Source organism: Kribbella sp. DT2, from assembly GCF_049844575.1.
Classification (GTDB): domain Bacteria; phylum Actinomycetota; class Actinomycetes; order Propionibacteriales; family Kribbellaceae; genus Kribbella.
The window spans coordinates 234,699-348,796 of record NZ_JBNCLH010000003.1 but is presented as its reverse complement, the minus strand read 5'-3'; the positions used below and the strand labels follow the sequence as shown (position 1 = coordinate 348,796).

106 protein-coding genes, 1 tRNA gene and 1 pseudogene (1 of these 108 only partly in view) are annotated in these 114,098 nt (G+C 68.2%); 49 read left to right on the top strand and 59 right to left on the bottom strand.

Features of this window, described 5'->3' with window-relative positions; all coding sequences use genetic code 11:
* Positions 1–767: the 3' portion of a thiopeptide-type bacteriocin biosynthesis protein gene (locus ACLQ2O_RS15100; protein ID WP_425831570.1), read on the top strand. Its footprint begins 37 nt before the window's first position; 767 of the gene's 804 nt are visible here — the last part of the coding sequence; its start codon lies beyond the left edge, outside the window; the stop codon is at positions 765–767.
* Between the two features lie 400 nt (positions 768–1,167).
* Here ACLQ2O_RS15100 and ACLQ2O_RS15095 read toward each other — a convergent pair whose 3' ends face one another.
* The 6 genes from ACLQ2O_RS15095 to ACLQ2O_RS15070 form a co-directional block, all read right to left on the bottom strand.
* Positions 1,168–2,040 (bottom strand): hypothetical protein, encoded by an 873-nt coding sequence (locus tag ACLQ2O_RS15095; RefSeq protein ID WP_425831568.1) that lies wholly within the window; start codon positions 2,038–2,040, stop codon positions 1,168–1,170.
* Positions 2,041–2,422: 382 nt separating this feature from the next.
* The gene (fxlM, locus tag ACLQ2O_RS15090; protein WP_425831566.1) at positions 2,423–4,513 is read right to left on the bottom strand and encodes a methyltransferase, FxLD system; all 2,091 of its coding nucleotides are present in this window, start codon (positions 4,511–4,513) and stop codon (positions 2,423–2,425) included.
* Positions 4,510–5,784 (bottom strand): lanthionine synthetase C family protein, encoded by a 1,275-nt coding sequence (locus ACLQ2O_RS15085; RefSeq protein ID WP_425831564.1) that lies wholly within the window; start codon positions 5,782–5,784, stop codon positions 4,510–4,512. The genes fxlM and ACLQ2O_RS15085 overlap by 4 nt, the downstream gene beginning before the upstream one ends.
* On the bottom strand, positions 5,781–8,870 hold the full coding sequence (locus ACLQ2O_RS15080; protein ID WP_425831562.1) for a lantibiotic dehydratase: 3,090 nt from the start codon (positions 8,868–8,870) through the stop codon (positions 5,781–5,783). The genes ACLQ2O_RS15085 and ACLQ2O_RS15080 overlap by 4 nt, the downstream gene beginning before the upstream one ends.
* A gap of 98 nt (positions 8,871–8,968) precedes the next feature.
* Positions 8,969–9,133, bottom strand: a complete 165-nt coding sequence (locus ACLQ2O_RS15075; protein WP_425831561.1) for an FxLD family lanthipeptide — start codon at positions 9,131–9,133, stop codon at positions 8,969–8,971.
* 192 nt (positions 9,134–9,325) lie between these two features.
* Complete coding sequence (locus ACLQ2O_RS15070) at positions 9,326–9,922, bottom strand: hypothetical protein (protein ID WP_425831559.1); 597 nt, start codon at positions 9,920–9,922, stop codon at positions 9,326–9,328.
* Positions 9,923–10,427: 505 nt separating this feature from the next.
* Here ACLQ2O_RS15070 and ACLQ2O_RS15065 point away from each other — a divergent pair.
* Entirely contained in the window at positions 10,428–12,164 is a 1,737-nt protein-coding gene (locus ACLQ2O_RS15065) for a prolyl oligopeptidase family serine peptidase (RefSeq protein WP_425831557.1), read from the top strand.
* On the opposite strand, the gene ACLQ2O_RS15060 is transcribed toward ACLQ2O_RS15065, so the two are convergent.
* Entirely contained in the window at positions 12,137–13,414 is a 1,278-nt protein-coding gene (locus ACLQ2O_RS15060; protein WP_425831555.1) for a helix-turn-helix domain-containing protein, read from the bottom strand. The two genes, ACLQ2O_RS15065 and ACLQ2O_RS15060, sit on opposite strands and share 28 nt — an antisense overlap.
* A 499-nt stretch (positions 13,415–13,913) precedes the next feature.
* Here ACLQ2O_RS15060 and ACLQ2O_RS15055 point away from each other — a divergent pair, with 499 nt between their 5' ends.
* Positions 13,914–14,543, top strand: coding sequence for an HAD-IA family hydrolase (locus ACLQ2O_RS15055; RefSeq protein WP_425831553.1), 630 nt, complete (start codon positions 13,914–13,916; stop codon positions 14,541–14,543).
* A gap of 56 nt (positions 14,544–14,599) precedes the next feature.
* Here ACLQ2O_RS15055 and ACLQ2O_RS15050 read toward each other — a convergent pair whose 3' ends face one another.
* Entirely contained in the window at positions 14,600–15,481 is an 882-nt protein-coding gene (locus tag ACLQ2O_RS15050) for a hypothetical protein (RefSeq protein WP_425831551.1), read from the bottom strand.
* A 202-nt stretch (positions 15,482–15,683) separates the two neighbouring features.
* Positions 15,684–17,504: a hypothetical protein gene (locus tag ACLQ2O_RS15045; protein WP_425831549.1), complete on the bottom strand. Its 1,821-nt coding sequence runs from the start codon at positions 17,502–17,504 to the stop codon at positions 15,684–15,686.
* Between the two features lie 568 nt (positions 17,505–18,072).
* Here ACLQ2O_RS15045 and ACLQ2O_RS15040 point away from each other — a divergent pair.
* A complete protein-coding gene (locus tag ACLQ2O_RS15040) occupies positions 18,073–18,900 on the top strand; it encodes a hypothetical protein (RefSeq protein WP_425831547.1) in 828 nt (275 codons plus the stop codon).
* Positions 18,901–19,258: 358 nt separating this feature from the next.
* Here the strand turns inward: ACLQ2O_RS15040 and ACLQ2O_RS15035 are convergent, their stop codons facing one another.
* Positions 19,259–20,059, bottom strand: coding sequence for a hypothetical protein (locus ACLQ2O_RS15035; protein ID WP_425831545.1), 801 nt, complete (start codon positions 20,057–20,059; stop codon positions 19,259–19,261).
* A 1,176-nt stretch (positions 20,060–21,235) separates the two neighbouring features.
* Between ACLQ2O_RS15035 and ACLQ2O_RS15030 the strand changes: the two genes are divergently transcribed.
* From ACLQ2O_RS15030 to ACLQ2O_RS15020, 3 genes are all read left to right on the top strand, one after another.
* The gene (locus ACLQ2O_RS15030) at positions 21,236–21,436 is read left to right on the top strand and encodes a hypothetical protein (protein WP_425831543.1); all 201 of its coding nucleotides are present in this window, start codon (positions 21,236–21,238) and stop codon (positions 21,434–21,436) included.
* Between the two features lie 377 nt (positions 21,437–21,813).
* Complete coding sequence (locus ACLQ2O_RS15025; RefSeq protein WP_425831541.1) at positions 21,814–22,470, top strand: type IV toxin-antitoxin system AbiEi family antitoxin domain-containing protein; 657 nt, start codon at positions 21,814–21,816, stop codon at positions 22,468–22,470.
* A 28-nt stretch (positions 22,471–22,498) separates the two neighbouring features.
* Positions 22,499–23,440, top strand: a complete 942-nt coding sequence (locus ACLQ2O_RS15020) for a nucleotidyl transferase AbiEii/AbiGii toxin family protein (protein ID WP_425832614.1) — start codon at positions 22,499–22,501, stop codon at positions 23,438–23,440.
* Between the two features lie 125 nt (positions 23,441–23,565).
* Here ACLQ2O_RS15020 and ACLQ2O_RS15015 read toward each other — a convergent pair whose 3' ends face one another.
* Entirely contained in the window at positions 23,566–23,946 is a 381-nt protein-coding gene (locus ACLQ2O_RS15015) for an ArsR/SmtB family transcription factor (protein WP_425831539.1), read from the bottom strand.
* 141 nt (positions 23,947–24,087) lie between these two features.
* Complete coding sequence (locus ACLQ2O_RS15010; protein ID WP_425831537.1) at positions 24,088–26,208, bottom strand: PhoX family protein; 2,121 nt, start codon at positions 26,206–26,208, stop codon at positions 24,088–24,090.
* A 338-nt stretch (positions 26,209–26,546) separates the two neighbouring features.
* Between ACLQ2O_RS15010 and ACLQ2O_RS15005 the strand changes: the two genes are divergently transcribed.
* From ACLQ2O_RS15005 to ACLQ2O_RS14965, 9 genes are all read left to right on the top strand, one after another.
* On the top strand, positions 26,547–27,503 hold the full coding sequence (locus ACLQ2O_RS15005; protein ID WP_425831535.1) for a PstS family phosphate ABC transporter substrate-binding protein: 957 nt from the start codon (positions 26,547–26,549) through the stop codon (positions 27,501–27,503).
* 2 nt (positions 27,504–27,505) lie between these two features.
* Positions 27,506–28,498 carry a phosphate ABC transporter permease subunit PstC gene (pstC, locus tag ACLQ2O_RS15000; protein WP_425831533.1) on the top strand — a complete coding sequence of 331 codons (993 nt, stop codon included), beginning with the start codon at positions 27,506–27,508 and terminating at the stop codon, positions 28,496–28,498.
* Positions 28,498–29,409, top strand: a complete 912-nt coding sequence (pstA, locus tag ACLQ2O_RS14995) for a phosphate ABC transporter permease PstA (protein WP_425831531.1) — start codon at positions 28,498–28,500, stop codon at positions 29,407–29,409. The genes pstC and pstA overlap by 1 nt, the downstream gene beginning before the upstream one ends.
* 26 nt (positions 29,410–29,435) lie before the next feature.
* Positions 29,436–30,332, top strand: a complete 897-nt coding sequence (gene pstB / locus ACLQ2O_RS14990; protein ID WP_425831529.1) for a phosphate ABC transporter ATP-binding protein PstB — start codon at positions 29,436–29,438, stop codon at positions 30,330–30,332.
* 2 nt (positions 30,333–30,334) lie between these two features.
* Entirely contained in the window at positions 30,335–31,180 is an 846-nt protein-coding gene (locus tag ACLQ2O_RS14985; protein WP_425831527.1) for a response regulator transcription factor, read from the top strand.
* A 91-nt stretch (positions 31,181–31,271) separates the two neighbouring features.
* A complete protein-coding gene (locus tag ACLQ2O_RS14980) occupies positions 31,272–32,627 on the top strand; it encodes an FAD-dependent oxidoreductase (protein WP_425831525.1) in 1,356 nt (451 codons plus the stop codon).
* Between the two features lie 27 nt (positions 32,628–32,654).
* The gene (phoU, locus tag ACLQ2O_RS14975) at positions 32,655–33,305 is read left to right on the top strand and encodes a phosphate signaling complex protein PhoU (RefSeq protein ID WP_425831523.1); all 651 of its coding nucleotides are present in this window, start codon (positions 32,655–32,657) and stop codon (positions 33,303–33,305) included.
* A 149-nt stretch (positions 33,306–33,454) separates the two neighbouring features.
* Positions 33,455–33,886 (top strand): PadR family transcriptional regulator, encoded by a 432-nt coding sequence (locus ACLQ2O_RS14970; RefSeq protein ID WP_425831521.1) that lies wholly within the window; start codon positions 33,455–33,457, stop codon positions 33,884–33,886.
* Positions 33,887–33,954: 68 nt separating this feature from the next.
* The gene (locus ACLQ2O_RS14965; protein WP_425831519.1) at positions 33,955–35,184 is read left to right on the top strand and encodes an APC family permease; all 1,230 of its coding nucleotides are present in this window, start codon (positions 33,955–33,957) and stop codon (positions 35,182–35,184) included.
* Positions 35,185–35,392: 208 nt separating this feature from the next.
* On the opposite strand, the gene ACLQ2O_RS14960 is transcribed toward ACLQ2O_RS14965, so the two are convergent.
* The 4 genes from ACLQ2O_RS14960 to ACLQ2O_RS14945 all read right to left on the bottom strand — a co-directional run bounded on the left by ACLQ2O_RS14960 (position 35,393) and on the right by ACLQ2O_RS14945 (position 40,229).
* Positions 35,393–36,214, bottom strand: coding sequence for a sulfite exporter TauE/SafE family protein (locus tag ACLQ2O_RS14960; RefSeq protein WP_425831517.1), 822 nt, complete (start codon positions 36,212–36,214; stop codon positions 35,393–35,395).
* Between the two features lie 279 nt (positions 36,215–36,493).
* Positions 36,494–37,723, bottom strand: coding sequence for an MFS transporter (locus ACLQ2O_RS14955; RefSeq protein ID WP_425831515.1), 1,230 nt, complete (start codon positions 37,721–37,723; stop codon positions 36,494–36,496).
* Complete coding sequence (locus ACLQ2O_RS14950; protein WP_425831513.1) at positions 37,723–39,129, bottom strand: FAD-dependent oxidoreductase; 1,407 nt, start codon at positions 39,127–39,129, stop codon at positions 37,723–37,725. The genes ACLQ2O_RS14955 and ACLQ2O_RS14950 overlap by 1 nt, the downstream gene beginning before the upstream one ends.
* The gene (locus ACLQ2O_RS14945) at positions 39,126–40,229 is read right to left on the bottom strand and encodes a M28 family metallopeptidase (RefSeq protein ID WP_425831511.1); all 1,104 of its coding nucleotides are present in this window, start codon (positions 40,227–40,229) and stop codon (positions 39,126–39,128) included. Before ACLQ2O_RS14945 ends, ACLQ2O_RS14950 begins: the two co-directional genes overlap by 4 nt.
* A 585-nt stretch (positions 40,230–40,814) precedes the next feature.
* Between ACLQ2O_RS14945 and ACLQ2O_RS14940 the strand changes: the two genes are divergently transcribed.
* The 5 genes from ACLQ2O_RS14940 (at position 40,815) to ACLQ2O_RS14920 (ending at position 44,541) form a co-directional block, all read left to right on the top strand.
* A complete protein-coding gene (locus ACLQ2O_RS14940) occupies positions 40,815–41,168 on the top strand; it encodes an ArsR/SmtB family transcription factor (protein ID WP_425831509.1) in 354 nt (117 codons plus the stop codon).
* Positions 41,169–41,245: 77 nt separating this feature from the next.
* Positions 41,246–41,893 carry a three-helix bundle dimerization domain-containing protein gene (locus tag ACLQ2O_RS14935; RefSeq protein WP_425831507.1) on the top strand — a complete coding sequence of 216 codons (648 nt, stop codon included), beginning with the start codon at positions 41,246–41,248 and terminating at the stop codon, positions 41,891–41,893.
* 34 nt (positions 41,894–41,927) lie between these two features.
* Positions 41,928–43,016, top strand: coding sequence for an ACR3 family arsenite efflux transporter (gene arsB, locus ACLQ2O_RS14930; protein ID WP_425831505.1), 1,089 nt, complete (start codon positions 41,928–41,930; stop codon positions 43,014–43,016).
* 23 nt (positions 43,017–43,039) lie between these two features.
* Positions 43,040–43,462: an arsenate reductase ArsC gene (locus ACLQ2O_RS14925; protein WP_425831503.1), complete on the top strand. Its 423-nt coding sequence runs from the start codon at positions 43,040–43,042 to the stop codon at positions 43,460–43,462.
* Between the two features lie 35 nt (positions 43,463–43,497).
* Positions 43,498–44,541 (top strand): ArsO family NAD(P)H-dependent flavin-containing monooxygenase, encoded by a 1,044-nt coding sequence (locus ACLQ2O_RS14920; RefSeq protein ID WP_425831501.1) that lies wholly within the window; start codon positions 43,498–43,500, stop codon positions 44,539–44,541.
* Here ACLQ2O_RS14920 and ACLQ2O_RS14915 read toward each other — a convergent pair.
* Positions 44,525–45,517: a three-helix bundle dimerization domain-containing protein gene (locus ACLQ2O_RS14915; protein ID WP_425832612.1), complete on the bottom strand. Its 993-nt coding sequence runs from the start codon at positions 45,515–45,517 to the stop codon at positions 44,525–44,527. The two genes, ACLQ2O_RS14920 and ACLQ2O_RS14915, sit on opposite strands and share 17 nt — an antisense overlap.
* A 40-nt stretch (positions 45,518–45,557) precedes the next feature.
* Positions 45,558–45,893 carry an ArsR/SmtB family transcription factor gene (locus tag ACLQ2O_RS14910; RefSeq protein ID WP_425831499.1) on the bottom strand — a complete coding sequence of 112 codons (336 nt, stop codon included), beginning with the start codon at positions 45,891–45,893 and terminating at the stop codon, positions 45,558–45,560.
* An 82-nt stretch (positions 45,894–45,975) separates the two neighbouring features.
* Between ACLQ2O_RS14910 and ACLQ2O_RS14905 the strand changes: the two genes are divergently transcribed.
* Entirely contained in the window at positions 45,976–47,034 is a 1,059-nt protein-coding gene (locus ACLQ2O_RS14905) for a flavin-containing monooxygenase (protein WP_425831497.1), read from the top strand.
* Between the two features lie 6 nt (positions 47,035–47,040).
* Here ACLQ2O_RS14905 and ACLQ2O_RS14900 read toward each other — a convergent pair whose 3' ends face one another.
* Positions 47,041–47,268, bottom strand: coding sequence for a hypothetical protein (locus tag ACLQ2O_RS14900; protein WP_425831495.1), 228 nt, complete (start codon positions 47,266–47,268; stop codon positions 47,041–47,043).
* Positions 47,269–47,560: 292 nt separating this feature from the next.
* Positions 47,561–47,905: a PadR family transcriptional regulator gene (locus ACLQ2O_RS14895; protein ID WP_425831493.1), complete on the bottom strand. Its 345-nt coding sequence runs from the start codon at positions 47,903–47,905 to the stop codon at positions 47,561–47,563.
* 58 nt (positions 47,906–47,963) lie between these two features.
* Between ACLQ2O_RS14895 and ACLQ2O_RS14890 the strand changes: the two genes are divergently transcribed.
* Positions 47,964–48,947 (top strand): ATP-binding cassette domain-containing protein, encoded by a 984-nt coding sequence (locus ACLQ2O_RS14890; protein ID WP_425831491.1) that lies wholly within the window; start codon positions 47,964–47,966, stop codon positions 48,945–48,947.
* 47 nt (positions 48,948–48,994) lie between these two features.
* Positions 48,995–49,732 (top strand): ABC transporter permease, encoded by a 738-nt coding sequence (locus ACLQ2O_RS14885; protein WP_425831489.1) that lies wholly within the window; start codon positions 48,995–48,997, stop codon positions 49,730–49,732.
* A 3-nt stretch (positions 49,733–49,735) separates the two neighbouring features.
* Here the strand turns inward: ACLQ2O_RS14885 and ACLQ2O_RS14880 are convergent, their stop codons facing one another.
* Genes ACLQ2O_RS14880 through ACLQ2O_RS14865 form a run of 4 tightly spaced genes read right to left on the bottom strand, consistent with a single transcriptional unit; the run spans position 49,736 to position 51,826 of the window.
* The gene (locus ACLQ2O_RS14880) at positions 49,736–50,743 is read right to left on the bottom strand and encodes a permease (protein WP_425831487.1); all 1,008 of its coding nucleotides are present in this window, start codon (positions 50,741–50,743) and stop codon (positions 49,736–49,738) included.
* 9 nt (positions 50,744–50,752) lie between these two features.
* Positions 50,753–51,079: an ArsR/SmtB family transcription factor gene (locus ACLQ2O_RS14875; protein WP_425831485.1), complete on the bottom strand. Its 327-nt coding sequence runs from the start codon at positions 51,077–51,079 to the stop codon at positions 50,753–50,755.
* A complete protein-coding gene (locus ACLQ2O_RS14870; protein WP_425831483.1) occupies positions 51,070–51,426 on the bottom strand; it encodes a rhodanese-like domain-containing protein in 357 nt (118 codons plus the stop codon). The genes ACLQ2O_RS14875 and ACLQ2O_RS14870 overlap by 10 nt, the downstream gene beginning before the upstream one ends.
* A 58-nt stretch (positions 51,427–51,484) precedes the next feature.
* Positions 51,485–51,826 (bottom strand): ArsR/SmtB family transcription factor, encoded by a 342-nt coding sequence (locus tag ACLQ2O_RS14865; RefSeq protein WP_425831481.1) that lies wholly within the window; start codon positions 51,824–51,826, stop codon positions 51,485–51,487.
* Between the two features lie 314 nt (positions 51,827–52,140).
* On the opposite strand from ACLQ2O_RS14865, the gene ACLQ2O_RS14860 reads away from it, so the two are divergent.
* The 7 genes from ACLQ2O_RS14860 to ACLQ2O_RS14830 are packed head-to-tail and all read left to right on the top strand — an operon-like array spanning position 52,141 to position 54,669.
* Positions 52,141–52,512 carry a hypothetical protein gene (locus ACLQ2O_RS14860; RefSeq protein ID WP_425831479.1) on the top strand — a complete coding sequence of 124 codons (372 nt, stop codon included), beginning with the start codon at positions 52,141–52,143 and terminating at the stop codon, positions 52,510–52,512.
* A 1-nt stretch (position 52,513) separates the two neighbouring features.
* Entirely contained in the window at positions 52,514–53,014 is a 501-nt protein-coding gene (locus tag ACLQ2O_RS14855) for a MerR family transcriptional regulator (protein ID WP_425831477.1), read from the top strand.
* The gene (locus tag ACLQ2O_RS14850) at positions 53,001–53,336 is read left to right on the top strand and encodes a hypothetical protein (RefSeq protein ID WP_425831475.1); all 336 of its coding nucleotides are present in this window, start codon (positions 53,001–53,003) and stop codon (positions 53,334–53,336) included. Before ACLQ2O_RS14855 ends, ACLQ2O_RS14850 begins: the two co-directional genes overlap by 14 nt.
* Before the next feature lie 3 nt (positions 53,337–53,339).
* Positions 53,340–53,678: a YnfA family protein gene (locus ACLQ2O_RS14845; protein WP_425831473.1), complete on the top strand. Its 339-nt coding sequence runs from the start codon at positions 53,340–53,342 to the stop codon at positions 53,676–53,678.
* A 26-nt stretch (positions 53,679–53,704) separates the two neighbouring features.
* A complete protein-coding gene (locus ACLQ2O_RS14840; RefSeq protein WP_425831471.1) occupies positions 53,705–54,097 on the top strand; it encodes an ester cyclase in 393 nt (130 codons plus the stop codon).
* Between the two features lie 7 nt (positions 54,098–54,104).
* A complete protein-coding gene (locus ACLQ2O_RS14835; protein ID WP_425831469.1) occupies positions 54,105–54,347 on the top strand; it encodes an NADPH-dependent FMN reductase in 243 nt (80 codons plus the stop codon).
* Positions 54,331–54,669 carry an NADPH-dependent FMN reductase gene (locus tag ACLQ2O_RS14830; RefSeq protein WP_425831467.1) on the top strand — a complete coding sequence of 113 codons (339 nt, stop codon included), beginning with the start codon at positions 54,331–54,333 and terminating at the stop codon, positions 54,667–54,669. Before ACLQ2O_RS14835 ends, ACLQ2O_RS14830 begins: the two co-directional genes overlap by 17 nt.
* Before the next feature lie 273 nt (positions 54,670–54,942).
* On the opposite strand, the pseudogene ACLQ2O_RS14825 reads toward ACLQ2O_RS14830, so the two are convergent.
* Together ACLQ2O_RS14825 and ACLQ2O_RS14820 are read right to left on the bottom strand one after the other, a co-directional pair.
* A pseudogene (locus ACLQ2O_RS14825) lies at positions 54,943–55,008 on the bottom strand (hypothetical protein); the annotation flags it as partial.
* A 57-nt stretch (positions 55,009–55,065) separates the two neighbouring features.
* Positions 55,066–55,971: a PepSY-associated TM helix domain-containing protein gene (locus ACLQ2O_RS14820; RefSeq protein ID WP_425831465.1), complete on the bottom strand. Its 906-nt coding sequence runs from the start codon at positions 55,969–55,971 to the stop codon at positions 55,066–55,068.
* A gap of 4 nt (positions 55,972–55,975) precedes the next feature.
* Here ACLQ2O_RS14820 and ACLQ2O_RS14815 point away from each other — a divergent pair, with 4 nt between their 5' ends.
* A complete protein-coding gene (locus ACLQ2O_RS14815; RefSeq protein WP_425831463.1) occupies positions 55,976–56,896 on the top strand; it encodes an HAD-IC family P-type ATPase in 921 nt (306 codons plus the stop codon).
* Between the two features lie 223 nt (positions 56,897–57,119).
* On the opposite strand, the gene ACLQ2O_RS14810 is transcribed toward ACLQ2O_RS14815, so the two are convergent.
* The 3 genes from ACLQ2O_RS14810 to ACLQ2O_RS14800 form a co-directional block, all read right to left on the bottom strand.
* Positions 57,120–57,193 (bottom strand) — tRNA-Met (locus ACLQ2O_RS14810).
* Positions 57,194–57,220: 27 nt separating this feature from the next.
* Positions 57,221–58,195: a VanW family protein gene (locus tag ACLQ2O_RS14805; protein WP_425831461.1), complete on the bottom strand. Its 975-nt coding sequence runs from the start codon at positions 58,193–58,195 to the stop codon at positions 57,221–57,223.
* Positions 58,196–58,226: 31 nt separating this feature from the next.
* Positions 58,227–58,886, bottom strand: coding sequence for a DUF4232 domain-containing protein (locus ACLQ2O_RS14800; RefSeq protein ID WP_425831459.1), 660 nt, complete (start codon positions 58,884–58,886; stop codon positions 58,227–58,229).
* 201 nt (positions 58,887–59,087) lie between these two features.
* Here ACLQ2O_RS14800 and ACLQ2O_RS14795 point away from each other — a divergent pair, with 201 nt between their 5' ends.
* Positions 59,088–60,284 carry a helix-turn-helix domain-containing protein gene (locus ACLQ2O_RS14795; RefSeq protein WP_425831457.1) on the top strand — a complete coding sequence of 399 codons (1,197 nt, stop codon included), beginning with the start codon at positions 59,088–59,090 and terminating at the stop codon, positions 60,282–60,284.
* Positions 60,285–60,349: 65 nt separating this feature from the next.
* Here ACLQ2O_RS14795 and ACLQ2O_RS14790 read toward each other — a convergent pair whose 3' ends face one another.
* From ACLQ2O_RS14790 to ACLQ2O_RS14765, 6 genes are all read right to left on the bottom strand, one after another.
* A complete protein-coding gene (locus ACLQ2O_RS14790; protein WP_425831455.1) occupies positions 60,350–60,802 on the bottom strand; it encodes a hypothetical protein in 453 nt (150 codons plus the stop codon).
* A gap of 109 nt (positions 60,803–60,911) precedes the next feature.
* Positions 60,912–63,872 carry a UPF0182 family protein gene (locus tag ACLQ2O_RS14785; RefSeq protein WP_425831453.1) on the bottom strand — a complete coding sequence of 987 codons (2,961 nt, stop codon included), beginning with the start codon at positions 63,870–63,872 and terminating at the stop codon, positions 60,912–60,914.
* 1 nt (position 63,873) lies between these two features.
* On the bottom strand, positions 63,874–64,440 hold the full coding sequence (locus tag ACLQ2O_RS14780) for a PPA1309 family protein (RefSeq protein ID WP_425831451.1): 567 nt from the start codon (positions 64,438–64,440) through the stop codon (positions 63,874–63,876).
* Positions 64,428–65,465: a YlbL family protein gene (locus tag ACLQ2O_RS14775; protein WP_425831449.1), complete on the bottom strand. Its 1,038-nt coding sequence runs from the start codon at positions 65,463–65,465 to the stop codon at positions 64,428–64,430. Before ACLQ2O_RS14775 ends, ACLQ2O_RS14780 begins: the two co-directional genes overlap by 13 nt.
* On the bottom strand, positions 65,462–65,710 hold the full coding sequence (locus tag ACLQ2O_RS14770) for a hypothetical protein (RefSeq protein WP_425831447.1): 249 nt from the start codon (positions 65,708–65,710) through the stop codon (positions 65,462–65,464). The genes ACLQ2O_RS14775 and ACLQ2O_RS14770 overlap by 4 nt, the downstream gene beginning before the upstream one ends.
* A 37-nt stretch (positions 65,711–65,747) precedes the next feature.
* The gene (locus ACLQ2O_RS14765) at positions 65,748–66,173 is read right to left on the bottom strand and encodes a molybdenum cofactor biosynthesis protein MoaE (RefSeq protein ID WP_425831445.1); all 426 of its coding nucleotides are present in this window, start codon (positions 66,171–66,173) and stop codon (positions 65,748–65,750) included.
* Positions 66,174–66,326: 153 nt separating this feature from the next.
* On the opposite strand from ACLQ2O_RS14765, the gene ACLQ2O_RS14760 reads away from it, so the two are divergent.
* Both ACLQ2O_RS14760 and ACLQ2O_RS14755 read left to right on the top strand, forming a co-directional pair.
* On the top strand, positions 66,327–67,649 hold the full coding sequence (locus tag ACLQ2O_RS14760) for a zinc-dependent metalloprotease (protein ID WP_425831443.1): 1,323 nt from the start codon (positions 66,327–66,329) through the stop codon (positions 67,647–67,649).
* Positions 67,646–68,173, top strand: coding sequence for an NUDIX hydrolase (locus ACLQ2O_RS14755; protein WP_425831441.1), 528 nt, complete (start codon positions 67,646–67,648; stop codon positions 68,171–68,173). Before ACLQ2O_RS14760 ends, ACLQ2O_RS14755 begins: the two co-directional genes overlap by 4 nt.
* Positions 68,174–68,382: 209 nt before the next feature.
* Here the strand turns inward: ACLQ2O_RS14755 and ACLQ2O_RS14750 are convergent, their stop codons facing one another.
* From ACLQ2O_RS14750 to ACLQ2O_RS14730, 5 genes are all read right to left on the bottom strand, one after another.
* On the bottom strand, positions 68,383–68,985 hold the full coding sequence (locus ACLQ2O_RS14750) for a hypothetical protein (RefSeq protein WP_425831439.1): 603 nt from the start codon (positions 68,983–68,985) through the stop codon (positions 68,383–68,385).
* 9 nt (positions 68,986–68,994) lie between these two features.
* The gene (locus tag ACLQ2O_RS14745) at positions 68,995–70,662 is read right to left on the bottom strand and encodes a helix-turn-helix domain-containing protein (protein ID WP_425831437.1); all 1,668 of its coding nucleotides are present in this window, start codon (positions 70,660–70,662) and stop codon (positions 68,995–68,997) included.
* 12 nt (positions 70,663–70,674) lie between these two features.
* The gene (locus ACLQ2O_RS14740; RefSeq protein WP_425831435.1) at positions 70,675–71,979 is read right to left on the bottom strand and encodes an MFS transporter; all 1,305 of its coding nucleotides are present in this window, start codon (positions 71,977–71,979) and stop codon (positions 70,675–70,677) included.
* 9 nt (positions 71,980–71,988) lie between these two features.
* Positions 71,989–72,726, bottom strand: coding sequence for an SDR family NAD(P)-dependent oxidoreductase (locus tag ACLQ2O_RS14735; RefSeq protein WP_425831433.1), 738 nt, complete (start codon positions 72,724–72,726; stop codon positions 71,989–71,991).
* A 75-nt stretch (positions 72,727–72,801) separates the two neighbouring features.
* A complete protein-coding gene (locus ACLQ2O_RS14730; RefSeq protein ID WP_425831431.1) occupies positions 72,802–75,030 on the bottom strand; it encodes a rhamnogalacturonan lyase in 2,229 nt (742 codons plus the stop codon).
* 169 nt (positions 75,031–75,199) lie between these two features.
* Between ACLQ2O_RS14730 and ACLQ2O_RS14725 the strand changes: the two genes are divergently transcribed.
* On the top strand, positions 75,200–77,467 hold the full coding sequence (locus ACLQ2O_RS14725) for an FdhF/YdeP family oxidoreductase (RefSeq protein ID WP_425831429.1): 2,268 nt from the start codon (positions 75,200–75,202) through the stop codon (positions 77,465–77,467).
* Between the two features lie 223 nt (positions 77,468–77,690).
* Here ACLQ2O_RS14725 and ACLQ2O_RS14720 read toward each other — a convergent pair whose 3' ends face one another.
* Positions 77,691–78,842 (bottom strand): MFS transporter, encoded by a 1,152-nt coding sequence (locus ACLQ2O_RS14720; RefSeq protein WP_425832610.1) that lies wholly within the window; start codon positions 78,840–78,842, stop codon positions 77,691–77,693.
* Between the two features lie 61 nt (positions 78,843–78,903).
* Between ACLQ2O_RS14720 and ACLQ2O_RS14715 the strand changes: the two genes are divergently transcribed.
* Both ACLQ2O_RS14715 and ACLQ2O_RS14710 read left to right on the top strand, forming a co-directional pair.
* Positions 78,904–79,437 carry a hypothetical protein gene (locus ACLQ2O_RS14715; RefSeq protein WP_425832644.1) on the top strand — a complete coding sequence of 178 codons (534 nt, stop codon included), beginning with the start codon at positions 78,904–78,906 and terminating at the stop codon, positions 79,435–79,437.
* Between the two features lie 51 nt (positions 79,438–79,488).
* The gene (locus ACLQ2O_RS14710; RefSeq protein ID WP_425831427.1) at positions 79,489–80,070 is read left to right on the top strand and encodes a CGNR zinc finger domain-containing protein; all 582 of its coding nucleotides are present in this window, start codon (positions 79,489–79,491) and stop codon (positions 80,068–80,070) included.
* Between the two features lie 111 nt (positions 80,071–80,181).
* Here the strand turns inward: ACLQ2O_RS14710 and ACLQ2O_RS14705 are convergent, their stop codons facing one another.
* Positions 80,182–82,401 carry an MMPL family transporter gene (locus ACLQ2O_RS14705; protein ID WP_425831425.1) on the bottom strand — a complete coding sequence of 740 codons (2,220 nt, stop codon included), beginning with the start codon at positions 82,399–82,401 and terminating at the stop codon, positions 80,182–80,184.
* A gap of 235 nt (positions 82,402–82,636) precedes the next feature.
* Positions 82,637–83,173, bottom strand: a complete 537-nt coding sequence (locus tag ACLQ2O_RS14700) for a YgjP-like metallopeptidase domain-containing protein (protein ID WP_425831423.1) — start codon at positions 83,171–83,173, stop codon at positions 82,637–82,639.
* Positions 83,174–83,686: 513 nt separating this feature from the next.
* Here ACLQ2O_RS14700 and ACLQ2O_RS14695 point away from each other — a divergent pair.
* Positions 83,687–83,845, top strand: coding sequence for a DUF5679 domain-containing protein (locus ACLQ2O_RS14695; RefSeq protein ID WP_012922897.1), 159 nt, complete (start codon positions 83,687–83,689; stop codon positions 83,843–83,845).
* Between the two features lie 131 nt (positions 83,846–83,976).
* The gene (locus ACLQ2O_RS14690; protein ID WP_425831420.1) at positions 83,977–85,299 is read left to right on the top strand and encodes an ABC1 kinase family protein; all 1,323 of its coding nucleotides are present in this window, start codon (positions 83,977–83,979) and stop codon (positions 85,297–85,299) included.
* A gap of 17 nt (positions 85,300–85,316) precedes the next feature.
* Here the strand turns inward: ACLQ2O_RS14690 and ACLQ2O_RS14685 are convergent, their stop codons facing one another.
* From ACLQ2O_RS14685 to ACLQ2O_RS14665, 5 genes are all read right to left on the bottom strand, one after another.
* Positions 85,317–85,481: a hypothetical protein gene (locus ACLQ2O_RS14685; protein ID WP_425831418.1), complete on the bottom strand. Its 165-nt coding sequence runs from the start codon at positions 85,479–85,481 to the stop codon at positions 85,317–85,319.
* Positions 85,482–85,865: 384 nt separating this feature from the next.
* Entirely contained in the window at positions 85,866–86,051 is a 186-nt protein-coding gene (locus ACLQ2O_RS14680; protein WP_425831417.1) for a hypothetical protein, read from the bottom strand.
* Between the two features lie 61 nt (positions 86,052–86,112).
* Positions 86,113–86,400, bottom strand: a complete 288-nt coding sequence (locus ACLQ2O_RS14675; protein WP_184797050.1) for a WhiB family transcriptional regulator — start codon at positions 86,398–86,400, stop codon at positions 86,113–86,115.
* 151 nt (positions 86,401–86,551) lie between these two features.
* Positions 86,552–86,749: a hypothetical protein gene (locus ACLQ2O_RS14670; protein ID WP_425831414.1), complete on the bottom strand. Its 198-nt coding sequence runs from the start codon at positions 86,747–86,749 to the stop codon at positions 86,552–86,554.
* A gap of 329 nt (positions 86,750–87,078) precedes the next feature.
* Positions 87,079–89,202, bottom strand: a complete 2,124-nt coding sequence (locus tag ACLQ2O_RS14665; protein ID WP_425831412.1) for an ATP-dependent DNA helicase UvrD2 — start codon at positions 89,200–89,202, stop codon at positions 87,079–87,081.
* A 117-nt stretch (positions 89,203–89,319) separates the two neighbouring features.
* Between ACLQ2O_RS14665 and ACLQ2O_RS14660 the strand changes: the two genes are divergently transcribed.
* Positions 89,320–89,559 carry a mycoredoxin gene (locus tag ACLQ2O_RS14660; RefSeq protein ID WP_425832608.1) on the top strand — a complete coding sequence of 80 codons (240 nt, stop codon included), beginning with the start codon at positions 89,320–89,322 and terminating at the stop codon, positions 89,557–89,559.
* Position 89,560: 1 nt separating this feature from the next.
* Here ACLQ2O_RS14660 and nudC read toward each other — a convergent pair whose 3' ends face one another.
* Positions 89,561–90,484, bottom strand: coding sequence for an NAD(+) diphosphatase (gene nudC / locus ACLQ2O_RS14655; protein WP_425831410.1), 924 nt, complete (start codon positions 90,482–90,484; stop codon positions 89,561–89,563).
* 43 nt (positions 90,485–90,527) lie between these two features.
* Between nudC and deoD the strand changes: the two genes are divergently transcribed.
* On the top strand, positions 90,528–91,241 hold the full coding sequence (gene deoD / locus ACLQ2O_RS14650) for a purine-nucleoside phosphorylase (protein WP_425831408.1): 714 nt from the start codon (positions 90,528–90,530) through the stop codon (positions 91,239–91,241).
* A gap of 20 nt (positions 91,242–91,261) precedes the next feature.
* Complete coding sequence (locus ACLQ2O_RS14645) at positions 91,262–91,768, top strand: hypothetical protein (RefSeq protein WP_425831406.1); 507 nt, start codon at positions 91,262–91,264, stop codon at positions 91,766–91,768.
* 49 nt (positions 91,769–91,817) lie between these two features.
* On the opposite strand, the gene ACLQ2O_RS14640 is transcribed toward ACLQ2O_RS14645, so the two are convergent.
* On the bottom strand, positions 91,818–92,501 hold the full coding sequence (locus tag ACLQ2O_RS14640) for a GOLPH3/VPS74 family protein (protein ID WP_425831404.1): 684 nt from the start codon (positions 92,499–92,501) through the stop codon (positions 91,818–91,820).
* Positions 92,502–92,620: 119 nt separating this feature from the next.
* Here ACLQ2O_RS14640 and ACLQ2O_RS14635 point away from each other — a divergent pair, with 119 nt between their 5' ends.
* From ACLQ2O_RS14635 to ACLQ2O_RS14625, 3 genes are all read left to right on the top strand, one after another.
* Positions 92,621–93,124 carry a Uma2 family endonuclease gene (locus tag ACLQ2O_RS14635; RefSeq protein ID WP_425831402.1) on the top strand — a complete coding sequence of 168 codons (504 nt, stop codon included), beginning with the start codon at positions 92,621–92,623 and terminating at the stop codon, positions 93,122–93,124.
* Between the two features lie 109 nt (positions 93,125–93,233).
* Positions 93,234–93,797 (top strand): Uma2 family endonuclease, encoded by a 564-nt coding sequence (locus ACLQ2O_RS14630; RefSeq protein WP_425831400.1) that lies wholly within the window; start codon positions 93,234–93,236, stop codon positions 93,795–93,797.
* A 103-nt stretch (positions 93,798–93,900) separates the two neighbouring features.
* The gene (locus ACLQ2O_RS14625; protein ID WP_425831398.1) at positions 93,901–94,485 is read left to right on the top strand and encodes a Uma2 family endonuclease; all 585 of its coding nucleotides are present in this window, start codon (positions 93,901–93,903) and stop codon (positions 94,483–94,485) included.
* 389 nt (positions 94,486–94,874) lie between these two features.
* Here the strand turns inward: ACLQ2O_RS14625 and ACLQ2O_RS14620 are convergent, their stop codons facing one another.
* From ACLQ2O_RS14620 to ACLQ2O_RS14600, 5 genes are all read right to left on the bottom strand, one after another.
* Positions 94,875–98,114, bottom strand: coding sequence for a UvrD-helicase domain-containing protein (locus ACLQ2O_RS14620; protein ID WP_425831396.1), 3,240 nt, complete (start codon positions 98,112–98,114; stop codon positions 94,875–94,877).
* Positions 98,114–101,338, bottom strand: a complete 3,225-nt coding sequence (locus ACLQ2O_RS14615; RefSeq protein ID WP_425831394.1) for an ATP-dependent helicase — start codon at positions 101,336–101,338, stop codon at positions 98,114–98,116. Before ACLQ2O_RS14615 ends, ACLQ2O_RS14620 begins: the two co-directional genes overlap by 1 nt.
* Positions 101,339–101,429: 91 nt before the next feature.
* A complete protein-coding gene (locus ACLQ2O_RS14610) occupies positions 101,430–104,189 on the bottom strand; it encodes a BTAD domain-containing putative transcriptional regulator (RefSeq protein ID WP_425831392.1) in 2,760 nt (919 codons plus the stop codon).
* A gap of 192 nt (positions 104,190–104,381) precedes the next feature.
* Positions 104,382–104,678 (bottom strand): MGMT family protein, encoded by a 297-nt coding sequence (locus ACLQ2O_RS14605; protein ID WP_425831390.1) that lies wholly within the window; start codon positions 104,676–104,678, stop codon positions 104,382–104,384.
* Between the two features lie 32 nt (positions 104,679–104,710).
* The gene (locus ACLQ2O_RS14600) at positions 104,711–105,550 is read right to left on the bottom strand and encodes a TIGR03560 family F420-dependent LLM class oxidoreductase (protein WP_425831388.1); all 840 of its coding nucleotides are present in this window, start codon (positions 105,548–105,550) and stop codon (positions 104,711–104,713) included.
* Positions 105,551–105,674: 124 nt separating this feature from the next.
* Between ACLQ2O_RS14600 and ACLQ2O_RS14595 the strand changes: the two genes are divergently transcribed.
* On the top strand, positions 105,675–108,944 hold the full coding sequence (locus ACLQ2O_RS14595; RefSeq protein WP_425831386.1) for a S8 family serine peptidase: 3,270 nt from the start codon (positions 105,675–105,677) through the stop codon (positions 108,942–108,944).
* Positions 108,945–109,081: 137 nt separating this feature from the next.
* Here the strand turns inward: ACLQ2O_RS14595 and ACLQ2O_RS14590 are convergent, their stop codons facing one another.
* On the bottom strand, positions 109,082–109,801 hold the full coding sequence (locus ACLQ2O_RS14590; protein WP_425831384.1) for an SDR family oxidoreductase: 720 nt from the start codon (positions 109,799–109,801) through the stop codon (positions 109,082–109,084).
* A 103-nt stretch (positions 109,802–109,904) separates the two neighbouring features.
* A complete protein-coding gene (locus ACLQ2O_RS14585; protein ID WP_184797091.1) occupies positions 109,905–110,171 on the bottom strand; it encodes a DUF2277 domain-containing protein in 267 nt (88 codons plus the stop codon).
* A 467-nt stretch (positions 110,172–110,638) separates the two neighbouring features.
* Here ACLQ2O_RS14585 and ACLQ2O_RS14580 point away from each other — a divergent pair, with 467 nt between their 5' ends.
* Positions 110,639–110,917, top strand: coding sequence for a hypothetical protein (locus ACLQ2O_RS14580; protein ID WP_425831381.1), 279 nt, complete (start codon positions 110,639–110,641; stop codon positions 110,915–110,917).
* 113 nt (positions 110,918–111,030) lie between these two features.
* Entirely contained in the window at positions 111,031–111,987 is a 957-nt protein-coding gene (locus tag ACLQ2O_RS14575; RefSeq protein ID WP_425831380.1) for a GNAT family N-acetyltransferase, read from the top strand.
* Between the two features lies 1 nt (position 111,988).
* Here ACLQ2O_RS14575 and ACLQ2O_RS14570 read toward each other — a convergent pair whose 3' ends face one another.
* Together ACLQ2O_RS14570 and moeZ are read right to left on the bottom strand one after the other, a co-directional pair.
* Entirely contained in the window at positions 111,989–112,483 is a 495-nt protein-coding gene (locus ACLQ2O_RS14570) for a peptidoglycan-binding domain-containing protein (protein ID WP_425831379.1), read from the bottom strand.
* A 209-nt stretch (positions 112,484–112,692) separates the two neighbouring features.
* Positions 112,693–113,883, bottom strand: coding sequence for an adenylyltransferase/sulfurtransferase MoeZ (gene moeZ / locus ACLQ2O_RS14565; RefSeq protein WP_425831377.1), 1,191 nt, complete (start codon positions 113,881–113,883; stop codon positions 112,693–112,695).
* Between the last annotated feature and the right edge of the window lie 215 nt (positions 113,884–114,098).

Below are 114,098 nucleotides of genomic sequence, written 5' to 3'. Positions count from 1 at the left end.
TCTGGCGACAAGTCACCATCGGATTCACCGACTACACCAGCGCGGAACAGACCGTCGCGACCCATCTCCAACCGATGATGGACGCCGCCAGCCACTCGTGGTGGTTCATCCGCAAGGCGCCCGTCTGGCGACTCCGCTACCTCCCCACCGCAACAAACCCAGCTGTCCACGACCCCATCCACCAAGGCCTCGAGGCACTGCAAACGACCGGACAGATCTCGAGCTGGACCGAGACCATCTACGAACCCGAACTGCACGCCTTCGGCGGACCCGACGCCATGACCACCGCACACCAGCTGTTCTGCCATGACAGCCACCACATCCTCACCCACTCAACCGGGCAGCAGCACCGGCGAGAACACACGATTCTGATCGTCACCGCGCTCCTGCGCGCAGCGGGCCAGGACTGGTACGAACAAGGCGACGTCTGGGCCCGCGTCGCCGACAACCGGCCGTTGCAGGCACCCGACCCGTGTGCGCATGAACTGGCTCCCGCAGTACGACGCTTTATGACCGTCGACACCCGCCCTGGCAGCCTCCTGACCGCACCCTCCGGGCAGCTCGCCGACATCACGGCATGGATCCAAGATGTCCACACCGCGGGCGCATCGCTCAGCGGACTCCACCAGCACGGTCGTCTTCAACGCGGTCTGCGCGCTGTGCTGGCCCACCACATCTTGTTCCACTGGAACCGACTCGGACTGACCTACAAGACCCAGTCCACCCTGGCTCACGCCGCACGGCACGCCGTCTTCGACGCACCATGACCCGTGTCGTCGACGCCCGCGCACGAGCCCCCTGCGCATCGGCGACGCCAAGCCACCCACCACAGCCACGAGGCAGGGACCCCACGCCACCCAGCCGGCCGCCGGGCTGCGAAGCCACGCGATTGCCCAGCTGCTGGCACGGCGCATTCCCTGCCTGCGGTGCGCAGCGAGCCGTGATCCCTCAGACGTCCAGCGCATGCTGGCCGGCCGGCCGCGACAGGATCGAGTGCGATTCAGCGACCTGTTCTCCATCCAACCGTCATGATGGCTTCACGTGACCCCCTGAGTCCCACCCGGTGCCCTCACTCCCGTCGGCAGCTGTCGTGTTGCTGACTTGCCAGTCCGGCAACGGGGCAGGTTGGCAGCCAGCACTCCATCGGGTGGAGTTTGATCGGGCAGGTCAGGTGCCAGGCGGGAAGATCGGCACGGTCAAGCAGGAAGTCAGCGTTTGTCTGATGACCGTCTCGCTGAGGTTCAGTGCGTCCTCGAGCTCTGCTTGCAGCTCTGCGGAAAGCTCTTTGCTCCCTAGCGCGCAGGCTTTCACGGTCCGTTCGAGCTGGCTGATTCGCTCGCCATCGAGGATAGCCGTGAATCCCTTGTGGCTCAGCACGTCGCGTGATGCGTAGCCGTCTGCGATGGTGAGGATCTGATCGGCCAACTGGATGACGTCGGTTCTCAGGCTCGCATGCGAGACCTCGCGTGCGGCGTCGATTATGGAGAGCATCAACCGGGTGTGGAAGACGACCAGGTTGGCTTGAAAGTCCACGTGAGCTCGGGTGGCCAGCAAGGTGTCGATCTCGTGCGCGGTGACCCGGTGGTTTGGCCACCTACACAGGATCTCGAGGCAGGCAGTCACGGCGTTTTCCCAGGCCTCGCCCGCAGTGGTCGCGGTGACCAGTTCCAGGGCGCCGCTGTGATCGCCGGTGGTGATGCGGGTCAGGACGGCGACCTGACGTCCGTCCAGCATGCGTTCGCCGATTCCGTGGTGTCGCTGGACGTGTGTCAGAGCTTCTGTCCACTGGCCCGTGCTGATCAAGGCGCGGGCGCCGTCGGCCAGAATGACCCGCCAAAGCCATTGACGCACCTCGTCGCGATCGGCCGTGGAGGCCATCAGATCCGCCGGAACGTTGATGCCGTCGACGGTGGCCGGCGTCGCACTGGAGATGGCGTCGTAGAGGCCGTTCAGGATTTCATGTCCCTGGTCTCCGCGGTCGGCGCGGATGTGCAACCTGGCAAGGTTCACGAGTGGTTCCAGCCCCCGGATCGCGTCCATGCCGGATCGTGGCTCGCTAGGCTGCAGGTAGATGTTCGCGTGACGATGGCACCATTGGCGGGCCAGTTGCGGCAGGTCGAGATCGGAGGCCAGGAGAGCCGCCTGGTTGAAGACGCTTGATGCCGATCCCGGGGAGGCATCACCGCGCTGGGCCGCTGCGGCTAACGCGGTGAGGCTGGCAACACGGCGTGGGAGGGGAACGCATCCTGGGCGTGGTCGCGGGATGAGTGGAAAGCGCTGAGCTGTCGGACTGAGGGGGTCCATGTGTCTCCTCGCACTGAAATAGTGTGGGTCCACGCAGCGGCTGGCATCACCGGTTCCCGTTGACCAGCGTTGGCGGGGGCTGTGGGAACCGGTGATGTGGCGTTGCCTGCGCGGCGGCCTACTGCCAGTCGATGACCAGCTGGTTCAGTGCAGTGGCGAAGGTGAATCGGCCAGCAGCCGGTTCGGAAGACGCCGCATCGAGCGCTTTGAGCTCGAAACGGGCTTCACGTCCGCGGTACTCACGGTCCCAAGTCCGCATCGACTCCTTGGCGCGCTCGGCCAGGTCGTCACTGCCAGGGCCGTGCCCGACGACTCCGAACTCCCACAGCTTCGCGCCTTCGGGAGTGCGCCGGTCCGACAACCGGCGGGCCAGGTAGGCGAGAGCCCCTTTGTCGACCACTGCGGTCGAGCTGGGATAGGGGTCGTCCAGAAGCAAAGTGCCGCGAGCGTCGGCGTTGAAAGGCATTCGGATGAGGCCACCTGGCATCGTGCAGGACAGCCAAAGTTCCATCCACTCCGGTGACTCCATCGCCTGGTAATAGACGTCGGACCAGATCACGGTGCGAGGCTGATCGATGACCTCGGCCAAGGCTGTGGTGTCGATTGTCTGCTCGCTGTTGGTCTGCAGGCGCACGGACCCGTTGGCCGTGAGCGGGATCAGGCGGCGGTCGTCGTCGGCAATGCCCTTGCGCAGTGGCATGAAGGTGTTCATTTCGCTGCCGACCGAGACCCAACGGCGGTCCTGGCGCTCATAGCTGATCGAGCGGGACACGCTGCCACGAAGTCGCTGCGGCACCAGCAGACGGCCTCCAGGGGCGAGCTGATCGAGCCAGGCATGCGGGACGCCGTGGGCGCCGACCGTGGCGATGATCCGGTCGTAGGGGGCGGCGTCGGGATGTCCGAGTGCTCCGTCGCTGTGCACGACGGTGACGTTGCCGATGCCAGCGGCTGCCAGGTGCGACCGCGCATTGGTGACGAGGTCGTCGTCGACGTCGATCGTGGTGACGTGTCCGAAGGGGCCGACCAGGTGGCCGAGCAGGCCGGCGTTGTAGCCGGTGCCCGCGCCCAACTCGAGGACGTTGTGCCCGGGCTCGACCTGGAGTTGCTCGAGCATGAGCCCCACGACGCCTGGCTGTGACGCGCAACTGATGGAGGTTCCGTCCTCGGTGCGCTTGATGTCGACTGTCGAGTTGGCGTAGGCCCGTTCGAGGGAGGTGCCGGGGACGAACAGATGGCGGGGCACGGTCTGCATGGCTTCTTTGATGGAAGGCGTGCGTACGCGGCCTTCGGCCACCACTTCGTCGACCAAGGCGTGGCGCAGGCGGTCGGCGGTGGAGATCTGATCGATCGGGTCGCTGTTCATCTGGTCGAGGCTAGTGCGCCCGGTGCTTGCTCCGGGCGAAGACACAGTGCAGTCGTTGGTTCCCATAACTACTTCTCTCGCTAGTGCTGACATGGCGCTTTGGTTGTCGAGGGACAGTCCCGCGCGGTTGGCGTGGAAGATCACGTGATGGGCCAGGACGGCCCGGAGTCCTCTGGTGAGCTCGCCATTACGGGCCAGTTCGCCCAGGCGCTGTCCGGTGGCTTCGAACGCGGCCACCCAGGCGTGCTGACCGGCGAGCGGACTGTCTGGCAGGCACAGTCCGCTTGCGTCGACGGTCATCAGTCGGCGCATCGCTTTGCGGAGGCCGGCGGCGCGGTGCGCGGGAAGATCGGCCGGTGGTGGGCGAAGCTCCGTGACCTTGTGCCAGACGTCGCCTTGTTCATAGAAGTCCAGGCCAGCCGCACGCATCATCGCGCTGCAAAGCACAACCGTGGTCTCTTTAGCTCCGAGGGTGTGGTCGTAGGTGAGCAGGTGATGGCTGTCGTGGTGGAACAGGCGGTGGGCGGCGTCCATGGCCGCTTCGCCGCCGAACGCGAACGTCTCCGGCTCGTAGATGCTGCCGGACCATCCAGTGATCTGCCCAGCGGCCGTCAGCCCGTCGAGGAGTTCGTCGAGACCGGCGGTAACGGCGGGTTCCGGGTAGCGCAGTGGCCATGGCTGCTTGTTCAGGTACCACCAGCCCTGCAGATGTCCCTCAGCGGCGGCGGCGATCAGGGCCGGGCCAATGTGGACGGCGATGGTGCGCTGCGCGGTTTCGCGGTCTGGGAAGCTGATGGTGCGCTGGTTCCATTGGCTGATTGGCATCGTCGTCCTTGGGGTGGTCATGAGATCAGTAGGCACGTGTCCCAGCCGGAGCTGGGAGCGGTCCCGCTGCCTGCGGTCAGGACGGATAGGGCGATACCGGCAGCACCGTCCAGGAGTCCGGGTCCGGCCTGCGGGTCGGCTATGAGCGACGCGGCGATGGCCGGATGGTCGCTCCCGGGCGGCGCGACGGCATCGAGCAGTGCGGGAACCACCCGACGCAGCCGCTCGGCGGAAGCGGGGAGGGCGTCGACGGACATGCGGCTGGCCAGGTAGGCAAGGCCTGCGAAGCCATGACATAAGGAGCGATCGGTCGTCGCAGCGAGTTGTGCGGGATCGGCCAGGGCGTCAACTACTGCGGTCTCGGCGGCGGACTGGCGGCCTGTGTCGCCGAGGGCCAGGCCCGCGAGTTGCTGCGCCCTGCCCACCCCGGCGGTGCCGTAACACCACGATGGGCGCAGCGGCTGGGAAGGGTTGCGGCTGCCCGTGCGGAGTTCGGCGCGGGTCACAAGGTACGGCCAGGCACTGTCACCGGCGGCGGTGGCCCGCCAGCGGTCCAGCCATCTGAGAATCGTCTCAATTGCTTCGAGCTGCCCGGCGACTTCGCTGCCGCGAAGCTTGGCCATCGACAGCAGGCTCAGGACCCCGGTGATGCCGTGGGCCACGCCGGTGTTGGCATGGCCGCCACGGAAGCGGTCGTCTAGGCGTCCCGATGGCCCGGTGGCTGTCCACCAGCCGGGCAGCTTGTCGGGGCCGTCGGTGATCGGCGTGGTGAGGCGAACCAGGTACTCCAGAACCGCATACAGGTCGTCAGTGTCTGGGGATCGACGCAGTAGTTGGGCGCCGTAGCCGGTCAGCCCGCGCAGGGCATCGAACTCGGCCAGGGATGGCGGATGTCCCTGGTCGATGCGGTCGTGTGCTGCCGACAACCGGGTTCTGACATCGGCCACGAGTTTGGGGTCTACAGCGTCGAGGGCACGCTGGTAGGAACCGGGGAGCTGCTCGGCGGCGCTGGCCGCGGCGTGCGCGAAGGCTGGGGCGCCATAGAACGGATGGCTGTCAGTGCCGCTGGTCAGCGGGCCGCTTGCCGACGCAGCGATCCAGTCATGAACTCGCTGCCACGGTCGACAGCCGGCGGCAGCGAGTTCGACGTGCAGCAAGGCGATCCCGGGGATGCCGTGCGCAAGCGACTGGCGCCACCACGGCGCGTGCCGATACTCGGTGGGGACGGAGTCGGGATGCGCGAGTTGGTCGGCGATGACGACGGCCAGGTCACCGGCGGGATGGTGCATCATTCCTTCCTCCCGGCGGTGCGGGCCATCCAGGCCAGTGCGGCCGCGCGGGCCAGGTACAGGCAGATCGCTTCTTCGGCGAAGTCGACGGCGACGGCCCGCACGAAGTGGACGTGCAACAGTGACCCGAGGACATCGTCGGGATCGATTCCCTCATCCGGGCCCGGCAGCAGCTCGCGGTACCGCGCAATCTCGGTGTCGCGGTCGGCCCATGCCTGCACGACCGCGGCGCCGCCGGGCAGCGCGCGTAGAGCTGCCCAGCCTGCGTGGGGGTCGGCCGCGCGGACGGTTTGGCTGAACTGATCGCGGGGAATCGGTGCGGGTGCTGTGGCCGGGATGTGGTCGATCAGCCATTGCATCCCTGCCTCGGTGCTGCCACGGAATGCACAGGCGATGGCCACACTGTGCGCCGCGACCAGCGCACGCCGGTGCGGCCTCGACGGCTGCAGCAGCTGGGTGAGCAGCGCGCGTGAATCAGCACGGAACACCTCCTCGGCCGCGCTCCATGCCCGTTCCGCACCCCACCGGCCGGTCTCGGGGTATGAGGTGGAGTAGCGGACTTCGCGCAGGAGCCCCGCGTGGTGCAGCTGCTCTGACCAGGTACTCACGGTCGAGGCAACCTGGCCGAACGCTCCCGGGCTGGGTAGTGCGATCCGCAGCCGCAGGTGTTGGTCGGGGTCACGGAACCGCACGTACCACCAGGGCGGCTGCCCCAGCTGGGCGAGGAGATCTGGCAAGTGGCGCGTCAGGATGGTGTCTTGCCGGCGGATGTCGCCGTAAAGGCTTGCCAGTAGCACCGGGGATGTCGCGGGCACTTGGCCCTGATCGCGGCCGATGATCCTGGCCGTGGTCGGTCGTGGAAGCCGCGGCCACGACGGCGGCGTGGCCGTTCGCAACGCGACCAGCACCTCGTGCGCCCTGCCCTCGGACCAGCCTGTCTCTGCGGTCGTCTCGGTCAGCACAGCCGTCGCGCGGTTGAGATGTTCTCGGAGCAGCACCCGGTGGCCTGGTTGGTCCAGGTCTAGCGCCAGCAACCGATCTCCTTCGGTCAGGTATACGTGTCGTGGCAGCCGGCGCCGGCGCTGCCATTGGCTGAGTGCGTGGTCCCATTCGGCAGAAGTGTGTGAGCGGTCAGGTAGTTCTGCGGGTTCCAGTCGCCAGCGGGCAGGTGACAGCACTGTTCGCCCGTACCGCAGGCGTGGCAGGAACGGCATTGCGGCGGCCGCTCCCCAGTCGAATGTCGTCACGGCGGTGCACTGGGCACGGCTGAGTTCGGTGAGGAATCGGGCGAGTGGTGGCGTGTGGGTGTTCAGGTTGAGGGCATGCATTCCGATGGCCTCGACGCGGTGGCCGAGCCGGGGTGCGGCCAGGTACATCCGTCGGCCGTCGCAGCCCACGGCCAGGTCGTCGACGGTGAGTGTCTGATCGTCGGTAACGCGATGCTCTTCCAGACTGATAGCCAGCGGCAGCATCTGCGGAGCGCGGGCGATGTGCGCGGTGTCGGCCAGCAGCGGCGGGAACGACAGCTGAGCGGCAACCGTATTGTCGTCTGCGGTCGGCAGGTCAGCCAGCTCGGCAGCCATCGCCGCGCGGTCAGCCGGGCTCAGGACTCGCTGGAACCGGCCGCTGCCGACCCCGGCGCCCCGCGACACACTCACGACCTCCAGCCCGAAGTCACCTCGTTGCAGTGCCTCCATGCTGGCTGCGCTGACCCGCACACCGATCTCGAGGTGCGGCGGAAGCCGGATCGGATCGGGTCCCGTTTTCAGCGACTCGATCAGGCTCTCGTCCAGAACTATTTCGTGGTGACCATCGAGGGCGGCGGTCTGCGCGATCCGTACCAGTGCCTCGTCGCGGCTCGACCTGGCTGGACGGCGCGGTGCGGTGGTCGAGCCGGGATATCCATCGGGGTAGCCGATTCCACTGTCGGCGACGACGTCCAGCACTGGAACCATCGACCCGATGCCGAAGCGTTCGTAGAACCGCTGGTGGTACGACTTCCAGGCGGCGGCGCCATAAGGTGCGGCGCTCACACGAGCAAGTGCCACGGCAGCGCGCTCGACCTCCCGTGCAACTTCCTCAGGCAGGACGATGTCCGCATCGAGGCGCAGGTCGACCGCCAGCGGGTGCCTGTCAACGGCGGTCACGGCGCTCATCCGGGCTGCCAGCTCTTGTCGGGCTAGCCGTGCCGCGTCGCCGTCGCTTGTGCTGCACTCCTCCAGTGCCGAGTGAATCGACCGTAGCTCGCTCATGAGGTCTGACAACACGTCGTCTGCGTCGTCGGTTGGTAGTTGCTCAATCAGATGTGCCAGCGGATCGGTCTCGGTCGCCGGCGCCTGGAGTGCAGTGATCAGAACCCGGCGGGCGACCAGCTCCGCGAGTAGTCCATTGACTTTCTCCGCAGATGCAGCAGGGAAGTCTGCGCGGATTTTGTCTCTCAGATCTTTCACGCGGATCGGGCTCTTCGCCGCCGCGGCAGCCAGCTGAAGTGGGGCGGTGTAGGTCATCGATACCTCGACTGCCGATGGCCGCTTGGACAGTGCCTGAGGCTTGGACTGATAGGCCACGATCAGGCGCTCTCCGCGCACCATGAGGCAGCTATTTGCCATCACCAGAAGCTGTTCGAACGCCTCAGGGCGTTCTTCGATCTTCGCAATGATGGCCGTGAGCCATTCGGCGGAGGCGGCCACGACAGGCTGGTGTCCGGTGCCCCACTCGGTCTGGGCCTGTGGGCCGAATCTCGCAGCAGTCACGCCGGCGAACAGCCCGAATGGTGTTGCTCGGTGCTGTGCGCGCAGCAGATAGCGGCAGACCGACAAGGCCGCGCGGCGGACATCGCGTGGCCGGGGGTCCGAGGCCGCAATCAGTGCCTCGATCTGGCGTTCGAGGCCAGGGCTGGCCAGGCTTAGTTCCTCGACGATGTCGGCACGTTGCCACACCTGGCGCAGCCAGGTGAGCTGCTGTTCCGTGCTGAGGTCGGATGCATCGTGGGTCAGGTCGGGCCACTGCGGCAGGTTCAGCTTGGGGCAGGCGACCGCGCGCAGCAGTGCTGTCTTGCCAGATCGGAACGCAGCGACGGTGACTGGCACGCTTTTGTCTCCCTTGAGGTTATACGCGTCGAAACGACGGGCAGCCGATGCCGCTGCCGTTCTTGCAGCGGCATCGGCCAGCTCAGAGCGCGGCGCTGTTAGGCGACGCCTGTGGTGCAAGCACCGCAGGTGCTGCCGCAGTTGTCGTCGGTGACGTTCACCAAGCTGGCAGCGTCAGTGATCTCCAGCAGGGACACGTTCAGGTCGAAGCCGTCCGACGCAAGACCCGGCTGGGTCACCGGGCTCTTGATACTCACGTCCATAGGAACCTCCTCTCAGGGTTGAAGGCGATGCCGACACCCGGTCGCGATCTGCCCTTCCAGGCAGTGTGAATTGCGGTGCGAACATCGCTTTGTGGACCTGGGCGATCGACGTCCCAGGCGTTCAAGGTGAGACGGATGCAGCCTCGAGTACGAGCACGGTCGCAGCACCGCCCTGCGCTCCGGCCGTGCTTGTCACAGGGGGAGCCGCACCCGCCTCACCGCTTTGGGAAACTGGCCCCGCTGTCCTCGTCCAGGCGCACCCGAAGGCGACAAGGACAGCGGGGCCGACCGAGAACCGCGCATTGGGTCCTCGGGGTGGAACGGCGAACGAGCAGCAGCCCAATCGCTACGCGCCAGCTCGCCGGCTCTGGGAAGAAGCCCGGTACGTCGCCGGACAATGTTCAGCGACGTACCGGGCTTCCCGGAAAGAGACCGGCCCTGCGGTGAGGTTTCGCAGGCTGTCGATCGCGCCGGTCCCTGGTCAAAAGGAGACGGGACAGTCACCACCGTGACGCCTTCCTCAGCCAGCTCACGCACCATGGCCTGTGAGTCGCCCAGCGGAGAAAGGTGCAGCAATGCAGGTACCGCAAGCAGGCCACCATCTTCGACGGCGAGCGCAAGGCGCAGTGCCTTCAGACCGTGTGAGCCGGAGTCGACTGAGTCGGTGAAGATGCCGGCCAGCTCGAGTCGCTGCTGCTGCGCATAGGCGACGAACCTGGCCATCATCTCGGCGCGATCCTTCGCGGTCATCATGAAGTGCTGCCGGTAGTAACAGTGAACTCGTTGCATGACGATCCCCCCGTACAGGTTGATGGTTCAGCGACTTAGTGCGTCCGGACACCGCGTGCAAGGCCACGCCTGGCCACACCAACAGCACAGGCCATCGCAGCTTGCCGTCGGCACCCGCTTCCCCGTGGACAGCGGGTAATCGAAATCAGACGGCACCCGGCCGGACCTCACGTCCTCGTGGAACCGATTGAGCACAGGCCAGTGATGGACAGCCGGAAGGACACCCGTAACTGGGGCATCAACCTGCCGAACGTCCTCCAAGGCACGGATCACCTGACGCCTCGCTCCCGTCGCAGATATACGGACCGACTAGCCGATCAGCCGACGCAGCGGCGATGGTCCGTGATTACGTAGTGCTATCGACTGCTACCTGATCGAGTCTGGAGACGCTGCGAGCAACAGTCGAGACCTGCCATGCGGACAACCAGGTTGTCCGCATGCCCGCGGTCAGCAAGACCTGTTGAGTGTTAGCCGCTGGCTACAGGGATCTCGATAACATTCGAGTGTGGCGACTCCTGCGGCATACGACGGCCTGATTTCTCACGCCGGCTCTCTGTTCTGGATTCAATCGGGCGAAGGTCCTGATCAACTCGTCACATGGACTGCTAGCGATGGAGTTAGCCTCGCCGCACCGCAGGGTTTTGAGCTGGGCAACGAGATTCATGCCTACGGCGGTGGAGCGGTTACAGCATCCGCCAGCGGCGTCTGGGGCGTCTCGTCAAAGGACGGAAGGATCTACCGGCTCACCTCCGACAAAGCCGAGCCGCTGACCGGGCATACCGGCGATCAGCTCGGCGACCTCGTTGTACGCGGCGAGACCGTTCTCGCTCTCCGCGAGGGCACGAACGGGGATCAGCTGGTCGACGTCGACACCTCCACCGGGCACGTTCGTGTGCTCCTGCAGTCATCGAGTTTCCTGTCGTCGCCTCGGCCCGGACCTGGCTACGTCGCGTGGCTCAGCTGGGACGCCGATCACATGCCGTGGGACAGCACCCAGCTGTGGGTCGCTCGATACGACGATCGTTCAGGAGGTTCCCTGGGAACTGCCCTTCTCGTAGCCGGTGGGCACTCAGAATCAGTCCTCGAACCTCAATGGGGCCCCGACGGGAGTCTCTACTTCATGTCCGACCGCACGGGTTGGCTCAACCTGTATCGATGGGATGGCGAGCGCACGTACGCGGTGGCGCCGATGGCAGCTGACTGCGCCGCCGCACCGTGGGAGCTGGGCTACCGGAGTTACACGCCCTTGGAGAACAGGAAGATAGCCATGCGGGCCCGCCGGGACCTCGAAGACCACCTCCTCCTCGTCGACGAGAGTGGACACTCGGAGACCTTCCAACTGCCATTCACCGCGATCAAGCCCTACCTGTGCACGATCGACAACGCGGTCGCGATGATCGCCGCAACTCCGACGACTGCGCCGGCCGTTGTGCTCGTCGAAAGAGATGGGTCATATGCCGTCATCGCCGGACAAGAGCCTTCACAAGACGAGGTCAGGCAGCCCGAGCGACACTCGGCTGACGGCATCGACTTCCTGTTGCATCCGCCAATCGACGCCGAGACAACTTGGCGAGCACCGGTCATCGTGCGTGCCCATCCTGGGCCGACAGACGAGATCTCGCTGCGACGTGACCCACAGCTGGACTTCTTCACCCGTCACGGCTTCGCCGTCGCCGACGTTGACTATCGCGGAAGCACCGGTCACGGCAGAGCATTCCGCAGCAGTCTGTACGGCAACTGGGGCTCATACGATGTGGAGGACTGTGCCGCAGTAGCACGGCACCTCATCACGCTCGGAATCACGCTCGCCGGCGAGGTCTTCATCTGCGGGTCCAGCGCCGGCGGATACACGGCTCTTCGCGCAGCCACCACCACCGGACCGTTCCGGGCGGCCTCGGCTAGGTCACCCATTATCGATCCGAAGAGGTGGGAGGCCAGTGTGCCGAGGTTCCAGCGCGCACACGCAACGGCATTGGCAACCGGCGCCACCGCTGTCAGCTCCGCAGCTATCGAGTGCCCAGTTCTCCTGGTACACGGGCTTCACGACCCGATTACCTCGGCGCAAGACACCGCCGCGCTAGCCTCAGATCTCAAGACACGTGGAGCCGACCACGAGCTACTGATGCTCGACACGTCGAGCCACACGCTTGCTGCGCCCGACTTGGCAGCGCAGGTCCTCGATGCCGAGTTGCGGTTCTTCCGCCGAATGCTGGATCAATCAGAAAGCGCGAAGCGCACGTAGTCCCCGAATTCCATCACCGGTTTGAGGTCCGAGTACGGCACGAGTTCCTGGCGGAGTTCGTCGATTCGATTCCGGCTACGCGCGGATGATGTCTGTGCCGCGAGATCGACCGCGTTGCGACCGACCACGCACGCTTGCTCCGGGTCGCCGGCCCGTGCCAAGGAGGAAGCCATCAGCGCAGTGTCGATGGCGAGCCGGCGTACGTGGCCGGATGCGATCTGGCTCAGTGCCTCACCTGCCTGCTCTTGCGCGAGCATCTGGTGGCCGAGGTCGTGAAAACAATGTGCCATCTCATCGGCTAGGTACGCCGGCGTGAAGTACCCGATCCAGGCCGGTGCGTTGTCCGGAGCAGCGGACGCCAGCTGGGTCTCGGCGCGGAGCAGAGCTTTGGTGGCTGCCTTCTCGTCACCCCGGCGAGCCTCGCCCCGCGCCAGCACCGCCTCAAAGGCTGAACGCACGGTGGGCTCTGCGATGCCAGTAGTCCCATGCAGTCCTGTTCGAGCCATTCGCAATGCCTGATCGACATCGCCTCCGTGAAGCGCGAGGTGAGCGCTGCTCACAGACAGAAGGTAGCCGCCATAGAGCCGATCCCCAGCCGCTGTCGTGAGCTCCAACGCTCGCAGGTAGCATTCGCGGGCGTAGTCGTCTCGCCCGAGGTCGATCGACTGATAGCCGACCAGCTCCCAGAAGCCTGCAGCGGTCGAATACAACGTCTTCGCTGTCACCTCATCGACTGGAACGCGAGTCAGCAAGTGTTCTAGTTCGACAGCCACATATCCGGAGACCAGCTGATGAGTCCGGCCGGCGCCGTGCTGATGGTCGAGCTCTCTGAAGCGAATGAGTTGCTGGACAACCGCCGAAACCGCCTCTTCACCGACCTGATCGTCGTTGGACCCGAGGATGCGAACCTCACCCGTAGAGGTAGTGAGCCAATCGAGCGCTGCTCGCTCGAGCGTTGTCTCGACTCGTCGCGGAGATGGTTGAGCGATGCGACGTTGCGAGCGAAGGCTCGGCTCGAACGCCTGAAGCAGGCCAGCAGCGCCGAGTTCCCGGTCAAGATCAGCGATCAGTTCTGCAGTCGGCCAGCGCAAGGCCTTCTCGATCTTGCCAATCTGATCTTTGCTGACGAAGACCAGTGATCCGAGATCCGCCTGGGACAGGCCCCGCCGTCCACGTAGATCACGGACAGCGGCCCCGAATGCGTCACGCACCGATGCCTGTGGAGACAGGGAGCGAGGAGACTGCGCCATCTCTGCCTCCCGTTGCATTCAAAGCCGGAAGTCACCGGCACCGACTAGCTAGGCAAATCCTCATCGTCCGTACGGCACAACAGTGCCTCAACAGCCTTACATTACGACACAGAACCGACACTTTGAGCAACCCCGACGCGAGCCGCTCACCTCCTGTCTGATGTCGCACGTGTTGGCTCCAGCCGTAGCCGATAGGCCGTCTGTCGCCGCCGCGGCGGACAGCGTGCGGGACGATCGGCTGGTGCTTCGAATCCTGCCGTCTAGGCGGAGGCCCGCTCCCACCTGGATGACCCGTCTGGCTCAGATCCCAAAGGGCTGCTCACACTGGAACTAGTCGCTCGAGTTGCAGGGAAAATCGGAGCGGGTCAGGCTTATTCGATGACTCACTAGGAGGTTGAAATGAGCCATTGGGCCGAGTGTTAAAGCTGGCAATGCCGCTACATCGACCGGCACGACTAAGCGGCGAGATCGATCAACCCTATCCGGTGCGGGAGAAGATTTGACAGCCTCATACCGTGGTCTACTTCTCGATTTCGGCGGCGTGCTGACGACTCAGATGCGCTTAAACGGCGAGGCGTTTGAGCGATCTGAGGGGCTGGCGCCAGGCGCGTACTTCTCCGCGCTGGAGAGCCACCCTGACGGCATAGCGGTCTACACGGCGTTGGAAATCGGCCAGGCCACACAGGAAGACTGGAACAGGGTCATCGGCAACATCCTCGGTATCGACCCCACAGACCTGATGCGACGCGCACTGGCCAACCTGCAACCCGAGCCGCAGATCGTCGCCGCAGCCAAACGCGCTCGTGCGGCAGGCATCAAGGTCGCGTTGCTCAGCAACAGCTTCGGTCTCGCGCCCTACAACCCCTACGCAGATCGTGGCCTGTGGACGGACTTCTTCGACGCGGTGATCGTTTCGGAGCTGGAGGGAGTGCGGAAACCATCGGTGGAAATCTACGAGCGGGCGTTGACTGCGCTCGACCTGCCCGGTGCACAGTGTGTGTACGTCGATGATGTGGCAGCGAATCTGGCTCCCGCCCAGATGCTGGGCATTCGGACCGTGCACCACACGGCGGATCCGTTTGCCACGGCGAGCTTCCTGGACTCGCTCGTACCTACCGAGCCGATCTGACAACGGGAACCGCGCGGCCTGGTGTGTTGCCAGGTCGCGCGGGTTGCCTGGTTGGGTCACTCGTAATGGGCGATGACCGTTCTCAGTACCCGAGCGTCTCGCATGGCCTGCACACGGTGCTGCCCGTTGATATACGACCAGGGAACACTCGACTGGTCCAAATCGATGGGAACAGTGAACAGACTGGACAATGCTTCACCAGTCCACTCGTCAAGTTCAGCCTCGTCGACCGCTTGAATCACAGCGTGCCGGACTTCGGTGGTACCGCTGGCTTCGGCGTCGCGCAGGTACTCCTCCGCGAGCCGGTTGACGGTCTTCCAGTCACCTTGGTGATACCAGCAGCACGGACGGCGCAGGATTCCACGGAGCAGGAATCCTGTGCGGCCACGTCTCCATCGCGGGCCGGCCTGTTCATCGTTTCCCATGCACTGGGGCTGGCGGAACGGATGGGCGACCGGCAACTTGTCGACAGCGATGAGCTCGAAGCGGATCGTGCGCGGTTCAGGCTCGGGCTGCGGCACGTAGCGGTCGCCGCGGCTCAGGTCGACATCGGATCCCAGCAGCCCTTCGAGCTGCTCGGGCAGGATCGGTCCCCAGTGGGGAGTCAGGACATGGAGACCGCCTTCTCGTCGGCCGGGCTCGGTGAATGTGACGAGAAGGTTGTTGGGCGGTGAATCGTCATAGGTCATGCGCTGGATCCACAGCGGCGGCCTGGTCTGGTCGGGCAGCAGTGTGCTGCGTACGTGCTCGGCAGCGAATTCGGCCATGTTGACGACTGAGCCTGCGTCGCCCGTCGCCTGGGTGGCAATCCCAACCGGGAGCAGGTTCGGGCCCGTGAACAGTTGCAGGCGAAACGTGACCCGTCCCCCGCTCGGGGTCGGCACGGTGTAGCCGTGGTCGTCAACGATCCGTTCGCGGGCACCGTAGTGCGGCGTCAAGTCAGTCGGCCGCCGAACGGAACCTGGCACCTGTGGCGCGGAATCCACGGCTAGGCCATCCGGAGCTCGTTGGCGACCGTCACTGGCCATGACGGCACCGCCCGCTGGTCCGCCGCGCTCGACCGATTGCGCAGCTCGTCGGTACTCGCGGGTGGATGGTTGAGGAGACCAGCTGTGGAGTGGATCGGAAGGTGCAAAGTGGTCATGGAAGATGGTCCTCCGGTCCGGCATCGCCCGCAAAGTTGGCGTGCGTCTCCGAGTACGTGCTAGCCGCTTCCGCGTTGTTCTGATCCTTCCTGGCGCGCACGTACGCCTCGAGGAGGCACTGCTGGAGCGATGACGCCATGAAATCGGAGTCAGCGTGCACTGCCGCTGCTGTGCTACCGATCTCGCCAACCAGCATCGCATGCGCAGCGAGGCCGGCACCGGCGTAGCAGTTGGCAAGGTGCTGCGCCCGGTCGTCGGGCCACAGCTTGTCGATCTCGCGCAGGTAGTCCGCGGTCACAGCAGCGAGTCGTCGACCCCGGCGCATCATGTCGTCCAGCCCCAGGAATTGCTCCTCGGCCGGCTGCGGGGACTCGCCGGGCCGGCCGGCGTCGTCGAGCGCCGTGAGGATCGCTGCCCAGGCGCTCCCGTCCAGCGAGCCGGCGGCAAGCAGTTCCTCCTCTGCAGCGATGTTCACGAGTTCGGACTGAGCAAGCTCGTCGGCCCGCTTCTCGGCTGCCACGGCCAACTGGTCGGCCCGGGTCGTGCGAGGGTCGGCGCCAAGAAGCCGGAATATTGCAGTGCAGGTGGCGGCCGGGGGCAGGCTCTCGTCCAAGTCGTATTGCTCGACCGTCCAGCCGTTGGCCCGGTAGCGCGGGGCTCGTTTGGTGAACTCAGCGACGGCCTGATCGGCTACTTCGGCAGTGGGAATCTTCTTGACGAACTTGTATGGGTCAACCGCTTTGGCGATTGGCTTCCAAGTCAGGTAGATGATCTCGCCGAGGCTGTGGTCCGAGGCGGCGTCCAGCATCGCCGCCTCGAGGGCCGACTGGGCTTCGGCCGTCGGTGGTGGGCAATTTCCGCGCTTGGCAAGAAGGTAATGGAAGTACTCGATACCTTCGGCGACGACGAGTTCGGTGGCAACCTGTTCGACATCGGTAATCCAGGGGAGGTCCCAGCTATCGGCCTCGAAAGCTTCACGTAGGTCCGTGTAGGTTGCGCTCGCCGTGTCTGCCGGTTCGTCACCTGCCCTGCCCCGGGCGATGAACCAGTGTGCGTCGTGCGGGAGGGGCTTGGGTTCTGCCGCTCCGCTCCAGAGGAACGCCGTCGACGGGGTGGAGGAGTGGACGCTGAGGATGTCTTGATCCAGCAGGGATTGCCAGGCCTGCAGCATGCGGGGTGAGTGCTGGAGTCTTGCGACAGAGGGCGACCAGTCACGCAGTGGACCAATCACGCCGGCGTCATCGGCGCACTCGGTCAGGGTGAATAGCAGCAGCGCCTCGGCTAGGTCGAGGTGTGACGGCTCCATGGCGCCACCTCGTATCGGCCGGCCAAGGTTTGCGAGCGCGATGATCTGGTCGGTGGTCAGCCCGTCCAAGCTGCGATCGGGAGTCTCGCGCGGGTGCGTGGTGGCTGGCGGAGTGGCGTCGGGTGCGGGAAGTTGAGCGGTACCGCAGTCGCGGCAGTGCCGGCCGAAGGCGCGCAGGTGGGTGCCGAGCGTCGCTCTGCCTGTCGCGGCGATGGAGGTGCCGCAGCCCGGGCACTGCCAGCGCGATGTGGCCGTGCAGAATTTGGTGATGATGCGGCCAAGGCCGCGTCGTGGGGGCAGCTCCCAGTCGTCCGGTACGGGAAGATCGGCGACCCGATGCGTCCAGGTCAGAAGCAACTGATCGCTGTCGGGGACTGCAGGGTGTGCCCAGTACTCGATGGCCAGGTTCCGTTGTGACTGCGATGCACCCCGGCGGAAGGCCAGAACGAGGTGGGCGAGCTCGACGTCGTCTAGCTGCGACTCCCCGGCGGTATCGCCATCTGTAGCCATAGACGCGCAGCGTAGCGTCCAAACCGACGCAACAGGTTGCGACAAGCCCGCGGACCATCGCGACCGTGGCTAGGCAGTCGTGAAGATCGCAAGATGTCCGGTGGCATGCAACCGTCCAATCGGTGACCTCTGTCGGGGTGTCAGGAACGATCTGGTTGCGGTCCAATGGAGACATGAGCCAACCGACGAGTGAACCGTTCGAGACCGACCAGCCGGACGCGGACGATGCGGCAATTGACGATGCCGTTGCGGAAACACTGGCGACCGATTTCACCGCTGAGGACTGGTGACGTTCGCGGCCAGTGCCGAGTTGCCGGATCCCTGAATGGAGGAGTGAAGCCGCGACCCGCCGAGGAGTCAGGCGTGCGCCGGGTCGAGGATCGACCTCACTACCCTGGGAGCCAGCGGGCCTCGGACGCTCGCCGGTCCTTCCGTGTCGTTCCCGGCGAACACACATTTCAGACCAGGACCCAGGGTGCAGGCCGCCCAGTCCGACCCTGGTCGCCTGCTACCAGCAGCCTCCGTATGTATCTCGCCTGGCCGGGCAGGTCGGGAGAGGACTGCACCAATGACGCACCACCATCGCCTCGCCGTGACCCGTGCCCGGTTCACCGGCGAAAGCACCGACGAGGCCCGACGCGGCATAGGCCGATCCGGCGATCACGGCCTCGACACCTGTAGCCCCGCACAACTGGAGCTACGCGCACTGCTGCTGTACTTCACCTTCCAGCCCGGCGCCTGGAACATCTCTCGAGCCATGTTCTACACCTGGAACGCCAGCCCGCGCTATGACGAGTTCGTGATGGCCAAGGCGGACGCACCGGACAACCTGGCAGCCTCACTCTTGCCGGTACACGGCGTCGACGGTCAAGGCCTCCCCGGGCTCCGGCTGCTACCACAAAGCCGCCGCGGCAACCATGAGTGCGTGCACCTTCCTACAGGCGCCCGGCTGCGAATTGCATCCGAGCACGGCTGGCTTCGCGAACATAACGATCCCCTGCAACGCCCCCTCAGCCCTGGCGAACGGAGGGCACTCGAAGATGCGGCTCCGATGAGTCAGGACACGAAGCAACTGTTCGCAAGCCTCCTTGCTCGCTGCAGCGGCCGGACTTCGGATGACAGCTGGGATCTCGGGCAGTTCTTCTTTGCTCGCGACGCGGCCTGGAACGGTGGCCATTGTGCGAACCTGAGGGACTTCGAGCTGTCGGGGGCGGAGAACAGCTGGAAGCTGACTTGGAGAGGTCCGATGATGCCAGAGACGATCACTCGCGCCCTGACGATGTCCCGCACCGAGTTGCCAGGCGTGAGAGTGACGGTTGACAAGCCGGGCTTGGCCAGCACCATCAGATACGGATCGGCCGCTTTGCGGCTGAGACCACACCACACCGGCAGCTAATCTGGGCCGCCACGCGGGTCTCGACAGACGTCGTGAGATCCGGCTGCGGGAGCGACCAGGGGTCGACCGCGGGGATCCCGCTGACGCCAAGGCAAGGTCGGTGGTGCCTGTCGGTCGGGCATCAGCGCGCCGGATGATTCCTCCGACAACCGCCACGAGGCGCAGGTCGAGTCAGCTCTCGACGCCCATACGGAGCGACCCGTTAACTGAGCGACACGAGACACACTGGCGGCTCCATGATCGACATGCCCCGGCCGCAATCATCCTTGGATATGTCGTATGACAAGGGGCCCCGCCGATTCGTCGCGGCTGTGCCGGAGCGGTAGCCCGGCCTAGCAAACATGAAGGACGTGTTGTTTCAGATCAGGGTCGCCTGCTGGCTGGTTTTGGCCAGGCGTTGTGCTCGCGCCGCCAGTTCGTCGCGCACGACGACCGGCGGCATGAATCCGTCTGCGCGGGAGACCAGGAACAGTTCGGCAGCCTCTTTGCGGCCTGCGGCGGATCCACACGATCGATAGGCGTCGGTCGCGACTAGTTCGGACGCTAGGCTATCGAGCTGCCGGCGCAGTGGCTCGTAGATCTCTCGGCTAAGTTCGTCGGCGCGGTCGGATGCTTCACGGTGTTCACGCCAGCTCTGATCGCCGTAAGTCAGACGCAGAAAGCGCTGCCGTGCGGGGCCAAGTTTCGAGGCACGGAACTGCGGGTCGGCCAGGATCTGCTCGATCAGGGCTTCGTCGAGACCTTCGTCGTCCGAGTCGTCCGAGTCGTCCAGGTCACCACCGGCGCTCCACGACGCCCGCACGGGGGCCTGCATTTCCCGCCATTCTGCGTACCAGGTGGTGGTCTTCTCCCAGAAGTGCACCAGCCCGTTTGCTGCGAAGGCAACGCAGATGGCAGCTAGCTCGCCGGTGTGCTGTGCGAACTTGGCGTCCGCCTCGGCCAGCTTGGCGGGATCGGGAACGAATCGGGTTGTCTGGTGGTACAGCAGACCCCCGCCGGCAGAAGCAGCCACCTGGAGGAAGGCCTCGAGCTCCATGATGTCTGGTGAGATGTGGACCTCTGGCCCGAAATCCCGTTCCGGGACGGTAGGGATCAATCGCAGCGATGATGCGCCTGCGAACTGGGTCACGCAGCGGTCGATGCCGGCCATGTCGGTCATGTCAGCACGGTAGTGGCGGGCACCGACACTTTCCGTTGAGTGGGCTAACCAGATCTGGACCAGCCGCGTCCACTAGGCCCGCAGATCGCGCGTGACCAAGGTCTGCCCCGGATCCTCGCCCGGAAAGCATCTTCCCCACGAGCCTGTGCAGTATCTCTGGTACTAGGCCGTGGACCTCGTCGGCTGAACCGAGGCCCGCCCACCTGGCTGCATCCTGGAAACTGGTGGAGCCGACAAACCTTGCGCGGGTGACCTCAGATGAGTTCCAGTGAGGACGAGTAACGCGATTCCTAGACCGTAGGCTAGACCGTAGTCGGCCGTATCCAGCGCGAATAAGGAAGGCCCTCCGACGAGGTTTTGCCTGGTCAGAGGGCCTTTCGAGTAGCGGGGGAAGGATTTGAACCTTCGACCTCTGGGATCCAAGGTGAATAATCCGCCGCCTGCGATGGCCCACGTTTCGCCTGGTCACAGACGATTTTCACGGACCGCGGTTCGCTGTTCGTGGCCGAAATTCGTGTTCTAGACCGTAGCCTTGGTCGTGGGTTCAGACTCAACTGTGGCAATGCGGTCAAATGGGCTCCCTCGGAACAGGAGCCACCCATCCGGGCACGCACACACAACGGACGTCGACGAGGAACAACGCAGAAGTCGCTTTCGTGATCGAACGGCAGGCAGCGACCTACGACTGTCACGAAAGAGATAGGCCCTCACCGCGGTATCGAATCGCACCCACCAGGGTCCTCAGAGGGTCCGATTCGATACATGCCCTCTGTGGAGCCGGTTCGTGCGCGTCAAACGGCTGACGTGCTTCCATTCACTTTTACCGCGGCGCAGGCGCGCAGGGTCGGCCTGCCGTCACGGGATCTGGCGACGCTCGTCAGCGAAGGGGGCCGCGATTGAGCTCTCGCGCGGCGTCTACCGCCGGTCCGACGCACCTGAGACCGCACACCTCGATCTGCTGGCTGTACACACGCGAGCTCTCCACGCAGTCGGCGGCGGCGAGTCCGCGCTCGCCCTTCACGATCTGTTCGACGACATACCAGCCGCCGTACATATGGCCGTACCGCGTGGCACCCACCGCCCGGCGATCTCCTACCCGCCCGTCATCGTCGCGCAGTCGCGGCCAAGACCTTCGACCTCAGCATCGAGCAGTACGAGGCCGCGCCGGGAGAGTTCGTGCCGGTCTACGACGCAGTCCGAAGCGTGGTCGATGCCATGCGCCACCGCAATCGCATCGCCCAGACACTGGCCTTGGCCACGCTCGGCCGCTACCGGGGAACCAGTCGGCCCGACGGAGTCAGGAGTCTGCAGCACATCGCGCGCGAACTGCATGCCCTGTCCGTCATCCGGCCGGCCGTCGAAGCGGTGCTCGCCTGATGGTCAACTTTGCCGCGACACCACCGCAGGGCGCGTCTACAACGACCTGCGGAACACAGCACGTCGGCAAACCCGCGCCACCGAGGAAATCATGGTCGAGTATGTCCTCGAACGATTTCTCTACCGGCTGGCCACATCTCCAGCAGGCCGCGAACACTTCGTCCGCCGCCTGGGACCGAGGCTGCCATTGGCTCATCAGAGACAATCACTACCCTCGAGCGAGTCAGTTGGAATCTGGCTCAATGCTTCCAATCGACGACGAACCTCTGCATGCGGAACAGTGGCCGGCTGGCCCGCGGCGTTGACAGACCGCCGGTTCCAGCCTCAGCAGGAGTCGCAGACAGCATTTGTTCCCGAAATTGGGTACAATAGTTGCTATGGCTGATTCGACGCTTGTACGGCTCGGCTCCATCGCGGAACACCGGTGGGGCCTGGTCACCACTGCCCAGGCCGAGGACGCTGGAGTCTCCCGCAAGCAACTCTCCCGGATGGCCTCAGCCGGCGCGATCGAGCGAATAGCACAGGGCGTGTACCGGATGGCCGGAGCGCCACCACAGGACCACGAGGCGATCTACGCGACCTGGCTGGCACTGGGTGGAGCGACCGCACCCCGCACCAGGACCGGGGTCGCATCAGTCGTAGGGGCAGGCATCACGGCGGCGATCGTCCACGATGTCGGCGACTTCTTCCTCGACGGTCTCGACTTCATAGTGCCTGCACGTAAAGGAACCCGGCTTCCCGGGGTTCAGCTGCGCATCCGGCAACTAACCCGTGACGAAGTCATCCCCGTCAACGGACTCCCCGCCCTGACCGTCGAGCGCACGCTCGCAGATCTTGTCGAGCTCGGCACCGACCTGTCTCTGGTCGCCGGCGCCGTCCGTGACGCGGTGCGCGCCGACAAGCTCGTGGCACCCATCCGGCTCGCGTCCTACCTCGACCCCATCGCAGCCCAGCGCCGGAGCGACGGCAGTTCCCTGGCGAACGACCTGTTCGATCTGGCCGGCGTGAGCCCGCAAGGATGGGACCGTGATTGAGCACGAGAGCTAGGCCGACTGGCGATCCCTGGAGCTAGCGATCAAGGACGCCGCCAAGAAGGCAGCCCAGCAGGCAGGCCCCGGTATCAATGCCGCCAGTGTCGATGCCCAGATCCGGCAGGCGCGCTTCGACCGGTTCCTCACCCGGGTCTTTGCCCAGGGCGAGCAGTCCGAGTGGCTACTGAAGGGCGGGATGAGCATGCTCGCCCGCGTGCCCCGCTCGCGCACCACCAAAGACGTGGACCTCGCAGCGCAGCACGCGACCAATCTCGCCGAGGCCGAGAGAGCACTGACCGAACTGGTCGACGTCGATCTCGGCGACCATCTCACGTTCCGGCTCATCCGTTCCGCGCCCACCGGCCTCGGCGACAACCAGCCCGGAGTAGCGACACGGCGCTACGTCTTCGCCTGTATCGACGTCGACCACGACACCCAGATCGACACGGTCGTGGTCGACGTCGCGGTCGGTCCGCCGCCGATCGGTCGACCCGAAGTGATCGAGCCGGCCAACCGGCTCCATCTGCGCCGGGCACTCGTCACTCATCCCTACCGGCTCTATCCGGTCGCCGACCAGATCGCCGACAAGGTCTGCGCGATCATGGACACCAACTATCCCGGCGGGAAGCGCAGCAGCCGCGTCAAGGACCTGGTCGACCTCGTCGTGCTGGCGCACACCCAGACAGTGGACCTGCACGAGCTACGGAACGCGATCACCGCCAAACAGAACCTCAGCGACATCGATCCGTTCGGACACTTCGACATCCCCGCCGACTGGACCCGGACCTACCCCAAGACAGCCAAAGGTGTACCAATAGCCGAATCATTCACCGCCAAGGCCGCAGCAGAACTCGTCGCCACCTTCGTCGACCCCGCCCTCGACAAGAACTCGAACACCGCAACCTGGAACCCACAGCGCCTGACCTGGTCGAACGCCCACGACGACCCGGGACCAGCCCTCGGGAACGAGTGACGCCCTTCCGCGTCCATCGGCCTCGGCGGGCGTCTCTCCCCTCCGATGACCAAGGCGTCGTCGCCCGATGACAGTGCGCTGCCACCGTCTGCACCTCGGCCGCTGCGGGCGGTGCTAGCCGATCGTCAGGGCTGGGGCTGTAGGAAGGCTGGGCCGGGTAGGAGCCGGCGGAGGGTTTCCAGTTGGTCTGGGACTACGGAGTACCAGGACCAGAGGCCGCGCTTTTCGCGGGCGAGGATGCCGGCGGTGGCCAGGATCTTGAGGTGGTGGCTGATGGTGGGCTGGCTGAGGTCGAGGGGCTCGGTCAGGTCGGCGACGCATGCTTCGCTGTTCGGGCTGGCCTCGATCATGGCGAGGAGTTGGAGGCGAGTGGGGTCCGACAGTGCTTTCAGGACCGTTGCGAGGCGTTCGGCTTCGTCGCGCTCGATCGCGACGCCGGTGACCTGGTGGGTGAACTCGTCGGCTGGAGCACCGGCTTCGGCCGCGGCGCTTGGACGGTTGTTCACTTCTGCAGTCTAGATCGCTGTCTTCACAGCAACCGGACCGACCTGCGTTTTGTTCACCCAACGGTTACTTGATGTGCGGCGACCCTTCACAGAGCTGCCCCGCCGTCCGGTGCGGACGGCGGGGCAGGGTGACAACGGAGGTCAGGCGCCGATTTCGCCGCCGTCGGGTCGCCAGGTGACGATGACGGCCGGGCGGGCGAAGTCGCCGTCGGGCCAGGTGCTGGCCGGCTGGTCGACGGTCGCGCCGGTGACCTCGCCAGGATGCTGGACGGACACCACAATCGACCGATTGTCGGGGAGGACGGCGGCAGAAGCCTGCTCGGCCCCGACGGGGACGGAGAGGAACTGCTTGACCTTGCCCCGGTCCGGGCCTTCGACGGCGACCGCGAAGAGGCCGTCGTGGTAGTTCGTGCCGGTGTGGTCGGTCAATGCGTTGCCGTCGGTGGAGATCCACAGGTTGCCGTGGGCATCGAAGTCGAGGTTGTCGGGGCAGGAGATCGGCGAGACCTTGGTCTTGTCGTAACCTGCGAAGTACGTCGACGGGTCGGCGGGGTCACCGCAGACGATCGGCAGCGACCACGTGAACGTCTCGCTGTCGTGGTCGCCGTCCTCGACCAGTTCGAGGACCTGGCCGTGCTTGTTGGCGTTGCGCGGTGCCGCCTCGTCGGCGGGTGCCCGGCCGGCCGCGCCACGGTTGGAGTTGTTGGTCAGCGCGACGTACACCTTGCCGGTCACCTTGCTGACCTCGATGTCCTCCGGACGGTCCATCTTGGTGGCGCCAGCCTTGTCAGCCGCCAGCCGGGTGTGGACGAGCACCTCGTCGACAGTCATGCCCGCAATCAGCGACTTGCCGTCGCGGACCAGTGGGACCCAGCGGCCGGTTCCGTTGAAGGCGCCGTCGCTGGGCAGCTTGCCGCTTCCGTCGATCTCGCTCGCGCTGGTGAAGCCGAGCACGGCGACGTACAGCGTGCCGGACTCCAGCAGGCGCCGGTTGTTGTCGCGGTCGGACTTGCTGCTTCCCTTGCGGAGCTTGCGATCGGAGACGAACTTGTACATGTAGTCGAAGCGCTCGTCGTCGCCCATGTAGGCAGCGACCTTGCCGGAGCGGGCCACGGCGATGGCCGCGCCTTCGTGCTTGAAGCGGCCCAGCGCGGTGTGCTTGACCGGCGTGGAGTCGGGGTCGTACGGGTCCATCTCGATGATCCATCCGAAGCGGTTGGCCTCGTTGGGATTCTTGGTCAGGTCGAAGCGGGCGTCGGCCTTGTCCCAGTACCGGCTGCCGGACGGATAGCGCTTGGAGATGTCGATCCCGTACCGCGCCAGGGCCGGCTTGGCGGCAGCGGGCGCGCCGTCGGCTCCGACGAAGTACTGGTTGAAGTTCTCCTCCCCCGATAGCACTGTTCCCCACGGCGTCAGGCCGCCCGAGCAGTTGTTCAGCGTTCCGAGCACCCGTACGCCGCGCGGGTCGGCCAGGGTCCGCAGCAAAGGTGACCCGGCTGCCGGGCCGCTGAAACTCATCGGCGTGGTGGCCGTGATCCGGCGGTTGTAGCGGCGACGGCCCCGAGTGACCACCTGCCATTCACCCGTACCGTCGACGCGCTCGACCTCGACCACGCTCAGGCCATGAGCCTGCAAGGCGATCCGCATCTGCTCCACGGTCGCGGTGGCGCCACCGGCGTACCCGCGGAACATCAGCTCTTCGTTGGTGTACTCGTGATTCACCACCAGCAGCCCGCGGCTGAACCGGCGATCCAGCGGCACCACGACGAGGAAGTCGTTGTTGTAGCCGAACTGGCGAGCCTGGGCGGCGGCGCTCTGCCGATCGATGTCGAACGACGGTGCTCCCGGCAGGATCGGGTCGCCCCAGCGGATCAGCACCTGGTCGTCGTAGCCGTTCGGGACGATCACCGTGTCCAAGGTGTTCGGCGGAATCGGCTTGAAGGTCAGCCCGGCACCGGAGGCAGGCTTGCCAGCAGCAGAAGCAGAAGCAGCGGCCGAGATCCTGCCACTAGGCGCAGCCGCGGCCGGCGCGGCGCCGACGGCACTGGCGCCGATGACCAGCGCGCCGGCGGCACCGGCCTTGAAGATCCCGCGCCGCGACACCTCGGCGGTGACGGCATCACCGAAGTACGCGTTGTCAGAGGAGTTCGGGGCAGGGTGCGCGCAGGCGTTGCCGCAGCGGTACAGGCACGTCATGGAACTACGGCCGCCGTGGCCATCGGCCAGCGGCAGGAATCGGCGAGGCTCGTTGGCAAGCGTCATCGCGAGGTTTCCCCCTCAAGGAGAACGGTTTCTGAGCGGTCGCCGCGACGCTAACAATTACATAGCCACTCATCTATGTAGTTGCCGGTGACGAGTCGGTGGCCATCAGATGAACGACCAACTGCCCGTCACCGAACGGAGGCGGGCCACTACCTACGCGAACACTACATCGACATTCGTCTATCTGAAGGCGCGTGATCACCTCTCGTTCACCCGGTGTTTACATCGAAGATCTTCGATCTAGTTGTTACGTGAACGCGTGACGAGTCACTGCGTCCCGACGGTGTCGGGGCCCAACTCTGGAGGGTTGCCCGGTGGTCATCCGCCCGGTCAAACACATGCGTTACCTCGCCGTCTCGGCGGCTGCCCTACTCGCCTTGTCCGCGTGTGGCGGCAACAACGAAACGCCCGCCGCGGGGGGAAACAGCGGCGAGGCCCTTTCCGGGCAGGTGGTAGTCGACGGCTCCAGCACCGTCGAGCCGCTCACCGCTGCCGCAGGCGAGCTGTTCAAGGAGGAACAGAAGGGCGTCGACGTCGCCGTCGGCACCTCCGGCACCGGTGGTGGTTTCAAGAAGTTCTGCGCCGGCGAAACCGACATCTCCAACGCGTCCCGGCCGATCAAGGACCAGGAGAAGAAGCTCTGCGCCGACAAAGGCGTGAAGTTCACCGAGCTCCAGATCGCCAACGACGCCCTCACCGTCGTGGTGAACAAGGAGAACAACTGGGCCGACTGCCTGACCGTCGCCCAGCTGAAGAAGATCTGGGAGCCCGGCTCGAAGGTGAAGACCTGGGACCAGGTCGACCCGAAGTTCCCGAAGGAGCCGCTGCCGCTGTACGGCGCTGGGTCGGACTCGGGCACCTTCGACTACTTCACCGCTGAGATCAACGGCAAAGAAGGCAAAAGCCGCACCGACTACAACCCGACCGAGGACGACAACGTCACGGTGCAGGGTGTTTCCGGCGCCAAGGGTGCTCTGGGCTACTTCGGGTTCTCCTACTTCGAGGAGAACGCCGCCAAGCTGAAGGCGGTCAAGATCGACGGCGGCAAGGGCTGCGTCGAGCCTTCCGTGGCCGCCGCGCAGGACGGCAGCTACACGCCGCTGGCGCGGCCGCTGTTCATCTACCCCTCCAACAAGGGGCTGGCCAAGAAGCAGGTCGAGGCGTTCGTCGAGTTCTACCTGGAGAAGAACCAGGAGATCGTCGAGGCCGCCAAGTTCGTGCCGCTGACCGACGAGCAGAAGACCAAGGCGAAGGCCGAGCTGGACAAGCTGAAGGCCCAGGCGGCCGGTTCGTGACCATGCCGGACTCGACGGCGACTACCGCGACGGGTGGTTCCTCCGCGAGGAGGGGCCGCCCGCCCGCCTGGCGGGGCCCCGCGGTCGATCTCAGACAGCAAAACCCCCGCCATGGCGAGCGTGTCATCAAGGTGCTGCTGATCGGCGCCGCGTGGCTGTCAGTCGCGGTGACGATCGGGATCGTGGTGTCGCTGCTGGCACCGACGGTCACGTTCTTCACCCACGTAGGGCTGGGCGACTTCCTGTTCGGCACCGAGTGGACCGGTGGATTCGGTGACAAGTTCACCTGGGACGACAAGTCCTGGGGCGTGCTGCCACTGGTCGTGGCCACCTTCATCATCACCATCATCGCCTTGCTGGTCGCCGTGCCGCTCGGCCTGGGTGCGGCCATCTACCTGAGCGAGTACGCCTCCGAGCGGGTCCGTAAGGTGCTCAAGCCCATCCTCGAGGTGCTCGCCGGAATCCCGACGGTCGTCTACGGCTTCATGGCGCTGACCGTGTTCACGCCGATCCTGGCGAACCTGGTGCAGTTCAACACCATCCACAACATGCTCTCGCCCGGCATCGTCATGGGCTTCATGATCGTGCCCACCGTCGCATCACTGAGCCAGGACGCGATGTCCGCGGTGCCGCTGGCGCTGCGCCAAGGGTCCTACGCGCTCGGCGCGAACCGGATGAAGACCACCCTGCGAGTGGTGTTCCCGGCCGCCTTGTCCGGCATCGTCGCGGCGATCGTGCTGGGGATCTCCCGGGCTGTCGGCGAAACGATGATCGTCACCATCGCGGCCGGCAGTAGGGCCCACCTGACCTTCGACCCCCGTGAGGGTTCCCAGACCATGACCGGGTTCATCGCCCAGATCGCCAGCGGCGATGCGCCCCAGGGCTTACCCGTCTACTACTCGCTGTTCGCGGTCGGGGCCTTGCTGTTCGCGATCACCTTGTTGATCAACCTGGTCAGCATCCGACTGGTGCGCAAGTACAGGCAGGCCTACTGATGACCACAACCATGACAACACCCACGTCCGAGGCCGCCGCAGAGTCCCTGCGCGGCAAGCATGGCCGCGACGGGGTCACCTCGGCCGTGTTCGCCGCCGTACTGTGGCTGTGCCTGGCTCTGATTTGCGTCTTCCTCTTCTTCATCCTGGCGGTCATCGTCCAAAAGGGCGTCGCCCGACTCGATCTCAACCTGCTCACCAACCAGCCGTCGAAGATCCGCGCCGAGACCGCCGGAGTCCAGTCCGCACTGTTCGGCACGCTGTGGGTCGGCGCCATCACGGGACTGATCGCGATGCCGCTGGGGATCGCCGCCGCGGTGTATTTGGAGGAGTACGCCAATCCCCTGAAGTGGTGGAACCGGGCGATTGAGCTCAACATTCAGAACCTCGCTGCCGTTCCCGCGGTGATCTACGGAATCCTCACCCTCGGCTTCGTCGTCCGCGGCCCGGTGTCCATCGGCGCGGTCGTCCTGGCGGGCGGTATCGCGCTGGCTCTGTTGATCCTGCCGGTTGTCATCATCACCACCCGGGAGGCGTTGCGATCAGTACCGCAAGAGATCCGGGACGGTTCCCTTGCGCTCGGCGCGACCCAGTGGCAAACCACCTGGCGGCAAGTTCTGCCCGCCGCCGTGCCGGGGATCGCGACGGGTTCGATCCTGGCGATGTCGCGGGCGATCGGCGAGGCGGCCCCGCTGATCCTGGTCGGCGCCACCACCTTCGTCACCTTCAACCCCGACGGCTTGCTGTCGAGGTACACGACCCTGCCCGTGCAGATCTTCAACCTCGTTCCCCAGGACCGTGACGCGTTCCGCGACCTTGCCTACTCCGCGATCTTGTTGCTCATCGTCGTCTTGCTGGCCATGAACGCCGTCGCGATCTGGCTGCGCAACCGCTACCAGCGCAGCTGGTGAGCGTGGACACCTCAGGAGACCACCACATGACGCACGTCGAACCAGACCTGGCCACCGTCCCCGAGACCGTCGGCATACCAGGCGCACCCCACGGAATCCAGGTCGATCTGGGCGGACGCAACCAGAAAACCCCCGCCGGAGAACCTGACGGCGTGATCGAGCTGCGGAACCTCGAGGTCTTCTACGACAAGTTCCGCGCGGTGTCGGGAGTCGACCTGCTGTTCGGCAGCAAGGAGATCACCGCGCTGATCGGCCCGTCCGGCTGCGGCAAGTCGACCGTACTGCGGTGCCTCAACCGGATGAACGACCTGGTCCCCGGCGCTCACGTCTTCGGTGACGTGACGTTCCACGGCGCCGACATGTACGCGCCCGAGGTGGACGTGATCGAGGTACGGCGCCGGATCGGGATGGTGTTCCAGAAACCGAACCCGTTCCCCAAGTCGATCTACGACAACGTTGCCTACGGCCCCCGCGTCACCGGGATGAAGACAGACAACATGGACGACGTCGTCGAGCAAGCCCTGCGGGGCGCGGCTCTGTGGGACGAGGTCAAGGACAAACTCAAGCAGAGCGCCTTCGGCCTGTCCGGCGGACAGCAGCAAAGGCTGTGCATCGCCCGGACGATCGCCACCAGCCCCGAGGTCATCCTGATGGACGAGCCGTGCTCGGCGCTGGACCCGATCGCCACCGCCAAGATCGAAGACCTGATGGTCGACCTGGCCAAGACCTACACGATCATCATCGTCACCCACAACATGCAGCAGGCCGCCCGCGTCTCGCACCGGACCGCGTTCTTCACCGCCGCGGCCGACGAACAAGGACAACGCACCGGCCGGCTGGTCGAGTACGACCTCACCGGCAAGATCTTCGGCAACCCCGCCGACAAGCGCACCGAGGCATACATCACCGGCCGGTTCGGCTAAAGATGACCAGTTCGATGGTGAACGCGTGGGAGTCGGACAACTCCCAGTTCCATGCCCGGCGCCGGGCATGCATGTCCGGAACCGGCAAAGTCCATCACCGAGTCGCCGTACTGCTCGTCGACAACGGCGAGGAGGTCGGCCAGTTCGTCAAGGCGATCGAAGGTCAGCCTGTCGAACTGCACGTATGCGCGGAGCCCGCCGAGGCACTCCTATACGTCGGCCGACTGTGTCCCGACGTGGTCATTCTCGGCCCGGGCGGCGGGCTGCTGGACCCGATCGACTTCCTCACCATCGTTCGCACCGACGACCCGCAACTTCCCATCGTGGTCGGCGCCGGCGCGGACAGTGCCGACTTCACCGTCCGCGCCCACCATGCCGGCGCCAGTGCGGTGATACCGCGGCCCTATCGGGTTCGCGAACTGCTTGCCCTAGTCAACTCGTTGTCCCCGACCGCGCATCAGGTCGAGCTCAGGCCGTTGGCGATCGATCTTGGCCGCCTCCGGGTCGACGGCGCCGTTCCGCAGATGTGGCTGGACGGCAAGCTGATCGATTTACCGCCGATGGAGTTCCTGCTACTGCGGTTCTTCGCCGAACGGCTCGGCGCGCTCATCACCCGCCAAGAAGTTCTCGACGCGGTCTGGGGGCAAGGGTCATCGGTCCGCAGTAACACCCTCAACGTCCACATCATGCGGCTGCGCAAACGACTCGGCGACGACGACCAGAATCCCCGCTGGATCCGGTCCGTCCGTGGCCTCGGCTTCCAGTTCAGCGTCCCCGAAATCGAGCCGGTGACCCGCCCCGAGGCAGCTGGCGCGGCATCCGGCGTCAGCGAAGAGTTCGCCGGATGATGATGCCAAAGGCCACCAACATTCGATCCGGCCTGGTGGCCTGGCGTGATCCGGCACGATCGCCGGGCGGAGACGACGGGAGCTGAGGTCTGTGCGGGTACTGGTGATCGGCGGAAGCGACGCCGGCGTGAGTGCAGCCCTGAGGGTGCGGGAGCACTCGCCCGAGACCGAGGTCACAATGCTGGTCGCGGACGTCTATCCGAACTTCTCGATCTGCGGAATCCCCTACCACCTGTCCGGGGAAGTGCCCGCCTGGCAGGTCCTGGCACACCGCACCAACGCCGAGATCGAAGCGACTGGCATCGACCTGCGCACCAACCATCGGGCCACCGCCATTGATCCTGAGGCCAAGATCGTCAGCGCGACTACCGACGACGGGCCGGTCGACCTGAGCTACGACCGGCTGGTGATCGGCACCGGCGCAGAGCCGCTCCGGCCATCCATCGCAGGCCTCGACAACCTGGGACCCGACGATGGAGTGCACCTGCTGCACACCATCGACGACGCCCGCCGGCTCGACGCCGACCTCGTACGCCGGAGCGCCCGGCAGGTGATCATCATCGGCGCCGGCTACATCGGCATCGAAATGGCCGAGGCACTGGTCAACCGCGGTCTGAACGTCACGCTCCTCGAGCGCCTCGACACGGTGCTCCCCCGCACCCTCGACCGCGAACTCGCCGACGAGATCACCGCCGAACTGGTCAGGCATGGCGTCGAGGTCAGCTGCGGCACCACTGTGGACGAGATCCAGCGCGACGGCGATCATCTGGTCGTGACCGCCGAAGACGGAACCCGCCGGGGCGACGCCGTACTGGTCGTCAGTGGTGTCAAACCGGACAGCGCGCTGGCCGCTTCGGCCGGCATCGAGACCGACTCGCACGGCAGCATCCTCGTCGACCGACGGATGCGGACGAACCTCCCGGACATTTGGGCCGCCGGAGACTGCGTGCACACACATCACGTGCTGCTGGCGGAGCCCGCCTACGTTCCGCTTGGCACAACCGCCCACAAGCAGGGCCGAGTTGCGGGCGAGAACGCGGCCGGTGGCGACCGGGAGTTCGCCGGCATCGTCGGCACTCAGGTCGTCCGGGTCTTCGACCGGGTAGTCGCCGCAACCGGCCTTCGAGACACGGAGGCGGGTGCTGCCGGATACGAGTCGCTGACCGTCCAAACCACCGCCGACGACCACAAGCGCTACTACCCCGGCGCAACTCCCATCCAGATCCGAATCACCGGCGACCGCAGTACGGGCCGGCTCCTCGGCGCTCAGCTCGTCGGGACTCACGGCGCCGAGATCGCCAAGCGCGTCGACACCTACGCCGTCGCACTCCACCAAGGCCTGACCGTCGACCAATTGCTCGACCTCGACCTGTCTTACACCCCACCGCTGGGCAGTCCCTGGGACGCCGTCCAGCTAGCCGCGCAGGCCTGGCTCGCCGCGCGCTAACCCACACCGTCAGCGGAGGCAGACACTATGCGCGAGACCTACCACGAGCAGCTCGACGAAATCCTGGTCGAGCTCGAACGCATGACCCGCAGTGTGTCGACCGCGGTACGGCGTTCGACCAGCGCGCTGCTTACCGCCGACCTCGGAACCGCCGAAGAAGTGATCGCCGCAGACTCCCAACTCGATGTCAGCGGTGAGGCCGTTGAGGCGAAGGTGTTCGACCTGATGGCCCGCCAGGCCCCGGTCGCCAACGAACTGCGAATGCTGGTCGCCGCGCTGCGGATGGTCGCCGACCTGGAGCGGATGGGCGACCTGGCCGCCCACGTCTCCAAGATCGCCCGCCTGCGCTACCCAGCACCCGCCATCCCGGCCGAACTCCAGGGCGTGATCGCGGACATGGGACGGGTCGCCGAGCGGATGGTCAACCAGGCCGGGGACGTCATCCAGACGCGCGACGTAGACGCCGCCTACCGGCTCGAATCCACCGACGACGAGATGGACAAGCTCCGCAGCAACCAGTTCCGCCTGATGATGGACGACTCCTGGCCCCACGGCGTCGAGGTCGCCGTCGACATCGCCCTACTCGGCCGGTACTACGAACGCATCGCCGACCACGCCGTCTCCATGGCCCGACGCGTCATCTTCCTCGTCACCGGCGAACTACCAGCCCCGCGGTAACCACCCCCGTCAGCGCGCCTCCGCTGTGCCCTGTCGCGAGCCGCGCCCGGCCGACCGGCCGATTCCAGAGCCACTGACCACGGTTGAAGAAGGACTCCCCTATGGTGTGCTGGTGTCGGATTCCGATATCAGAGTTCTGAGGGCGGTCGATGGCGACCGAGGTCGTGCGGCAGGAACGGCACGGCAGTGACGGTTCGTGTCGATGGGGCAGTGGCGTGATGAAGGAGTTCCTGCGAGGCGCGGCACGGCTCCACATCCTGCATCACGCTGCCGAGGAGGAGATCCACGGCGCGTGGATGACGGCGGAGCTTGCTCGGCACGGGTACCAGATCTCCGCGGGCACGCTGTATCCGACGCTGCACCGGTTGCAGGACGAGGGCTTGCTGACCTCGCGTCATGAGGTGGTGAACGGCAAGACTCGCCGGCTGTACCGGATCACCGATGCCGGCGAGGCGATGCTCGCCGAGGGGCGGCGCGCCGTCGCCGAACTCGCTGGCGAAGTCATCGTCAGCAGGGTGGGGACCGATCTCGCCGGCAGCGATGACGACCAGTTCAAGAAACCGCGGAGAGGGCACACGTGAGCCACAGCGACAGCTCAGGTCAGACCGGAGACGCAGCCCCGTCGGGCCTGGCGCGGCGGTTGGGCACGTTGGATGCGGTGCTGATCGGGTTGGGTTCGATGATCGGTGCCGGGGTATTCGCAGCGTTCGCGCCGGCTGCCGCGGCTGCCGGCGCAGGACTACTGATCGGCCTGGCCGTGGCTGCGGTGGTGGCGTACTGCAACGCCACCTCCTCGGCTCAGCTGGCCGCTGCCTATCCGACGTCCGGCGGCACGTATGTCTACGGCCGGGAGCGCCTCGGTGACTGGTGGGGATTCCTTGCCGGCTGGGGGTTCGTGGTCGGCAAGACCGCCTCGTGTGCTGCGATGGCGCTGACCTTTGCCGCCTACGCTGTCCCGGAGGCGTGGCGTAAACCGGTCGCGGTAGCGGCGGTGCTCGGTCTAGCCGCGGTCAACTATCGCGGCATCACCCGGACCGCTCGGCTGACCCGGATCCTGATCACGATCGTCCTGATCGCCCTGACCGTGGTGGTGGCCGCCAGCCTGCTCGGCGGTGCCGCGGACAGCGGCCACCTGGCCGGCTGGGCCACCCCCGACGGCGGCTGGTACGGGATCCTGCAGTCGGCAGGCCTACTGTTCTTCGCCTTCGCCGGCTACGCACGGATCGCCACCATGGGGGAAGAGGTCCGCGACCCGCAACGCACCATCCCCCGCGCAGTCCTCATCGCCCTGGCCATCACCGTGGTCGTCTACGCCCTGGTCGGCACCAGCGCGCTGTCGGTGCTCGGCCCGGAGCGCCTCGCCACCGTTCCTGCCCCACTGGCCGAGGTCGTCTCCGCCTCGGGCTGGGCCTCGGCAGCACCGGTGGCCCGGGTCGGTGCGGCCGCGGCAGCGCTTGGCGCGCTCCTGGCCTTGATCGCCGGCATCGGCCGCACCAGCCTCGCCATGGCCAGAGAACACGATCTGCCCGGCTGGCTGGCCGCGGTACATCCCCGGTTCCGGGTTCCGCACCACGCCGAGATGGCCCTCGCCGTTGTAGTCAGTGTCGTCGTACTCCTCGTCGATCTGCGCGGAGCGATCGGGTTCTCATCCTTCGGCGTGCTCATCTACTACCTCATCGCCAACCTGTCGGCATTCACCCAGCCCGCCGATCAGCGCCGCTTCCCCCGCCCCCTGCAGATCCTCGGAGCCGTTGGCTGCGTCGTGCTGGTCGCCACCCTTCCCATCGCTGCCGTGATCGGCGGTCTCGCGCTCTTCGCCGCCGGTGTCATCTACCGACTCGTCCGATTGCGATACTTCAGAACGTCGAGCGCAGCCTAACCCCGTGATCGCAACTCTCGTTCCGATCCAGTCCTTGGTTCGGCGGTGCCGGCCTCGACAGCTCGACTTTGTGTCGATGACCGCCTTGGCCCCGCCACGATCCGGCTCGCCGCCGAGGTGTGGACGAACTAGGGGTGAGTCGTGTTCGCCATCCTCTGGCAGAGCGACAACGAGACCTCCGATTGTTTCACCGGGGTGGATTCCGGGGTCATTGGTGGCGCCAGACTTTGATCGCTGAGGCCAGGAGGAGCGCGACCAGGAGCGGGACGATCACGACGGCGGGGACCACGTTGAGCAGCAGACCGCCGATCAGTGTTCCGGCGATCGAGCCGGCCGTCATGGTCAGCACGAAAGTCTTGTTGCTGCGCAGGATCTCGAAGCTGGAGTCTTGGGAATAGCGGGCGAACGCGACCAGCATGGTGGGCAGCGAGACTGCCAGCGACAGGCTTCCGGCGAGCTTGATGTCGATGCCGTAGAGCAGCACGATCGTGGGGATCAGCAGTTCGCCGCCAGCCACTCCCATGAGCGCGGCCACGACCCCGATCGCCACGCCGGCGACCAGGCCCACGATGAGCCTGACCGGTGCTGGGAGCTCGAGGGTGCCCACGGGCCCCAGATGGGATCCGGCGAGCGCGGCCGCGATGACGACCAGCAGGACGGCAAGGACCTTGTAGAGGGTCGCTGACCGCATCCTGGTGGCCCAGGTTGCCCCGATCCAGGCGCCGACCAGGCTGCCCGCGAGCAGGTTCGCCACCACGGCCCACTGCGAACTGACATCGTCCAGAGGAACCGCCAGCAGCCGGGCGGGTAGCGCGGTGAGCACCACGATCAGGCTCATCGCCTTGTTCACGATCACCGCCTGTAGGGCGATAAAACCGAACAGGCCGATCAGCAGCGGGAGCCGGAACTCGGCTCCGCCCAAGCCGATCATCCCGCCCAGCACTCCGATCAAAGCGCCTGTGGCCAGCGCGAGCGGGAGCGAGCGCGCTACCGGTGCTGACGTTGGCGGGATGATCGCCGACCCGGTCACTGATCCCTCCGAACCCTGTCGTTGCTGTACAGGGCCAGTATCCGGCCGGCCCCTCGCTGATTGCCGTCCGAGGTAGACCCGATGATCTCAGAAACGACCTTCCGGCTGTACGGGATCAGCTAATCCGCCCGTTTGCGGGCTGGGGACAGCGTTCTGATAGAACGATCAGCACCCTTCGAATGTCTCGTTGACGTGCGGGGTTCGTGGTCAGGTGATGAGGTCGATGCCGTGACGGTCGAGGCTCGGAATCCCTGCCCGCGGAACGTGATCGCTTGGCTCCTACGCACCCATCGGAGGTAGCTGCCGGACGAGGGCCAACAACACCCCGGCGATGATGCAGGCAGCCGCGACGAAAAGTACAAGAGGCCGGTAGCCGGCTGTCGCTGCAAGGAGCGCTCCGCCAAGTGGCGCGGCGGCGCGGGCGATCAGTACGGGCGTTGCGAGCGTGCCCGCGATTGTCGCGTAACCGGTGGACCCGTAGCGATCGAGCAGGATCGCGGGGGTGGCGATCGAGGCGACACCGAAGCCGAGCCCGAAGAGGACGAGACAGGCGATAGCACCGGCGAGGTGCCGGCCGGCGAGTGGTAGTAGCGAGATCGCGGCCCCTTGGATGACCAGGATGCCGGCGGTGGTAGTGGCCATGGGCAACCACCGCTGGGAAACCGTGGCGACGACGCGGCCGGTGACCGAGAGCAGACCGAGAAGCCCGGCGAGGGTCGCAGCCAAGGCGGGTGAGTGGCCGAGACTGATGAGGTAGAGAACAAGATGGATCGCGATCACCGCCAGGGCCGCGCTGTGCAGGACGAACGCGACGGCCACCAACCAGAAGCCTGGATCCCGCAGGACCCGGCTCGGCGACGCGGCTGCCCGCGGCGCTGCATGCGCGCCCCGCGGGCCGGTACGGCGTAACGCTGCCGCGTGTAGCGGGACGGTGATGAAGGCGAGCAAACCCGCCAGGACCAGCAACGTCTGACGCCAGCCGAAGGCCTGGACCAGCTGGCCGGTGAGCGGGATGAAGATGGTACTGGCGAAGCCGGCCACCAAGGTGATGCCGAGCAGCGCCTTCGCACGCTGAGCAGGTGCCGCGACCGCGACCACCACCGCGAACGCCGGTTCGTACAGGACCATTGCCGAGGCAGCACCGATCGCGACGAAAACGGCGTAGAGCTCGACGACCGTGCTGACCTGCGACCATGCCAGGACGGATGCCGCGCCGAGTAGCGAGCCGGCGGTCATCAGCGCGTGACCGCCGCGTGCATCGAGCCAGCGACCGACGGGGACCGACATCAGCCCGCTGACGAGGACCGCCGCCGTGAGGGCGCCGGCAGCCGTGGCCGTCGAGATGCCGAGGTCGCGACTCATCGGACCTAGCAACACGCTGAACGCGTAGTACAGAACGCCGTAACCGACTGTCTGGGTGACAGCCAGAGCGGCCACGAGGCGATGCGGACCACCGCTCCCGACCCCAGCGGAATCGGGAACGGTGGCCACGGCCTCGCGAGAGGGCATCAGCTGCAGCAGCCCGACTGGTCGGTCGGCTTGGTCTCGGTCACGGTCAGCAGACCTCCGCTGATCCCCGTCGCCAGCCCGCGACCGGCTGGTGCGGGGATCGAGACCGCCTGCGGAGCCGGACCGCAGCACCCACCGGAGGCCTCCTCCGAAGCGTCGTCGACGGCGAGGTTGGAAGAGCAGACGCCGGTTTCCGGCAGGTTGAGTTGCACATCGCGAGCAGCCTCCCAGTCACCGGCCAGCGCCGCGACCACCGAGCGGGCCTGCTCGTACCCGGTCGCCAGCAGGAACGTCGGCGCCCGGCCGTACGACTTCGCACCGATCGCGTAGTAGCCCTGCTCCGGGTGCGCCAGCTCTTCGGCACCGTGCGGCGGAACCGTGCCGCAGGAGTGCTGGTTCGGGTCGATCAGCGGCGCCAGCGCACGGGTCGATCCGAGGATCGGGTCCAGGTCGAGCCGCAACTCGGAGACGACCTCGTGGTCCGGCCGGAAGCCGGTCGAGTTGACGACGGTGTCCGCCACGACGCGTCGCTCCCCCGCCGAAAGCTCGACCCGACCGTCCGGAGTTCTCGTCGCGGCCTCGATCCGGAAGCTGCTGACCAGTTCCACCTGGCCGGACCGAACCAGATTCTTCAGTCGGGAACCGAGCGCACCGCGGGCCGGCAACTCGTCGTCGGCCCCGCCGCCATACGTACGAGCCTGGTCTGCGCCTCGCACCACCCAGACGACCTCCGTCCCCGGAACCTGGTCGGCCAGATCGCCGAGGTCGAGCAGAGTTGTGGCAGCGGAGTGGCCCGCGCCGACTACCGCCGTACGGCGGCCGGCGAAGCGGTCCCGATCACGGCCGAGCACGTCGGGCAGAGCACGCGAGATGTCGTCGGCGACTTCGGCCTCACCCCCGGCGGGGATTCCGGAACCACCCAGGACGTTCGGGCGGCGCCAGGTCCCGGCTGCGTCGATCACGGCGCCGGCGAGGATCTCGCTGCCGTCGGCGAGCCTGACGAGGAAGGGCGCCTCCTCGCGGCCCGCAGTACGGAGCCGGTCGAAGCCGACTCGGGTGACGGCGGCCACCTGAGCGTCGTACCGGATGTGGTCGGCTAGCTCCGGGGCCTTGGCCAACGGGCCGAGATAGGAGTCGATCAGGTCGCCGCCGGTGGGCAGGGTCTCCAGGTCGGGCGCGGTCCAGCCCGCCCGCTCGAGCAGGCGCCGGGCAGCGCTGTCGATGTCGTAGCGCCACGGGCTGAAGAGCTTGACGTGCCGCCATTCGTCGATCGCCGCGGCCACGTTCGGACCTGACTCCAGTACGACGAAGTCCAGGCCACGCTCGGCCAGATGGGCAGCGGCGGCGAGTCCGACAGGACCTGCGCCGATCACCACGACCGGCAGGTCTTTCACCACGAGGTTCATTGAGTTTCTCCAAGCTGTGCAGGGGTTTCGACCAGCTGTCGAACTGTGGCCAGCACGAGGCCGGCCGAAGCAAGCAGAGTTCCTGGATCGACGCGATCCGGTGTCTCGGCGGGGGTCTGGTAACCGGGCATGCCCATCCCGATCCCGACGGCAGGTAGCCCTGCCGCGGCATAGCGGCGGTTGTCGGATGCCATCGCGCCGGCCCGCAACGCTACGCCGGTCTGGCGGCCGGCCTGATCGATGGCGGCCAGGAGCGGTTCGGCCGGACCGCCTGCCTCGACAGCAGCAGCAGCACCGAGCTGGGCCGCGCCGTCGATATTGATCACATAGGTGCCGGCCTCGACTTGAGGCGCGTGGTGAGCCGAGCCTCGGGCACCCGCCTCCTCACCATCGAGAAACGCGACGGTCAGCGCGACACCAGGTTCATCGGCGAGGATGCGTGCTGTCTCGAGGACAACGGCAACACCAGAAGCGTTGTCGGCGGCCGCAGGCAGTCGCTGCTCCGGGTCGTCACCCACCCCGTCGTAATGGGCGGTCAGCAAGACAGGCACGGCGCCGGGACGACTGAAGCGGCCGTACACGTTGGTGCCGGTCGCGGTGATCGTGTGCAGGGGCATCGTCACGGTCACCTCACCGGCCAGCCCGGCGTGAAGGTCGGTGCGGATCGACACGATGGGAACTTGGCCGGTTGCCGGTCCCGCGATCATCTTGGGCATCCAGCCGGCCTCATCGACTCCCCGAGGAACCAGCAGTCCGGCCGCACCCTCCGACGAAGCGCGAGTGATTGTCGCTTCGTCGGCAGCTTTCACGACGACCCAGCGGTCTTGCCACGACTCCGCAGCTTCTGAGGTCAGCAGACCGGACAACGGTTCGATCACCGCACTCGAGGTGAGCTGTTCGGCGAAGTCGCGCCGGTGCGCCAACGGCCGACCGTTGTAGATCACGCTCGGAGTGGCCTGGAGTTCCTTCACCCCCGGGACAGTGAAGTTGTCCAAAGCAACGGATGCGCCGATCTGTTGCAGGCGGTCTGCCAGCCACTGCGCGGCAGCCTGACCACCGGCGGTCCCGACCCGGCGACCGGCGTACCGGTCGGCGGCCAACTCGTTGATGGTTGCCATCATCCGGTCAGCGGAGGCGTCGTCGAGACCGGCAGCCTTGGCCACGAGCGGCCCCGGCGACGCCGTGGTCATCCGCAGCACCCACTGCCGGCGACAGGCTCAGCAGCCGCCGTCGAACCGCAGCAACTGCCCGCCGCAACCGGCGTATCGGTTCCACAGCAACCGCCCGCTGCCTCCGCAATTGACTCGCTGCTCGGCGAGCTGCCGCAACAGCTTCCTGCTGCGGGCGGATTGAAGGCTTCCGTCGGGCTGCTTGCGAAGCCGCCTGTCGGTGTCTCTGCGTTCATGTCTGTCAACCTCCGTGGTGGTCAGTAAGGGAACTGGCGGTACGTCACGCTGCTGCGGGCCCGGCTACGTTGTGCTTCCGCACGGCAGGACGGCGTGCATACCTGGCCGCATGCGTCGCAGAAGTCCACTCGCCCCCGGGTGCGGGTCAACCGCTGCAAGAGCTTCACCATCACGACCTCCCCGCCGCCGGGCGGCTGTCACCGCCGGGACAACATTGATCTTCATCTAATCAGCGGTCCCCACCTTGCATCCTGTTTCGACAAGAGTCAAGATAGACGCATGTCGAAGCAGCAGATTCTCGAGGAACGCAGCGGCGGGTGCTGTACGCCGATCATGGTTGCGGCGCTGGATTCTGCCGCCGCCGGCGAGGGCGCAGCCGTCTTCAAGGCCCTCTCGGACCCGATTCGGCTCCGCCTGATGTCGATCATCGCCTCCGCCGGCAAAGAGGTCTGCGTGTGCGACATCACCGGCTACTTCGACGTCAGCGCGCCCACCATCTCGCATCACCTGCGAGTCCTCCGCGAGGCGGGCCTGGTCGACTGTGAGCGCCGCGGCACCTGGGTCTACTACTGGCCGCTGCCGGAGCGCCTGACCTGGGTTTCGACGCTGCTGTCGGTGCCGGCCGCGGTCTGACGAGCCCGCTTCACCTGCTGTTCATCGACGTACATCAATGTGGGCCGCGCCAGCGGCCGACCGTCAGGAGTTTCGCCATGCCCACCACCGCAGAAGACCTCGCTCTTCTCGATGTCGACACCGTACTGACGCGCGCCGCGGAACGGCTCTCGGACCGTTTCGCCGGCGTCTTCAGCCCCGAGACCGTCGACCGCTACGTGCACGAGTCGTACGTCGCGCTCTTCCGCACCGCCAAGGTACAGCGCCACCTGCCCGCACTGGCTGAGCACTTCGCGGGCGACCGACTGACCGCCTTGGCTCACGCCAAGGGCGCGGTGACGAGCCCTGTGCCGCAGGTGCTGTTCCTGTGCGTGGCGAACGCCGGCCGCTCCCAGATGGCCGCAGCCCTGCTCAGCCACCACGCCGAAGGCAAAGTGGTCGTCCGCTCAGCCGGATCGCAACCCGCGGGTGACATCGAGGAACCTGTCGCTCCGCTGCTGAACGAGCTCGGCATCGCGATTGCCGAGGCCTACCCGAAGCCGCTGACCGACGACGTCGTCCGCGCGGCCGATGTGGTGGTGACCATGGGATGCGGCGACGCGTGCCCCGTCCTACCAGGCAAGCGGTACTACGACTGGACCATCGACGACCCAGCCGGTCAGCCTGCCGATGTCGTCCGCCGGATTCGTGACGACATCGACACCCGCGTTCGCGCCCTGCTGGCCGAACTGACGCACGTCTCGTGACCGCCCCGAACGCCGACCAACTGGAGCTGAATCTGTGAGCGACCTCGTAGCCGAGACCAGGACCACCGACGACGGATCGGTCGTCGCCAAGCTCTCCTTCCTGGATCGGTTTCTGGCCGTCTGGATCCTGCTGGCCATGGGCGCCGGGCTGCTCCTCGGCCGCGTCATCCCCGGCCTGGACGACGCCCTCGACGCGGTCAAGGTCGGCTCCGTGAGCCTTCCGATCGCGATCGGGCTGCTACTGATGATGTACCCGGTGCTCGCCAAGGTCCGCTACACCGAGACAGCCCGCGTCACCGGTGACCGCCGCCTCCTGATCGCGTCGCTGGTGCTCAACTGGGTTCTCGGCCCGGCATTGATGTTCGCGCTGGCCTGGTTGCTGTTGCCGGACCTCCCGGAGTACCGGACTGGTCTGGTGATCGTCGGCCTGGCCCGGTGTATCGCGATGGTGCTGATCTGGAACGACCTGTCCTGCGGGGACCGGGAAGCGGCCGCAGTGCTGGTCGCGATCAACTCTGTCTTCCAGATCATCGCGTTCGCGGCACTCGGCTGGTTCTACCTGCAGATCCTGCCGGGCTGGCTCGGACTCGAGACCACGAGCGCGGAGTTCTCCGTCGGGGCGATCGCGCTGAGTGTGCTGGTCTTCCTCGGCATTCCACTTCTTGCTGGATACCTCACTCGGACACTCGGCGAACGCGCCAAGGGCCGCGACTGGTACGAAGGCCGCTTCCTCCCGAAGATCGGCCCGATCGCCCTGTACGGGCTGCTCTTCACGATCGTCATGCTGTTCGCCCTGCAAGGCGACGCGATCACCAGCCGGCCGCTCGACGTAGTACGAATTGCCCTGCCGCTGCTCGCATACTTCCTCCTCATGTTCGGCGGTTCCTTTGCCCTCGGCCACCGTCTCGGCCTCGGCTACGCCAAGACCGCCACCCTCGCTTTCACTGCCGCAGGCAACAACTTCGAACTCGCCATCGCCGTCGCGATCGGCACCTTCGGCGTCACCTCAGGACAGGCCTTGGCCGGTGTCGTCGGGCCTCTGATCGAGGTACCGGTCCTGGTCGCTCTGGTCTACGTGTCACTCTGGGCCAAGCGGCGCTTCTACCCCGAAACCGTCAACTAACACCGCTGCAAGGAGTGCTTCCCGTGTCTGACAGCATCACCGAAGTCTTGTTCGTCTGCATCCACAACGCCGGCCGCTCGCAGATGGCCGCCGCGCTGCTGGACCACCATGGCGCCGGGCGTGTCGTCGTCCGGTCCGCGGGCTCGCAGCCAGCCGACCAGCTCAACCCGGCAGTCGTCGAGGCGATGGCCGAGCTGGGCCTGGACATCTCCAAGGAGTTCCCGAAGCCGCTCACCGATGACGCCGTCAAGGCCTCCGACGTCGTCATCACGATGGGCTGCGGCGACGAATGCCCTTACTACCCGGGCAAGCAGTACCTCGACTGGAAGCTCGAAGACCCGGCAGGCCAGGGCATCGACGCTGTGCGGCCGATCCGCGACGAGATCGACACCCGCGTCCGCGCACTCCTCGCCGAGCTCGTCCCGTCCACCGACCCGGTCAACTGAACCAGCCAGCGGGACCACCGCGCGAGGTGCGCGTGGTGGTCATCGGCGGTGGCCAGGCAGGCCTGGCCACCGGGTTCTACCTGCGCCGCGCCGGCCTGGTTCCCGGTGAGGACTTCGTGATTCTCGATGCGGCCGAGCAACCCGGTGGTGCCTGGGCGCAGATGTGGCCGACTCTCCGGACCTTCTCACCGACCCAGCATTCGTCGCTGCCAGGCTGGATGATGCCCGCCGGGACTGCGGACAGCGGCTATCCGTTGGCGGCTCATGTGGTCGACTACCTGACCCGCTATGAGGAGCGCTATCAACTCTCCGTACTGCGGGGAGTCCGGGTGTCGTCAGTCCAGTACGGCTACCGCGGCCGTCTCGTCGTGTCCACCGCTCACGGCGACTGGATCGCTGAGCACATCGTGTCCGCGACCGGAACCTGGTCCAGACCGTTCGTGCCGACGTACCCCGGCCACTTCGGCGGACGCCAACTGCACAAAGCGCAGTACCGGCAGGCTTCTGACTTCGCCGGTGAGCGGGTGATGATCGTCGGCGGCGGCAACTCCGCGGCCCAGATCCTCGCCGAGGTGTCCGAGGTCGCCGACACCACCTGGGTGACCCTTCGCCCGCCACGCTTCCTGCCCGACGACGTCGACGGGCGCGCACTCTTCGAGATCGCCACCAACCGCCGTCGCACTCGCGAGGCGGGCGGACCTGACACCGGCGGCGTCGCGGGCCTGGGCGACATCGTGATGGTCGACAGCGTGCGCGCCGCCCGCGACCGCGACGCGCTCCACGCCCGTGGCCCCTTCGACCGACTCACCGAACAGGGCGCCCGCTGGCCCGACCGCACCCATCTCACCGTCGACACCATCATCTGGTGCACCGGCTTCCGCCCCGCGCTCCACCATCTCGCGCCCCTCGGCCTCCGCGGACCCAACGGCCTCATCGCGGCCGAAGGCACGCAAGCCGTCAAGGAACCCCGCCTCCACCTGGTCGGGTACGGCGACTGGACCGGCCCTGCCTCCGCCACTCTCATCGGCGTAGGCCAGACCGCACGCGCCCTAGCGGCGGAGATCACAGCAGCTCTTTGAGCAACTCCCGCACCTGCCGTTCGATCTCGTCCCGGATCTGCCGCACCGCCGCCAGCGGCCGGCCTTCAGGATCATCGATCGGCCAGTCGAGGTACCGCTTCCCCGGGTAGACGGGGCAGGCGTCGCCGCAGCCCATCGTGATGACGACGTCGGCAGCCCTGACCACCTCATCGGACAACGGCTTCGGATAGGTACCACCCAGGAAGACGCCAACCTCGTCCATCGCAGCGATGACAGTGGGATCCACGGCCGCAACCGGGAACGAACCCGCCGATCTGACCAGAATCCGGTCGCCCGCCAGTTGGCTCATCAGGCCGGCCGCCATCTGAGAGCGCCCGGCATTGCGGACACACACGAACAACACCTCGCTGCCGGACCCGCTGCTCTTCCCACTCGCCTTGGCCAGAGCGCTGAGCCGGTCCGCCGCGAAGCTCGCCGTCAGGGACGGCAGGAACCGGCGGATCCGGGAACGCGACGCGAGCATCTCGTAGCTCTCGTCCACGTACCGCCTGACCGTCTCCGGCGAGAAGATTCCGGCGAAACGATCCGCCAACTGGGCAGCGATGTGTTCGAGTTGTCGATGCACCACCGCTCCAGCAGGGTCCATCGAAACCCGGCTCTGACTGGCCGGCGCGGGAGCGGAACTCTGCTCCGCCACCTCGATCCCGAGCAAGGCCGCCAGCTCCGCCAGCGCGTGATGGGTCGGCCGATAGAAAGTGAACGACCGCCGCCGCTCGCGGATCAACAGCCCCGCCTCACACAGCTGCCGCAGGTGATGACTGATCGTCGTCGGTGCCCCGTCCGCCTCGGCCGCAAGCTGACTACGGCTGACCTCGCCCGCGGGATGCGTCAATACGACGCTCATCAACCGCAACCGCACCGGATCGGCAACCGCACTCAGCAACGTCGCCCGATACTCCGCATCCTCCCGCGACAACGGCACCTGGAGTGACAGCCGGCGAGACGGTTTTGACATGCGTCGATCTTCACATCTGTCTATATAGAGGTCAACGCTGTCAGCAGCAGCTCTGGAGGTAAGCCTGCAAATCCGCGAGCGCCGTCGCGCTGCCCTGCTTGTCCGCGCGATACAGGACGGCTTTGCCTTCGCGGCGCGAGGTGACAACGCCGCCGCGACGGAGCAGGTCGAGCTGCTGGGATGCGGTGGACTGGCCGATACCGGCGTGCTCGGCTACCTCGTTGACGGACAGTTCGGCGCCGCGAGTGAACAGCAGCATGATCCGCTGCCGGGTCGGACTCGCCAGGGCTTTGAGGAAGTCATGCGTCGCCGCGGAGAGCTCGACCGGCTCCACAGCGCACGCGGGAGCCGCATCGGTCTCGGTCTGCTTGGCCATCGCTGTCCCTCCGGTCGATCCTGAGCCAGCCTAGCTCGTATCGTCATTTCGTCATATTGGGATATGAAGATATGTTGTCACCATGACTTCCTCTTCTGAACCTGTGGTGGTTGTTGGCGGCGGCCAGTCCGGCCTGGCGGGCGCGCGAGCCCTGCTGGATGCGGGACTACGGCCGGTGGTCCTGGAGTCCGGGAGCCGGCCGGTGGGTTCCTGGCCGTCGTACTACGACTCGCTGACCCTCTTCTCACCGGCTCGCTACAGCGGATTCCCCGGGATGCCGTTCGCTGGCGCCCCGGATCGGTACCCGATCCGCGACGAGGTCGTGGACCACCTGGAGAAGTACGCCGCGAGCCTGAGCGCAGAAATCCGAACCGGCGCAACAGTGGCCGGCGTGGAGCAGGCCGGCAATGGTTTCGACGTCCACCTGGAGGACGGCAGCACGCTGCACGCCTCTGCCGTGGTCGCCGCATCAGGCTCGTTCCGCAACCCATTCATACCGGAGCTCCCAGGACGGGAGTTGTTCAGCGGCGAGGTACTGCACGTGGCCGACTACCGCTCACCGCAGCCGTACGCCGGCCGCCGGGTCGTAGTCGTTGGCGCCGGGAACTCCGCAATCCAGGTCGCCTATGAACTGGCCTCGGTCGCGAAGGTGACCCTAGCCACCAGAGCGCCAGTCCAGTACCTGCCACAGATCCGCGGCGGTCACGACATCCACTTCTGGCTCAACAAACTGAAGCTCGACCTGCTGCCACCCGCAGTACTGGCACGCCTTTTCAGCGGAACACCGGTACTGGACACCGGCATCTACCGAACCGCGATCGAGTCCGGCAACCTACCGCGCCGCGACATGTTCACCGCCTTCAACCCTGACGGCGTCGTCTGGCCCGGCGGAGAGCACGAACAGGTAGACGCGGTGCTGTTCGCCACCGGCTACCGCCCACACCTCCCGTACCTACGAGACCTCGAAGCGCTCAGCCCAGACGGAATGCCGCTGCACCGCCAGGGACTGTCGACCACCCATCCCCGCCTCGCCTACCTCGGCATCGAGTTCCAGCGCTCCTTCTCGTCGAACACCCTCCGCGGCGTACACCGCAACGCGAGATTCGTCGCAGGCGCATTGAAGCAGCAACTGAGCCGCTGACAATTGCTACCCGACGAAGACACGGGGCAGGTTGCGACCGGCCAGCGCGATGCGAATCAGACTGGCCGGTACCGCCAAGGCCATCGCCCAGGTCATCGCCGGAGCGGCGAGGGCTACAGCCGTGAGCATGCCGAGGTCGAGCAGGATCAACACCAGGCTGGCCGGCCCTGCGAGCCGGATCGTCGCGCGGTTGTTGCTCCTGGCAACGACACCGAGAGTCGCCGCGACAGCCACGGGAATTCCCCAGGTCCAAGCGTGCCCGGTGATCAAGGTCGTGCCCCAGAGACCGGCGAATGCCGGGCGCTGATCAGCAGAGCGATCGCAGTACGCCGTCCTGAGGAATGGCAGGCGAAGGCGGCAGCCACCAATTGCGGCCGCCCGAATTCAACGATCGCCGAACGTGCGGCGTCAGCCGGCGACTGGCCGCGACGTAGCTGGCACTGGAAGGTCTCCTCCAGGCCGTCGGCCAGTTCCTCGACGGCCTCGACCGGGAGGCGCCGTGCGAGCTCGGCCAGGTACCCCTCGATCAGGTCGCGGCCGGCCAGGGGCGTGGTTCCAAAAGGGTCGTCACGGCGCTCGCGAACTCGCGCCAGTTGGCTCGTTCACCGGCAAGCTTCTCCTGGCCATCGGCGGTGAGCTGGTAGCTGCGCCGGCGGCGCCCGTCGACGACCGACCAGGACCCGCTGATCAGTCCAGCTCGCTCGAGCCGGTGCATGGCCGGATAGACCGTGCCGGTCGGCAGGTCGAAGCGGCCGCTGCTGCCGTCCCGCAGAGCCTCCTTGATCGCATAGCCGTGCCGCGGCCCGTCGGCCAGCGTGGCCAGCAACAGAACGTCGAGGTGACCTTTCAAGGCTTGCGCATCCGCCCTCATAAGTAGTTATCCTACAACAATCGGATAGGTAGTAATCCTAGCTATAGGCGGTGTCGTGATGAGCGAACCTGCGATCGTGGCCGCTGGACTCGTGAAGCGGTTCGGATCGATCGATGCTCTGCGCGGCGTCGACCTGGAGGCGCGCGCCGGAACCGTACTGGGACTGCTCGGGCCTAACGGGGCCGGCAAGACGACTGTGGTCCGGATTCTCGCGACCCTGTTGCGGCCGGATGCGGGCACTGCCCGGGTGATGGGCCTGGACGTCGTCGGGCAGGCCGCAGCCGTGCGGCGGCAGATCGGATTGTCGGGCCAGTACGCGGCGGTCGACCCGTACCTCACCGGCCGGGAGAACCTGCAGCTGATCGGCCGGTTGTCCGGCCTGAGCCGCACCCTCGCGCGCCGGCGTGGCGACGAACTGCTGGATTCGTTCGACCTGACCGGGGCAGCAGATCGAGTTCTTCGAGGCTATTCGGGAGGTATGCGGCGGCGCCTGGACGTCGCCGCCAGCCTGATCGCCCAGCCCTCGGTGCAGTTCCTGGACGAACCGACCACGGGACTGGATCCTCGGGGGCGGATCGGGTTGTGGCACGCGATCGAGGCACTGGCCGCACAAGGCACGACGGTCCTGCTCACCACCCAGTACCTGGAGGAGGCTGACCAACTTGCCGACACCATCGCGGTCCTCGATGCCGGCCGGGTGATCGCGGCCGGAACGTCCGACCAGCTCAAGGCCCAGGTCGGTGGCGCTCGGCTCGAGTTGCGCGCGGCCCAGGGTATCGATCCGGCCGCAGTGGCAGCGGCCGTCGCACACCTCGGCTCCGGACCACCGGTCATCAACACCGAGGACGGCCGAGTGGTGCTGCCCGTGGCAGACGGGCCCGCAGTACTCGGGGACGCGGCAGTTCGGTTGGCTGCAGACGATGTGCGAGTAACGGACCTGGCGTTGCGAAGGCCGTCGCTGGACGACGTGTTCCTTGCGCTCACCGGCCAGACGGCATCGCCCCGTACTGCGTCAGATCCCGCCGAGACGCGGAGCTCGTGATGGGAACCTCGCGTGGTTTGCGGTGGCTCCTGAGCGATGTCTGCCTAATGACGGGGCGGAACCTCCGGCGGCTGGTCCGGGTTCCGACGTTGATCGCGTTCGCCACGGTGCAGCCGGTCTTGTTCGTGGTTTTGTTCACCTCGGTGTTCGGCGGGGCGATCAGCCCGCCAGGAGTGGAGCAGTACGTCGACTTCCTGCTGCCGGGGATCTTCGTCCTGGCGATCGCGTTCGGTGCATCCCAGACCGGGGTGGCGATCGCGGACGATCTGGCCACCGGGATGATCGACCGTTTCCGCGCGCTGCCGATGACCCGTTCCGCAGTACTGGCCGGGCGGACGGTGGCCGATGCGGTGCGCAACTTGTTCGTCTTGCTGTTGATGACGGGCGTCGGACATCTGATCGGGTTCCGCTTCCACGCCGGTGCCGCGGCAGCCGTTGGCGCGATCGGACTGGCGTTGCTGGTCGGTGTCGCGTTCTCCTGGATCAACGCGCTGGTGGGCCTGCTGGTGCACGACGCCGAGACCGCCGGGCTGGTCGGGCTGATGCCGGTGATCGTCTTGGTGTTCACCAGCTCGACCTTCGTCCCCATCGCGACGATGCCGGGCTGGCTGCAGGCCTTCGCGAAGGTCAACCCGATCACCGTCACGGTCGATGCGTTGCGCGCCCTGGTGCTCGGCGGCCCAACTGCGGAGCACGTCTGGCAAGCCATCGCCTGGATCGTCGGGCTGCTCGTGCTCACCGTCCCGATCGCGGTCCTCCGCTACCGACGCATCGCCACCAACTGACGCTCAGAGCCACAGTGGCGCTAGCCAGCCGAGCACGACGGCCCCGAGGTACAGAGACCCGACGACCAGCGCGACGACGCGCCGGCGGGCGATGAGAAGCATGCCGCTGATCGCACCAACGCTGGTACCGGCCCCGGTCACCAGGAACGCCAGCGCCGGACCAGCACCCATGCCACCGTCCATCAGGGTCGCGACCAGCGGTAGCGACCCGTCGGTGTTGAGGTAGACCGGGATACCGAGCAGCGCAGCCAGCGGTACCGCGAAGAACGAGTCGCCGCCAAGGTAATCGGTGAGCCACCGCGTGGGAACCGCCTCGATGAGCAGATAGCCCAGGGTGGCGAACCCGAAGAAGAACAAGGCCAGACGCCGACCGGTAGTGAGAATCTCACGCGCCAACTCGCCGATCTTGAGCCGCGCGACCAACCCGGCTCGCGATCCCGCCGGGGCGAGAACCGCGACAGATCCTGGTGAGGTTCCGGTGCCGGAATCACAAGACGCTGTCATGGCGGCAGCTTGGCCGGACGGCGCCGGAGTACAGGACGTGACTGGAGTGGCCATTCGAGCCTGACCTTCGAGCCAGCCGGTGCGCTCGATCGCGAACGTGGCGAGACCGGCAACGAGGCCGAGCACGATCGCGGCGATGAAGAAGGTCAGCGCGAACGGTGCGCCGAACAGGCCGGTGGACAGAACGAGCTCCTCCGGGCTGGTCAACGGCGAGGCCACCATGAACGCCACCACTGGTGCCCACGGCACGTGCGAGGCCAGCGCCCCGAGGACGACAGCCGTGGTACCGCAGGAACAAAACGGCGTGGCCGCACCCAGGGCTACCGCGCCGATGACAGCGATCGGTGTGCTCTTCCGCAGCCAGACCGCCAACCGGTGTGTGCCGATGTAGACGACCAAGGCAGAGGCGATGACGATACTTGCGGCCAGGAACGGCCACACATGGGTGAACGTGGACCATACGTCGCCAAGGACACGGCCCAGCACATCCAGCACAGAACCGGCCACGATGCTCCCTCAGTCAGTGGAGTGGATGAGCAGCCGGCCAAGACCGTTCAGGGCCTCGAAATCGGCGCGGTAGTTGATTCGATTCCCCTCCCGGTCGGTGGCGACCAGGCCGCTGCGGCGCAGCACCTTCAGGTGGTGACTGATGGTCGGGCCAGTGACGGTGAACCCGCTCGAGAGGTCGCAAACACACCCGCCCTCATCGCCGCAGCCGGCGATCACCGACAGCAGACGAAGCCGGACCGGGTCGGCCAGCGCCTTGAAACCGTCCGCGGCCCGGGCTGCCGCGGCGGTATCGATCGGCGCGACGCCGATCGGCCCGGCCGGTATCAACAGCATGAGTCGAGCGAAGGCCGGACGGGTATCTCGATCGGCCGCCCCTCGTCGACCCAGTCCTGCTTCCCACCGACATACCGGTGCACGTCGTGGTAGCCGAGGTCGACCAATCGCTGGGCAACCCGCAAAGAGCTGTCGCATGCCGCACTGCCGCAGTACACGACGATGCGCTCATCCAGGTTCGGCAGCAACGACTTGGCCAGCTCGACCACGCGCCGGGGCCGGATGTTCACCGCGCCCGGCAGATGCCCTTCCGCGTAGACCTCCTCGGGCAGCGCTTCGACCAGGACACCCTCGCCCCTGGCGATCAGATCGGCCACTTCAGCATGCTGGATCTCGGAAATGGGCATGACGGAACTCCTCAGGTGTCGCTGGTGTGGTGAAAACGGTGAGTCGGTCAGGACTGGCTCAGGTGGATTCGGACAGGCACCAGGCGAGGTCGAGCAGACCGACGACGCAGCGGTCCTCGATGCGGTAGAAGATCCGGTTACCGTCCCGGCGAGTCGCCAAGATGCCCTTGTCGACCAGCCGCTGAAGTTGATTCGACACCGCCTGCGCCCGCAGATCGACGGCCTCGGCCAACTGACTCACCGACAGCTCCTCGTCCCGCACCAACGCGTGCAGCAACCGCAACCTGGTGTCGTTCGCCAAAACCTTGAACACCCCCTCCAACTCAGCCGCATCCGCCGCCCCGATCAAAGGCCGCGCCGCCAACACCGGCCGTCGAGACCCCACCGCCTGCTCACTCATAACCCCACTATTACACAGGCCTGTGTAATAGTGAAGCTACAGGAGAAGCCCCAAACCTGGAGCGGCCGGGAATGACGTGCTCGCCGGGCAGTTGCTCGACCGCCCGGGCCAGTTCCAGTCCGGCCGGCCCGAGCAGATCGGGCGCCAGCTTGCCCACTGTGTCAGTGTTGCCCTAGGCAAGGGGTTGAGACCATACTGCGCGGGCCGCGGATCCGTTGCTGGACCATCTCGGGCCAGTACCGTGAGCGGTGGTCCGGCATCGCTGCGAGATCGGGGTTGCATCCGGTACTGGGGTACAGGTTTACCGTCTACGTATGTGCTCCTCAGACGCCAACACTTCCACCACCGGCCTGGACTGGGTTCCGGCTTCCTGCACGCTGCCAACCGCCGAGCAGCCAATCCGGGTCGCCGAGTTCGACCACCTGTTCTCCGCTTCCGCCCAGGGTGCGGAGCGTATCGATCCCACCACGCTACGGCTGACCCTCGCCGCCGACGCCGAGACTCAGGCGCGGGACCTGGCCGGCCGCGAGACCAGCTGCTGCTCGTTCTTCGGATTCGACTTCAGCCCAGCAGGCGACGCGCTGGCGATGACCGTGACCGTCCCGGCCGCGCACGTCGCGGTACTGGACGCCTTCGCTGCCCGCGCCACCGGCGCAGTCGGCCTGGGCGCGCCCGTGGCCGGCTGACATGAGCATCACCACTCACGCTGGCCTGCGGTCGGGTCAGGTCGCCGATGCGGCGGGGGTGAATCTGCAAACGCTGCGGTACTACGAACGCCGCGGCCTGCTGGCCGAACCCGACCGCAGCCCTGGCGGTCACCGCCTCTACCCACCGGAGGCCGTGACCGTGCTGCGGGTGATCAAAGCCGCGCAGCGGCTCGGGTTCACCCTGGAGGAAATCTCCGACCTGCTCGAGGCCGGCCGCCACCGCCACGGCAAGAAACCAGACGAAGGCCTCCAAGCCAGAGCCCGGGACAAACTGGTCGACGTCGAAGCCAAGATCGCCGACCTGACCGTGATCGCTACTTCGCTTCGGACGGCACTCGATGCGGGATGCGACGACCTGATCGACTGCGCCCACAGCCCCACCTGTCCCCTGCCCTTCGCCGACCTCGCTGCCCACCCGACGCCCACCAGCAAGCGACTGCAGCTGGTCGAAGAATCCGAGGACCACCGTGGCTGTTGCTGACCCGACTCAAGCCGACAAGACCCGTCGACCGTGGCGAGTGGTCGGCGCCGGAGCGATCGCGGTCGGTGCCTGCGCGGTGTGCTGCGCAGGACCCGTGCTGGCCATCCTCGGCGGCCTGTCGATCGCCTCACTCGCCGGCGCCGTATGGGTCCCGGCCCTGGCCATCGTGGCCGTCCTTGCCCTGATCGGCGTGGTCTGGGTCCTGCGCAAGCGCCGCCGCGCCAGCTGTGCCACGGACAGCGGACCGGTCGACCTCGGTATGCCGGCGCCCTCGGCGCCGGCCCGGACGAGTAAGGCCGACGTACCGCTGGATACGTTCTGATCCATGACGATCGCCAAATCCATCGCACTGTTCGTGCTGGCCGCCGTGGCCGAGATCGGCGGGGCCTGGTTGATCTGGCAAGGCTGGCGCGAACACAAAGGCCTATGGTGGATCGCCGCCGGCGTTCTCGCTCTCGGCGCGTACGGTTTCGTCGCGACTTTCCAGCCTGACCCGAACTTCGGGCGGATCCTGGCCGCGTACGGCGGCATCTTCGTCGCCGGCTCCCTGGCCTGGGGCATGCTCGTCGACGGGTTCCGCCCCGACCGGTGGGACATCCTCGGCGCAGCGGTCTGCCTGGTCGGCGTCGCCGTGATCATGTACGCACCGAGGAACGCCACATGACCCATCAGACAGCCAGCGCCGAGCTCGTGGCCAACAAGGCCGTCGTGCAGCGCCTGGTTGACGAAGTCCTCAATGGCGGCAACCTCGACCTCATCGACGAGCTCTACACGCCCGGCCAGGCCGCAGCCGCCCGGGACTGGATCGCGCCGTTCCGGGCATCGTTCCCCGACGTCCACATGGACACCGTCGAACTCGTGGCCGAAGGCGACGTCGTCATCGGGCGATTCACCTGCACCGCCACCCACACCGGCACCTGGTTCGGCCACCCACCCACCGGACGCAGGTTCGTCGCCGTCGACGAAGTCAACCGCTACCGCATCCTCGACGGCCGGATCGCCGAAACCTGGACGCTCGAAGACAACCTCGACCGCCTCACCCAACTCGGCCTACCGCCGGCCACCAACCAGGAACAGGACTGAGCCCCACGTGTCCACGCCGTTTCACGTCCTGCTGATCTCCGGCAGCACCCGCTCCGGATCCACCAACACCGCCGTACTGCGCACCGCGGCCGGCGTCGCACCCGAAGGCATCACCACCACGCTGTTCGACGGCCTGGCCGACTTGCCGGCGTTCAACCCCGACGACGACCACGACCCTCTCCACCCGGCCGTCGCGAAAACTCCGCACTGCGATCGCCGCCGCGGACGCGATCTTGTTCTGCACCCCTGAGTACGCCGGGGCGCTGCCAGGCAGCTTCAAGAACCTGCTCGACTGGACTGTCGGCGGCCCCGAAATGGACGGCCAACCAGTTGCCTGGCTCAACGTCTCCTCGGTCGCCGCACCCACCGGCGGCGCCGATGCCCACGCCTCCCTGGCCAAAGTCATGGGCTACATCAACGCCCGCGTCATCGAGCCAGCCTGCCGACGCATCCCCATGACCCGCCAAGCCATCGGCGACGACGGCACCGTCACAGAACCCGGCATCCGCGAAGAGATCAGCGACGCGCTCCAGACCCTGCAGCGCGAAGTCGCACTCACCTCCACCAACTGAGCTCGTCAGGTCCGGGTCAGGGAGTGACGCTGAACCAGGCGCGCAGCCTCGGTACCCGACGCAGCAGGAACTGATCGAGCAGCAAGACCGCAGCCAGCGTGACCCGAACAGCGGAAGGAACACGCCCAGCGCGACGACTCCCACCGCCAGCGCCGGTGTTGCGCGCAGCGGAAGCCGACCTCGAGGCGCGCCGACCGCCGGGCCCGTCGAGCGCCGGCGCCACCACATCAGCGGTCCGCTGATTGCCATGAAGATGACACCGGCGCAGAACACGGCGCTGGCCCAGAAGTTGACCAGCCCGAGGCGACGGCCTTCGTGCAACGCGATGCCTTGAGACACGACCTTGGCCAACGTCGGATAGTCGCTGTAGCCGTAGGTCGAGACCACGCGGCCGCCCTACCGGTCGACGTGGACTGTGCGTTCCTTGCCCGGGTCATGGAAGGCGTACCCGATCGCGGAGTAGACGCCTGCGTCGCTGTCAGGAAGGGCGATCGTCATCGGGTGGCGTAGGCCGTTGCGTTGCCCGACCTCGATCGCGGTGTCGACCGCGGCCACCGAGCGTCCCTTCTCGGACGGATCAGAACGCGGAACCTTGTTCTCGCCCAGTCCCCACGGGACGTTGTGGCTGTGCGGCAGGGATTCGTCCAGCGTCGAGGTCGGGTCCGACAGTGCACCGTGGTCCTCGCTCCACAACGAGCTGCCCTGATTGGTGGCGATCTGCTGGGCCTTCTCACCCCAGAAGCCGGTCCACGGCAAGCCGGACACGACCAAGAACAGCAGTCCAACGCCCAGGACAGCACCGGTACGGCCATGCCGCGACCGCAGCACCGCACCAGCGGCGCCGGCCGCCCGGCGGCGGGCCCTCGCAACCCGGCCCTTGAAGAACAGGTAGTAGCCGGTCAACGCCATCACGACCGCCCAGCACGCGGCGACCTCGATCACGAAGTCGCCGACACGGCCCATCATCAACTCGCCGTGCAACAAGATCGCGGCACCGGACAAGGTGGTGTCGGGGTTCAGCGACCCGAGCACCTTGCCCTCGTACGGGTCGACGAACACGTCCCTGGGTCCGGCCGTCGTGTCGACCGAGAACACCGTCGACCGGTCCGGGCCGGACGGCTCGGTCATCGACACGATCGTTGCGTCCGGGAATTTCCTCTTGACCTCGTCGAGCTGCGCCGAGTACGGCTGCACCCGCAGCCCCGCGGCCTGCTCGACCTTCATCACGTCCGCGTGCAGTGCAGGCTCGATCTGGAACCGGAACAGGTAGATCAGTCCGGTCGTCGCGAGCAGCACCACCACTGGGATGACCCCTCTCGCCCGGGCCGTCCTGGCCGCCGTCGACGGCCACAGTTCCGCGACCGGTGTCGAGGCGGTCACCGGCGCCGGTCTGAGCGGCACCGTCAACGGCCGCCCGGCCCGCCTGGGTCGTCCGGGCTGGATCGAGGCAGGTGACCTGGCCGATCGAGTAACCGGGATGCAGGAGGCCGGCGCCACCGCCGGCCTGGTCGAGCACGACGGTCGGCTGCTCGGTGCGGTCGCGGTCCGCGACGACCTACGACCAGAAGCGGTCGAGGTGATCGCCCGGCTCCGCGCCGACGGCTACACCGTGGCGATGCTGACTGGCGACAACCAGCGCACCGCGGCCGCGCTCGCCGCCCAGGCCGGCATCACCGACGTGTACGCCGACCTGCTTCCCGAGGACAAGTCGGCCATCATCACCCGGCTGCGAGAGACGTGGCCGACCGCGATGGTCGGTGACGGCGTCAACGACGCCCCTGCCCTGGCCACCGCGGACATCGGTATCGCAATGGGCGCCATGGGCACCGATGTCGCAATCGAGACCGCCGACGTCGCATTGATGGGTGAAGACCTGCGGCACCTGCCCCACACGATGAGCCACGCGCGCCGTTCCAGAACGATCATGCTGCAGAACGTCGGCCTGTCCCTGGCCCTGATCACCGTACTGATCCCACTGGCCGCGTTCGGCGTACTGGGACTGGCCGCGGTAGTACTGGTGCACGAGCTCGCCGAGATCGTTGTCATCGGCAACGGTCGTCCGTGCCGGGCGCGCCCGGCCCCTGTCTCCGGCGCCCCAGCCTGCCGCCACGCCAGCCACCGCCACGACCGGCGCCCGATGAGCCGGTCGCCCTCCCGAGACCGACCAGCAACGGACTGCGCAAATCGATCGCTCCTGGTCGTGGACTGCAGCCAATGCCATGCCTGAGGTCTCCGTACGACGAAGAAAACGCTCGTGGTCGGCGACCCGTCAAGCGCGCACCCTGGAACTGACGAAGCGGACAAACCGTGAGCAGGTCATGTCAGATCAGCCCCAGTGATGATCAGGAACACGATTCGTAGACCGTAGCCCAGACCGTAGTCGGCCCACTCTGACGCGACAGACAAAGGCCCTCTGACCAGAGATTCCCCTGGTCAGAGGGCCTTTCAAGTAGCGGGGGAAGGATTTGAACCTTCGACCTCTGGGTTATGAGCCCAGCGAGCTACCGAGCTGCTCCACCCCGCGCCGCTTGCTTGCGAGCTTGAGTCTAGGTCATGGCCGCTGAGCATCCAAATCGGGCCCGGTACAGCGACCAGGCCGAGAGCGCGCGAACGCCGCGATCAGCTGCGGATCAAGCTGATCAACGTCGACGATGTCCACATCGCCGACCCCCGGGACATACTTGACCAGGGCGACGTTCTCGCGGATCAGCTCGTCCTCGACGCGGTCTCCGGTCCGGCGGTCGATGACGGTGCGCCAGATCTCGTTGCGGCGGAAGTACTCGCCGCCGGCCCGAAGGAAGCGCTCGCCGCACGCGAAGACCCGGTACGACGAGGGTGGCGCCTGCTCGGCCAGGAGATCGCCCTCCAGGTAGCGCTCGCCGACTCCGACGCGGAGCTGGAACGTCTGGTCGGTGTCGTTGCGGAACTGCAGGTCCACGTAGTTGTAGACGATGCTGCAGCCCACTCCCCACGGCAGCACCCTGCCGTTGTCGGGGAACGGGTCGAAGCTGTGGGTCGAACGCTGCGTCACCGTGAGCGGTGAGTGCAGGACCATCCAGTGCAGCAGGTTGGCCAACTGGCAGATCCCGCCACCGACCCCCGGACGGGCCTGGCCGTTGGACAGCCGCATGCCCTTGCGGTATCCCTTGCGCCGGGTCGCGTTGCCGACCAGCTTGTTGAAGGAGAAGGTCTCGCCCGGACGGATCAGTACGCCGTCGACCTGTGCGCAGGCCAGCTTCAGGTTGGTCACCTTGTTGTGCTGCATCCACATCTCGGTCTCACCGAGCTGACGCAGCAGCAGCGACTTGTGCCGCTTCACCCGGACCGGCAGGTCTTCACCGTCCTTGATCCGCGCGTAGGCGGTACTGGACCGCATCCACTCGATCCGCCGCCGCCCTCGGTGGTACCGGACCGCCACCGGATAGAGCGCCGGCACGCGCTCCGACCACCGCCGGCCGCGGCCCTGCGGCAGCACCCGCGCCAGCTCCACCGCGGACAGCCGGACCTCGGCATCGATCTCCTGCATCGTTGTTCTCCTCCTGGGCGTCGTGGCCGGGTTACCAGGTGAGGGCTTCGGCGACCGACGACTGCCAGAAGGTGACCTGGGCGGCGCTGTCCACGTACACACCGGACTTGAAGATCCAGGTGGCGTGCGGATCGACCGAGCCGCTGCCGTCGCGGCTGTCGAAGTGCACCTCCAGCTTACGCGCGGTGAACCCGTCGGTGCCTTCACCCGCCGCCGACGAGGTGGTCAGGCCGGCGTACACGGACTCGCCGGGCTTGATCGTCATCACGGCCTGCGGCTGGCTGTCCTGGTTGATCTGGGTCGCGGCCTGCGCCTCGTCGATGCGCAGCCCCGGCGCCTTGTACGCGTTGCACGGGACCTTGCCCGTGTTGGTGGCGGTGATCAGCAGGTGGTTGAGCGGGTTCGACACCTTCGAGACGACGACCTTGGTGTTGGCGCCGGTGCAGGTGACCGTCTGGCTGGTCTTCTTCTCGGTCTTCGGTTCCCCGAACGCCGTGGCGTTGCTGCTGGGCGCCGCGGCGAGCGTGGTGGATGCCGCGGTGGACGGGGTGGGCACCGTGGCGGAGGCGTTCGAGGGGGCACTCGTCGGCGATTCGTCGGCGCCGCCGCAGGCCGCCAGTGAGGCGGTCGCCAGGGCCGCGATGCCGACGGCGAGCAGGTTTTTCCGGTGACGGTGCGTGAAAGCAGACATGTTCGGCTTCTTTCGTGAGGTGGTGTGAGATCAGCCCCCTCCGCCGGATCGGCCGACCGGTGGGGCGGTACTGGTTCCAGGCTGGTCTAGGCTTCGTCCCAGCCGCTACACCATCCGCTGCGAGCGGGAGGATGGAACGTTCGGAACGACTCTGACCTGGGGAAACGTCACATTCCTGGGACGGCCTACTGGGATGGGGAGATGGTGGAACGAGCCGAGGAGATCACCGATTTCGCGGCGTTCCTGACCGATCTGAAGACCCGCTCCGGGCTCAGTTACGCGACACTGGCCAAACGGCTCTACCTGAGCCAGTCGACCTTGCACCGGTACTGCAACGGCGACGCGGTGCCGACGGAGTACGCGCCGATCGAGCGTCTCGCCCGGCTGTGCAAGGCGACTCCGGAAGAGCAGGTCGAGCTTCATCGTCGCTGGATCGTCGCCGACGCGGCCCGGCTCCGGGACCGCAGGACCACGTCCACGGACGAAGGACCTGAGACCGGCGACGACACGTCGGTTCCCCTGGCCGCCGAGCCCGACGTCTTCTCCGCCAACTCGACGGCCGCCTCGGCATCGACGACGGATCCTCTGCCGCCCGAGGTCGCGGGCAACGAATCCGCGCGGCCCCGGCGGCCGCTCCGGCCTCTCCTGGCCGTTTGTGCCGCGATCGTCCTGATCGCGGCCGTCGCCCTGGTGGTCCGTAACGCCACCTCCGGGACGCGGTCCGACGACGCCGGCGCCGAGACCTCGGGCCCGACGGACTCGTCAGGCTCGCCCTCGGTGACCAAGTCCTCGATCGCAGCGGCGCCTTTGGCGCTCGCGGTCAACACCCACGCCTGGGACGACCCCTGTGACGGTCTGTACCTGCTCGATCGGCCGCCGGGCGAGGTCCCGCCGCCACCGGTCGAGCAGGACGCCCGAGGTTGGGTCGAAGCCCTGGGCGGTGTCGCGGCCGGCCACCAACGGATCGAGCTCACCGTTCAGGGAGCCGGTAAGGACACCGTCGTACTCCAGTCGCTGAACATCCGGGTGGTCCAGGCCGGAAAGCCTCGGCCGGGCGCCGTCTTCCGGATGGGCGACGGCTGCGGCGGCGGTGTCGAGACCAAGACCTTCGACATCGATCTCGACGCCGGTCAGGCGCAGGCCAAACCACTCGCCGGCCAGCGGGGCTTCCCGCTCAAGGTGAGCGAGTCCGACCCGGAGGTGCTCTACCTCACCAGCCGCACCACCAAGCGCGAGGTCGCCTGGTACCTCGAGATGCAGTGGTCCAGCGGCGGCCGCAACGGTGTGCTGCGCATTGACGACCACGGCAAACCCTTCACGACCACCCCCTCGGCCGGCCGCCGCGGGTACATCTATCCCCTCGGCGGCACCAAGTGGGAGCCCGCACCACCGTCCTGATCGAGGCCCGGCGATCACCACTAACGCGGTTCCTGGGCGGTAGCCGACTTGATACGGGTGGTCGGCTAGTCGGGGTGGAAGCCTTCCGCGGTGGTCAGTAGCGCTTCCTGGGGGTAGCGGGATCGGTCGATGGTGAGCTCGGCGGCCAGGCCTGGCTGGACGAAGTAGAAGACGTGACCGTCGCTGACGTAGCCGCCGTACGACCCCACGTGGGCCGGGGTGAGCTCCCAGGTCGCGGGGTCTTTCTCGTGGTACTCGGTGAGGAAGTCGCGCAGTGACTCCAGGTCGGCGACGCGGTCGCCGCGGATGGTCTTGAGGCTGAGGTCGACCGCGGTCGCGTCGCCGGTGGTGGTCTCCCAGACCCGGCTGTGGAAGGTGACGTCCTCCCACTCGTACTCGAAGTCGGACGGGGTACCGATGTTGGCGGGGACATGAGTGATGGTGAAGCCGTCCAAGGTGCACACCTCCGGTTGGGGGAACAGTCCGGCGAACAGGGCGATCAGAACAAGAGGGATCATGCCTGAAAGATGCCGGGGAAGTACCCAGTGCGGAGATCCAGAAAAACAGCTGTGGACAAAAGGAGAACGGCGGCCTCCCCCGCAGGGGAAGCCGCCGTTCCGGAGAGACTCAGCCAGTCGGTGACGTCGGCGGACTGGTCGGCGCCGGCGTCGTTGTCGGAGTCGGTGTTGGCGTCGGCAGCTGCGCACCGGCCGCGATCGCCCGGGCGACTGCCGCCTGCGCCTTCTTGACGTTCGTCTGGTACCCGTTCAGGTCACCACGTCTCAGCGCCGCCTCGGCGTCCGCGAACGACTTGTCCGCGTCGGTCAGCGCCTGCTTGATCGTCTGGTTCGCCGGCGGCTGCTGCGGCGGGTTCGGCTTGTCCGGCGGCGGGTCGTCGGGTGTGCCCACCGAGGTGTTGAACACCTTGGTCAGCGCCTCCGACAGCGTCGACCCGAAGGCGACCTGGTCACCGAACGACACCAGCACGTACCGCAGGACCGGATAACTACCGGCACCTGACGTCCGCACCGAGTACACCGGTTGCACGTAGAGCAGACCGCCACCCAGTGGCAGGGTCAGCAGGTTCCCGTACTGGGCTCTCGCGCCGCTGCTCGGCTGGTTGATCGGCAGCAGCGCCTGTCTGATGCCCTCGTCGGTCTGGAACTTGTTGTAGACCTGTCCAGGACCGGGGATCTGCACGTTGCCCGGTAGTCGAAGGATCCTGAACTGCCCGTAGTCCGGTGACGACGCCTCCGCGTCGACGGCCATGAAGGCGGTCAGGTTCTCCCGTTCGGCGTTCGGCACGTAGACCGAGGTGAGGGAGAACTTCGGCGAGTCCTGCCCGGGCATCCGCAGCGACAGGTAGAACGGCGGCTGGTTCTGCGCCGGGGAGTCCGCCGTACCGGTGCCGGTCGGGTCGGCCGGGACGCGCCACAGGTCGCTGTTCTGGTACCAGGTGCCGGCGTCGACGACGTGGTACTTGGCGAGCAGGTCGCGCTGCACCTTGAAGATGTCCTCGGGGTAGCGCAGGTGCGACATCAGCGCCGGCGAGATCTCCGAGCGCGGCTTGACGGTGTCCGGGAACGCCTTCATCCAGGTCTTCAGCACCGGGTCCTTCTCGTCCCAGGCGTACAGCTCGACCGAGCCGTCGTAGGCGTTCACGACCGCCTTGACCGAGTTGCGGATGTAGTTGATCTCCTCGCTCGGCTGCGACGCGATCGCCCCACGCCCGGTGGTGGTGTCCCGGGTGCTGTCGTCGAGCGCGACCTTCTGCGAGTACGGGTAGTTCGCCGAGGTGGTGTAGCCGTCGACGATCCAGACCACCTGGCCGTCCACGACGGCCGGGTACGGGTCGCCGTCCGGGGTCAGCCACGGCGCGGCCTTCTCGACCCGCTCGCGCGGGTTGCGGTCGTACAGGATCTTCGACTCGTCGTTGACCCGGCTGGACAGCAGCAGGTTCGCGTCGCGGAACTTGGTGGCGTACAGCAACCGGTTGAAGAACGACCCGATCTGGACGCCGCCCTTGCCCTCGTAGGTGTTCAGCGTCGGGTCGCCGCCGCTCTTGCCCTCGGGGGTGTCGAGCTCGACCGCCGCGCCGCCCTTCGGCGCGCCGACGACGGAGTAGTCCGGGGACTGCTCGCCGAAGTAGATCCGCGGCTCGTACTCACCGAAGTCACCGGTCGGCGGCAGGTCCTTGGAGGAGAAGACCGGCGTACCGTCGGCGGCGCGCTGGTTGCCGTTCGCGGCGACGACGCCGTAGCCGTGGGTGTAGACGGTGTGGTCGTTGTTCCAGTTGCGCTGGCCGGCCGGCAGCCGGTCGACCTGGACCTCGCGGACCGCGATCACGGTGTCGCGGGTCTCGTTGCCGATCTTGTACCGGTCGACGTCGAGGTCGGTCGGGAACGAGTAGAAGCCGCGGACCTGCTGCAGCTGCTCGAACGTCGGGCCGACCACGCTCGGGTCGATCAGCCGGATCCCGGGCAGTACGCCCGCGTCGGCCTGCAACTCGGTCGACGTCGCCGTGGTCTTGGCGGCGTAGTTCTCGACCTTGGTGTTCTCCAGGCCGTACGCCTGGCGGGTGGCCTCGATGTTCTTCGTGATGTACGACGCCTCGCGCACCGGCTCGCTGGGGCGGACCCGGAGCTGCTGGAGGGCGGCCGGCCAGAGCGCGCCGAGCAGCACCGCGGACAGGATCAGCACGACGGTGCCGACTCCCGGGAGCAGCCAGGTCTTGCGGATGACGTTCGCGAAGAACAGCCCGGCGCACAGCACGGCTATGACCGCCAGGATCTCCTTGCTCGGCAGGACCGCGTTGTCACCGGTGTAGGAGATACCGGTGAACAGGCGACTGTCGGACGTGGTCAGCCCGAACCGGTCCAGCCAGTAGCTGAACGCCTTGAGCAGCACGAGCAGACCGAGCAGCACGGAGAACTGCACCTGCGCCGCACCGGAGGCCTTCTGCCCCTTCGCGGACGGGCGGAAGCCGCCGTACAGGTAGTGGGTGATGATCGCGGCGACCAGCGAGAGCAGGACGATCGAGTAGCCGAAGCCGAGCAGGACGCGCAGCCACGGGTAGTCGAAGACGAAGAACGCGATGTCCTTGTTGAAGTGCTTGTCGGTCACCCCGAACGGCGTCCGGTTGCGCCAGGCCAGGAAGACCTTCCACTCCCCCGACGCCGCGGAGCCGCCGAAGATCAGCATCAGCGTGCCGAGCACGCCGACCGCGATCTTGCCGCGGGACTGCAGCAGGTCGCCGTACCGCTCGAAGCCCGGGCTGGGCGACGGAGCCAGCGCGACCCGTGGCCTGGTCCGGTACGCGACGATGACGTTGGCCACGACGGCCGCGGCCATCAGCAGACCGACCACCACGAACAGCAGCACCCGGGTGCCGAGCACGGTGCCGAAGACCGAGCCCAGGTCGACCGAGCGGTACCACAGGCGCTGCGTCCAGACGTCGGTGAAGACGCTGAAAAGAATGAGCAGCACGATCAGCGTGGCGATGGTGGGCAGCAACGCCTTGGGGCGCTGGCCGGGAGTTCGCCGCGATCTGCGCGGCTCCTCCGGCATGTCGTAGACACCGTCGCTCATGCTACTTCTCCTCGACGCTGGAAGGCTCGAATGTCAGTGACAGTACTTGGCAGAGGGTAGGAACCAAGTCGCTGCCGGTCAGGACGGCGCTGTCTTCGTCGTGCGAACGCAGCCGGACGGCGCCGAACTGCTGCCCTTCACGCAGTACGGCGGCCACCATGCGCACCTCGTGCCGGCGCGGATCGCTGCCCGCCATCCGGGCCAGCTCGGCGTCGGACTCGGCATCGGACAGGCCCGACTCGACCGAGGCCGGCAGCACCACCCGCTCCACCGCCAGCGCACAGCCGGAGACGCCCTCCGGCCACTCGATCTGAGCCAGTACGCCGGCCAGGTCGCTGTCGTCGACGCCACCGGGCAGCTCGCCCTGGGCCACCGGCGTCAGCGGCTGGGCCGCATCGCCGGCGCCAAGCTCGGACGCCAACTGCGGCTCGGCGGCCAGCAGCTCCTTGGTCGGCACCAGCGCGAACAACTGCGCGGGCTGGTCCCAGCCCGCGCTGCTGACGTGCTTCTCGATCTCCACCACCGCACGGCTGAGCGCGTCGGCGGGCAGGTTGTCTATCGCGTGCATGCGGGGACGTCTCCAGTTCCACCGGACAGTGCTTTCAGGGCGCCGATCGCGTCGTTCAGGGTGCTGATCTTGACCAGCTGGATGCCGTCGACCCCGGCGTGCAGGGCGGCCTCGCAGTTCGCGGCCGGGACCAGGAAGACCGTGGCGCCGTCGTTCTTGGCGCCGGCGATCTTCTGCTGGATGCCGCCGATCGCGCCGACCTGGCCGAGCGCGTCGATGGTGCCGGTGCCGGCCACGTGCCGGCCGCCGAGCAGCTCGCCCGGGGTGAGCTTGTCGTAGATGGCCAGCGCGAACGCCGTACCGGCGCTCGGCCCGCCGATGTCCTGGCCGAGGTTGACGCTCACCTTGACCGTCGAGTCGACGCCGACCGTGATGCCGACCATCGGGCGGGTCTCCTCGCCGGGCGTGGCCGCGGCCTTGACCACGACGGTCTGCTCGGCGCCGCCGCGCCGGATCAGGAAGCTGACGTTCTCGCCGACCTTGTTCTTGCGGACCAGGTCGCCGACCTGCGGGATCTGGGTGGCGGCGACGCCGTCGACCTTCAGCACCACGTCACCGGGCTTGAGCTTGCCGTCGGCCGGGCTGTCCTTGGCCACCGACGCGACCTTCGGGTGGTACGGCGCCTTGGCGGCCTGCAGGGCGGCGGCGACCGCGCTGTCCTGCGACCCGGTCATCTCGGCCGTGTTCTGCTCCTCCACCTGGTCCGCGCTCTGCTCGGGCGGGTAGATGATGTCGCGCGGGAACAGGTCGTGGTGCGGGTCGAGCCAGTTGCGCATCGCCTGCGGCAGGGTCAGGTCGCGGTCCGGCGAGGTGACCGAGACCGTGGTCAGGTCCAGCTGCCCGCTGGTCGGGAAGGTCGCGGCCCCGGTGACGTCGATCACCGCCTTGCCGTTGGCGTTGCCCAGCGTGTCCTTGACCGGGCCGGGGCTGAACGACACGAACGGCACCGGGAAGACGGTGACCAGTCCGAGTGAGAAGACGAGCACGATGATCGCGGTGACCAGCGTGGCGGTACGACGTGTCACGAACCCTGCCCTGCGGCCTTGGCCGGCTTGAACTTGTGGACGAGACCGCGCAGCCCGGTGCGCGGTACGGGAGTGGCCCGGGGGCCGGGAGCGGCGAGCGCGTCGGTGAACTGACGGAAGTCCTCGACCGAGGCGAAGGCTCCCCCGGTACGGCGGGGGCCGCGGGTCCGGCCACGCCAGGCGGCCCAGCACATCGCCAGGACGGTCGCGGCCAGCGGGAACGCCAGCCAGGCCAGGACCCTCATCCGGTCACCTTCACAGTCATACGCCCCAGCGTACGGGTCAGCAGGCGCCGACCCACTCGCTCGCACCGTCGGTGAAGTGCTGGTGTTTCCAAATCGGGACCTCCGCCTTGAGGTCGTCGATCAGCCGGCGGCAGGCGGCGAACGCGACGTCGCGGTGCGCGGCGGCCACGGCGACGATCACGGCGGCGTCGCCGATCACCAGCGGGCCGGTCCGGTGCACCGCCGCGAGCGCGGTCACGGCCGGGTCCTCGCAGATCCGCAGCGCCACCTTGCGCAGGTGGTCGAGGGCCTCGGGATGGGCTTCGTAGGTCAACTGGTCGACCGGGCGTGCGTCGTCGTGGTTGCGCACCGTGCCGATGAACAGCGCGGTCCCGCCGGCGGCCGGGTCGGCCACCGCGGCCAGGACCTCGTCGCTCGACAGCGCGGTGGCGCGGATGTCCAGCAGCCTGATCGCGTCGCTCATGACCTTCCTCGTCTCCTACCGTGATCGCACACAGTATCCCAGCCCCGCGTCTGCGCACGGCGTACAGGCAAATGCGTTCGCCTCTGGAGGAACGGTAACCCGCCACCGGTACGTTGGAGTCGTACGCCCCGTCAGCACAGGAAGGCCACCGAGATGAGCGACGAACCGGACAACCCCTTCAAGGGAACTCCGTTCGAGGCCATGTTCCAGCAGTTCTCCGGTGCGGCCGGCCAGGGCGGCACCCCAGACCTGAACGCCATCTTCGCCCAGGTCCAGCAGCTGCTCAGCGGCTCGACCGACGGCAAGCCGGTGAACTGGGACCTTGCCAAGGACATCGCCCGCAAGACCGTCGCGGCCAACGGCGACCGCTCGGTCACCGCGAACGACAACGACCGGGTCGCCGACGCCGTGCGCCTGGCCGAGCACTGGCTGGACCCGGCGACCACGTTGCCTGAGGCCTCAACCACGTCCGCGGCCTGGAGCCGCGCGGAGTGGGTGGAGAACACGCTGCCCACCTGGCAGACCGTGGTCGATCCGGTCGCCGAGCACGTCGCCGGCGCGATGGGTACGGCGCTGCCGGCCGAGGCCCAGCAGCTGGCCGGGCCGATGGCGGGCATGCTCCGCCAGCTCGGCGGCTCCGTCTTCGGCGCGCAGGTCGGCCAGGCGCTGGGTGAGCTGGCCGGCGAGGTCGTCAGCTCGTCCGACATCGGCCTGCCGCTGGGACCGGCCGGGCAGGCGATCCTGCTGCCGGACAACGTGGCCAAGTTCTCCGAGGGCCTCGGTGTGACCGACGAGGACGTCCGGCTCTACCTGGCGCTGCGCGAGTGCGCGCACCAGCGGCTGTTCGCCGGTGCGCCGTGGCTGCGGCAGCACCTGTTCTCGCACGTTGCCGACTACGCGGCCGGGATCCAGGTGGACACCGGCAAGATCGAGTCCGCGATGTCCGAGGTCGACATGCAGAACCCGGAGGCCCTGCAGTCGGCGCTGGCCGGTGGGCTGTTCGAGCCCGAGGACTCCGAGCAGCAGAAGGCGGCGCTGGTCCGGCTGGAGACGGCGCTCGCGCTGGTCGAGGGCTGGGTCGACGACGTCGTCCGGGAAGCCACCAAGGACCGGATGCCTGCCGCCGTACAGCTGGCAGAGACCGTACGGCGTCGCCGCGCGGCCGGTGGCCCCGCTGAGCAGACGTTCGCCACGCTGGTCGGGCTGCAGTTGCGGCCTCGCCGGCTGCGGGACGCGGCGAACCTGTGGGCCGCCGTACGGGATGCGCGCGGAGCGGACGGTCGGGACGAGCTGTGGTCACACCCGGACCTCCTGCCGACCACGGCGGACCTGGACGACCCGATCGGCTTCGCCCAGCAGACCAGCGCCTCCGAGCTGTCCGACTCGGACATCTCGGACTTCCTGGACCAGGCCGACAAGGACAGCGACTCGAAGGACGACGGCGAGTCGAAGGACGAGGGCCCGAAGGACCAGTGACGCTGCACGAGGACGCCACTGACGTACTGACTCGCTGGACTCCCCCGGACGCGGAACAGGCCGCGCTCCGGGAGCACTACCTGCGCTACCTGACCGACCACGCAGACGGCATGTGGCGCAGCAGCCGGCCCGAGCACCTCACAGCGTCAGCACTGGTTGTGGACGCCAGCCAGGGCCGGGTGCTGCTCACCCTGCACCGCCTGGTCGGCCGGTGGCTGCAGCTGGGCGGTCACTGCGAGCCCGGTGACACCACGCTGGCCGGCGCGGCGCTGCGGGAGGCGACCGAGGAGTCCGGCCTGTCCGACCTGAAGATCAGCGCCGAGCCGCTGCAACTGTCACGGCATCTGCTCGAGGCCGGTGGCTGTAGCGGTGCGTACCACCTGGACGTGCAGTACCTGGTGACGGCGACGGCCGGGACGGACTACGTGGTCAGCGAGGAGTCGCACGACCTCGCGTGGTTCGACGTCGCGGCGCTGCCGGCCGATCTCGACCACTCCGTCGCGGAGCTGGTCGGAAGACTCTGAGGGGTGTGCGGGCCGGTCCCTGTGATCCGGCCCGCACACGTCTGTCCGGGATTCGCCGCTCCCCCCTTCGCCGGGACCCGCCGGTTTCACCGCCCCTGAACGGCACCGACGGGCTGATCCCGGTTGCGGCGAACAGCCCTGGTGGACACCCCCATGTCCCCGCTGTCCTGTGAAACGAGCCAGCCTCCGGAAGGTGACGGGTCAGGTAGTTACTTTCCGCGGAGAAGCGCGCGGGTGGCGTCCCAGCCTTCGAGGCCCGGGTCGAGGCGGGCCAGGTCCGCGTTCGAGCGGAGGCGGTGCCAGCCCGGGCCGAGGGCCACGGCGTGGCGGCGTGGCTTGAGGTGTTCGAGCGTGCCCAGCGGGGTGTCGAAGACCGGATCGGCCGCGGTGACCCAGGGCGCGACGGGGAGCTTCACGCCGATCGCGCAGAGGGTCCCGTCCTCGGCGGGGGTCACAGCGACGTCTGCCGATGACAGGGCGCGGAAGAGCTTGCCAACCAGGAGCCCGGGCAGATCCGGTACGTCGTGGCTGACCGCAACGGTCGCCGCGGCCGGACCGGCCTTGTCGACAGCGTCCAGCACCGACTCCGCGGCGTACACGGCGGTGCCGGGCCAGGTGAGTGCGGCGATCTCGGCAAGCCCGGCGTCGTCTCCCCCGACAACAGCAACAGCCACCTCGACCAGGTCCAGCGCGGCCAGCACCTCGTACGTGTCCTCGGCCAGCGCCAGTCGCCAGGCCTCGGGCTCGCGGCCGGGCGGAGCCCACGTGCCGACCGCCGGTACTGCCAGCACTACTACTCGTCGGTCGATCACCGGCTGAGCCTAGCCGTGCAGTGTCCGCAGCAAACGCAGTGCCACCTGTACGTCGAGCGCGCGCTCCGGCTCCTGCCAGCCGTCGCCGAGCAGTGCGGTGATGCGATCGAGCCGTTGCTGGACCGTGTTGGGGTGGATGTGCAGGGCGGTGGCTGCTCGGGTCGGGCTCTGGCCGGCGGCGAAGTAGGCCTCGAGCGTGCCGACCAGGTCGGTGCCTCGCTGGGAGTCGTACGCCGTGACCGGCCCGAGCACGTGGGCGACGTGGGCCTTGACGTCGACAGTGGCGGCTCCGACCAGACCGGCGACGCCCAGGTCGTCCGGTGTGGCCGCGTGGCCGGACTTGCCGAGGCGAAGCATGGTCAGGGCCAGGCGGGTCGCCTGCTGGTACGCGTCGACCAGTGACTGGCCCCAGCGCGCTGGGCCGGTGACGGCGACGGTCAGGTCGCAGCGGCGCGCTACGTCGGTCAAGGCCTTGGCAGCGGCCACCGTGTCCGGCAGGGCGAGCAGGAGGACCAGGTCACCGGCGTACGGGCCGACCAGTACGAGGCGCTCCTGCAGCGGCGCCGACAGTCGAGCCAGTACGCCGGTGTGGTCGCCGCGGCACAGCGCGACGACCAGTTGCGTCGGCAGCTGCCGAGCGGGGTCGATCAGGCGGAGCCGGTCGGCCAATGCACGCGGATCGGCGGCGCCGCTCAGGGCGTCGGCCAGGATGTCGGCCTGCGCGCGCTGCGACTGTTCGGCCGCCTGCCGCCGGAACAGCAGCACCAGAGCCGTGACGACGGCAGCCCGCTCGACGATCCGCTGGTCCGCTGCGGACAGCGAGGCCACTCCCCCGATCACCAGCGCACCGAGTCGCTCTCCCTTGGCCGTCACCGCCACCATCCAGCCCGATCCGCTGCGGACCAGCCGACCCGAGTCCGACGCCGCGACCGCCCTGACAGCAAGGGATCTGTCGACCTGGCCCGACGCAGCGAGCTCGTTGCCCAGTGCATCGAACAGCACGACCCACACGTCCAGCAGCTCAGCCAGTGCGGCAGCGATCGCGTCGACGTCGCCACCGGAGAGCACGATGTCAGCGAACCGGTCATGCGCTGCTGCAGCATGCTCCACCCCGGCATGGGCTTCCGACACCTGCTCCAGCGCCGCAGCGGTCTCCGCAGCCGCCCGGACCTGCACGATGGTCACCGCAGCCAGTGCGGCCAGCGAGCCGAGCAGTGAGACCTCTGCCGGGCTGAAGGGCCGCGCTGTCCGGTTGGAGGCGAACAGCACACCGACGAAGGCGCCGTCGACGATCAGCGGTGTCCCGAGGATCGCCACCAGGCCCTCCTCGCCGACAGCGTCGTCGATCGGGCTGGTGTGCCGGAACCGGTGGTCGCTGGGGTAGTCGGTGGTCCAGTACGGCTTGTGGGTCTTGGCGACCAGGCCGCCGAGTCCCGCGCCCAGCGGGAGGCGGAGCTGCTGGAACGCCGCCGAGACCGAGCCGTCGGTGGCTCGCATGTAGGTGTCGCCGCGGGCGGCGTCGTACAAGGTCAGGTAGGCGACGTCCGTGCCGATCAGGGTGCGGGCGCGATGCACGATCGTGTTCAGGACCCGGCCGGGGTCACGGGCCGACGCCAGCTCGAGAGCGATGTCGACCAGAGCGGTGAGCTCGGCTTCACGCTTCCGGCCGGCGTCCATGGCCCTCCTGTCTCAGACCTGTGCGAGGTCGCGCTTGCTGGTCTCGCCGTAGCTGACGACGGCGATCAGCGAGATCACCGAACACACTGCCACGTAGACCGAGATCGCGTAGCCCGAGTCGTACGCCTTCAGCAGCGCCACCGCGATGAACGGTGCCAGGCCGCCGGCGACGATCGAGGCCAGCTGGTAACCGACCGAGACCCCGGAGTACCGGACCCGCGTCCCGAACAGCTCGGTGAAGAACGACGCCTGCGGCCCGTACATTGCGCCGTGCAGCACCAGCCCGACGGTCACCGCCAAGGTCGCCAGCGCGAAGTTCTTCGTGTCCACGAAGGCGATGAACACGAACCCCCAGATCCCCACCCCGGCCGCGCCGAACAGGTACACCGGCTTGCGGCCGACCCGGTCCGACAGCGCACCCCACAGCGGGATCGCGCAGAAGTGGATCGCGGCCGCGATCAGTACGGCGTTCAGTGCGAACGACTTGCCGAGGCCGAGATGGTCCTTGGCGTACGTCGCGATCACGATCGTGAAGATGTAGTAGCTGACGTTCTCGGCCATCCGGGCGCCCATCGCGGTCAGGATCTCCCGCGGGTACTTGGTGATCACCTCGACGAACGGGATCTTCTCGCTCGGCTCCTGCTTGGCCCTGGCCTGCTGGAACAACGGCGACTCCTCGATCCGCAGCCGCACCCACAACCCGACCAGGACCAGTACGGCGGACAGCAGGAACGGGATCCGCCAGCCCCACGAGTTGAACGCCGCGTCGCTCTGGAAGGCCGCGAGCCCTGCCAGTACGCCGTTCGCGATCAGCTGCCCGGCCGGCGCACCCGCCTGCGGCCACGACGCCCAGAAGCCACGCCGGGCCGGGTCGCCGTGCTCCGACACGATCAGGACGGCGCCGCCCCACTCACCTCCGAGCGCGAAGCCCTGGATCAGCCGCAGCACGGTCAGCAGGATCGGGGCCAGCGCGCCAACCTGCGCATACGTCGGCAGCAGGCCGATCGCGAAGGTGGCCACGCCCATCATCAGCAGCGACAGCACCAGCAGGTTCTTGCGGCCGATCCGGTCGCCGAAGTGGCCGAACACGACCCCGCCGATCGGCCGGGCGAAGAAGCCGACCGCGAAGGTGGCGAAGCTGAGCAGGGTGCCGGTGAGCTCCTCGCCCTTGGGGAAGAACAGGTCGCCGAAGACCACGGACGCGGCGACGCCGTACAGGAAGAAGTCGTACCACTCGACGGTGGTGCCGACCAGGCTGGCGCCGACCACGCGGGCGATCGGGGTCCGCTCGCGGACCGGTTCTGTGGACGTGGACATGCAGGCTCCTTAGTGGGCGGTCCAGCCGCCGTCGAGGACGAACGAGCTCCCCGTGAGTGAGGCCGACGACGGGCCGCAGAGCAGCGCGACCACCTCGGCGACCTCGTCCGGCTCGATCAGCCGCTTCACCGCGACCGGTTCGAGCAGGATCTTGTCCAGCACCTCCGCCTCGGTCAGGCCGTGGACAGCGGCCTGGTCGGCGAGCTGGGCAGTGACCAGCGGCGTCCTCACGTACGCCGGGTTCACGCAGTTGCTGGTGACGCCGTGCGCGGCGCCCTCCAGCGCGACGACCTTGCTGAGGCCTTCCAGCCCGTGCTTGGCCGCGACGTACGCCGCCTTGAACGGACTGGCCCGCAGGCCGTGCACCGAGCTGATGTTGACCACCCGGCCCCAGCCGGCGCCGTACATGTGCGGGAGGCTCTGCCGGATCAGGCGGAACGGCGACTCGAGCATGAGCCGCAGGATGTAGCCGAACCGCTCCGGCGGGAACTGCTCGACCGGAGCGACCAGCTGGACGCCCGCGTTGTTCACCAGCACGTCCACGTCGGTCGGCAGGTCCTGCAGCCGGTCCAGGTCCGCCAGGTCAGCCTGTACGGCGTCGATGCCGTCGCCGGCCACCGCCTGCAGCCCGTCGGCATCGTGGTCGACCGCCACGACCCGCAGGCCCTCAGCGGCGAGCCGGCGGGCGCAGGCAGCGCCGATCCCGGACGCGGCGCCGGTGACTAGGGCACGACGTGGTGTGGTCATGCGGAGACTTTAGGAAGCCGATTGCCTTGCAGCCATGGGCTGGCGGCACACACCTGCGCCGCCAGCCATGTGGTGTCACCTCACCAGCGGCACCTTGCTCCAGTCGATGTCGGAGCCCAGGTAGAAGCGCGGGTACGCCGGCTGGTTGTATGCCGTCTGCTGCCGTGCCACCTCGACCCGGTACTGCGGGTCGTGCATGAGCGTGTAGAGCTTCCGGTCCGTCCGCTCGGTGCTCAGGTAGATCCGGATGGCGCTGCTGTCCGCCGTACGGACCAGCAGCTCCTCCCGCCAGTCACCGAAGATGTCCGCGACCAGGGACGGGTTGCCCTTGGTGCCGTTGTTGGTCTGCGTCCCCTCCGCGGTGAGCAGCGTGCCACGCTGCCAGTCCTCGATCGTCGGAGTGGTGCCGTTCACGATCTGGGTGGTCATGTCAGCGGCCCAGCGGATGCTCTGGTTGGTGCCGGGCATCGCAGTGCCGAGTGCGTCGCCGTCGGCCGTGCGCAGCCGCGTCGCCCAGGTCTCCAGCCCCGGTTGGTCGGGCAGGATGTCGCCGACCATGCCGCGGCCGGTGTCGCGACCGGAGTACTCGCCGTAGAGCACCTCACCGGTCCGAGCGTCCCGCAGGGCATACCCGTACGGCGCGGAGGTGGCGCCCTCGTGCACGGTGAAGATCTCCTTGCCCGGCCGCTGCGGGTCGATGTCGGTCACGTGCATCGCGTCGCCGTGCCCGAGCCTCGCCAGCTCGCCAGGAGCCGCACTGCCCGGTGGCAGCACGTCCTTCGAGCTGTAGAGCACGCGGCCGTCGTCATCGATGGTCGCGGAGCCGTAGACGATCTCCTGCCGGCCGTCGTCGTCCACGTCGGCCGCACTCATCGAGTGGAACCCCTGCGTGGTGATCGACCCGTACGTCGGGTCGGTGCCGTCGCGGCCGTGCGGGCTGTCGTTGAACGGGTTGGTCATCGGCGTCCAGCCGCTGTCGATCGCCCAGCCCTTGGTGATGCGGTGGCCGTTCCAGCCGTACGTGGCGAGCGTCGTACGGGTGTAGTAGCCGCGGGCGAAGACTGCTGACGGGTGCTTGCCGTCCAGGTAGGCCACACCGGCCAGGAAGCGGTCGACGCGGTTGCCGGGCTCGATGCGCGCCATGGCGTAGTCGCCCCAGCGGAGTCCGTCGTCGGAGCGGCCGGGCTCGTACCGGATGGTCTGGAGCTCCTTGCCGTCGGAGCCGCGGAAGACGCTCAGGTACTCGGGTCCGCTGAGGATGAAGCCCTCGAAGGCGCGCAGCTGGTTCCTGGTGCTGCGGGCGGGTGCGTAGACGTCCATGAAGTAGTCGACGAGGGCTTGGGCGTCAGCACTGTTCAGCGGGTAGCTGTACTTGTCGGGGATGCCGAAGGCCGCCTCCAGCGTGGCGGGCCACTGGCCGCTCTTCACCTCGGGCTGCTGCTTCCACTGGCGGAACAGGTCGACCAGGTGGTCGTAGTAGTCGGCCTTGCTGACCCGGTAGTCGTCCTGGTTGCTGTAGCCCGCCCGGCGATCTGCCGCGGGCATGGTGATGTAGCGCTGGGACTTGACCCGGCCGGAGCGGTCGTACGTCGTCGTCTTGGTCCCGGGCGCTGTCTTGAGCATCGTCTCCGAGCGGCCGTCGCCGTCGAAGTCGTAGACGAGCACCTGGGTGTAGTGGGCGCCGGCCCGGATGTTCACGCCCAGGTCCAGCCGGTGCAGCAGGGTGCCGTCGGTCTCGTACGTGTCGACGTACACGTTGCCGGTGTAGCCGACCTGCGACACGTCCTTGGCGTTCGACGGGTTCCAGACCACGACGTACTCGTACTGGCCGTCGCCGTCCACGTCGCCGACGCTCATGTCACCGGCGGAGTAGGTGTAGGTCTCGCCGACCGGAGTGACGCCGTCGGCGGGCTTGCGCAGTGGCAGGTCCGTGTACCCGTTGGCCCACGGCGTGACGGCGCGGCCGCGGTCGCGTTCGCGGCCCTTGACCAGCGAGACGACCTGGTAGCGGGAGGTCTGCTGGCCGGTGGGGTCGACGTAGTTGGTGCTGTCGGCGACCTTCGCGATCCGGCGGCCGTCGCGGTAGACGGCGAAGTCGGTGCCGGTGAGGCCGTGGTCGGAGTGGCCGGTCGCCTCCGGGCCGAGCAGGCGCCAGCTGAGGAAGACGCCCTCGCTGGTGGTCGTGGCGACGAGGCCCCGGTCGAGGCGCTCCAGCTGGGGGTGGGAGTGAGATGCAGCACTGACCTGGGTCGGCGACAGCACCAGTGCGAGTGAGGTGAGCAGGGCGGCGGCTGTGGAAAGCATGAGCGGTTCCCTCGGGCGGAGTGGCGGCGGCAAACGCTTTCCTCAGCACGGTAGGGCGGTTCCCGTGGGCCTGTCGAGGCTTGTGTCCGCTATCGGTCGTCACCGGACCGCAACTACAGCGACGCCTATCAACAAGGCCTGTCTTCATAGGACGATTTATGGTTGAACCATGGTCGACATCGAACAGCCGAAGAAGAAGGCGGCCGGCGTCCCGGCCGTGCTCTCGTCGTTCAAGTTCGGGTTCCGCGAGATGGGGCCGGCCCGGACCGGCAAGGTGTTCCTCAAGATGAACCAGGACGGCGGCTTCGACTGCCCGTCCTGCGCCTGGCCCGATCCCGACCACAAACGCAAGCACGCGGCCGAGTTCTGCGAGAACGGCGCCAAGGCGGTGGCCTGGGAGGCGACCCGCAAGAAGATCCCGCGGGCCTTCTTCGCCGAGCACTCGATCGACGACCTGAACCGGATCTCGGAGTTCGAGCTCGGCAAGCTCGGGCGGATCACCGAGCCGATGCTGCTGCGCGCCGGCGCCGACCACTACGAGCCGGTCGGCTGGGACGAGGCCATGCACGTCGTCGCCCGCCACCTGAAGGCGCTGGACGACCCCGACGACGCCGTCTTCTACACCTCGGGCCGGACCAGCAACGAGGCCGCGTTCCTCTACCAGCTGCTGGTCCGCGCGTACGGGACGAACAACCTGCCCGACTGCTCGAACATGTGCCACGAGTCCTCCGGTACGGCGCTCACCCGCGTGATCGGCAGCGGCAAGGGCGCGGTCACGCTGGAGATGCTCGAGGAGTCCGAGCTGATCGTCGTGGTCGGCCAGAACCCGGGCACCAACGCGCCCCGGATGCTGAGCCACCTCGAGATCGCCAAGAAGCACGGCGCCGACATCGTCTCGGTGAACCCGCTGCCCGAGCCGGGCCTGATGAACTTCAAGAACCCGCAGCGCCCGTCCGGCTGGGTCGGCAAGGGCACCGCGCTGGCCGACCAGCACCTGCAGATCCGGATCGGTGGCGACCAGGCGCTGTTCCTTGCCGTCGGCCACTTGTTGCTCGAGGCCGAGGCCGAGGCGGCCGCGCCGGGAACCGTGCTGGACAAGGCGTTCATCGAGTCGCACACCAGCGGGTACGAGCTCTACTCCAAGCACAACGCCGAGCTCGACTGGCCGGCCGTCGAGCAGGCGACCGGGCTGACGCGGGCCGAGATCGAGGAGTTCACCCAGCGGTTCCTGAAGTCGAAGGCGACCGTGATCTGCTGGGCGATGGGCCTGACCCAGCACCGCGAGGCGGTCGCGACGATCACCGAGATCGTCAACGTGCTGCTCCTGCAGGGCAACATCGGCAAGCCGGGCGCCGGGCCGTGCCCGGTCCGCGGCCACTCCAACGTGCAGGGCGACCGCAGCATGGGCATCTGGGAGCAGATGCCGGCCACGTTCCACGACAAGCTGGACGCCGAGTTCGCGTTCACCTCGCCGCGCGAGCACGGCGTCGACGCGGCAGCCACGGTCAAGCGGCTGCGCGAGAACGACGTACGGGTGTTCCTCGCGATGGGTGGCAACTTCGCGATGGCCACGCCGGACACCGAGGTCGTACATGGTGGGTTGCGTGAGTGCGATCTGACTGTGCACGTGTCGACGAAGCTGAACCGGTCCCACACGGTGACCGGCAAGGAAGCGCTGATCCTGCCGACGCTGGGCCGAACAGACTACGACCGGACCGCGCTCGGTCCGCAGTCGGTGACGGTCGAGGACTCGCAGGGCGCCGTACACCTGTCCACCGGGAACCTGCACCCGCCGAGCCCCGACCTGCTGTCCGAGGTCGGCATCGTCTGCGCGCTCGGCGAGCTGCTCGTGCCGGACGTCGGGGAGATCCCATGGGCCGACTTCGCCAAGGACTACAGCCTGATCCGGCAACGGATCGGCCGGGTCTGCGACGGGTACGAGAACTTCGAGGACCGGCTCCGGGCGAACGAGGGCGGCTTCCTGCTCGCACACGCGGCGCGGGACAACCGCGAGTTCAAGACGTCGGACGCGCGGGCGCAGTTCAGCGCGAACGACCTGACCTGGCTGCCGACCGACGCGGGACGCCTGCTGCTGCAGACGATGCGCAGCCACGACCAGTTCAACACGACGATCTACGGGCTGGAGGATCGCTACCGCGGGGTGCACGGGACGCGCGAGGTGGTGTTCGTGAACCCGTCGGACCTGGCTGATCTCGGGCTGGAGGACGGGCAGTACGTCGACATCGTGAGCGAGTTCGCGGGGGTGGAAAGGCGGGCTTCTGGCTTCCGGTTGGTCTCCTATCCGACGGCTCGCGGGTGCGTGGCGGCGTACTACCCGGAGACCAACGTGCTGATGTCCGCCGATGATCTGGCCAAGGGCAGCAACACTCCGGTGGCAAAGGGCCTCACGGTGCGGTTGGAGTCAGCTGCTTCCTGAACCACTGCTGCGTCGCCAAGGCTCCGGCCGACTGGAGCCAGCCGCCTCCCCCTCCGCACCACCGACTTTGTGCACCACGCAGCCAGATAACCCCGCGTTCGAACGGCTGGTGGGTGCACAAAGCGGGGAGGGCCTGTCGCTCCAGCCCACACTTCCGCCACCAACGGACTCACCGAGCGGCCGGCCAGCTGCTTCCTGAACCACGGGTGCGTCGCCAAGGGCCTCATGGTCCGGCTGGAGCCAGCTGCTTCCTGAACCACGGCTGGAGGCTCGCCAGTACGGCGGCTGTCGCGGCGCTGGTGAGCCAGAGGCCTTCGGGGCCGGCGGCCTTCAGGAGCTGGGTGGCGGTGAGTGGCGCGATGGTCGTCGCGATGCCCCAGCTGAGGCCGAAGACAGCCAGGTAGCGGCCGCGCGCATGGTCAGGCGCGAGGCCGGAGGCTTGCGTGAGGTAGCGGGTCAGCAGGAACAGATCGCCGAGGCTCCACAGCACTGTGGCGACCAGGAAGACGGCGAGGCTGTGCGCGAACGCGGTGACGACCAGACCTGCGGCGAGCAGCACGTAGCCGACGGCGATCGAGCGAAAGTCGTCGAGCTGCTGCACCCGCAGCAGGCGCTGGGCGAGAATCAGCGTGACCGCGGAGACAGCGAGGATGAAGCCGGTGCCCGACTCCGGCAGCCCCTGGTCGAGCAGCGTGAGCGGAATGCCGATGATCAGCTGCATGTAGATCGTGGCAAACACCGTCCCGCTCCCCAGCAACAAAAGCAGCCGCCGATCCCGCCAGACGGCAACCTTGGGCAGCCGCCCGCGGACTCGATCCGCGGCAGCGTTCGTCGCCTGACCGCGAGCTTGCCTGTCGGCCGGGAGGGCGAAGGCGACGACGACGGCGCAGGCCAGGCAGGTGATTGCGTCGGCGACGAACAGCCAGCGGAGGTCGAAGTGGCTGACCGCGGCTGCGAGCAGACCGGCGAGCACACCGGCCGCCGCCATCGCCGCTCCCAGCAGCCCGTACGCCGTCGGCCGGTCGGCCGGCTCGGTGACGTCCGCGATCGTCGCCTGACTGGGTGGTTCGTAGATCTCGAAGGCCAGGCCGAGCAGGACGGCCGCGAGGACCGCGGACCAGAGCGTGTCGCTGAGCGCGATCCAGAGCTGCGCGACAGCGCAGCCGGTCAGACCGAGCACGATCGTGCGCCGGCGGCCGAGGCGGTCGGCGAGCTGGCCGCCGAGCAGGCGGGACGGGATCGTCGCGGCACCGAAGACGGCGAGGATCAGCCCGGTCTGCGCCAGCGAGGCGCCGAACTCGACGGTGAGCACGACCCCGAGAAACGGCAGCGTGAACGCGCCGATCTTGTTGACCGCACGGGCCAGCACAAGGATCCAGACAACCCGAGAGAGCCCACGCCAGGAACCCGCCGAGGCGGACGCGCCAGCTGCACCTGTGCTGCTCGGCGCCGGCCGTGAGGTCGGCGCCGACCGTGAGGTCGGCGTGACGGCGGCGCCAGTGCTGCTCAACCCCGACCCCAAGCCGGACATGCCAGCGGCGTCGGCACCGCTCAACCCCGACTCCAAGGTGGACGCGCCAACGGCGTCGGCACCGCTCAACCCCGACCCCAAGCCGGACACGCCAACGGCGTCGGCACCGCTCAACCCCGACTCCGAGCTGGACACTCCAGCGGCCTCGGTGCTGCTCGGTGCCGATCGTGAGGTGGACGCGCCAGCGGCCTCGGTGCTGCTCGGTGCCGATCGTGAGGTGGACACGCCAACAGCGCCGGTGCTGCTCGGCGCTGGCCGTGAGGTGGACACGCCAGCGGCGCCGGTGCTGCTCGGCGCTGGCCGTGAGGTGGACGCGCCAGCGGCGTCGGTGCTGCTCGGTGCTGGCCGTGTGGTGGGCGTGGCGGCGGTGTCCTCGGTCGGGGTGGCGTTGTCGCAGGTCGACACCGGATGTGTGGGGGGTGGGATCTCGTCGCCATGACTGTCTAAAGCGGTATTGTCGGTCACGGGACCGACCTTACGAAGGAGCGACATGACTGGTCAAGTGTCTTTTGATAGTCACACGCGGAATGTGCTGGCGGCGTCGGTCGAGTACGTGAACCGGCTGACGCCGGGCTGGTCCGGTGGGCTGCCGTTCAGCGGGCCGGATGACGAGGCGGAGGCTGTCGCCGATTCGCTGGTGGCGATCGGCTATCCGCAGCCCTCCGTCAAAGCGGCGGATGCGCGGCGGCTCGCCGTACTGGCGGGGCGGATGCGGATCGTGTTCGAGGCGGCGCAGGGCGGGGATCTCGATCGGGCGGCCGACGAGATCAACGCGTTGCTGCTCGACACCAATGCGCGGCCGCAGCTCGATCGCCGGGACAAGGGGTGGAGCCTGCACTTCCACGGGCCCGACGACGGGCTGGTGAACGGGTGGGCCGCGGGGTGTGCGGCGGGGCTGGCGCTGGCCCTCGGTAGTGATCTGGCCGGGCGACTGGGGGTGTGTGCGGCGCCGCAGTGCGACCGGGTGTTCGTCGATGTCTCGCGCAACGGGCAGCGGCGGTTCTGCTCGCCGCAGTGCCAGAGCCGGGTGAAGGCCGCCGCCCACCGAGCCCGCCAGTCCCCCACGGACTGAAACCGGGACCTCGGACACCATGCCGGGACCTCGGACACGTTATTTGCTGTCCGAGGTCCCGATTAGGTGTTCAAGGTCCCAGCCTCGCAGCCGAGATCCCGTCGCCGACTGTCAGCCGACCGGAGTCAGCTCGCGCTCCTCCTCAGGTGCCTGAGTCACCGCGTGCTTCGGTGGGGTGTGGCGGAGCCACTTCGGGGCCCACCAGTTGGCGTCGCCGAGCAGGGTCATGATGCTCGGCAGGACGACCGCGCGGATGATCGTCGCGTCGATCAGGATCGCGACCGCCAGGCCGACGCCGAGTTGCTTCATGTCCAGCGTGCTCAGTGTCGCGAAGACCGCGAACACCCCGATCATCACCGCCGCCGCGCTGGTCACGACGCCGGCCGAACCGGTGATGCCCTCGGCAACGGCCTGCTTGGTGGGCACCCCGCGCAGCACCGCCTCGCGGATCCGGCTGACGACGAACACGTGGTAATCCATCGACAGCCCGAACAGCACCACGAACAGGAACAGCGGCAGCCAGGACACGACCGCCCCGTTCGACCGGAAGTCCAGCAGCCCTTCGGCCCAGGTGTTCTGAAAGACGGCCGTGACCACGCCGTACGCCGCACCGGCGCTGAGCAGGTTGAGCCCGATCGCGGTCACCGCGACCACGACCGACCGGAACGTCACCATCATCACGATCATCGTCAGCAGCAGCACGAACCCGATCACCAGCGGCAGCTTCGACCGCGTGTGCGCCGCGTAGTCCACGTCCGCCGCCACGAACCCACCGACGGCGTACTCGGCCCCCGGCACCTTGCCGACCGTCTGCGGGATCAGCTCGTTGCGCAGCTTGGCCAGCGAGTCGCGCGCCTGCTCACTGCCGCCCTCGTACGGCGTCGCAACCTCGGCCACCGTGACCCGCCCGTCGGCCGACACCTGCGGCTTCTCCAACCCGTCCTGGGCGTAGAGCGAGTCGCCCTCGGTCCGCTTGGCCAGGTCGGTCAGGGCAGCCTGTACGGCGCCCTGCTGATCCGCCGGCGCCTTGATGGCGACCTGATGGCTCGTCCCCGTGCTGGGGAAGGCCGCAGTCAGCCGGTCGTACGCCTGCATCACCGCGGTGTCGCGTGGCAGGTCCTCCGTACCGGGGAACTTCAGCGTCATCCCGAGCGCCGGCGACGCGACCGCGAGCAGTGCGACGACCGCGACCGTCAGCGTGGCGACCGGGTGCTTCAGAGCCGGCTTCAGGACGGCGGGCCAGAACCGCGGCGCCGACGTGCGCGCCGTGAGGCGCCACAGCAGCGGGATCCGCGGGCGGTCCACCCAGCGGCCGAGCTTGGCGAGCACCGCCGGCAGCACGGTCAGCGAGCCGGCGACGGCCACCGCGACGACCAGGATCGAGCCGACCGCGAAGGACGAGAACACGGCGTCCCGGGCCAGGAACAGGCCGGCCATCGAGATGATCACCGCCGTACCGGACACCACGACGGCGTGCCCCGAGGTCGCCGCGGCGATCTCGACCGCGTCGACGTGACCGCGGCCCTTGGCGCGTTCCTCGCGTTCGCGGCGCAGGTAGAACAGGGAGTAGTCGACGCCGACCGCCATGCCGATCAGCAGGATGACGCTGTTCACCGCGTCGACCGCCGGGACGAACTGGGAGGCGGCCGCGGCGAGCCCGATCGCGGCGGCGACCGCGGACAGGGCGAGCAGCAGCGGCACGGTCGCGGCGATCAGCGCCCCGAACGCGACCAGCAGGATCGCCAGCGTGACCGGCAGGCTGAACATCTCGGCCCGTTTGAAGTCCTCGCCGAGCGTCTCGTTCAGCGCCTTGCCGATCGACTCGTTGCCGACCTGCTCGACCCGCAGGCCCGGGTGCTCCTGCTGGACCTTGGCGGTCGTGTCGAGCAGCGGCTGGACCCGCTCCTCGTCGTCGCCGTCCTTCAGCTCGACCCGGACGATCAGGGCGTTCTTGGTCGGCGCGAGGATCGGCTGGGCGACGTCCGCGACCCCACCGAGGGCGCGCATCCGCTCCGTCACGACCTTCGCGACCTGGTTGGCCTCGGCCTGGTCGAGCGACCCCGAGGTCGGCGTGATCAGCACGCTCTCCACGTCCGGGTCGTCGAAGTTGCCGGACTTCACGATGTCGTCGGCCCGGGTCACCTCGCCGATGTCACCCTCGTTGGTCGACTCCTTCGTCCCGGTCATGCTGCCGAGTGCGAAGCACGCGACCACCACGGCGACCCACAGCGCGATCGCCCGCCACGGGTGGGTGGCGCTCCAGCGCGCCGCCCGGACCGTCAGCGGCCCCCTCGACCGGCGCTCGGCCCGGCTTGTCATCTGGCCACTCATCTGGCTTCCCTGCCCCTCTGCGCCCTGAAGCGCACCCTGGCAGCGGAGCCCCTCCGCCACGCTGCCGATGCCCATCAGCCTCGCGTCCGGAAGGGGGTCGCCACCATGCAGGTATCCCCCGACTTCCCCTGGGGCAGGCCCCACCCTGCCCCTGGGGAAATCCACACCCCACCCCGGGCCGGGAGTCACTCGTACGACGTACGAAAAAGCCCTCGGTACGCCGTACGGAGGCCGCTCAGAACTCGTCGAGCGTGAGGCTGGCGGCGGCCGAGACGCCCTCCAGGTAGCCCTCGGCGCGCTCGGCCTTGGGGAAGCGGTGGACCAGCTTCCAGAAGGCCGCGTTGTGCGACGGCTCGACCAGGTGGACCAGCTCGTGCACGAGCACGTAGTCGACGACCCAGGCCGGCATCGACTGCAGACGGGTCGACAAACGGATCGATCGGTCCGCCGGGGTGCAGGAGCCCCACCGTCTGTTTTGGTTCGAAACCCACCGGACCGACGCAGGTTCGGGCACTTCGGGAAGGTGGCGACACGCGAGTTCGTGTGCTCTGGCCAACAATTTTTCGTCCGACACGCGGGACCGGCTGCGCTGACGTTCGAGCCGCTGGAGCATGGTCTCGACCCAGCGCGCCTCCTCCGCCGCGGAGAGCCGGTCGGGCATCAGCACGACCACCCGCTCACCGTCGCGGTACGCGCTCACGGTGCGCTTGCGCCGCTTGCTGCGCCGGATGTCGACGTACGGCGGGATCGGGCGCGGTGGAGAGTCGGCCATAGGGCAAACGGTATCGCCCGAATCCGGCGACTTTCTTGCGTCCACATCCTGTGCACAGACGTTTTCGCAGGTCAGACGGGTGTTGGCGGGTTCTTGGACGGGCGTTGTTCACACCTTGTTCCCCCGCCCGTCCACAGTGCCGCCCGGCGCGCCCCACAGCTTGCCCACAGAGTTATCCACAGGGGTGGACAACGCGGACTTGTCAGCGCGGCGGCGGCCTTCTAGCGTCAGGTCCAACAGGCTCCCGGACCGCCTCCGGGGCCGCTCGGAGGGGAAGCCGAGTGGTTCCGCAGGCGGACTCCCGGGAGCCTGTTCCGTGCCGGGACGGATCTCGGAAAGGGGTTTCCACGCGGCACGCTGGCGGATGGGTGCGCTTGAGCCACGCTCAGCCTGCCGTAGGGTGAATCCCGACTGGGCCGAACGGCCTACGGCAGGACGGTCTGCCGTTAGCATCCACGACGGCCAGGGGCCTGCAAGCCCCGGCTGGTATTCAGAGCAAGGAGAGAGGCCCTCATGGCAGAGACCTGGAGCGGCGAGTTCTACTGCGTCAAGTGCAAGGCCAAGCGCACCGCCGACGGCGAGGTCAAGGTCAACGACAAGGGCACGCGCATGGCCAAGGCCAAGTGCCCCGAGTGCGGTACGAACCTGAACCGGATCCTCGGCAAGGCCTGACGCACCAGCACCACGTCGTAGGGGCGGTGGTCCGGCTTCGGCCGGCCTCCGCCCCTCGTCGTTACCCAGCCGGTACGACGCGCCGGTGACCCCGCCGGGGCCGGGCTTGGGTGAGGCGACAGAATGGGGATGTGTCCGACCTCCCCCGCAAGGCGCTCAGCCGTACGGCGAAGCTGGCGAGCCTGCCGCTCGGTGCCGCCGGGCGGGCGACCGTCGGGCTCGGCAAACGGATCGGCGGTGCGCCGGCCGAGGCGGTGATGGCCGAGTTCCAGCGCCGGACCGCCGACCAGCTGTTCTCCGTCCTGGGTGAGCTCAAGGGCGGCGCGATGAAGTTCGGGCAGATGCTCAGCCTGATGGAGTCGGCGATGCCCGAGGAGCTCGCGGCGCCGTACCGGGCGACGCTCACCAAGCTCCAGGACTCCGCCCCGCCGATGCCGGCCGCGACGGTCGACAAGATCCTGTCCGAGGAGCTCGGCAAGCGCTGGCGCAGCCGGTTTTCCGAGTTCGACGACAAGCCGGCCGCGGCCGCGTCGATCGGGCAGGTGCACCGCGGGATGCTCAAGGACGGCCGCGAGGTCGCCATCAAGCTGCAGTACCCGGGCGCCGCCGAGGCGCTACGGGCCGACCTGAAGCAGCTGGGCCGGTTCGCCCGGACCTTCGGGACGCTCGTCCCGGGACTCGACATGAAGCCGCTGATCGCCGAGCTGCAGGACCGGATCGGCGAGGAGCTCGACTACGACCGCGAGGCGCAGGCGCAGCAGCAGTACGCCGACGCCTTCAAGGACCACCCGGAGTTCGTCGTCCCGCGGGTGGTGAAGCACTCCCCGACCGTGATCGTGTCGGAGTGGATCGAAGGCAAGCCGCTGTCGAGCTTCATCACCGACGGGACGAAGGCCGAGCGCGACGAGCTCGGGCTGAAGTACGTCCGGTTCATGTTCAGCGGGCCGCGGCTGGCCGGGCTGCTGCACTCCGACCCTCACCCGGGGAATTTCCGCGTCCTGGCCGACGGGCGGCTCGGCGTGGTCGACTTCGGGCTCTGCGCGCGACTGCCCGACGGGCTGCCGCCGGCGATGGGGCGGTTGCTGCGGATCTCCCTGGACGGCGACGGCGACGAGGTCCTGGCCGGGCTGCGGGCCGAGGGGTTCGTCAAGCCGCGGATGGAGATCGACCCCGAGCAACTGATGGACTACCTGGCGCCCTTCGCGGAGCCGGCCCGGGCGGAGACGTTCCAGTTCAGCCGCGCGTGGATGCGCGAGCAGGCGAACCGGACCGGCGACTTCCGCTCCCCGAACGCCTCCCTGGCGCTGCGGCTGAACATGCCGCCGTCGTACCTGCTGATCCACCGGGTGTGGATCGGCGGCATCGCGGTGCTGTCGCAGCTGGAGACCGAGGCGCCGTTCCGCTCGGTGCTGGAGGAGTTCCTGCCCGGGTTCATGGACGAGGACCTGACCTAGCCTTCAGCGCCGCCAGATCACCACCAGGCGCTGTCGAGCTTGCCCTCGATGCTGCGGACGTTGTCGCGGGCGCAGCGGTCGCAGTAGGCCAGGCGCCGGCCGTTCTCGACCGAGGTCATCCAGGTGATCGGCAGGTCATCGGTCTCAGCCTGCTGCCCGCAGCGTGCACAGGTGTGGTGCATACGCCGAGCCTATCCCCGCGGCATCAGCCTGGTCGGGCTCCAACGGTCCGGTGGCGCCGATTGTCACGACTGACGCGTTGTACGGCGTCAGTCGTGACAATCAGCGTCAGCCATCGGAAACGGCGGCAGTCGTACGTCGGGGTGGCGCCGGCCGTGCATCGGCGTACCGCCGGAGACGCGCCGAGGGGCGGCATCCGGGTGGATGCCGCCCCTCGGGCTGCAGCTTCGCTGGTTCGGGCCCCTGCTCCCGAGACCTGCGGACGGCTGCTGGGTCGGGCTGCACGCGGCGTGCTGGAGATCGGCTCCGGCCGCGTCAGCCGGTTGTACTTGGTCGCCGGCCGGCCGGACTCGAGGGTCCGGCCGGTGGATCGGCGTCCGGGTGGATCAGACCAGACGGGCGAGGGTGAGGCGCGCTTTTGCGCTGGCCCTCTCCGCGCGCCGGGTGGCCCGCTCGGCCTGCTTCTGGGCCTTGGCGACCTGCGTCGCCAGGTAGAAGCGCCGGTTCTGCTCGGCGTCGTTCAGTAAAGATCGACAGTGAGCTCGTGCGAGGTCTTCCTGAAGTAAGTTCATCTGAGTGCTCCTGTGAGTGCGGTTCGGGTTCATGGTTCGAGTCTCGTTTCGGATGGATGGATCAGGCAGCGGTCACGGTGTCGCTCTTGCGGGGACGTCCGCGGGGACGCTTGCGCGCCACCACCACTCCCTGGACGAACAGCTGGCCTCCCCACACACCCCACGGCTCGGAGCGCTCGAGCGCTCCGGCCAGGCACTCGGCCATCAAGGGGCAGGTGGTGCAGAGAGACTTCGCGTACTCGACGTCCGACGGGGACTCTGCGAAGAAAAGCTCGGGCGCGTAGGACCGACAGGGCAGGTCCTCCGACGCGGCAACCTCGGTGAATTGATCGAGGAAGCTCACGCTCATACCGGTCACCTCCTAGTGACTGTCTTACTGATCTCTTGTCGTCCGGACCGGCCACCGGTTGGTGGCCGGCAAACTGTGGGTTGACAAACAAAAAGGCCGCGGGACCCTTGGTGGGTTCCGCGGCCTTGGAGGTGCCGGCTGACTTCGAGAGTCAGACCGGTGGACTCCAAGATCGAGAACCCGAACCGCCACGCTTCACATCACCGACAGCTCCGCCCTGGATCGGGGCGAAAGCCTTGGCCGTGAGAACAACGGTCTCGACGTGCAGACGCGAGACGGCACCCGGGATGAGGGCGCACGGCAGCACGTCGCCGGCGAACTTCGGCTTCATCGTCATGTTCGTCATCATTTCCCAGGCACCTCCTCTCGTTGTCGCGAACGGGCGGCAAGCTCGATCGCTGTAGTTTGAAGTTTTCGGCCACACCGGTGACCGCAGAAAGAACAGTACGCCGAGGCGCGCGAGCCCCGCAAACTATTTAACGGCAGTTTCTGACATTGGCCGGAAGTTGCCGCCGCGCGACCCCGAAGTCATCGCTTCGGCACGCTCCGGCGCCCGTCCCGCACGCTGCGGAATCGTTGCCTCTGTCATCTAAGTGCCATCGCGTCTGCCGGTGGCAGAAGCCTCTTGACCAACTCTGCGGCCCGGACCCTCAACCCTGCAACAGATTTCTTTCTCAATTACCGACGAGTGCAGATCACGATGACCGGTTCGCCGTACTTGGTCAGCTTGGTGCGGCCGATGCCCGGGATGCGGAGCAGCTCGCGCTCGTCGGTCGGGCGGGCCTCCGCGATCGCGGTCAGGGTGGCGTCGGTGAAGATCACGAACGCCGGAACGCTTTCCTCCGCGGCGCGCTCGGCGCGCCAGGCCAAGAGCGCGTCGTACAGCTGCTGGTCCATCGTCGACGGGCAGTCCTCGCAGCGGCCGAGCTTGCGGGCGCCCGGGTCGAGCAGGCCGCGGCCGCAGACCCGGCACTTCGGGATCGGCTTGTCCGAGCGCTCCCGGCCGGTGCGGCCGGGCGCCGCCCACTCCGTCGCGGCCGGCCGCGACGATCCGCGGACGCCGATCGGGTCGAGGAACCGGGTCGGCCCCCGCGTCCCGCGGCCGCCCGGCGAGCGCGACGTCGACCAGCTGACGAACAGCTGCTGTTTGGCCCGCGTCACCCCGACGTAGAAGAGCCGTCGTTCCTCCTCGACCTGGGTCGGGGTCTGGGCGTAGCTGATCGGCAGGGTGCCCTCGTGGGCCCCGACGATGAACACGCACTCCCACTCCAGGCCCTTGGCCGTGTGCAGCGTCGCCAGCGTGACGCCCTCGGCCAGCGGCGCGTGCTGGATCGAGGCCCGCCGGTCCAGCTCGTTCATCAGGTCGACCAGCCCGGCCTCCGGGTGCGACTTGGCGAAGTCGGACGTCATCGTCACCAGCGCGGCCAGCGACTCCCACCGGTCCCGCACCGCGCCCTTACCCGCCGGTGGGTCCTGCGTCCAGCCGGCGCCGCCCAAGACGCCGCGGACGGTCTCCTGCAGGTCGTCGCCCGGGTCGCCGCCCTTGACCTGGCCGCGCAGCAGCATCGCCGCCTGCCGGATCTCGGGCCGCTCGAAGAACCGCTCGGCTCCCTTCAGCACGGCGGGGATCTTGCGCTCGGCCAATGCCTGCTCGAAGTTCTCCGACTGGGCGTTGGTCCTGAACAGCACGGCGATGTCGCGCAGCGCGACACCCTCCTCGTTCAGCCGCTGGACCGCCCGCGCGACGGCGTCCGCCTCGGCGACCTCGTCGGAGTACTCCCTGTACGTCGGGGCGGGGCCCGGCTCGAGCTGCGAGCGCAGCGTGACCCGGCCGGGCAGTCCGGACGGACCGGCGGCGTCGAGGATCTTGTTGGCGACGTCGACGATCTGCGGGGTGGACCGGTAGTCGCGGACCAGCTTGATCACGTTCGCGTTCGGGTGCTTGGAGGCGAAGCGGACCAGGTTCTCCGGGTCGGCGCCGGCCCAGGAGTAGATGGTCTGCGCCGGGTCGCCGACCACACAGACGTCGTCACGGCCGCCGAGCCACAGGTTGAGCAGGCTCTGCTGGATCGGGCTGACGTCCTGGTACTCGTCGACGACGAAGGTCCGGTACTGCCTGCGGATCTCCGCGGCGACCCGCTCGTCCTCGGCCAGCAGCGCGACCGCGCAGAGCAGCACGTCCTCCAGGTCGATCCGGCCGCGCTCCAGCTTCACGTCCTCGTACGCCGCGAAGACGCGCGCGATCGTGGGCGGGTCGAAGGCGGCCAGCGCGCGCCCGGACCGCGGCGCGATCCGGGCGTAGTCGTCGGGGCGGACGTTGCTGACCTTGGCCCACTCGACCTCACCGGCGAGGTCGCGCAGCGCCGGGGTGTCGACGCGGACCCGGCAACGGCCGGCTGCTTCGGTGAGCAGCGGGAACTTGCGGTCCGCGATCTGCGGCAGCTCCGAGCCGTACACCTTCGGCCAGAAGAAGCGGGCCTGGCGCAGCGCGGCCGAGTGGAACGTCCGCGCCTGGACGCCGTCCACGCCGAGCTGGCCGAGCCGGCCGCGCATCTCGCCGGCCGCGCGCTGCGTGAAGGTCACCGCGAGCACCCGGACCGGGTCGTACGTTCCGGTCCGTACGCCGTACGCGATCCGGTGGGTGATCGCGCGGGTCTTGCCCGTGCCCGCCCCGGCCATCACCACGACCGGTCCGTGCAGGGCGGTGGCGACCGCGCGCTGCTCGGGATCGAGGGCCTCGAGCAGCTCGTCGGCCGAGCGGGCCGCAACGGCTCGTGTGATGTCGCTCACGGGGTGAGACATACGGGAACAGGACCCCTGACGCTGTGGTTCTCCGGTAGGACGGGGTCAACCCTAGACGGGCCGACGGACAAGTCGCCCACGACCGAGACGGAGCGAGCCACGATGGCGCCTGTGCCGATGGAGACATTCACGATGTACTCGACACCTTGGTGCGGTTACTGCGCCCGCCTGAAGGGTCAGCTCAAGCGAGCCGGCATCGAGTTCACCGAGGTCGACATCGAGCAGACGCCGGGCGCGGCCGAGCTGGTCGAGAAGATCAACAACGGCAACCAGACCGTCCCGACGGTGGTGTTCCCCGACGGGACCTCGATGACCAACCCGAGCCTCGCGCAGGTCGCGGAGAAGATCGCCGTCTGACCTACCAGCTGCCCGGCAGCTCCTCGCCGTACCAGCCTTCGATGAGGCGGCGCGAGATGGAGATGTTGCCGGGCAGCGCCAGGGTCTCGTCGGCGATCTGCGCGGCCAGGTCCTCGCGGCTGAACCAGCGGGCGTCGACGATCTCGTCGTCGTCCACCTCGATCACGAAGCCGGTCGCCTTGGCGTAGTAGCCGAGCATCAGGCTCTGGGGCATCGGCCAAGGCTGACTGCCGGCGTACTCGACGTCGTCGCCGATCACCACACCGGTCTCCTCCAGCACCTCACGCCGTACGGCGGCCTCCAGCGACTCGCCCGGCTCGACGAACCCGGCCAGCGTCGAGAAGCGGCCCTCGGGCCAGTTCTCGTTGCGGCCGAGCAGCGCGCGGTCCTCGTCGTCGGTGACCAGCACGATGATGGCCGGGTCGCTGCGCGGGAAGTGGTGCATGCCGCAGTCCGGGCAGTCGCGGACGTGCCCGGCGTCGACGACGACGGTGTGGGCGCCGCAGTTCGAGCAGTGGGTGTTGATGGCGTGCCAGTTGGCCAGGCCGACGAGGTTGACGGCGATGCCGGCCTCGCGGTCGTTCAGGACGGCGCCGAGCTCGCGCAGACCGGCGTACGACTCCTCGGGCTCGCCGGGGACGATGACGCCGAAGACGGCGCGGCCTTCCGCCGTACGGCCCGCGCCGGCTTCGCGGTCGATGCCGAGGAAGACGCGCTGCCCGTCGGGGGCTCCGGCCGGCGGCACGAAACGCAGCGCCGTACGGGCCTCGTCGACGGCCAGCTTCTCGCCGGCCAGCAGCGCGACCTGCGTGTCCGGTGCGGCCCAGGCCTTGTCCAGCCACTCCGCGTCGCGGCGGCGATCGGCCGCGCGGTCGAGGACGGAACGGGACAGCGCGAGGGAACCTGGAACGATCGAATAAGCCACGTCCTCAAACTATCCCGGCCACCAACCGTGAGAGCATCCCGGCATGAGTATTCACATCGCCGCCGAGAAGGGACAGATCGCTCCGCGGGTCCTGTTCCCCGGTGACCCGCTGCGGGCGCAGTGGATCGCCGAGACCTACCTGTCGGACGTGATCAAGTACAACGAGGTCCGGAACATGTTCGGCTTCACCGGCACCTACAAGGGCGAGCGCGTCTCCGTCCAGGGGTCCGGGATGGGGCAGGCGTCGGCCTCGATCTACGCCCACGAGCTGTTCGCCGAGTACGACGTCCAGACGCTGATCCGGGTCGGCACCTGCGGGGCGCTGACCGAGAAGGTGAAGATCCGCGACGTGATCGTCGCGATGTCGGCCAGCACCGACTCGCAGATGAACCGGCTGCGCTTCCACGGCATCGACTACGCGCCGACCGCCGACTACCAGCTGCTGCGCGCCGCGGCCGACGCCGCCGAAGCGGCCGGGCTGAACGTGCACGTCGGCCAGGTGTTCTCCGGCGACCTGTTCTACAACGACCGCGCCGACCTGGTCTCGCGGACCGCCGAGTACGGCGTGCTGGGCATCGAGATGGAGGCCTCGGCGCTCTACACGCTGGCCGCCAAGTTCGGCCGCCGCGCGCTCGGCATCATGACCGTGTCGGACCACCTGATCACCAAGGAGGAGACGTCGGCCGAGGAGCGCCAGACCACCTTCTCCGAGATGATCACGATCGCACTCGACGCCGCCGTCGAGGTGCCGGTCTGAAGCGGTACGCCGTCACCTTGGTGAGCACTGCCCTGCTCATCGGTACCACGGCCTGCTCCAGTGACGACAACACGTCCGGTGAGGCTCCGGTCGCTGCCACCAACGCAGCGGCCAGTACGACCCCGTCCGACCTATCCGCCGCCCAGGTCGTCGCCGGCCTGACCGGTGCGGGCTACAAGTGCGGCCGGGACGGCGACTACGCGATCTGTACGACGGGCCCGGTGGCGGTGTGGGTGCTGACCGGGAACCACAAGCGTCCGCCGGTGGTGTCGCTGCACTCGCTGGGCACGGCGGCGACCGCCACTGCCGAGATCGGCAAGGTGCTGCCGCAGGCGCTGGAGATCGCGCACGTCGTACCGGCTCGGCAGATCACCGAGTGGTTCGGGCAGCAGGCGGGCAAGTCCACCGCCCAGCTGACCGAGGGCGACTGGCAGGTCGAGCTGTCGGTCGAGACCGACACCGACGAGCCGGGTGCCCACCTGTCCTTGATGGACCGGCTCTGCAAGGCCGACTGCGCCGCTGAGTAGCCGCGCTGATCCCCGCCTGCTCCCGTCGGAGCGGGCGGGGATCGCCGGGTCAGGTGCCGCTGGAGGCCGCGCCTGCTGTGGAGGCCACGACGATGCTCATGGTGATGGCCGTCTGCATGTCCTGCACAGCACGCCGTACGGCGGCCGCGGCCCAGTCGGACTCGGCGATCTCCTTCGCCCGGCGCTTCAGCGCCTTGCGGTCGACCGCGTCGGTCACCACCTTCGGTACGACGTCCAGCGCGCTCAGCAGCGCGATCAGCGCACCGGTCCGCTCGTCCGGCGTGGTGCCGAGCTTCAGCACGTTCTCCAGCGCCGCACGGATCTCGCCCTCGTGCTGCGCGTCCTTCGCGGGCCAGCGGGTGACCGGGAAGAGCCCGAGCACCTTGTTCTCCTCCGCCTGCAGGATGCCCCGCTCGGCGAGCCGCCGCAGGACCGGGTCGCGCAGCTTCTTGGAGAGCTTGCCCATCACGTCCTTGGGCTTCTTGCCGGCCAGCTGCACCACCAGGGCGAGCCGCTCGTCCAGCAGCGCGTCACCGGTCGGTGAGGGGTCCAGCACCTTCAGCCGGCCCGGCTTGCCGTCGTCGCTGTCGGTGGTGATGTCCACCTTGCCCAGCAGCGTCAACTCGACCACGACGGCTCCGGCCAGCGCGTAGTCCAACCCCGGAGAGCCGGTGAGCGGCTTGCCGGTCTCGTCGTCGTACAGCAGCAACAGCAGGTCCTCTGCGATCAACATGTCTCTCAACGTAGAACGAGTTGACCTCACGCGACATCAGCCGCGCGGCGTACCTGCCAGGTCCACCTCCCTGTGGACAACTTCCGCGCGGTGCCGCCGGTTTCGGGCAACCTGGTGAGGTGAGAAACCTGGGGAACCCATCCACCGCCGACGGCCTCTACGAGGTGATCGACGGCCACCTGCAGATCACCGCCCCGCAACCACCTGCCCACCAGGCGGCGATCGTCGCCCTGATGATCAAGCTCAAGTCCACCTGCCCACCGCACCTTCGAGTCGCCGTCGACTCGCTCGGCTTCCGCCCGACGCCGCGGCACACCTTCCACCCCGACCTCCTCATCTGCCCCGCTGAGTCGGCCGGGCCGGTCTTCACACCGCGGCTCTCGCTGGCCGTCGAGGTCCTGTCGCCTACCACGCGGGTCACCGATGTGGTCCACAAGCGGGCTTTGTACGAACGCTTCGGGGTGCCGTCGTACTGGCTCGTGGATCCGGACCGCCAGGAGCTCACGGTCCTCGAGCTTGCCCGCGGCCACTACATCTGTCAGGCAGTCATCCAGTACGAGGAGTCGCATCGTGTAGATCTGCCGTTTCCTGTGGACCTCTCGCCTGCCGAGTTCCTGGGCTAGTGGGCCATCCAGGGGCAGATCGCGGGGCACCGTGGGGCAGTCCGCCGGATCGGACCTCGACAGCCCGCCGAGCCGTTCATGCTGGTCGCATGTCCACGAAGGAGGCACCATGGGAAGCGTGCAGACACTTGAGCCGGGCGAGTTCACACTGGCCGACCTCGACGCCCTCCCCGACGACGGGATGCGCTACGAACTGGTCGACGGTCAACTGCTCGTGACTCCAGCACCACTCGCGATCCACCAACGGGTCGCCGGTCAGCTTTTCCTCCGGCTGCAGCCAGCCTGCCCGGAAGGGCTCGAGGTCTTCTTCGCACCGTTCGACTTCCGGCCCAGCCGGCACCGTTCGCTGCAACCCGATCTGCTCGTCTGCCGCTCCGGTGACGTCGGACCCCGTGGAGTCGAGTTCTGTCCGTTGCTGCTGGCAGTCGAGATCCTCTCCCCCAGCACTCGGATGACCGACCTGCTGCTCAAGCGCGCCCTGTACGAGGAGTCCGGAGTCTCCTCGTACTGGATCGTCGATCCGGAGGCCGAGACCCTGACGGTGCTCGAGCTGGACAACGGCAACTACGTCGAGCGGGTTGTCGCCAAAGGCAACGAAACGTTCGAGGCGGAGCTTCCGTTCGCTGTGCGTATCGTCCCGGGTGAGTTGGTGCGGCCGGTCAACGGCGGCTGATCGCCCGGCCCGGGGACGGGGCGCGAGGTGCCTCGTCGGGGCATCTCGGGGCAGATGGGAATCTGGCCTGCCGGGGACGGGTCCGGCGGGCGAGCGTTGGTGCATGAGCGACGGATGCGTGGGTGGGTTCGTTCCTGCGGGTGACGGGTTCTCGGTAGCTGAACTGGGGAAGCTGCCGGGGCGTTTGGTGTGCGAGTTGGTGGATGGGGTTCTGGTGGCGGCGCCGCATGGTGGGGCGGCGCAGCAAGCGGTAGTGCTGGAACTGGGATTTCTGCTGCGCCGGAGCAGTCCGGCGCAGTTCCAGGTGATGGTGGGTCCGGTCGAGTACCAGCCGGACGAGCGGACCCTCCTGCAGCCTGACGTGCTGGTGTGCCACGCCGGGCATCTGCCGCGCGGACCGGTCAAAGATCCTGTGCAGCTGGTGATCGAGGTCGTGTCGGAGACGACCCGCACGATCGACCAGGTGCTGAAGAAGACCTTGTACGAGCGCGCGGGCGTGCCGGCGTACTGGCTGTTCGAACCGGACGAGCAGGTGCTGACCGTGCTGGAGCTTGCCGAAGGCAAGTACGTGGAAACGGCGGTGGTGAAAGGCGGGGACGTGTTCGGAAGCAGCAGGCCCTTCCCGGTGCGCGTCACTCCGTCGGAACTGGTTCGGCGGGAGTCGAGGGCCATTCAGCCTGGCGGCTGAGCTACTAGAGCTGTCCACCCGGGACCACGGGGAAGCACCGGGGACCTTGAACAAGAAGCCGGGACTTCGGACAGGCTATGACTTGTCCGAGGTCCCGGATTGGTGACCTCGGTCCCCGTTGGCCGACGTGCAGGCGAGGCCGAGTAGCCGGTGCAGGTACAGGCGGAGGCGGCCGATGCAGACGGAGGTGGCCAGTGCGGGCGGAGGCGGCTGGCACAGGTGGAGGCGACCGGTGCAGGTAGCCGGTGCAGGTAACCGGTGCCGGCGGAGGCGACAGGTGCCTCGCGGCTTCGGACGACGGGTCTCGCGGGCGGCGGGCAGTGTCCTGGGAGCGGGTGGTGGAGTTGAGTCGGCAGGTGCGAAGGCTGCCGCCGCGGGGGCTGTAGGGGCTAGGTGTTGAGAAGCTCGATCAAGGCCTCGCGGGTGGGGAGGTTGTCGGGGCGGACGACGTCGCCGGTGCGAACGTAGTAGAAGGCGGCGCCGACCTGGTGGAGGGGAAGACCGACGAGCTCGGCCCAGGCGACGCGGTAGATGGCCAGCTGGAGAGGGTCGGCCGTTTCGGAGCGGCTGGTCTTCCAGTCGATGACGTCGTAACCGCGAGAACCGTCGGGGCGGACGGACTGGTAGACCGCGTCGATGCGGCCGCGGACCACGCGGCCGCCGATCGACAGCGCGAAGGGCGCCTCGATCTCGTACGGCGCGCGTTCGCCGTACGGGCCGACGCGGAAGGCGTCCATGAGCTCGGTGAGGTCGTGGTCGTCGACGATGCCCTCGTCGGCGGCGCCGGGCAGGTCGTCGGGGTCGATCAGGAACTGCTGGCCGAAGTAGCTCTCGACCCACGCGTGGAAGCGGGTACCGAAGCGGGCGGCCCGGTTGGGCTTGCGGGGCATCGGACGGGCCAGCTCGGACGCCAGGCCGTCAGGATCCTTCGCCAGTCGCATGACCTGGGTCGCCGACAGCGCCCGCGGCAGCTCGACGTCGTACGCCTTGCGGCTGCGGGTCTCACGCGCCTCGCTCAGCAGACGCTCGATCTCCGAGTCCCACCGCGCGACGGTCGCCTGCTCGTCCAGGAACAGCGACTCCTCGGCATCAAGCGAAGGCCCCTCGGCGCGCGACAGCTGCACCAGCGCGGCCCCTTCCAACCGACGCTCGTACGCCGGCAGGTCGTACGGCGCCGGCCAGGCGGCCTGGGTCTGCTCGGCGAGCTCCGGGTTCTCCTCACTGAGTTCGGGCTGCGAAGCCCACGCGACGACCCGCTCCCCCGCGTGCTTCTTCAGCACCTCCAGGTACGCCGAGGGTCCGCGCGGGCGCTTCTGCGTCGGCCCCCACCAGTGCCCGGTCGCGATCAGCACCTCCTTGGCCCGCGTGAACGCGACGTACCCGAGGCGTCGTTCCTCCAGCGCGTTGACCTGCTTGCACTCGTCGGCGAAGGCCTTCAGCCCGGCGTTCGACAGGTCGTGGAAGTCCGGCAGCGTGTCGGCGTCACCGCGCAGCGGCCACGGCAGCACCTTCGCGTTGGTGGTCCACTTGTCCCGCCCACGGTCGGACGGGAACACCTTGTTCACCAGCGTCGGCACGAACACGACCGGCCACTCCAGTCCCTTCGACCGGTGCGTGGTGAGCAGCTTCACCGAGTCCGCTTCACTCGGTACGGCGAGGTCGAGGCCGGCGGCGTACTCCTCCTCGGCTGCCAGGTACGCCAGCAATCCGTCCAGCGAACCGTCCGACTCGGTCGACACGAAGTTGCCCACGGCATCCAAGAACGCGGCGAGGTGGTCGCGCCGGCCGGAGTCCACGTGGTCCGGGGTCGCGGTCAGCTCGACGTCGAGCCCGATCGTGCTGATCACCCGGCGGACCAGGTCGAGCAGCGGCTCGCCCGCGTGTGCCCGCAGCTCCCGCAGCTCGGTCGACAGCTCGCCGAACCGCTCGAGTGCCTCCGCCGAGTACCCCCAGGCGATCAGGCCGGGGTCGTCGACGGCCTCGGCGAGCGAGATCACCTCGGTCGAGTCCATGCCCGCGACGGCCGCGTCGAGCGCGGCGACCAGGTCGTCGGCGGCCGGACGGTCGCCGCCGTCGGCGAGCATGCGCGAGCGGTTCGCCAGCAGCGCCAGGTCCCGGTGCCCGATCCGGAACCGCGGCCCGGTCAGGATCCGCAGCATCGCGGCGTTCGCGGTCAGGTCGTTGACGGCTTGCAGCGTGGCGACGACGTCGACCACCTCGGGCAACGCGAGCAGCCCGCCCAGACCGACGACCTCGACCGGCACCTTGCGCGCGATCAGCGCCTCGTGCACGGCGGACAGGTCGACGTTGGTCCGCATCAGGATGCCGATGTCCTTCCACTTGCGGTTCGGCAGCTTGTGCGCGGCGACGATCGAGTCGGCGATCCACTCGATCTCCTGCGAGCGGGTCTCGAACAGCCCGACCGTGATCGCGCCCTCGGGCGCACCGTCCGGCGCCTCCAGCGGAATGACGCCCGGGTGCTGCTCGTACAGCTCGGTGGCGTGCTCGTTGGCTGCGGCGAGGATGCGGCTGCCGCAACGGCGGTTCACGCTCAGCACGTACCGCCGGGCGGGCGAGCCGTCGGCCTGCCGGAAGTGCTCGGGGAACTCGTCCAGGTTCGCGACCGAGGCACCGCGCCAGCCGTAGATCGCCTGGCACGGATCACCGACAGCGGTCACGGGATGACCGCGGCCCGCCACAGGATCGGAGCCGGCGAACAGCGCCGTCAGCATCCGCCGCTGCGACACCGAGGTGTCCTGGTACTCGTCGAGCAGCACGACCTTGTAGCGCCCGCGCTCGATCGCCGGCACCTCCGGGCACTCCTCCGCGAGCCGCGCGCCGAGCGCCATCTGGTCGGCGAAGTCGACGACGCCGCGCTCGACCTTGTACGCCTGGTACTCCTCGACCAGCTGCAGGATCTCGCCGCGCTTCAACGCGGTCTCGCCGAGCTTCTTCACGTCGACGGTCTGCTTGCGCGCGGCCGCGACCTCCTGCCGGACGGCCTCGTCGTGATCGCGGATCCGGTCGGCGCTCAGCAGGTGGTCGGCGAGCTCACCGTCGAGCGAGAGCAGGCTGTTGACCAATGTCGGCACGTGGTGCGACGCGTGCCGGATCGGACCGGCCGAGCGCCGTACGACGCGCCCGGCGAGCTGGAAGCGGGTGGCGTCGGCCAGCACGCGGACGTCGGGTTCGAGGCCGAGTCGCAGGCCGTGCTCGGCGATGAGCGTGCCGGCGAAGGCGTGGTACGTCGAGACGACCGGTTCGCCGGGCTCCTCGGGCTCCCAGTTGGGGACGTTCTTGCGCAGGTGCGCGGCGAGCACCGGGTGCTGGTCGCGCGGCAGCGTCGACCCCAGGACGCCGGCCTTGGTCAGGTCCTCGCGGATCCGGACGTCGAGCTCGTTGGCGGCCTTCTTGGTGAAGGTCAGCCCGAGCACCTCCTCGGGCTTCACCTGCCCGGTGCAGATCAGCCACACCACCCGCGCCGCCATCGCGGTCGTCTTGCCCGATCCGGCACCGGCCACGATCACGCCAGGTGCCAACGGAGCGGTGATCGCCTCCAACTGCTGATCGCTGAAGGGAATCCCGAGCAGCTCGACCAGGTCGGCCGTGGTCTCCAACTTGGCGGCCATCAGACGATCTCCCTCCCCTCAGGCTGAATCGGGCACAGACCCCGTACGTCGCACCGCGCGCACCCGTCGTTCCGTTTGGCGGTGAACTCCTCCGAGCGGACCATCGCCTCCGCGTTCTCGACCGCGTCGTCCAGCCAGGTGCGGCCGTCGTCGTCGGGCTCCAGCGGTGCTTGGCCCTGGACCTTCGGCAGGCCGATGTCGTCGTGCCGGAGCTGCACCAGCTCGGCGCCACCGCTCTCCGCCTCCTCGCCCAGCAGCTTCAGCTGACGGGAGGCGATCGCGCGCTGGTAGATCGCCAGCTGCACGTGCCGCTCCAGCGCCGGCTTGGTCGGCACCGTGCGGCCGGTCTTCAGGTCGATGACGCGGATCTTGCCGTCGCCGTCCTGCTCGATCCGGTCCATCCGGCCCTTCACCTGGACGCCGGGCTTCTCCTCGTCCGGCAGCATCACGCTGAAGTCGACCTCGGAGCCCACGAGCCGCCGGTCCGGCCGCCCCTGGTGCCACGCGACGAACCGCCGCAGCGCCAGCTCGGCCTCGACCCGCTCGCGGTCCGAGATCCAGGTCGACTCGAACTCGAGCTGCGTCCACACCTTGTCGAGCCACCCGTTCAGCTCGTCGGCGTCCGGCGGCAGCGTCCCGGTCGCGACCGCGTCGGCCAGCGTGTGCAGCACCATGCCGAACCCGATCGCCGACGTACTGGGGGTCTCTCCACCGGCCTTGCGCTGCAGGAACCACCGCAGCGGACAGTCCACGATCGTCGTCAGCGCGCTGCCGGACAGCGGGACCGGCTCGTCCTCGACCGCGATCGGCCGCTCCGACCTGGTCCGCTCACGCACGCCCCACCAGCGCTCCGGCTCGGCCGTCGGGACCAGCGAGTACCCACGCTCGTCCACAGCATCAGCCAGTACGGCGAGCCGATCGGCAGCGACCCGCTTCAACGCAGGCGACGACGCCGGATCCGCCAGCACGCACCGCAGATCCGCCACCAGTCCCGGCAGCGACAGCGGTCGCCGCGGCCGCCCGGCGACCAGCTTCAAAGGAATGTCCAGCTCGGCCAGCAACCGCGACGGCTGATCCCCGTCGGCCTCCGGCGCCTGCACCGAGGTCACGATCAGCCGCTCCCGCGCCCGCGTGATCGCGACGTAGAACAGCCGTCGTTCCTCGGCCAGGATCGCGCCGGCCGACAACGGCTCGACCAGCCCGTCCGGCCCGAGCCGGTCCGGCTCCAGCAGGGATCCCCGGCGCCGCAGGTCGGGCCACTGCCCTTCCTGCACGCTCGCGACCACGACGAGCCGCCACTGCAGCCCCTTCGACCGGTGCGCGGTCATCAGCTGCACACCGGTTTCGCGGTACGTCGCGTCGTACCGGTTGTCGCCCGCGATGTCCAGGTTCTCCAGCTCGTTCAGGAACGCCGAGACGCCCTTGAACCCGATCTGCTCCTCGGCCCGCCCGGCCGCATCGAACAGCGCGCACAGCGAGTCGAGGTCCCGGTTCGCCGAGCGGGCCACCTCGCCGCCGCTGTTCGCCTGGCCGCGCAACCGGCGCAGCCACGGCGACTCCGACCACAGCGACCACATCACCTCGTCCGGCGCGGCGCCGGCGTTCACGATGTTCCTTGCCTTGAGCAACCTCTCGCCGAGCGCCACGAACCGCGCCTCGGCCGGGGACGCCTGCTCGTCGAGCAGCAACGGGTCGAGCATCGCCTCGCGGAGCAGCTCGTCCGACGACCGCGGCAGCCGCTGCCCGGCCGCGACCTCTCGGTCCCGCTTCCGCAGTACGCGCGCGAGCCGCCGCAGCTGGCCGGCATCCATCGCCCCCAACGGCGACAACGCCAGAGCCCGTACGACGTCGACCGTCAGCGTCGACGGATCCGCGACGGCCCGCAACGCCAGCAGCATCGGCCGTACGGCGGGCTCCCGCGACAGCGGCAGCTCGTCACCTGCCACGTCCACCGGGATCCCCGCCGCCGCCAGCGCACGCCGCTGCGGCGGGATCGAGATGCTGCCGGACCGCACGAGCACGGCCATCTCGTGCCAGCCGATGCCGTCCTGCACGTGAGCCCGGCGCAGCAGGTCGGCGATGTGCTCCAGCTCGGCCCCGCTGGTGGAGTAGAGGTTGGCCTCGACCTTGCCCGGGCCGAAGACGCAGCCGCTCGCATCGGGATTGCGGAAACGGTCGAAGGTGTCGCGGTCCAAGGTCCCCGGGACACCGAGCCGGTTCACCACGTTGCGCGAGACGCGCAGCAGCGTCGTACCGAACCGTCGGGTCGTCGCGAGCGCGATCTGGGCCGCGGGCTCGCCGGTCGCCGTCGGGAACTCCTCGGTGAACCGCAGCAGCCCCCGGACGTCGGCACCGCGGAACGTGTAGATCGACTGGTCCGGATCGCCGACCACGACAAGGTCCCGCCCGTCGCCGGCGATCGCCTGCAGCAGCTTGGTCTGGCCCGGGTCGGTGTCCTGGTACTCGTCGACGAAGACGACCTTGAACTCCTCGCGCAACTTCGCCTGGACCTGCGGCTGCTGCGCCAGGATCACCGCGCGGTGGATCAGCTCGGAGTAGTCCAGGACCTGCTCGTGGTCGAGGATCTGCAGGTACTCCTCGAAGAAGTCACCGACCGCGACCCACTCCGGCCGGCTCGCCGACTGGCCGATCGCGGACAGGTCCTCCGGGTCGAGCCCGAGCTGCCGCGCCTTGCCGATCACGGCCTGCACCTCGTCGGTGAACCCGCGGGTCTTCAGCGCCGGGTGCAGGCTGCTCGGCCAGTGCACCACACCGACCTCGCGACTCCCACCGAGCACCTCGCTCAGCCGCAGCGACTGCTCCGGACCCGACGGCAGCCGCAGCGGTACGTCGAACGCGTCGGCCGGGGTGAACCGACGCAGCAACGCGTAGCAGAACGAGTGGAACGTCATCGACGGCATCACCCGCGTCGTCCGCCCCAGCCGCCCGGTGATCCGGTCCCGCAGCTCGGTCGCGGCCTTCCGCCCGAACGTCAGCACCAACACCTGGTCCGGGCTCAACCCACGATTGGCGACGCGATCCACAACGGCCTCGACGAGCGTCGTCGTCTTACCCGTCCCCGGCCCGGCCAGCACGAGCAACGGCCCACCCGGGTGCTCGACCACCGACTGCTGATCGGCGTCCAGAACCGGCGCAGGGGAAGGCCCCTCCGCACGCCCTGCCGGCTTTACCAGCCGATACCGGGACCCTGTTCTGCTGACCACTCCCCCATCCCATCAGACGCCACCGACAAAGATCGCGACCCACCCCACCGGATGCCGACTCAGGCCGCATTGCGGACGAGGAGACACGAGCTCAGACCCGGTCGAGCAGCTCCCGGACCTCGGCGGTCCTGCGGTCGCCGGCCGGGAACAACGCGAGCGCCTGCTCGCCGAACGCCCTCGCGTCAGCGGATCGACCGGCACGGACGGCGATCCGGGCCCGGACGAGGAGCGGCTCGAGCGTCGCGGTCGGAACGCTGTAGCCGCGGAGCCGGTCGAGCGACTCGGCGGCGTAGAAGTCCGCGGTGGCGTCGTCGTCCTCGAGCTCGAACAGCTCGGCGAGGTTCGACAGCGCCTGTGCTTCGAGCAGCCAGTCACCGGAAGCCCGGGTCAGCCGGATCGCTGCCTCGGTGTACACCTGAGCTGTCTCCACGTGGCCGAGCAGGAAGTTGATCGCACCGGCGGTCATCTCCAGGTGCCCGCGCTGGAACATCATCGGTTCGGTCGACGGTTCGCTGTACCGATCCGCGATCGTGGCGGCCACCGTCACCTCCGCGAGCGCGCTGGGCAGATCACCGCCTTCCCACCGGGCCACGGCCAGGTTCGTCCGGAAGATCGCCTCGGCCGCGATGTCGCCGCAGCTCGCGGCGATGTCGATCGCCCGGCGTACGCACTCCTCGGCCGCGGCCGCGCGGCCGGCCCGGTACTCCGCGCTGCCGAGCACGTTCCAGGCGAGGTACCGCGGCCTGGGCTCGCCGAGGCGCTCCGCGGCCTCCACCCCCAGCCGGGCGGTCTCCAGCGCGTCGTCGACGAAGAAGCCCATGTCCAGAAACGCCCGCAACCGCCAGGCCAGCCGCCAGACGTGGTGGTCGAAGCCCCCGGCGACCGCTGTCCTGACCCACGGCACCAGCACGGTCTGCTCGTCCTGCAGCCACCGCATCGCCGCGGCGGTGTCCGCGAAGGTCAGCGGCTGATGAGGCGAACGGGCGAGGAACGCTTCGCTGGCGTCGGGTACCGCGCCTCGCTGCGCGTTCTGCGCGGTGTGGAGGAACCAGTCCAGCGCCCGCTCCAGAGCGGCCCGCCGCTCCGAGTCCTCGTCCAGCTGGACGGTCAGCTCGGCCGCGTAGACCCGCAGCAGGTCGTGCAGCTGGTAGACGCCGCGCTGAGCAGTGCTCACCAGGTTGGCTGCCACCAGCCTGTCCAGGTGACGCTCGGTGGTTCGCAGGTCGAGGTCTGCCAGCGCGGCTGCCACCTGGGCCCGGATGAGCGTGGCCGGATGCAGGCCGAGGAGGCGGAAGACCCGGGCGGCCTCAGGCTCCAGCGCTTGGTAGGACCATGACAGAACACGGCGGAGGTCCGAGTGCTCGTCGTCCGGATCAGCCAGTACGTCGAACGCGTGCCGCATGTCCTGCAACGCACTGACCAGCTCGGCGAACGGACTACCGCTGAACCGGCGAGCCGACTCGGCTGCGACGGCCAGTGCGAGCGGCAGGCCGGCGCAGATACCAGCCAGCTCCTCCACAGCGGCCGGCTCGGCCGCTACCCGGTCGGCACCGACGGAGGCGGCCAGCAGCCGGATGGCGTCGGCAGCTGGCAGCGGCTTGAGCGTGAGGCGGGATGCACCGAGCTGAGCCGCCAGGGACCGGAGTTGGTTGCGGCTGGTGATCAGGACGAGGCAGCCGGAGGCAGGGATCAGGTCGCGGACCTGCTCGGCGTTGCGGGCGTTGTCGATCAGCAGGAGCAGCCGCTTGCCGGCTGTCGCCGTACGGAACAGTGCAGCTCGTTCAGCGCGGTCGGTGGGGATGCTGTTCGCCGGTACGCCGAGTGCCTGGAGGAAGCCGTGCAGCGCGACCGCCGGGAGCACAGGCGCGTCAGCTGCGAAGCCCCGGAGGTTGATGTGGAGCTGGCCGTCGGGGTAGCGCTCGCGGACCTGGTGGGCCCAGTGGACGGCCAGGCTCGTCTTGCCGGCGCCGCCCGGGCCGGTGAGCGTGATGATCGTCGGCTGGTCACCGGGCGCGTTGTCGAGCAGCTTGCCGAGCTGCTCCTGCTCCTCCGCCCGGCCGGTGAAGTGCTGGACGCCGGACGGCAACTGCCGCGGCACTCCCAGCGTCACGGTCTCCTCGAAGCTGGACAGGTCCGCGTCCAGCAACCGCGCGTACTCCTGCTGCAGCGCGGGCGAAGGATCCACACCCAGCTCGTCCGCGACAGCTGTCCGGATCAGCTCGTAGGACTCCAACGCCTCGGCGGTCCGGTCAGTGAGGCGGAGCACGCGGATCCGCCGGTGCCAGAGCGACTCCCGGAGCGGGTGCTGCGCGGTCAGCTCCTTCAGGAGCGGCGCCAGGCCGTCGTACCGGCCGTTGGTGAGGTCGAGGTCGACCCGCTGCTCGACGGCAGACAGGTAGAACTCCGTGAGCCGCGCGGTCTCCCCCGTCGCCAGCCAGTCGGACGGTGACCCGACGAACGGCCTGTCCCGCCACAGCTCGATCGCAGTGGTCAGCAGTTCCCGCTTGCGGCTCGGCTCGGCCTGCTGCCCCGCCTCTCGCAGTACGTCGGCCAGGCGGAGCGCGTCGACCCGGTCCGGCTCGACGCGGAGCAGGTAGCCGGCCGGGTGGGTCTCGAGCGCGCCGTCGCCCAGGTGCTTGCGCAGGCGGGTCGCGTAGGTGTGCAGGGTCGCCTTGACCGATTGCGGCAGCCGCTCGTCCCACAGCCGATCAGCGAGTACGTCGAACGACACGGGCCTGTTGGCCGACAACGCGAGCAGGCTGGTCAGCGCGATCAACTGCCGTCCGGGCAGCACCACCGGCACGCCGTCCCGCAGAACCTCGAACGGCCCCAGCAGCCGGATCTCCAGCACCCGTTCCCCTCTCGACGCCCCGACCCTAGCGACGCCCGCACAGGGCTGACACCAGGGCATCGGTGAGCCAGGTCGTGTAGCGGTCGAAGGACCAGCCGCGCTCCAGGACGAGCAGCTCGGCCGGGTCCCGCCGAGCTGCTGTACCTGCTCAACTTGGCGCGCGCCAAGTTTAAGGCGCGCAAAAGCCGTGGCCTAGTCCTCCGGGTCCCAGCGCACCCGCCGCAGGTCGACCTTGCCGTTGGTGACCCGCACACCGTCGCCCCGCAGCAGCTCGATCTGGTTCTCGACGACCTCGTCGGCCGGCACCCCGCTGGCCCGGATGACGCGCCACCACGGCACGCCCCCGCCGTACTCACGCATGATCGCGCCGACCTGCCGCGGGCCGCCCTGCCCGACGTACGAAGCGATGTCGCCGTACGTCGCCACGCTCCCCGGCGGGATCGACTCGACCGCCTGCAGCACCGCCTCGACGTACTCCTCCCGATCCACGGGCGACACGTTATCGCCCGGGACCGACAGGTTCAGGCCAGCGGCGCGAGCGCCTTCGCGAGCGGTTCGAGGACCGACGGCGGGGCGTCGACCGGCAGGTTCATCACGACCAGGTCGACGCCGGCCTCGCCGTACGCCGCGGCGGTGGCGACGGCGTCGTCGAGCGGCTTGTCCGGGTCGATCCGGACGTTGACCGAGCAGGTGATCTCGCCGACGTCGCGGCCGAGCTTGTCGCAGTGGTCGACCAGGACCTGCTTGAGCGGCGTCCACTCGTCCGGGCTCGCCACGATCACGTTCCACTGCTGGGCCCAGCGGGCGACCGCGCGCAGCGTCCGCTTCGGGCCCTTGCCGCCGATGGTGATCGGCGGGTGCGGGGTCTGGACGGCCTTCGGCTCGCAGTACGCGTCGGTGAGCTTGACGTACTGCCCGTCGTAGTTGGCGACCTTCTCGGTGAGCAGCGCGACCATCGCCTCGACACCCTCGTCGAACCGGTCGAAGCGCTCCTTCAGCGGCGGCAGGTCGATCCCGTACGCCGCGGTCTCCATCTCGTTCCAGCCCGCGCCGACGCCGAGCTCGAGGCGGCCGCCGGAGATGATGTCGGTGGTCGCGGCCATGTTCGCCAGGACGGCGGGGTGCCGGTAGATCATGCCGGTGACCTGGCAGCCGACGCGGATCCTGCTGGTCGCCTGGGCCAGCGCGGCGAGCGTCGTCCAGCCCTCGAGGTTCGGCCCGGCCATGTCCCCGGTCAGCGGGTAGAAGTGGTCCCAGTGCCAGGCCGACTCGAAGATCTCGAACTGGTCCGCGGCCACCCACACGTCCCGCATCTGCTGCCAGGTGGTGTGTTCGGGCCGGGTCTTGATCGCAAACCGCATCGCACGCCTCCGCTGGGGTCAGGGTCTACCTGCCCAGCAACTTACCCGTTGGCCCGGGGTGAGACGGCTGCGCGGGTTCCGGACATGTAGGGGAGACCACTCCCCATCGACGGAGGCCCCACCCATGCGCAGGAACCATCGCAGGACCACCGCACTGCTCGCCGGTGCGGTGGTCCTGTCCCTGGTCGGTTCGATCCCACCCGCTTTCGGCAAGCCCATCGCACCGCCCGCGACCGATCCCGGCCGGACCGTCACGCTGCTCACCGGCGACACCGTGGAGGTCGGCAAGGACAAGCAGCTCACCCCGCGCCCAGGCCCTGGTCGCCAGGGCATCTCCTTCACCACGGAGCGGCTCGACGACCACCTGTACGTCGTACCGTCGGACGCTGACGAACTGCTCCGCCAGGGCAAGCTCGACCGCCGCCTCTTCGACGTGAACGAACTGCTCGCCGACGCGCGGGGCAAGTCGGTCGAACTGATCGTCCAGTACGACGCGACCTCGCGACAGGCACGGCCGCTGCGGTCGCTCAACGCGGCTCCGGTCGCGGTCGCCAAGGACGAGGCCGGCACCTTCTGGGCAGGCATCGCCACAGCCGATCGGCAACTCACCGGCGGCGTCGAGAAGGTCTGGCTGGACGGCGAACGCAAGCTCTCGCTCGACCAGTCGGTCGCGCAGATCGGTGCGCCACAGGCCTGGCAGGCGGGCTTCACCGGCCAGGGCACCAAGGTCGCGGTCCTGGACAGCGGGGTCGACGCGACGCACCAGGACCTGGCCGGCCAGGTCGCCGCGGCCAGGAACTTCACCGACGAGGACGCCACCGACCAGATCGGCCACGGTACGCACGTGGCCTCCACCATCGCCGGCACGGGCAGCGCCTCCGGCGGCAAGTACAAGGGCGTGGCACCGGACGCGAAGCTTCTGGACGGCAAGGTCTGCGCGGCGTACGGCTGCAGCGACTCGGCGATCCTGGCCGGGATGGAGTGGGCCGCGGTCGAGCAGGGGGCCGACGTCGTCAACCTCAGCCTCGGCGGCGACGACACCCCCGAGATCGATCTGGTGGAAGCGGGGATCAACCGGCTCAGCGCCGAGACCGGCGCCCTGTTCGTCGTTGCTGCCGGCAACCACCCGACCTGTACGCCGAACTTCGGCGTCAACTCTCCCGCCACCGCCGACGCGGCGCTGGCCGTCGGCGCGGTGGACAAGTCCGACCAGCTGGCGGGCTTCTCCTGCACCGGCCCCCGGACCGGTGATCACGCGATCAAGCCGGACATCACCGCACCGGGTGTCGACATCGTCGCCGCCCGGGCCGCCGGAACCACCGCCGGCACCCCCGTCGACGAGAACTACACCCGGCTGAACGGGACCTCGATGGCGACGCCGCACGTGGCCGGCTCGGCCGCGATCCTCGCCCAGCAGCACCCGGAGTGGACGTCGGAGCAGCTCAAGTCGACCCTGATGGCCGCGTCGAAGCCGAACCCGGCGCTGACCGTCTTCCAGCAGGGCGCCGGCCGGGTGGACGTCGCGGCCGCCGTACGGCAGACCGTCGTGACCCCGCAGCAGAGCCTGTCCTTCCCGGTCCAGGTCTGGCCGCACTCCGACGACGCCCCGGTCACCCGGACCGTGACGTACCAGAACTCCGGTACGGCGGACGTCCAGCTCGCGCTGTCCGTCACCGGCACCGGTCCGGACGGCAAGCCGTCGGGCACGTTCACCGTGAGCCCGTCGTCGGTGAACGTACCGGCCGGTCGGACCGCCCAGGTGACGGTCACCTCGAACACGGCGCAGGAAGGCCCGGACGGCTTCCACACCGGGCGTCTCACCGCCACCGGAACAGGTGTCCAGCTGACCACCGCGCTCGCGGTCGAGAAGGAGGCCGAGAGCTACGACGTGACGATCAAGCACCTGGACCGTCAGGGCCACCCGATCGCACCGATGAGGACCGTGGTCAGTTCGGTCGGCGAGGTGCCCGCGCAATTCGTTACCGGCCAGCCGACCGAGGTACTGCGTCTGCCGAAGGGCCGCTACACGTTGTCCAGCTTCCTCCGTGGGGCTGATGCGCAGGGCGACGAGGACAAGGTCCTCCTGGCGATGCCCGAACTGCTGGTCGACAAGGCGACGACCGTCAGCTTCGAGATGGCGAAGGCCGAGCCGATCAAGGTCACCGTTCCCGAGCCGGGCGCGACCCCGGCCATGATCACGGTCAACTACGAGTACCGGGACAATCTCTCGTCGGGCTACTACGGCGGCGGCAGTTTCGAAGGACTCTCGACGGCGCAGGTCGGTCCCGCGGTCGCCGGCCGGAAGTTCGCCAGCTCGCTGACCACCCAGTGGTGCCGGGCCGACGGTCCCGGGTGCGCCGCGGACTCGCCGTACATGTACTACCTGCGCTGGTACGTGAAGGGCCGGCTGTTCACCGGCTTCGACAAGGCGGTCCGCAAGCAGGACCTGGCCACGCTGAACACCCGGTTCGCCGGACAGGCCAGCGGAGAGATTTCCTACGCGGCGCTGCCCGTCGACGACATTCCGGCGGACAACGGCAACCTCGGCGGCTGGCCGACGCTGCCGTCCAAGGTCACCGAGTACTTCCAGCCCGACGGGATCCGCTGGTTGCGCCAGTTCCGCGACTACGACCAGGAGCCCCAGGAGATGGTCACCAGGATCGAGTTGGGCACGTCGCCCCGCGTGTTCCAGGCCGGTACGACGACCGACGAGTCGTGGGGGCTCGGCGTCCTCGGACCGGGGCTCCCGGCCACCGATCGCCGGCCGTTCGACCCGGTGGCCAGGCCGTGGGCGAGCCGTACCGGCGCGCAGTTGAGCGTCGGTCTGCCGCTGTTCACCGACCAGGCGGGTCACCCGGGCTTCTCGAGGACCGACAGCGCCCGGACGACGCTGACGCGGAACGGTCAGCTGGTCGCCGAGGCGGACACCGCGGGTGCTCTCGAGGCGAGCCTGCCCGCCGGCGACGCGTCGTACCGGCTGGAGGCGACGGCGAACCGTGAGTCGCTCAACGCGGTCTCCAGCAAGGTCACCGCGGCCTGGACCTTCCGGTCCGGCCACACCGGCCGCCAGGTCGCGCTGCCGTTGTCGGCGATCCGCTTCACGCCGGTCCTCGACCTGGACAACCGGGCCGCGGCGGTTCCCGCCTGGGTGCCGGTCACGGTCGAGCGCCAGCCCGGCTCGGCCGCGAAACCGGCCGCCGGCTTGACGGTGGACGTGTCGTACGACGAGGGCTCGACCTGGAAGCCCGCGCCGCTGAAGCCGGCCGGAGCCGGCAAGTGGCTCGTACAGGTCACCCCGCCGGCCAACGGCTCGGTGTCGTTCCGCAGCTCGTCGACCGACCAGGCCGGCAACAAGGTCGAGCAGACGATCATCCGCGCGTACCGCACTCGCTAGGGCAACACCCGGGGTCCCGCCGTACCGAAGCCGGTACGGCGGGAGCCCGGCGCGCAGGGCGGCTCGGCGGCGTCGGACGGCGCGCAGGCCCATCCGGCGGCGCAGGCCCATCCGGCAGTCCGGCGGGCCCGCCGGTCTCAGATCAGCGGTTCGCCGCCGTCGACGTGCAGCGTGGTCCCGGTCAGGAACGTGCTCGTCATCGCGAACAGGACCGCGGCGGAGATGTCGTCGGTCGTGCCGATCCGCTGGACCGGGTTGCGGCTGGTGAGGTCGGCGAAGTAGTCCGCCTTGCCCTGCTCGCCGAACGCGTCCCACGCACCGGTGTCGATCACGCCCGGGGAGACGGCGTTGACGCGGATCGGGCCGAGCTCCAGCGCGAGCGAACGCGCCAGCACCTCCACCGACCCGTTGGTGATCGCGACACCGAGCGTCCCGACGGCGATCTTGGCCGCGGCGACCCCGGAGAACAGCGTGATCGACCCGCCCGCGGTCATCCGCGGCGCGAGGTGCTTGGCGAGCATCAGCGGGCCGATCACCTTGGTGTCGAACGACAGCCGGAGCGCGTCCCGGTCGAGGTCCGTGAGCTTCCCGCGGGCCCGGGCCGAGGCTGTCGAGACCACGTGGTCGACCGTCCCGAGCCGCTCGCCGAGCGCGGCGATCGACGCCTCGTCGGTCAGGTCGACCTGCTCGGTGCTGATCCCCGGCTCACCGTCGTACGCCGCGGTCAGCGCCTCCTGGTCACGCCCGGCCGCGACGACCCGCGCACCGGCGTCCCGCGCGGCCTCCACCACGGCCCGCGCGATACCGCCACCCCGTCCGACCACGAGCACGGACCTGTCCTTCAACGATGCGGTCACGACGGCTTCTTTCTGCTGGAAGGGATCTCCTTCCCATGCTGCGCCGACCGCCCGCCGAACCCCAGATCCACCCAGCTGACGAATCCCTTACGGGGTGAGCCGGTCAGTCCAGCCCGAGGCGGGCCCGGACCTCCGGGCGGCGCAAGGGTGGGACGGTCTGGGGCGGCACGCGGCGGGCCGGCATCTCCTCGAGCAGGGCCTCGGTGATGCGGGCGACCTCGGCGGCGGCGCGCTCGATGGGTTCCCGGGTGGTCGCGCTGAGCGAACCGACACCGGTCACCTTACGGACGTACTGGAGTGCGGCCGCGTAGATCTCCTCGGAGGTCGCGGACGGCTCCAGTCCTCTCAGGACAGTGATGTTTCGGCACATGCTCCGACGGTACGCGGAGCCGGGGACAACCGGAGGTCCCGCGGTGAGAGTTTTGTGATGGAGCTGGTGCTGTTCGTCCTGGGCGGCGGCGGGGTCGCCGCGGCCGGACGGTGCGTCTGGGCCTGGCGGGCAGCCAAGCGCCGTCGGGCCGCCGAGCTGGCCGACGTACGGCGACGTGCTGACGAGGACATCACCCAGTACGGCGAGCAGCTGAGCCGGCTGGGCGAGGCGCTCGCCGGGCGCGAGCTGGACGCGGCGACGCGTGCGGACTACCAGACCTCGCTCGACCTGTACGAGCAGGCGAAGCGTGCGGTGCCCCGGCTGGAGGACGTCGAGGCGGTCACGGGCGCGCTGGCGGCTGGGCGGTACGCCGTCGCTTGCGTCCAGGCGCGGGTCACCGGTCGCCCGGTCCCCGAGCGCCGGGCCCCTGCTACTTCAACGCCCAGCACGGCCCGTCGACCACCGACGTGGTCTGGACCCCGCGGAACGGCGGCACGCGCAAGGTCGCCGCCTGCGCGCAGGACGCTGCACGGATCGCGGCCGGCGACGAGCCCGACAGGCACCACACGAAGGACCTGCAGCTGCCGTTCTGGGAGACCTACGACCCCGACAAGCCGTTCACGTTCGGCTTCTGGGACATCGCCGGCGCCCGCGCGGTCAAGATGAACCTGCGCCTGGAGCCCATCGCGATGACCGGCCGCGGCCGCAAGGACCCCACCATCGTCCGGCGCCCCCGCGGACACTGACCCGCCTCGCACAACACTGAGCCGATGAGACTCCGTCGTGCTGCGGGCCACCCGCATCTCCGACGACTGGAGCCTCGTCGTCGGGTGAGCCACCTGGGAGCGAGGATGGCGTGGTGACCTTGCCCGACGGATACACCGTCCGCCCGCCGACCGTTGCCGACGCGCCGGCGATCTACCGCCTGATCGCGGCGCACAACACCAAGGTCGTCGGCTCGCCGAACACCACGGTCGACATCATCACCCAAGGGCTGACGGACCTGGCGTTCCGTCCGGAGTCGGACGGCTGGCTGGTCCTGGACGCCGACGGCCGACCGGTCAACTACGGTCGCGTGCTGCACCGCACCGGGAGCGGCGTCGTCGGGCTCAGCGTCTACGTGCCGGACACCGCGGCGTCCGCCTGGCTGTTCCGGACCGCGGTGGAGCGGGCTCGGCGGATCGGGGCCGAGCAGGGTCTGGCCGAGGTGACGCTCGAGAGCGTCGCGAACCGCGAGGACCAGGCCTTCCGCACGCTGCTCGGGGACAACGGGTACGAGGTGTACACGACGTACTACCGGATGCGGGTCGACCACACCGGCGAGCCCGGGTCGGTCGAGCCGGGTCTGCGGCGCGGACCGGTCGACGAGGCCGACCGGCGGGCGGCGTACGAGGTGATGGTGCGGGCGTTCGCGGATCAGCAAGGCAGCGCGATGCGACCGTACGACGAATGGGTCGAGTCCCACGAGCGGTCACGCGTGTTCGACTGGCCGCAGCTGCTGATCGTCGAGCTGGACGGTCGGGTGGCCGCGGTCTGCGACACGGACGACAGGTTCGTGGAGACCGACAACTGCGGCTTCGTCCCGCGGCTCGGCGTCCTGCCCGAGTTCCGCGGCCGGGGCCTGGCCAAGCGCCTGCTGCGCTCCGCGTTCGCCCTCGACGTCGAGGCCGGCCGGACCGGCACGATCCTGTTCGTCGACACGAACAACCCGACCCCGGCCCTCGGCCTGTACGAGTCGGTCGGCATGCGCCCGGTCGAGCTGGTCGACGTCTGGCACCGGCCCCTCTCCTGCCCGCCGGGGCCGTCCACCTCCTGAATCAGGCGCGGCACGTGCGCGAATTGTACGACACCGTGCGGTACATGCCGCTCTTGGGGTCCCAGTACTGGTAGATACCCGCAGGGCTGCGCCGCAGTGGCTTACTGGAGCTCGAGCCGTCGTAGTAGCCGGTGCGGTACCCGGACGCGTCGAGGTCGGTGGCGTGCAGACGGTCACCGGCCTTCGCCCAGCTGAGCCGCCCGACCGAACCGTCCGCGGTCAGGCCACGGTCCCGCTGCCAGCGAACCGTGGCGGCATGAGTCTGATCGCCGAAGACCCCGTCGACGTCGCTCAGTTTCAGGTAACCGTCGGCCGACAGGATCTGCTGCCACAGGCAGGTGACGTTCGAGCTGCGGTGGGTGCTGACGTTGACGACACCTTCGTCGTCCCAGTCGTCGCCGATTGCTCCAGAGCCCCAGAAGGTCCCCCGGCCGGAGTAGGAGCCGTCCGCGGCGGCCGGACCGGCCCCGATGACGGTCACTCCGACCGTTGCCACGGTCAGAGCAGCGGCGACGATCGCCCTCCGAAGTCCCTGCCCGCGTCGGGTCGTCGCTCGCTGTGGCGTGCCTTCAGTGTCTGCGGTCGTTGTGTTCACAGCACGGAATCCAGGAACCGCCGTCGGCACTCCGCTGCCCGTACCTCACCCGTACCGCCGACCACCTGACCGCGGCCCCGCCGTACCGGAGTACGGCGGGGATCACTGACTCAGTACGACGGCTGGGACGGGTCGATCTGGTCGACCCAGGCGACCACGCCGCCGCCGACGTGCACGGCGTCGGAGAAGCCGGCGCCCTTGGCGATCGCCAGGACCTCGGCCGAGCGCACGCCGGACTTGCAGTGGAAGACCAGCTGCTTGTCCTGCGGGAGCTTCTCCAGCGCGACACCCGTCAGGAACTGGTCCTTCGGGATCAGCACCGAGCCGGGGATCTTGTTGATCTCGTACTCGTTCGGCTCGCGGACGTCGACCAGCACGAAGTCCTTCTCGCCGTTGTCCTTGAGCTTGATCCACTCGCTGAGCTGCTTGACCGAGATGGTCGCGCCGGCGGCGGCGTCGGCCGCCTCCTCGGTGATCGCACCGCAGAAGTTCTCGTAGTCGATCAGGCCGGTGACGGTCGGGTTCTCGCCGCAGATCGCGCAGTTCGGGTCCTTACGGACCTTCAGGGCGCGCCAGTTCAGGTCGAGCGCCTCGTAGATGTTCAGCCGGCCCAGCGACGGGTCGCCGATACCGGTGAGCAGCTTGATCGCCTCGGTCACCTGCGCGGCACCGACCGACGCGCACAGCACGCCCAGCACACCACCCTCGGCGCAGGACGGGACCATGCCCGGCGGCGGCGGCTCGGGGTAGAGGCAGCGGTAGCAGGGACCGTTCTCGGCCCAGAACACGCTGACCTGGCCGTCGAAGCGGTAGATCGAGCCCCACACGTACGGCTTGCCGAGCAGCACCGCGGCGTCGTTGACCAGGTACCGGGTGGCGAAGTTGTCGGTGCCGTCGACGATCAGGTCGTACTGCTCGAAGATCTCGAACACGTTGTCGTTGTCCAGCCGGGTCTCGTGCAGGACGACGTTCGTGTACGGGTTGGTCTCGAGGATCGACTCCTTGGCCGACTGGGCCTTGGACTTGCCGACATCGGACTGGCCGTGGATGATCTGGCGCTGCAGGTTGGACTCGTCGACGGTGTCGAACTCGACGATGCCGAGCGTGCCGACGCCGGCCGCGGCCAGGTACAGCAGCGCGGGGCTGCCGAGGCCGCCGGCGCCGATCACCAGCACCTTGGAGTTCTTCAGCCGCTTCTGACCGGCCATCCCGACCTCGGGGATGATCAGGTGCCGCGAGTACCGGCGGACCTCGTCGATGGTCAGCTCGTCGGCCGGTTCGACCAGCGGTGGCAGTGACACGGGGCGCTCCTCGTCAGCGGGAATGTCGGGGGGATTCCGGGTTCAACCGTCCTTCCCTCCTCCATGTTCCCGCACCGGTCCAACCCACCGGCCGGAAGTCCGCATTCCGGTACGTCGGTCTCACCGGCGGGGGGGGGGGGGGGGGGGGGGGGCCCCCCCCCCCCCCCGGCGGGGGGGGGGGGGGGGGGGGGGGGCCAGGCAGGGGGGGGGGTGAT

Bases quoted from the DNA above. Each gene is read 5' to 3' on its own strand.
- ACLQ2O_RS15095 (WP_425831568.1), bottom strand. From the start codon at position 2,040: ATGGACGCGATCCGGGGGCTGGAACCACTCGTGAACCTTGCCAGGTTG.
- fxlM (WP_425831566.1), bottom strand. From the start codon at position 4,513: ATGACCACCCCAAGGACGACGATGCCAATCAGCCAATGGAACCAGCGC.
- ACLQ2O_RS15085 (WP_425831564.1), bottom strand. From the start codon at position 5,784: ATGATGCACCATCCCGCCGGTGACCTGGCCGTCGTCATCGCCGACCAA.
- ACLQ2O_RS15075 (WP_425831561.1), bottom strand. From the start codon at position 9,133: ATGGACGTGAGTATCAAGAGCCCGGTGACCCAGCCGGGTCTTGCGTCG.
- ACLQ2O_RS15070 (WP_425831559.1), bottom strand. From the start codon at position 9,922: ATGCAACGAGTTCACTGTTACTACCGGCAGCACTTCATGATGACCGCG.
- ACLQ2O_RS15060 (WP_425831555.1), bottom strand. From the start codon at position 13,414: ATGGCGCAGTCTCCTCGCTCCCTGTCTCCACAGGCATCGGTGCGTGAC.
- ACLQ2O_RS15045 (WP_425831549.1), bottom strand. From the start codon at position 17,504: ATGGCTACAGATGGCGATACCGCCGGGGAGTCGCAGCTAGACGACGTC.
- ACLQ2O_RS15040 (WP_425831547.1), top strand. From the start codon at position 18,073: ATGACGCACCACCATCGCCTCGCCGTGACCCGTGCCCGGTTCACCGGC.
- ACLQ2O_RS15035 (WP_425831545.1), bottom strand. From the start codon at position 20,059: ATGACCGACATGGCCGGCATCGACCGCTGCGTGACCCAGTTCGCAGGC.
- ACLQ2O_RS15025 (WP_425831541.1), top strand. From the start codon at position 21,814: ATGGCTGATTCGACGCTTGTACGGCTCGGCTCCATCGCGGAACACCGG.
- ACLQ2O_RS15010 (WP_425831537.1), bottom strand. From the start codon at position 26,208: ATGACGCTTGCCAACGAGCCTCGCCGATTCCTGCCGCTGGCCGATGGC.
- ACLQ2O_RS15005 (WP_425831535.1), top strand. From the start codon at position 26,547: ATGCGTTACCTCGCCGTCTCGGCGGCTGCCCTACTCGCCTTGTCCGCG.
- pstC (WP_425831533.1), top strand. From the start codon at position 27,506: ATGCCGGACTCGACGGCGACTACCGCGACGGGTGGTTCCTCCGCGAGG.
- pstA (WP_425831531.1), top strand. From the start codon at position 28,498: ATGACCACAACCATGACAACACCCACGTCCGAGGCCGCCGCAGAGTCC.
- pstB (WP_425831529.1), top strand. From the start codon at position 29,436: ATGACGCACGTCGAACCAGACCTGGCCACCGTCCCCGAGACCGTCGGC.
- ACLQ2O_RS14985 (WP_425831527.1), top strand. From the start codon at position 30,335: ATGACCAGTTCGATGGTGAACGCGTGGGAGTCGGACAACTCCCAGTTC.
- phoU (WP_425831523.1), top strand. From the start codon at position 32,655: ATGCGCGAGACCTACCACGAGCAGCTCGACGAAATCCTGGTCGAGCTC.
- ACLQ2O_RS14970 (WP_425831521.1), top strand. From the start codon at position 33,455: ATGGCGACCGAGGTCGTGCGGCAGGAACGGCACGGCAGTGACGGTTCG.
- ACLQ2O_RS14955 (WP_425831515.1), bottom strand. From the start codon at position 37,723: ATGCCCTCTCGCGAGGCCGTGGCCACCGTTCCCGATTCCGCTGGGGTC.
- ACLQ2O_RS14950 (WP_425831513.1), bottom strand. From the start codon at position 39,129: ATGAACCTCGTGGTGAAAGACCTGCCGGTCGTGGTGATCGGCGCAGGT.
- ACLQ2O_RS14940 (WP_425831509.1), top strand. From the start codon at position 40,815: ATGTCGAAGCAGCAGATTCTCGAGGAACGCAGCGGCGGGTGCTGTACG.
- ACLQ2O_RS14935 (WP_425831507.1), top strand. From the start codon at position 41,246: ATGCCCACCACCGCAGAAGACCTCGCTCTTCTCGATGTCGACACCGTA.
- ACLQ2O_RS14915 (WP_425832612.1), bottom strand. From the start codon at position 45,517: ATGTCAAAACCGTCTCGCCGGCTGTCACTCCAGGTGCCGTTGTCGCGG.
- ACLQ2O_RS14910 (WP_425831499.1), bottom strand. From the start codon at position 45,893: ATGGCCAAGCAGACCGAGACCGATGCGGCTCCCGCGTGCGCTGTGGAG.
- ACLQ2O_RS14905 (WP_425831497.1), top strand. From the start codon at position 45,976: ATGACTTCCTCTTCTGAACCTGTGGTGGTTGTTGGCGGCGGCCAGTCC.
- ACLQ2O_RS14895 (WP_425831493.1), bottom strand. From the start codon at position 47,905: ATGAGGGCGGATGCGCAAGCCTTGAAAGGTCACCTCGACGTTCTGTTG.
- ACLQ2O_RS14890 (WP_425831491.1), top strand. From the start codon at position 47,964: ATGAGCGAACCTGCGATCGTGGCCGCTGGACTCGTGAAGCGGTTCGGA.
- ACLQ2O_RS14885 (WP_425831489.1), top strand. From the start codon at position 48,995: ATGACGGGGCGGAACCTCCGGCGGCTGGTCCGGGTTCCGACGTTGATC.
- ACLQ2O_RS14875 (WP_425831485.1), bottom strand. From the start codon at position 51,079: ATGCTGTTGATACCGGCCGGGCCGATCGGCGTCGCGCCGATCGATACC.
- ACLQ2O_RS14870 (WP_425831483.1), bottom strand. From the start codon at position 51,426: ATGCCCATTTCCGAGATCCAGCATGCTGAAGTGGCCGATCTGATCGCC.
- ACLQ2O_RS14865 (WP_425831481.1), bottom strand. From the start codon at position 51,826: ATGAGTGAGCAGGCGGTGGGGTCTCGACGGCCGGTGTTGGCGGCGCGG.
- ACLQ2O_RS14860 (WP_425831479.1), top strand. From the start codon at position 52,141: ATGTGCTCCTCAGACGCCAACACTTCCACCACCGGCCTGGACTGGGTT.
- ACLQ2O_RS14855 (WP_425831477.1), top strand. From the start codon at position 52,514: ATGAGCATCACCACTCACGCTGGCCTGCGGTCGGGTCAGGTCGCCGAT.
- ACLQ2O_RS14845 (WP_425831473.1), top strand. From the start codon at position 53,340: ATGACGATCGCCAAATCCATCGCACTGTTCGTGCTGGCCGCCGTGGCC.
- ACLQ2O_RS14815 (WP_425831463.1), top strand. From the start codon at position 55,976: ATGACCCCTCTCGCCCGGGCCGTCCTGGCCGCCGTCGACGGCCACAGT.
- ACLQ2O_RS14805 (WP_425831461.1), bottom strand. From the start codon at position 58,195: ATGCAGGAGATCGATGCCGAGGTCCGGCTGTCCGCGGTGGAGCTGGCG.
- ACLQ2O_RS14800 (WP_425831459.1), bottom strand. From the start codon at position 58,886: ATGTCTGCTTTCACGCACCGTCACCGGAAAAACCTGCTCGCCGTCGGC.
- ACLQ2O_RS14795 (WP_425831457.1), top strand. From the start codon at position 59,088: ATGGTGGAACGAGCCGAGGAGATCACCGATTTCGCGGCGTTCCTGACC.
- ACLQ2O_RS14790 (WP_425831455.1), bottom strand. From the start codon at position 60,802: ATGATCCCTCTTGTTCTGATCGCCCTGTTCGCCGGACTGTTCCCCCAA.
- ACLQ2O_RS14785 (WP_425831453.1), bottom strand. From the start codon at position 63,872: ATGAGCGACGGTGTCTACGACATGCCGGAGGAGCCGCGCAGATCGCGG.
- ACLQ2O_RS14780 (WP_425831451.1), bottom strand. From the start codon at position 64,440: ATGCACGCGATAGACAACCTGCCCGCCGACGCGCTCAGCCGTGCGGTG.
- ACLQ2O_RS14770 (WP_425831447.1), bottom strand. From the start codon at position 65,710: ATGAGGGTCCTGGCCTGGCTGGCGTTCCCGCTGGCCGCGACCGTCCTG.
- ACLQ2O_RS14765 (WP_425831445.1), bottom strand. From the start codon at position 66,173: ATGAGCGACGCGATCAGGCTGCTGGACATCCGCGCCACCGCGCTGTCG.
- ACLQ2O_RS14760 (WP_425831443.1), top strand. From the start codon at position 66,327: ATGAGCGACGAACCGGACAACCCCTTCAAGGGAACTCCGTTCGAGGCC.
- ACLQ2O_RS14745 (WP_425831437.1), bottom strand. From the start codon at position 70,662: ATGGACGCCGGCCGGAAGCGTGAAGCCGAGCTCACCGCTCTGGTCGAC.
- ACLQ2O_RS14740 (WP_425831435.1), bottom strand. From the start codon at position 71,979: ATGTCCACGTCCACAGAACCGGTCCGCGAGCGGACCCCGATCGCCCGC.
- ACLQ2O_RS14735 (WP_425831433.1), bottom strand. From the start codon at position 72,726: ATGACCACACCACGTCGTGCCCTAGTCACCGGCGCCGCGTCCGGGATC.
- ACLQ2O_RS14730 (WP_425831431.1), bottom strand. From the start codon at position 75,030: ATGCTTTCCACAGCCGCCGCCCTGCTCACCTCACTCGCACTGGTGCTG.
- ACLQ2O_RS14725 (WP_425831429.1), top strand. From the start codon at position 75,200: ATGGTCGACATCGAACAGCCGAAGAAGAAGGCGGCCGGCGTCCCGGCC.
- ACLQ2O_RS14710 (WP_425831427.1), top strand. From the start codon at position 79,489: ATGACTGGTCAAGTGTCTTTTGATAGTCACACGCGGAATGTGCTGGCG.
- ACLQ2O_RS14705 (WP_425831425.1), bottom strand. From the start codon at position 82,401: ATGAGTGGCCAGATGACAAGCCGGGCCGAGCGCCGGTCGAGGGGGCCG.
- ACLQ2O_RS14700 (WP_425831423.1), bottom strand. From the start codon at position 83,173: ATGGCCGACTCTCCACCGCGCCCGATCCCGCCGTACGTCGACATCCGG.
- ACLQ2O_RS14695 (WP_012922897.1), top strand. From the start codon at position 83,687: ATGGCAGAGACCTGGAGCGGCGAGTTCTACTGCGTCAAGTGCAAGGCC.
- ACLQ2O_RS14685 (WP_425831418.1), bottom strand. From the start codon at position 85,481: ATGCACCACACCTGTGCACGCTGCGGGCAGCAGGCTGAGACCGATGAC.
- ACLQ2O_RS14680 (WP_425831417.1), bottom strand. From the start codon at position 86,051: ATGAACTTACTTCAGGAAGACCTCGCACGAGCTCACTGTCGATCTTTA.
- ACLQ2O_RS14675 (WP_184797050.1), bottom strand. From the start codon at position 86,400: ATGAGCGTGAGCTTCCTCGATCAATTCACCGAGGTTGCCGCGTCGGAG.
- ACLQ2O_RS14670 (WP_425831414.1), bottom strand. From the start codon at position 86,749: ATGATGACGAACATGACGATGAAGCCGAAGTTCGCCGGCGACGTGCTG.
- ACLQ2O_RS14665 (WP_425831412.1), bottom strand. From the start codon at position 89,202: ATGTCTCACCCCGTGAGCGACATCACACGAGCCGTTGCGGCCCGCTCG.
- ACLQ2O_RS14660 (WP_425832608.1), top strand. From the start codon at position 89,320: ATGGAGACATTCACGATGTACTCGACACCTTGGTGCGGTTACTGCGCC.
- deoD (WP_425831408.1), top strand. From the start codon at position 90,528: ATGAGTATTCACATCGCCGCCGAGAAGGGACAGATCGCTCCGCGGGTC.
- ACLQ2O_RS14640 (WP_425831404.1), bottom strand. From the start codon at position 92,501: ATGTTGATCGCAGAGGACCTGCTGTTGCTGCTGTACGACGACGAGACC.
- ACLQ2O_RS14630 (WP_425831400.1), top strand. From the start codon at position 93,234: ATGGGAAGCGTGCAGACACTTGAGCCGGGCGAGTTCACACTGGCCGAC.
- ACLQ2O_RS14625 (WP_425831398.1), top strand. From the start codon at position 93,901: ATGAGCGACGGATGCGTGGGTGGGTTCGTTCCTGCGGGTGACGGGTTC.
- ACLQ2O_RS14620 (WP_425831396.1), bottom strand. From the start codon at position 98,114: ATGGCCGCCAAGTTGGAGACCACGGCCGACCTGGTCGAGCTGCTCGGG.
- ACLQ2O_RS14600 (WP_425831388.1), bottom strand. From the start codon at position 105,550: ATGCGGTTTGCGATCAAGACCCGGCCCGAACACACCACCTGGCAGCAG.
- ACLQ2O_RS14595 (WP_425831386.1), top strand. From the start codon at position 105,675: ATGCGCAGGAACCATCGCAGGACCACCGCACTGCTCGCCGGTGCGGTG.
- ACLQ2O_RS14585 (WP_184797091.1), bottom strand. From the start codon at position 110,171: ATGTGCCGAAACATCACTGTCCTGAGAGGACTGGAGCCGTCCGCGACC.